This window comes from Candidatus Pelagibacter sp. (assembly GCF_052049935.1).
GTDB lineage: Bacteria > Pseudomonadota > Alphaproteobacteria > Pelagibacterales > Pelagibacteraceae > Pelagibacter.
Genome location: NZ_JBNGZA010000006.1, coordinates 1 through 91049, shown reverse-complemented (window position 1 = coordinate 91049; position 91049 = coordinate 1). Strand labels below are relative to the sequence as shown.

At 28.6% G+C, this 91049-nt stretch carries 92 protein-coding genes and 1 riboswitch; of the genes, 37 read left to right on the top strand and 55 right to left on the bottom strand.

Going from position 1 to position 91049, the window contains the following annotated elements:
• The 4 genes from ACTT90_RS04235 to rsmA all read left to right on the top strand — a co-directional run.
• The coding region (locus ACTT90_RS04235) for an LPS-assembly protein LptD (RefSeq protein WP_440937592.1) at positions 1-1935 on the top strand (1935 nt) is incomplete at its 5' end.
• Between the two features lie 2 nt (positions 1936-1937).
• Entirely contained in the window at positions 1938-2870 is a 933-nt protein-coding gene (locus ACTT90_RS04230; protein WP_440937591.1) for a peptidylprolyl isomerase, read from the top strand.
• On the top strand, positions 2860-3825 hold the full coding sequence (locus ACTT90_RS04225; protein WP_440937590.1) for a 4-hydroxythreonine-4-phosphate dehydrogenase PdxA: 966 nt from the start codon (positions 2860-2862) through the stop codon (positions 3823-3825). Before ACTT90_RS04230 ends, ACTT90_RS04225 begins: the two co-directional genes overlap by 11 nt.
• A gap of 3 nt (positions 3826-3828) precedes the next feature.
• Positions 3829-4617, top strand: coding sequence for a 16S rRNA (adenine(1518)-N(6)/adenine(1519)-N(6))-dimethyltransferase RsmA (rsmA, locus tag ACTT90_RS04220; RefSeq protein WP_440937589.1), 789 nt, complete (start codon positions 3829-3831; stop codon positions 4615-4617).
• Here the strand turns inward: rsmA and gmk are convergent.
• From gmk to fabD, 4 genes are read right to left on the bottom strand one after another with little or no spacing between them, the layout of a single operon-like run.
• Positions 4606-5238, bottom strand: a complete 633-nt coding sequence (gmk, locus tag ACTT90_RS04215) for a guanylate kinase (RefSeq protein ID WP_440937588.1) — start codon at positions 5236-5238, stop codon at positions 4606-4608. The two genes, rsmA and gmk, sit on opposite strands and share 12 nt — an antisense overlap.
• Before the next feature lie 6 nt (positions 5239-5244).
• A complete protein-coding gene (locus ACTT90_RS04210; RefSeq protein WP_440930716.1) occupies positions 5245-5484 on the bottom strand; it encodes an acyl carrier protein in 240 nt (79 codons plus the stop codon).
• Positions 5485-5532: 48 nt separating this feature from the next.
• On the bottom strand, positions 5533-6267 hold the full coding sequence (fabG, locus tag ACTT90_RS04205) for a 3-oxoacyl-[acyl-carrier-protein] reductase (RefSeq protein WP_440937587.1): 735 nt from the start codon (positions 6265-6267) through the stop codon (positions 5533-5535).
• 2 nt (positions 6268-6269) lie between these two features.
• Positions 6270-7196 (bottom strand): ACP S-malonyltransferase, encoded by a 927-nt coding sequence (fabD, locus tag ACTT90_RS04200; protein WP_440937586.1) that lies wholly within the window; start codon positions 7194-7196, stop codon positions 6270-6272.
• 85 nt (positions 7197-7281) lie between these two features.
• Between fabD and rpsF the strand changes: the two genes are divergently transcribed.
• From rpsF to ACTT90_RS04145, 11 genes are all read left to right on the top strand, one after another.
• Positions 7282-7638, top strand: a complete 357-nt coding sequence (gene rpsF / locus ACTT90_RS04195) for a 30S ribosomal protein S6 (protein ID WP_440937585.1) — start codon at positions 7282-7284, stop codon at positions 7636-7638.
• Positions 7631-7903, top strand: coding sequence for a 30S ribosomal protein S18 (gene rpsR, locus ACTT90_RS04190; RefSeq protein ID WP_440937584.1), 273 nt, complete (start codon positions 7631-7633; stop codon positions 7901-7903). Before rpsF ends, rpsR begins: the two co-directional genes overlap by 8 nt.
• 1 nt (position 7904) lies before the next feature.
• Positions 7905-8363: a 50S ribosomal protein L9 gene (rplI, locus tag ACTT90_RS04185; protein ID WP_440937583.1), complete on the top strand. Its 459-nt coding sequence runs from the start codon at positions 7905-7907 to the stop codon at positions 8361-8363.
• Positions 8364-8431: 68 nt separating this feature from the next.
• Positions 8432-9850, top strand: a complete 1419-nt coding sequence (locus ACTT90_RS04180) for a replicative DNA helicase (RefSeq protein WP_440937582.1) — start codon at positions 8432-8434, stop codon at positions 9848-9850.
• Positions 9851-9872: 22 nt separating this feature from the next.
• Entirely contained in the window at positions 9873-12254 is a 2382-nt protein-coding gene (locus tag ACTT90_RS04175) for an efflux RND transporter permease subunit (RefSeq protein WP_440937594.1), read from the top strand.
• A 5-nt stretch (positions 12255-12259) separates the two neighbouring features.
• Positions 12260-12817: a CvpA family protein gene (locus ACTT90_RS04170; protein ID WP_440937581.1), complete on the top strand. Its 558-nt coding sequence runs from the start codon at positions 12260-12262 to the stop codon at positions 12815-12817.
• A complete protein-coding gene (gene purF, locus ACTT90_RS04165; RefSeq protein WP_440937580.1) occupies positions 12789-14252 on the top strand; it encodes an amidophosphoribosyltransferase in 1464 nt (487 codons plus the stop codon). Before ACTT90_RS04170 ends, purF begins: the two co-directional genes overlap by 29 nt.
• A gap of 67 nt (positions 14253-14319) precedes the next feature.
• A complete protein-coding gene (locus ACTT90_RS04160) occupies positions 14320-15612 on the top strand; it encodes a glutamate--cysteine ligase (RefSeq protein WP_440937579.1) in 1293 nt (430 codons plus the stop codon).
• Positions 15602-16525 carry a glutathione synthase gene (gene gshB, locus ACTT90_RS04155; protein WP_440937578.1) on the top strand — a complete coding sequence of 308 codons (924 nt, stop codon included), beginning with the start codon at positions 15602-15604 and terminating at the stop codon, positions 16523-16525. The genes ACTT90_RS04160 and gshB overlap by 11 nt, the downstream gene beginning before the upstream one ends.
• Positions 16522-17382, top strand: a complete 861-nt coding sequence (locus ACTT90_RS04150; protein WP_440937577.1) for a DMT family transporter — start codon at positions 16522-16524, stop codon at positions 17380-17382. The genes gshB and ACTT90_RS04150 overlap by 4 nt, the downstream gene beginning before the upstream one ends.
• A 53-nt stretch (positions 17383-17435) precedes the next feature.
• Complete coding sequence (locus ACTT90_RS04145; protein WP_440937576.1) at positions 17436-18797, top strand: MFS transporter; 1362 nt, start codon at positions 17436-17438, stop codon at positions 18795-18797.
• Here the strand turns inward: ACTT90_RS04145 and ACTT90_RS04140 are convergent, their stop codons facing one another.
• Complete coding sequence (locus ACTT90_RS04140) at positions 18798-19244, bottom strand: MOSC domain-containing protein (protein WP_440937575.1); 447 nt, start codon at positions 19242-19244, stop codon at positions 18798-18800. It abuts the gene before it with no gap.
• A 119-nt stretch (positions 19245-19363) separates the two neighbouring features.
• Between ACTT90_RS04140 and ACTT90_RS04135 the strand changes: the two genes are divergently transcribed.
• Positions 19364-20113, top strand: a complete 750-nt coding sequence (locus tag ACTT90_RS04135) for a hypothetical protein (RefSeq protein WP_440937574.1) — start codon at positions 19364-19366, stop codon at positions 20111-20113.
• Here ACTT90_RS04135 and ACTT90_RS04130 read toward each other — a convergent pair.
• Positions 20110-21261, bottom strand: a complete 1152-nt coding sequence (locus tag ACTT90_RS04130) for a M24 family metallopeptidase (RefSeq protein WP_440937573.1) — start codon at positions 21259-21261, stop codon at positions 20110-20112. The two genes, ACTT90_RS04135 and ACTT90_RS04130, sit on opposite strands and share 4 nt — an antisense overlap.
• A 52-nt stretch (positions 21262-21313) precedes the next feature.
• Between ACTT90_RS04130 and ACTT90_RS04125 the strand changes: the two genes are divergently transcribed.
• Complete coding sequence (locus ACTT90_RS04125; protein ID WP_440937572.1) at positions 21314-21541, top strand: hypothetical protein; 228 nt, start codon at positions 21314-21316, stop codon at positions 21539-21541.
• On the opposite strand, the gene ACTT90_RS04120 is transcribed toward ACTT90_RS04125, so the two are convergent.
• Genes ACTT90_RS04120 through ACTT90_RS04095 form a run of 6 tightly spaced genes read right to left on the bottom strand, consistent with a single transcriptional unit; the run spans position 21534 to position 27728 of the window.
• The gene (locus tag ACTT90_RS04120) at positions 21534-22583 is read right to left on the bottom strand and encodes a threonine aldolase family protein (protein ID WP_440937571.1); all 1050 of its coding nucleotides are present in this window, start codon (positions 22581-22583) and stop codon (positions 21534-21536) included. The two genes, ACTT90_RS04125 and ACTT90_RS04120, sit on opposite strands and share 8 nt — an antisense overlap.
• 1 nt (position 22584) lies before the next feature.
• Positions 22585-23694 (bottom strand): serine/threonine protein kinase, encoded by a 1110-nt coding sequence (locus ACTT90_RS04115; protein ID WP_440937570.1) that lies wholly within the window; start codon positions 23692-23694, stop codon positions 22585-22587.
• Positions 23694-24911: an aminopeptidase P family protein gene (locus tag ACTT90_RS04110; RefSeq protein WP_440937569.1), complete on the bottom strand. Its 1218-nt coding sequence runs from the start codon at positions 24909-24911 to the stop codon at positions 23694-23696. Before ACTT90_RS04110 ends, ACTT90_RS04115 begins: the two co-directional genes overlap by 1 nt.
• 13 nt (positions 24912-24924) lie before the next feature.
• On the bottom strand, positions 24925-25830 hold the full coding sequence (locus ACTT90_RS04105; RefSeq protein WP_440937568.1) for a DMT family transporter: 906 nt from the start codon (positions 25828-25830) through the stop codon (positions 24925-24927).
• Between the two features lie 51 nt (positions 25831-25881).
• Entirely contained in the window at positions 25882-27123 is a 1242-nt protein-coding gene (locus tag ACTT90_RS04100; RefSeq protein WP_440937567.1) for a molybdopterin molybdotransferase MoeA, read from the bottom strand.
• A complete protein-coding gene (locus ACTT90_RS04095; protein WP_440909201.1) occupies positions 27120-27728 on the bottom strand; it encodes a molybdenum cofactor guanylyltransferase in 609 nt (202 codons plus the stop codon). Before ACTT90_RS04095 ends, ACTT90_RS04100 begins: the two co-directional genes overlap by 4 nt.
• Before the next feature lie 41 nt (positions 27729-27769).
• On the opposite strand from ACTT90_RS04095, the gene ACTT90_RS04090 reads away from it, so the two are divergent.
• Genes ACTT90_RS04090 through ACTT90_RS04065 form a run of 6 tightly spaced genes read left to right on the top strand, consistent with a single transcriptional unit; the run spans position 27770 to position 35370 of the window.
• Positions 27770-28171 (top strand): iron-sulfur cluster assembly scaffold protein, encoded by a 402-nt coding sequence (locus ACTT90_RS04090; protein WP_440937566.1) that lies wholly within the window; start codon positions 27770-27772, stop codon positions 28169-28171.
• Positions 28168-28647 carry an HPP family protein gene (locus tag ACTT90_RS04085; protein WP_440937565.1) on the top strand — a complete coding sequence of 160 codons (480 nt, stop codon included), beginning with the start codon at positions 28168-28170 and terminating at the stop codon, positions 28645-28647. The genes ACTT90_RS04090 and ACTT90_RS04085 overlap by 4 nt, the downstream gene beginning before the upstream one ends.
• On the top strand, positions 28644-29483 hold the full coding sequence (locus ACTT90_RS04080; RefSeq protein ID WP_440937564.1) for a formate dehydrogenase accessory sulfurtransferase FdhD: 840 nt from the start codon (positions 28644-28646) through the stop codon (positions 29481-29483). Before ACTT90_RS04085 ends, ACTT90_RS04080 begins: the two co-directional genes overlap by 4 nt.
• Before the next feature lie 8 nt (positions 29484-29491).
• Positions 29492-31147 carry an NADH-ubiquinone oxidoreductase-F iron-sulfur binding region domain-containing protein gene (locus ACTT90_RS04075; protein WP_440937563.1) on the top strand — a complete coding sequence of 552 codons (1656 nt, stop codon included), beginning with the start codon at positions 29492-29494 and terminating at the stop codon, positions 31145-31147.
• Complete coding sequence (gene fdhF, locus ACTT90_RS04070) at positions 31147-33915, top strand: formate dehydrogenase subunit alpha (protein WP_440937562.1); 2769 nt, start codon at positions 31147-31149, stop codon at positions 33913-33915. The genes ACTT90_RS04075 and fdhF overlap by 1 nt, the downstream gene beginning before the upstream one ends.
• Positions 33916-33921: 6 nt before the next feature.
• Positions 33922-35370, top strand: coding sequence for a protein adenylyltransferase SelO (locus tag ACTT90_RS04065; RefSeq protein ID WP_440937561.1), 1449 nt, complete (start codon positions 33922-33924; stop codon positions 35368-35370).
• On the opposite strand, the gene ACTT90_RS04060 is transcribed toward ACTT90_RS04065, so the two are convergent.
• Genes ACTT90_RS04060 through ACTT90_RS04050 form a run of 3 tightly spaced genes read right to left on the bottom strand, consistent with a single transcriptional unit; the run spans position 35371 to position 37457 of the window.
• Complete coding sequence (locus tag ACTT90_RS04060; RefSeq protein ID WP_440937560.1) at positions 35371-35880, bottom strand: class I SAM-dependent methyltransferase; 510 nt, start codon at positions 35878-35880, stop codon at positions 35371-35373.
• Between the two features lie 3 nt (positions 35881-35883).
• A complete protein-coding gene (locus tag ACTT90_RS04055) occupies positions 35884-36987 on the bottom strand; it encodes an NAD(P)/FAD-dependent oxidoreductase (RefSeq protein WP_440937559.1) in 1104 nt (367 codons plus the stop codon).
• A gap of 2 nt (positions 36988-36989) precedes the next feature.
• Positions 36990-37457, bottom strand: coding sequence for a TspO/MBR family protein (locus tag ACTT90_RS04050; protein WP_440937558.1), 468 nt, complete (start codon positions 37455-37457; stop codon positions 36990-36992).
• A 24-nt stretch (positions 37458-37481) separates the two neighbouring features.
• Here ACTT90_RS04050 and ACTT90_RS04045 point away from each other — a divergent pair, with 24 nt between their 5' ends.
• Positions 37482-38240: an SDR family NAD(P)-dependent oxidoreductase gene (locus tag ACTT90_RS04045; protein WP_440909189.1), complete on the top strand. Its 759-nt coding sequence runs from the start codon at positions 37482-37484 to the stop codon at positions 38238-38240.
• Here ACTT90_RS04045 and ACTT90_RS04040 read toward each other — a convergent pair whose 3' ends face one another.
• The 10 genes from ACTT90_RS04040 to ACTT90_RS03995 form a co-directional block, all read right to left on the bottom strand.
• Positions 38241-38780 carry a DUF3833 domain-containing protein gene (locus tag ACTT90_RS04040; RefSeq protein ID WP_440909188.1) on the bottom strand — a complete coding sequence of 180 codons (540 nt, stop codon included), beginning with the start codon at positions 38778-38780 and terminating at the stop codon, positions 38241-38243.
• A 16-nt stretch (positions 38781-38796) separates the two neighbouring features.
• On the bottom strand, positions 38797-39975 hold the full coding sequence (locus tag ACTT90_RS04035; protein WP_440937557.1) for a class I SAM-dependent methyltransferase: 1179 nt from the start codon (positions 39973-39975) through the stop codon (positions 38797-38799).
• Positions 39975-40739 carry a DUF1365 domain-containing protein gene (locus tag ACTT90_RS04030; RefSeq protein WP_440937556.1) on the bottom strand — a complete coding sequence of 255 codons (765 nt, stop codon included), beginning with the start codon at positions 40737-40739 and terminating at the stop codon, positions 39975-39977. Before ACTT90_RS04030 ends, ACTT90_RS04035 begins: the two co-directional genes overlap by 1 nt.
• On the bottom strand, positions 40732-41979 hold the full coding sequence (locus tag ACTT90_RS04025) for an NAD(P)/FAD-dependent oxidoreductase (RefSeq protein WP_440937555.1): 1248 nt from the start codon (positions 41977-41979) through the stop codon (positions 40732-40734). The genes ACTT90_RS04030 and ACTT90_RS04025 overlap by 8 nt, the downstream gene beginning before the upstream one ends.
• Positions 41980-41985: 6 nt before the next feature.
• Positions 41986-44856, bottom strand: coding sequence for an aminomethyl-transferring glycine dehydrogenase (gene gcvP, locus ACTT90_RS04020; protein WP_440937554.1), 2871 nt, complete (start codon positions 44854-44856; stop codon positions 41986-41988).
• Between the two features lie 2 nt (positions 44857-44858).
• The gene (gene gcvH / locus ACTT90_RS04015) at positions 44859-45236 is read right to left on the bottom strand and encodes a glycine cleavage system protein GcvH (protein WP_440937553.1); all 378 of its coding nucleotides are present in this window, start codon (positions 45234-45236) and stop codon (positions 44859-44861) included.
• Positions 45236-46339, bottom strand: a complete 1104-nt coding sequence (gene gcvT / locus ACTT90_RS04010) for a glycine cleavage system aminomethyltransferase GcvT (protein ID WP_440937552.1) — start codon at positions 46337-46339, stop codon at positions 45236-45238. Before gcvT ends, gcvH begins: the two co-directional genes overlap by 1 nt.
• 76 nt (positions 46340-46415) lie before the next feature.
• A riboswitch (glycine riboswitch) is annotated at positions 46416-46504 on the bottom strand.
• Between the two features lie 22 nt (positions 46505-46526).
• Positions 46527-47408, bottom strand: coding sequence for a DMT family transporter (locus tag ACTT90_RS04005; protein ID WP_440937551.1), 882 nt, complete (start codon positions 47406-47408; stop codon positions 46527-46529).
• Positions 47395-48345, bottom strand: a complete 951-nt coding sequence (locus ACTT90_RS04000; protein ID WP_440937550.1) for a biotin-dependent carboxyltransferase family protein — start codon at positions 48343-48345, stop codon at positions 47395-47397. The genes ACTT90_RS04005 and ACTT90_RS04000 overlap by 14 nt, the downstream gene beginning before the upstream one ends.
• Positions 48342-49013, bottom strand: a complete 672-nt coding sequence (locus ACTT90_RS03995) for a 5-oxoprolinase subunit B family protein (protein ID WP_440937549.1) — start codon at positions 49011-49013, stop codon at positions 48342-48344. Before ACTT90_RS03995 ends, ACTT90_RS04000 begins: the two co-directional genes overlap by 4 nt.
• Positions 49014-49037: 24 nt before the next feature.
• Here ACTT90_RS03995 and ACTT90_RS03990 point away from each other — a divergent pair, with 24 nt between their 5' ends.
• The 3 genes from ACTT90_RS03990 to ACTT90_RS03980 all read left to right on the top strand — a co-directional run bounded on the left by ACTT90_RS03990 (position 49038) and on the right by ACTT90_RS03980 (position 50947).
• Positions 49038-49811, top strand: coding sequence for a 5-oxoprolinase subunit PxpA (locus ACTT90_RS03990; protein ID WP_440937548.1), 774 nt, complete (start codon positions 49038-49040; stop codon positions 49809-49811).
• Positions 49811-50296: a tetratricopeptide repeat protein gene (locus ACTT90_RS03985; protein ID WP_440937547.1), complete on the top strand. Its 486-nt coding sequence runs from the start codon at positions 49811-49813 to the stop codon at positions 50294-50296. The genes ACTT90_RS03990 and ACTT90_RS03985 overlap by 1 nt, the downstream gene beginning before the upstream one ends.
• Positions 50297-50365: 69 nt before the next feature.
• The gene (locus ACTT90_RS03980; protein ID WP_440937546.1) at positions 50366-50947 is read left to right on the top strand and encodes a YjbE family putative metal transport protein; all 582 of its coding nucleotides are present in this window, start codon (positions 50366-50368) and stop codon (positions 50945-50947) included.
• Here ACTT90_RS03980 and panB read toward each other — a convergent pair.
• Genes panB through ACTT90_RS03930 form a run of 10 tightly spaced genes read right to left on the bottom strand, consistent with a single transcriptional unit; the run spans position 50944 to position 58664 of the window.
• On the bottom strand, positions 50944-51720 hold the full coding sequence (gene panB, locus ACTT90_RS03975) for a 3-methyl-2-oxobutanoate hydroxymethyltransferase (protein WP_440937545.1): 777 nt from the start codon (positions 51718-51720) through the stop codon (positions 50944-50946). The two genes, ACTT90_RS03980 and panB, sit on opposite strands and share 4 nt — an antisense overlap.
• The gene (locus tag ACTT90_RS03970) at positions 51707-52111 is read right to left on the bottom strand and encodes a hypothetical protein (protein ID WP_440937544.1); all 405 of its coding nucleotides are present in this window, start codon (positions 52109-52111) and stop codon (positions 51707-51709) included. The genes panB and ACTT90_RS03970 overlap by 14 nt, the downstream gene beginning before the upstream one ends.
• A 26-nt stretch (positions 52112-52137) precedes the next feature.
• Positions 52138-52557, bottom strand: a complete 420-nt coding sequence (locus ACTT90_RS03965; RefSeq protein WP_440937543.1) for a VOC family protein — start codon at positions 52555-52557, stop codon at positions 52138-52140.
• Positions 52558-52579: 22 nt separating this feature from the next.
• Positions 52580-54142 (bottom strand): glutamine-hydrolyzing GMP synthase, encoded by a 1563-nt coding sequence (guaA, locus tag ACTT90_RS03960; protein ID WP_440937542.1) that lies wholly within the window; start codon positions 54140-54142, stop codon positions 52580-52582.
• Positions 54132-54569, bottom strand: coding sequence for a tetratricopeptide repeat protein (locus ACTT90_RS03955; RefSeq protein WP_440937541.1), 438 nt, complete (start codon positions 54567-54569; stop codon positions 54132-54134). The genes guaA and ACTT90_RS03955 overlap by 11 nt, the downstream gene beginning before the upstream one ends.
• Positions 54569-55642 carry an IMP dehydrogenase gene (gene guaB, locus ACTT90_RS03950; RefSeq protein ID WP_440937540.1) on the bottom strand — a complete coding sequence of 358 codons (1074 nt, stop codon included), beginning with the start codon at positions 55640-55642 and terminating at the stop codon, positions 54569-54571. The genes ACTT90_RS03955 and guaB overlap by 1 nt, the downstream gene beginning before the upstream one ends.
• Before the next feature lie 37 nt (positions 55643-55679).
• Positions 55680-56291, bottom strand: coding sequence for an RlmE family RNA methyltransferase (locus ACTT90_RS03945; protein ID WP_440937539.1), 612 nt, complete (start codon positions 56289-56291; stop codon positions 55680-55682).
• Positions 56292-57203: a glycosyltransferase gene (locus ACTT90_RS03940; RefSeq protein WP_440937538.1), complete on the bottom strand. Its 912-nt coding sequence runs from the start codon at positions 57201-57203 to the stop codon at positions 56292-56294.
• Positions 57204-58013, bottom strand: coding sequence for a CDP-diacylglycerol--serine O-phosphatidyltransferase (pssA, locus tag ACTT90_RS03935; protein ID WP_440937537.1), 810 nt, complete (start codon positions 58011-58013; stop codon positions 57204-57206). It abuts the gene before it with no gap.
• A 3-nt stretch (positions 58014-58016) separates the two neighbouring features.
• Positions 58017-58664 carry a phosphatidylserine decarboxylase gene (locus ACTT90_RS03930; RefSeq protein WP_440937536.1) on the bottom strand — a complete coding sequence of 216 codons (648 nt, stop codon included), beginning with the start codon at positions 58662-58664 and terminating at the stop codon, positions 58017-58019.
• A gap of 73 nt (positions 58665-58737) precedes the next feature.
• On the opposite strand from ACTT90_RS03930, the gene ACTT90_RS03925 reads away from it, so the two are divergent.
• Positions 58738-59952 (top strand): NADP-dependent isocitrate dehydrogenase, encoded by a 1215-nt coding sequence (locus ACTT90_RS03925; RefSeq protein WP_440937535.1) that lies wholly within the window; start codon positions 58738-58740, stop codon positions 59950-59952.
• On the opposite strand, the gene alaS is transcribed toward ACTT90_RS03925, so the two are convergent.
• The 6 genes from alaS to ACTT90_RS03895 form a co-directional block, all read right to left on the bottom strand.
• Positions 59944-62610 carry an alanine--tRNA ligase gene (gene alaS / locus ACTT90_RS03920; RefSeq protein ID WP_440937534.1) on the bottom strand — a complete coding sequence of 889 codons (2667 nt, stop codon included), beginning with the start codon at positions 62608-62610 and terminating at the stop codon, positions 59944-59946. The two genes, ACTT90_RS03925 and alaS, sit on opposite strands and share 9 nt — an antisense overlap.
• Before the next feature lie 101 nt (positions 62611-62711).
• Entirely contained in the window at positions 62712-63869 is a 1158-nt protein-coding gene (gene recA / locus ACTT90_RS03915; protein ID WP_440937533.1) for a recombinase RecA, read from the bottom strand.
• Between the two features lie 107 nt (positions 63870-63976).
• Positions 63977-65272, bottom strand: a complete 1296-nt coding sequence (locus tag ACTT90_RS03910) for a TolC family protein (RefSeq protein ID WP_440937532.1) — start codon at positions 65270-65272, stop codon at positions 63977-63979.
• The gene (locus ACTT90_RS03905) at positions 65269-66198 is read right to left on the bottom strand and encodes a uridine kinase (protein WP_440937531.1); all 930 of its coding nucleotides are present in this window, start codon (positions 66196-66198) and stop codon (positions 65269-65271) included. The genes ACTT90_RS03910 and ACTT90_RS03905 overlap by 4 nt, the downstream gene beginning before the upstream one ends.
• 3 nt (positions 66199-66201) lie before the next feature.
• Positions 66202-66567: a GFA family protein gene (locus ACTT90_RS03900; protein ID WP_440937530.1), complete on the bottom strand. Its 366-nt coding sequence runs from the start codon at positions 66565-66567 to the stop codon at positions 66202-66204.
• 10 nt (positions 66568-66577) lie between these two features.
• Positions 66578-66775: a hypothetical protein gene (locus ACTT90_RS03895; protein WP_440937529.1), complete on the bottom strand. Its 198-nt coding sequence runs from the start codon at positions 66773-66775 to the stop codon at positions 66578-66580.
• A 172-nt stretch (positions 66776-66947) separates the two neighbouring features.
• Between ACTT90_RS03895 and ACTT90_RS03890 the strand changes: the two genes are divergently transcribed.
• A complete protein-coding gene (locus ACTT90_RS03890; protein WP_014952829.1) occupies positions 66948-67343 on the top strand; it encodes a LexA family protein in 396 nt (131 codons plus the stop codon).
• Positions 67321-68598 (top strand): Y-family DNA polymerase, encoded by a 1278-nt coding sequence (locus tag ACTT90_RS03885; RefSeq protein ID WP_440937528.1) that lies wholly within the window; start codon positions 67321-67323, stop codon positions 68596-68598. Before ACTT90_RS03890 ends, ACTT90_RS03885 begins: the two co-directional genes overlap by 23 nt.
• Before the next feature lie 4 nt (positions 68599-68602).
• Here ACTT90_RS03885 and ACTT90_RS03880 read toward each other — a convergent pair whose 3' ends face one another.
• From ACTT90_RS03880 to ACTT90_RS03870, 3 genes are read right to left on the bottom strand one after another with little or no spacing between them, the layout of a single operon-like run.
• Complete coding sequence (locus ACTT90_RS03880; protein ID WP_440937527.1) at positions 68603-69430, bottom strand: heparin lyase I family protein; 828 nt, start codon at positions 69428-69430, stop codon at positions 68603-68605.
• 6 nt (positions 69431-69436) lie between these two features.
• On the bottom strand, positions 69437-70306 hold the full coding sequence (locus ACTT90_RS03875; RefSeq protein WP_440937526.1) for a glycosyltransferase: 870 nt from the start codon (positions 70304-70306) through the stop codon (positions 69437-69439).
• Entirely contained in the window at positions 70307-71695 is a 1389-nt protein-coding gene (locus ACTT90_RS03870; RefSeq protein ID WP_440937525.1) for a glycosyltransferase family 39 protein, read from the bottom strand.
• Positions 71696-71777: 82 nt separating this feature from the next.
• Between ACTT90_RS03870 and ACTT90_RS03865 the strand changes: the two genes are divergently transcribed.
• Positions 71778-72329: a TraR/DksA family transcriptional regulator gene (locus tag ACTT90_RS03865; protein WP_440937524.1), complete on the top strand. Its 552-nt coding sequence runs from the start codon at positions 71778-71780 to the stop codon at positions 72327-72329.
• Between the two features lie 2 nt (positions 72330-72331).
• Here the strand turns inward: ACTT90_RS03865 and ACTT90_RS03860 are convergent, their stop codons facing one another.
• The 4 genes from ACTT90_RS03860 to ACTT90_RS03845 form a co-directional block, all read right to left on the bottom strand.
• Positions 72332-72958, bottom strand: a complete 627-nt coding sequence (locus ACTT90_RS03860; RefSeq protein ID WP_440937523.1) for a glutathione S-transferase family protein — start codon at positions 72956-72958, stop codon at positions 72332-72334.
• On the bottom strand, positions 72955-73971 hold the full coding sequence (locus ACTT90_RS03855; protein WP_440937522.1) for an NAD(P)/FAD-dependent oxidoreductase: 1017 nt from the start codon (positions 73969-73971) through the stop codon (positions 72955-72957). Before ACTT90_RS03855 ends, ACTT90_RS03860 begins: the two co-directional genes overlap by 4 nt.
• Positions 73971-74291, bottom strand: coding sequence for a 2Fe-2S iron-sulfur cluster-binding protein (locus ACTT90_RS03850; protein ID WP_440937521.1), 321 nt, complete (start codon positions 74289-74291; stop codon positions 73971-73973). Before ACTT90_RS03850 ends, ACTT90_RS03855 begins: the two co-directional genes overlap by 1 nt.
• Positions 74292-74377: 86 nt before the next feature.
• Complete coding sequence (locus ACTT90_RS03845; RefSeq protein WP_014952819.1) at positions 74378-75145, bottom strand: bacteriorhodopsin-like; 768 nt, start codon at positions 75143-75145, stop codon at positions 74378-74380.
• A gap of 213 nt (positions 75146-75358) precedes the next feature.
• Here ACTT90_RS03845 and ACTT90_RS03840 point away from each other — a divergent pair, with 213 nt between their 5' ends.
• On the top strand, positions 75359-77260 hold the full coding sequence (locus tag ACTT90_RS03840) for a propionyl-CoA synthetase (protein WP_440937520.1): 1902 nt from the start codon (positions 75359-75361) through the stop codon (positions 77258-77260).
• Positions 77253-77585: a DMT family transporter gene (locus ACTT90_RS03835; RefSeq protein ID WP_440937519.1), complete on the top strand. Its 333-nt coding sequence runs from the start codon at positions 77253-77255 to the stop codon at positions 77583-77585. The genes ACTT90_RS03840 and ACTT90_RS03835 overlap by 8 nt, the downstream gene beginning before the upstream one ends.
• Here ACTT90_RS03835 and ACTT90_RS03830 read toward each other — a convergent pair.
• Positions 77578-78885: a dihydroorotase gene (locus ACTT90_RS03830; RefSeq protein ID WP_440937518.1), complete on the bottom strand. Its 1308-nt coding sequence runs from the start codon at positions 78883-78885 to the stop codon at positions 77578-77580. The two genes, ACTT90_RS03835 and ACTT90_RS03830, sit on opposite strands and share 8 nt — an antisense overlap.
• 43 nt (positions 78886-78928) lie before the next feature.
• Between ACTT90_RS03830 and ygfZ the strand changes: the two genes are divergently transcribed.
• Complete coding sequence (gene ygfZ / locus ACTT90_RS03825) at positions 78929-79816, top strand: CAF17-like 4Fe-4S cluster assembly/insertion protein YgfZ (protein WP_440937517.1); 888 nt, start codon at positions 78929-78931, stop codon at positions 79814-79816.
• Here the strand turns inward: ygfZ and ACTT90_RS03820 are convergent.
• A complete protein-coding gene (locus ACTT90_RS03820) occupies positions 79806-80180 on the bottom strand; it encodes a phosphoribosyl-ATP diphosphatase (protein ID WP_440937516.1) in 375 nt (124 codons plus the stop codon). The two genes, ygfZ and ACTT90_RS03820, sit on opposite strands and share 11 nt — an antisense overlap.
• A 56-nt stretch (positions 80181-80236) precedes the next feature.
• On the opposite strand from ACTT90_RS03820, the gene fumC reads away from it, so the two are divergent.
• The gene (fumC, locus tag ACTT90_RS03815; protein WP_440937515.1) at positions 80237-81625 is read left to right on the top strand and encodes a class II fumarate hydratase; all 1389 of its coding nucleotides are present in this window, start codon (positions 80237-80239) and stop codon (positions 81623-81625) included.
• On the opposite strand, the gene ACTT90_RS03810 is transcribed toward fumC, so the two are convergent.
• The gene (locus ACTT90_RS03810; protein ID WP_440937514.1) at positions 81620-83116 is read right to left on the bottom strand and encodes a hypothetical protein; all 1497 of its coding nucleotides are present in this window, start codon (positions 83114-83116) and stop codon (positions 81620-81622) included. The two genes, fumC and ACTT90_RS03810, sit on opposite strands and share 6 nt — an antisense overlap.
• Positions 83117-83149: 33 nt before the next feature.
• Between ACTT90_RS03810 and ACTT90_RS03805 the strand changes: the two genes are divergently transcribed.
• Together ACTT90_RS03805 and ACTT90_RS03800 are read left to right on the top strand one after the other, a co-directional pair.
• On the top strand, positions 83150-85186 hold the full coding sequence (locus ACTT90_RS03805) for an ATP-dependent helicase (RefSeq protein WP_440937593.1): 2037 nt from the start codon (positions 83150-83152) through the stop codon (positions 85184-85186).
• Positions 85183-86877 carry a M24 family metallopeptidase gene (locus ACTT90_RS03800; protein WP_440937513.1) on the top strand — a complete coding sequence of 565 codons (1695 nt, stop codon included), beginning with the start codon at positions 85183-85185 and terminating at the stop codon, positions 86875-86877. Before ACTT90_RS03805 ends, ACTT90_RS03800 begins: the two co-directional genes overlap by 4 nt.
• Here ACTT90_RS03800 and ligA read toward each other — a convergent pair.
• The 4 genes from ligA to ACTT90_RS03780 all read right to left on the bottom strand — a co-directional run.
• Complete coding sequence (ligA, locus tag ACTT90_RS03795) at positions 86869-88890, bottom strand: NAD-dependent DNA ligase LigA (RefSeq protein WP_440937512.1); 2022 nt, start codon at positions 88888-88890, stop codon at positions 86869-86871. The two genes, ACTT90_RS03800 and ligA, sit on opposite strands and share 9 nt — an antisense overlap.
• 1 nt (position 88891) lies before the next feature.
• Entirely contained in the window at positions 88892-89731 is an 840-nt protein-coding gene (locus tag ACTT90_RS03790; RefSeq protein WP_440937511.1) for an outer membrane protein assembly factor BamD, read from the bottom strand.
• 27 nt (positions 89732-89758) lie between these two features.
• Positions 89759-90679, bottom strand: coding sequence for a UDP-3-O-acyl-N-acetylglucosamine deacetylase (gene lpxC, locus ACTT90_RS03785; protein ID WP_440937510.1), 921 nt, complete (start codon positions 90677-90679; stop codon positions 89759-89761).
• 64 nt (positions 90680-90743) lie between these two features.
• Positions 90744-91049: hypothetical protein (locus ACTT90_RS03780; protein ID WP_440937509.1), on the bottom strand; the 306-nt coding region annotated here is incomplete at its 5' end.

The following is a 91049-nucleotide window of genomic DNA, read 5'->3' as shown; positions in this document are numbered from 1 at the left end:
GAAAATAAAATTGTTGGTAAAAATATTAAAATTTTAGATTTTCTCGAAAATAATTATTTTGTTACTGATGGGTTTATAAATATTAAAGATAAAAAACTCTTAGGAAAAAATATTAGAATAAATTTAAAAAAGGATACCTTTGGTAATTCTAAAAATGATCCAAGACTAAAAGGTAATTCAGTTATTTATGGTGGAAATAATACTTTAATTCAAAAAGGTGTTTTTACATCATGTCAAATGAGTAAAGATTGTTCTCCGTGGCACATAACCTCTAAAGAAATTATACATTATAAAGATAAAGAAGAAATACATTATAAAAATGCTTGGCTTCATATTTATGATAAACCAATATTATATTTCCCAAAATTCTTTCATCCTGACCCATCAGTGAAAAGAAGGTCTGGATTTTTAACACCTCGAGTAAATAATAATAATAATCTAGGTACATCGTTAACATTACCTTATTTTAATGCTTTATCAGAAAGCTCTGATTATACTATTACACCCAGAATTTTTTCACATGAAGAATTCTTGCTCCAGAATGAGTATAGAAAATTAACTAGAAACTCTTCTCATAATTTTGATTTCAGTATTAATAAAAATAAAGATGATAATAAGAATGGAAGAAGAACTCATTTTTTTTCTAATTCGTCTATAAAAAATTTGAATTCATATTTTGATGAAAGTTCTATTATCTTAAATATAGAAAAAGTCTCCAATGATAATTATATAAAAGAATACAGCCTAGAATCTTCAAGCCCAATTTTAAAAGATACAGAAATTTTAGAGTCTCATTTTGAATTTTCTTCATCTAAAAATGATTTTAATTTAGACATATCTGTTGAGTCATATGAAACAATGAATAAAACAAATAATGATAGATATGAATTTGTATATCCAAATTATTCTTTATCAAAATTAGTTTCTTTAAATAATAGTATTTTCGATAATATTGATTTTAGATCAAGCGGAAGTCAGAAAAAATTTGCAACTAATATCTATGAAGGGGTTCAAATTAATGATGTATTGTTATCAAGTAATAGTTTTAACTCGAAATTTGGAATTACTCATAATTTTAAAACAGTACTTAAAAACATTAATTCTGAAGGAGAGAAATCATCAAAATACAAAAATGAATTTCAGTCTGAGATATTAAATCTTTCTACATATGATTTGTCCTTACCGTTGATAAAAAAAGATGGTAACACCTCTGACTATTTAACACCTAAGCTGTCATTTCGTCATAGTCCAAATGATACCAAAAACATAAGAGATAATGCAACTTTGCTTAATGCTGGAAATGTATTCAGTTTTAATAGAATTGGACAAAGTGATAACGTTGAAGGAGGATCTTCACTGACTATTGGCCTAGATTATGAAAAGAAAAAAAAGAACAAAAACACTAACGACACTTTTTTTAAGCATAGATTAGCTGCTGTTTTTAGAGATAATTTAGATGAAAATTTACCAACAAAAAGTACGTTGGGGAAGAAACAGTCAGATTTTATAGGTGAAGCGATATTTAATCCTAACGATATTTTCAGCTTAAATTATAATTATCTTTTAGATAAAAATGTAAACAATGTTAACTTACACAATTTAACAAACAGAATGAAAGTAAATAATTTTGTTGGTAACTTTACCTTTTATGAGGAAAATAACCTTGTTGGTAAAGAAAGCTATTACGAAAGCTCAATTGGTTATACTATTGACAATAATAATCTAATTAAATTTTCAACAAGAGAAAATAAAAAGGACAACCTTACAGAGTTTTATGATTTAATTTATGAATATAAAAATGACTGTTTAACAGCCTCAATCAAATATAATAAAAAATACTATACTAACAATTATCTCAAACCATCTGAAGATTTATTTTTTACAATAACTATTATTCCTTTAGGCTCAACTCAAACTGAAAGTGTTTTAGATTAACAATGATTAAAAGATATTTTTACCTATTTTTTTTTTTATTTCTTTTGCTCAACTACATTCATACATTTTCTAAAGCTAATGAAATTAAAATTATAGCTAAAATTGGTAATGATATAATTACTAACTTTGATCTTGAAGATGAAAAAAGATATCTAATCGCTTTAAATAAAAATTTACAAAACTTAGAAAATGAAACTCTCACTAAGATTGCCAAAGAGTCTTTGATTAGAGAAAATATAAAAAAAGTTGAACTTCTTAAATATTATGATCTAGGACAGAAAAATCAATTTTTTGATAATACAATTATGGAAATTTATAAAAATTTAGGGTTTGAAAGTTTGGAAAAATTTAAAAATTATTTAAATGATGAAAAGCTAAAATATAAAAATGTCTATATGAAAATAGAAATCGAGTCTTTGTGGAATCAGTTAATTTATTCAAAATATAATGAAAGATTAATAATAAATAAAAAAGATTTAGAAAGAGAAATATTAAAAAATAAAAAAAAACAAAAATTTATCAAATTTACTGAAATTTTATTTTCCTTTGATAAAAAAGAAGAAATTAATTTAAAATATGATCAAATACTTAATGACCTAAAAACCAATAGCTTTTCTGAAATTGTTGCAAAATATAGTATATCAGACTCTGCAAAAAACTCGGGTTCTCTTGATTGGGTAAATGAAAATATTTTATCAAACAGAATTAAAAATAAAATCAAAAATTTAAATATTGATGAAGTGTCTCAACCTATAATTATTCCTTCTGGTGCACTTATATTAAAAGTTGATGACATAAAATTTGTTAAAAATGAGATTAATTTAGAAAAAGAATTAGAAAAATCAATTCAATATGAAATAAATAATCAATTAAATAATTATTCTATAATTCATTACAATAAAATCAAAAATAAAAAAATTATAAATGAATACTAAAATTAAACCAATTATTATTATTGCTGGTGAACCTTTTAGCATTTTTTCAGAAATATTTTTTAAATCAATAAAAAAATTTAATTCAAAAAACCCAATTGTATTAATAGGCTCTTATGATCTTTTTAAATCTCAAATGAAAGTACTAAAGTATAAGTTCAAATTTAACCTTATTGACAAAAATTTTAAAATTAAAGATTTAAAATTCAAAAAAATAATAAATATAATCAATGTAAATTTTAAATTTTCCAACTGTTTTTCAAAAATTTCAAACTCATCAAAAAATTATATAAAAAATTCATTTAATATTGGCTTAGATATTTCAAAAAATAAAGATATAGCTGGAATTATAAATGGACCAATATCTAAAAAAGATTTTTTAAATTACAAATATAACGGAATTACAGAATATCTATCTAAAAAGACAAAATCAAAAAATGTAGCTATGCTAATTTATTCAAAAAGTTTTTCTGTTAGTCCGCTCACGACACACATTTCATTAAGAAAAGTCAGTAAAAGGATTAATCAACATAAGATTATAAATAATACAATTTTAATTAAAAAATTTTTTAAAAAATATTTTAAAATAGATCCAAGAATTTTTATTACAGGGCTCAATCCTCATTGTGAAAGTGAAGAAAAATCAAATGAGGAAACTAAGATAATTATGCCAGCAATAAAAAAGTTAAAAAAAAAATTTAAAAAAATAGATGGACCTTTTTCTACTGATAGTCTTTTTATGAAAAATAATCTTTCTAAATTTGATGTTGTATTAGGTATGTACCATGATCAAGTTTTAACACCTGCAAAAGCGCTAAATAATTTTGATGCTATCAACATTACTCTTGGATTGCCATTTATTAGAGTTTCACCTGATCATGGACCAAATAATCAGATGCTAGGAAAAAATATCTCAAATTATAAAAGTTTATTAGCGGCAATCAAATTTTTAAATTAATCAGTGAAAATAAAACCAAAAAAGAGTCTTGGACAAAATTTTCTTGTAGATAACAACATCATTGAAAAAATAATATCAGTAAAAGCGATTAAAGATTTTAATGTTTTAGAAGTTGGGCCAGGCACAGGTAATCTTACAAGATTTATTCTTGAAAAAAAACCATTCCAATTAATTGTGGTAGAGAAAGATAAAGAACTAAGTTTATCTTTAAAAGAAAAATTTAAAGAGAAAATTTTGATATATAATGAGGATATACTTGAATTTAATGTTAATAAAAATCTAAAAGGAAAATTTATAGTTTTTGGGAACCTTCCTTATAATATATCCACAGAAATAATTTGTAATTGGATTTTAAAATTAAATAATAGAGTTATTTTTACTGATTTAATTTTGATGTTCCAAAAAGAAGTGGCACAAAGAATTCTTGCTAAAGAAAATAACTCAAATTATGGCCGGCTATCAATTATTTCAAACTGGATGTTTGATATAAAAAAAATTATTGATGTCAGTCCTAATAGTTTTTACCCAAAACCAAAAATAGATAGTACTATTTTACATTTTTCGCTAAGAGAAAAAATTTATAAACTACATAACGTAAAACATCTTGAAACAATTACAAAAGTATTTTTTAACCAAAGAAGAAAAATGATAAAAAAACCTTTGAAACAACTCTTTGAAGATTACTTAAATATTTCTAGTGAATTGGAATTAGATTTAAATTTAAGGCCACAAAACATTAGTCCAGAAGTTTATTATAAAATTTCTAATATTTACTCTAAATTAAGAAGTTAGTTTTTCTATATGGTTTCTAATGTATTGTTTATCATAATTTTTTGGACCACCTTTAAATTCTGCATCAATTAAATCTGATATATTGTTATAACATTTTTCTAAATTATCATTAATGATAACATAGTCATAATTGATCCAATGCAAAACGTCTCTACCAAACTCTTTCATTCTTTCCTCTGCAATTAATTTATCTTGCATATCTCTATTAGAGAGTCTTTCAAATAAAATTTCTTTACTAGGAGGTAAAATAAAAAAAGTTATGAGTTTATAATCAAGTTTTTTATTTTTAATTTGATCAGCACCTTGCCAATCAATATCAAAAATTACATTTTCACCTTTTTCTAAATAATTGATGACTGGTGATCGGCTTGTACCATAATAATTATTAAATACTTTTGCATACTCTAAAAGTTCATCATTATTTATGAGACGTTTGAACTCCTCAATATTAACAAAATAATAATCTTTGTCTTGTTTTTCAGTTGGTCTAGGTTTTCTTGTTGTATGTGAAATAGAAATGTGAAATTCTTTTCTTTCTGAAAGAAGTTTTACTAGGGTGGTTTTACCTGCCCCAGATGGGGATGATAAAATCACCATTTTCCCATCTTTTCCTAAGGACATTAAATTTTAGTTACTTTTACCTTCAATAAATTTTATTGCATCACCTACAGTTAAGATTTTCTCAGCTTGACTATCAGAAATTTCAGATCCGAATTCTTCTTCAAAAGCCATAACTAATTCTACAGTATCTAAACTATCAGCTCCAAGATCATCAATAAAACTTGACTCTTCTGTAACTTTTGCTTCATCAATACCTAGGTGATCTGCAACAATTTTCTTTACTTTGCTTGATATATCTTCAGACATTTTTATCCCTTTTGTTATAATTCGTTAATAATTGAAATTGTCTTTTTGTCAACCTAAATACAATCCGCCATTAACATGGATCGTTTCTCCACTTATGTAATCTGAATATGATGAGGCCAAGAAAAGTACTGCATTTGCAACATCTTCTGGACTGCCTAAGCGGTTAGCAGGAATTTTTGATATTATTAATTGTTTAAATTTATCATCGATCTTATCTGTCATTGCGGTACCAATAAATCCAGGTGACACACAATTAACATTAATATTTTTTTTTGCATACTCTATTGCTAAGCTTTTAGACATAGCAACAATCCCAGCTTTAGAGGCAGTATAATTTGCTTGTCCTACATTTCCAGTATGTCCAACAACGGAACTTATATTTATTATTTTTCCAGATTTATTTTTTAACATTTTTTTTATTGCAAATTTACTCATTAAAAATGTTGACGTTAAATTTATGTCAATCACTTTACTCCATTCAACCATTGACATCCTTATAGTAAGATTGTCTTTTGTTATACCAGCATTATTTACAATACAATCTAAATTACCGCCAAGTTTAGCTGTTGCATTTTCAATAAACTCCTCAATTTTTTCATGATTTGATATATCAAAACTTAAAATTTCGATATCTTTTAATTCATTTTTAAGTTTATTTAATTTTTCTTCGTTAGTTCCAGTTGCTAATATTTTAGCACCATTTTCATGAAGTTTTTTAACTATTGATTTACCAATTCCTCCTGAAGCTCCAGTTACAATTATATTTTTTTTTTCAATATTCATAATTAAATTTCCAAGGTCTTTATATCATCTTCTGAATTTATAGAAATGACATTAACTTGTTTATTAATTCTTTTGATTAAACCAGACAAAACTTTTCCGGGACCTATTTCAATAAATTTATTTACATTATTTTCTATCATATATAAGACGCTTTCTCTCCATCTTACTCTGTTTTCAATTTGTTGAACTAGTAAATCTTTTATCTTGTTATGATCTGAAACTTCATTGGCAGTTACATTGGAAATAAGGGTATTAATACCTAATTGAAAATTCAAATTATGTAAATGATTTCTCATTGTCTCTGATGCTTTATTCATTAAAGAGCAATGAAATGGCGCACTTACAGGTAGTTTTATATTTTTAATGCCATTTTCTTTTAATACATAAATTAGCTTATCAAGATCATTTAGATTACCACTAACTACCATTTGTCCATTAGAATTATCATTTGCAATTTGTGCTGTGAAGGCTTTTTGGTTATCATATAATATTTTCTCAATATTCTCAGTTGTAGTACCTAAAATTGCTAGCATACCTCCTTGGCCCTCAGGAACAGAATTCTGCATAGCCTCACCTCTTAATCTTAAGATCTTTAAAGTATCAGAAAATTTTAAATACCCTGCACAACAAAGTGCTGAGTACTCACCTAAAGAATGACCGGCAAAAAATTTACCATTATTTAAGTTGATATTGTGCTCTTTTTTGATTGCGTGAAAAATAGAATAACTAACTAAAAAGATAGCTGGTTGAGTATTGATAGTTAAATCAAGATCAATTTTTGGTCCTTCCATGATCATTCTTGATATATCAAAATTCAAAATATCGTTTGCTTCATTATACAAATCTTTAACTGATTGATACTTGTTATAAAACTCTTGACCCATACCAATTAATTGAGATCCTTGACCTGGAAAAATGACTGAAAACATAAGAAAATATTAAATAATTTAGTTAATTAGCTATTGTAAATTAATTATTATAATAGTATATCGACACGATTTATTAAAGAATTTTATGAATTTATACGAGCACACCATTATCGCAAGACAAGACACTTCTCCAGGTGAAATCGAACAATTAACGGACAAATATTCAAAAATTGTTGAAAAAAACCAGGGCGAAATAATTAAAACTGAAAACTGGGGATTGATAAACCTTTCTTACTTAATTAAGAAAAATAAAAAAGGAAGTTATATTCATTTTAAAATCAAAGGTGATGGAAAAATGATTATCGAACTTGAAAAAAATGAAGCTTTAGATAAAAAATTACTAAGATATCTAACTGTAAAAGTAAAAAAGTTTGATTTAGAAACAAATTACTTTTCTGAGTCATCAGAAAGTGAAAAGAAAGAAAGAGTTAAAAATGCCTAAAAGACAAAGTGCAAGTAAAAAAGGTAGGCAGAATAACTTTGCTAAATTAAGTATTTTTCAGCCAAATAAATATAAATTTAAAAAAACATGCCCCCTTTCTGTAAAGGGTGCCCCAAAAGTGGATTACAAAAACATCAAACTTTTAAAAAGGTATGTTACTGAAAATGGAAAAATTTTACCTTCAAGAATTACTAATGTTAGTCAAAAGAAACAAAGAGAATTATCATTATCAATTAAAAGAGCTAGAAATTTAGCATTATTATAAAATGAAAGTAATATTATTAGAAAATATTAAAAGAATTGGTGCTATTGGTGAAATAATTGAAGTAAAAAGAGGATTTGCTAGAAACTATTTAATAGCTAATAAAAAAGCTCTTTATGCTTCGAAAGAAAATGTAACTGAAGTTGAAAAAATTAAATCTGCTTTATCAAAAAAAGACAATGAAAAAAAACAAGAAGCTAAATCAGTAGCTGAAAAATTAGAAAACAAAGAATTAAATATAAAAAAACTAAGCACTGAAAATAAAGAACTTTATGGTTCAGTAAAACCAACAGAAATTTCGAAACTTATTTTTGAAGAAACAAAATTAGAGATAAAACCTTCATTGATTCAACCTTTACAGGAGATCAAATCTTTAGGAAAATTTAAAGTAAAAATTTTTTTACATTCAGAAGTAGAAACTGAAATTGTAGTAAATGTAATATCTGAAGAATCCATTCAATAATTATACATAATTATCCCCAATAAATTATAACATTATCAATTTGATTATTTTGAAGTTACTTTGCTGGTATGGAAAGTAAAATTGGAATTGTTAAAGAAAACTTTAAAGAGCTACCAAACAATATAGAAGCTGAACAATCAGTAATAGGCTCAATACTTGTTTCCAATGAAATTTTTGATGAGATAAATACTATCATTTCGAGTATTAATTTTTATGATCCAATGCATCAAAAAATTTTTAATGCAATTGAAAATCTAGTTTATAAAGGGATGCTAGCAAATCCTATTACTTTAAAAAATTATTTTGAAAATGAAAAAGATGAAATTAATGTTCCAGAATATCTGGTAAAAATTACAAAGTTTTCAACAACCTCAAGACAAGCAATTGAATATTCAAAAATTATTTATGATATGTTTGTAAGAAGAGAATTAATTAAAATTTCAGAACAGACAATTGATAGTGCAAAATTAAATGACCTAGATGTTAATGGTCAAAATATTATTGAAAACTCAGAAAGATTGTTATTTGATTTGGCTGAAAAAGGTTCTTTCAGTTCATCAATGGTTAAATTTGATGAAGCTATGAGGCAAACTATTGAAATGGCATCTGCTGCCTATAAAAATGATGAGGGAATTGTAGGTGTCCCTACAGGTTTAAAAGATTTAGATGATCGATTAGGTGGATTACACCAATCTGATTTAATTATAATTGCTGGAAGACCTTCAATGGGTAAAACGGCTCTTGCAACAAATATAGCATTTAATGCAGCACAAAAACTTCAAGAAAGTGGAAAAAAATCTTCAATAGCATTTTTTTCACTGGAAATGTCTTCTGAACAACTGTCTACAAGAATTTTAGCTGAACAATCTAGAATAAAATCAAATGATATTAGAAGAGGAAGAATTTCTGATGAACAGTTTGATAAGTTTATAGAAACTTCAAAAAATATTGCAGAACTGCCGCTATATATTGATGAAACTCCAGCTATCAGCATTGCAGCTATGAGCAATAGAGCAAGAAGAATTAAAAGATTATTTGGGCTCGACATGATTGTTGTTGATTATATTCAGTTAATGAAAGGCTCAATAAATAACAGAGACGGTAGAGTCCAAGAAATTTCTGAAATTACTCAAGGGTTAAAGGCAATAGCAAAAGAATTATCAGTTCCTGTAGTTGCTTTATCTCAACTCTCAAGAGCTGTTGAGCAAAGAGATGATAAAAAACCTCAACTTGCAGATTTAAGGGAGTCTGGTTCTATTGAACAAGATGCTGATGTTGTAATGTTTGTTTATAGAGAAGCATATTATTTAGAGAGAAAAGAGCCAAGACCTGCTACTGTTGAACATGCTGAGTGGCAAGCAAAAATGAATGAAGTTTCGAATTTGGCGGAAATAATTGTTGGTAAACAAAGACACGGACCAACTGGTAACATTATGCTTGAATTTGAGGCAATGTATACCAAATTTAAAGATACTCAAAATAGCTAATTTAAAATATATAATGAGTAAAATGTTTGCTCAATTATATCAAAGTACAATTTTAAAAAACCCAAAGTCAATATTTATAGTTTTAGTAATTGCATTACTTAGCTTTGGTTATTTCTCAAAAGAATTTCGATTAGATGCTTCATCTGAAACGCTTTTAATCGAAGGAGATCCGGATCTAGAATATTTAAGAGAAATAACAGAAAGATATGGGTCTAAGGAGTTTTTGGTTCTTACATATACGCCAAATGAACCAATGATATCTGAATCGTCAATTAATAATCTATTAAGTTTAAAATATAAAATCCAAAGTCTAAATTGGGTTCATAGTGTAATTACCCTACTTGATATCCCTTTATTAAATAATTCTGATGCTCCATTACAAGAAAGACTTGAAGGATTTAAGACTTTAAAAGATGAAGATGTTGACAGAGAAAGAGGATTTAAAGAAATTTTGAATAGTCCAGTTTTTAGAAATTTTGTTATTAGTATTGATGGCAAAACAAGTGGAATTATCGTCAATATAAAAAAAAGTAAAGAGCTTGAAGATATCGAAAGTAAATCAAAAAAAGAAATTGAAGATTATAAAGATAAAATAAAAAAGCAAAATCACCAAAATATCCTTGAGATAAGAGATGTTATTAAAAGTTATGAAAGTGTGGGAAAAATTTATCTAGGAGGCATTCCAATGATTGCTGATGATATGATGACATTCATCAAAAGTGATATAATTGTTTTTGGTATTGGAGTTTTGCTGTTCATCATAGCTACACTGTGGTTTGTATTTCGTAAATTAATTTGGATTATAATTCCAATTAGTAGTTGTTTTTTTTCAGTTTTAATCATGATGGGATTATTGGGTATATTAGGATGGAAAGTAACAGTAATTTCGTCAAATTTTATTGCCTTAATGTTAATTCTTACAATGGCAATGAATATTCACATGAGCACAAGATTTCTTCAATTAAGAAAAGAATTTGAGAATAAAACAAATTTTGAAATTTTATCTTTGACTACTGGAAAAATGTTTTGGCCAATACTTTACACTGTACTAACAACGGTATGTGCTTTTTTATCTTTAATTTTTAGTGAAATAAAACCAATTATTGATTTTGGGTGGATGATGACATTTGGTTTGATAACATCTTTTTTGATTACATTTACTTTGTTGCCTACTCTTTTAAATTTTGTGCAAAGCACTAATATTTCTCTTAAAGAAGAAAAAGATTCTAAAATAACAAAATTTTTAGGAACTTTATCAATCAATAATAACAATTTTATTTTTGGATTAACAACTTTAATTATAGCTTTAAGTGTACTGGGAATAAGTAAGCTTGAAGTTGAAAATAGTTTTATAAATTATTTTGATAAAAATACTGAAATTTATAAAGGAATGAAATTAATTGATGAAAAGCTAGGAGGAACAACGCCTTTAGAAATAATTATCAAATTTCCTAAATCTGAAACTAATGAAAATAATGAAGATGACGATTTTGATGATTGGGAAAATGAAGAAGATACTAATGATGAAAAATATTGGTTTACAAAAGATAAGATAGATAAAATAAAATCTGTACATAATTATTTAGACAGTTTGCCAGAAATAGGGAAAGTTTTGTCCTTCTCTTCAATTATTGATGTTGCAACACAATTAAACAATAACAAACCATTGGGCACACTAGAAATGGGAGTTTTATACTCTAAAATTCCTGAAAACATAAAAACTGAGATTATTGATCCGTATATTTCAATTGAAGATAATGAGGCTCGAATTAATCTTAGAATTATAGATTCTAAAGAAAATTTGAGAAGGAATGATTTAATCAACAAAATAAATTATGACTTAGAAAATAAAATTGGTTTAGATAAAAGTGAATTTAAACTTGCTGGCATATTAATTCTTTTCAACAATCTATTACAAAGTTTATTTAAATCTCAAATATTAACTCTAGGATTGGTAATGATTGGAATATTTGGTATGTTTATAATTTTGTTTAGAAATATCAAATTATCTTTGATTGGGGTTGTGCCGAATTTTATTGCCGCCTTTTTTATTTTAGGAATTATAGGACTTTTAGAAATACCTTTAGATATGATGACTATAACAATTGCTGCAATCACAATTGGTATCGCTGTAGATAATAGTATTCATTACATTTATCGATTTAAAGAAGAATACTCTCGTATTCAAAATTATGAAGAAACTTTGAAAACATGCCACTCAACAGTTGGGGTTGCAATTTTAAATACTTCCATAACTATTGTGTTTGGGTTTTCTATTTTAGTATTATCAAAATTTATACCTACTATTTATTTTGGAGTTTTTACTGGTATAGCTATGTTACTGGCAATGATATCTGTTTTAACATTATTGCCCTCTTTGATTTTGAAAGTTAGACCATTTTAAGAATTATGGTTGAAGATATAATTGAAAGTACAAAAAATTTTATTTTCAATACCTCTCCTATTGACTTATTTTTTTTTACTTTATTAATTTTTTCAGTTATCCAGTGCTACATAAATGGCTTCATTTCAAGTCTACTGTCTGCGAGCAAATGGTTATTGTCATACGTTTTTACGCTTTATCTTTTTCCAATAATAAAACCCTATGTTTCTGACTTCAGTAAAAATGAATATGTTTTGGATGTTATATTAGGAGTTAGTTTATTTTTCTTAATTCTTTTTATTATATTAATGATCAATAAAGGTTTAAAAAAAGCCATTAAACTATCAAGCCTAGGTAAAATAGACAAAATATTCGGTTTTTTCTTTGGAATTCTTAGAACATATGTTGTTTGTATTTGTATTTTTTCAACAATAAATAATTTTTTTGATTATAAAGACTGGCCAATTGATACAGATGAATCTATAACGTTCTCATTAATAGAAAGAGGTAGCAGTTTTTTAAGTGATGAGATTCCAAATGAAGATGAATACCAGAATGCAAAAGACAAAATTCAAGAACTTTAAATCAAAATTAAATGAAGAATGTGGCGTTTTTGGAATAAGTAATATTAAAGATGCTTCCGCAATCACAGCTCTTGGGTTGCACGCTTTACAACACAGGGGTCAGGAAGGATGTGGAATCGTAAGTTTTGATGGTGAAAAATATTACTCAGAAAAAAGATTTGGGTTAGTTGGAGATAATTTTAATAAAGAAAAAGTTTTATGCAAACTAAAAGGAAATTACGCTATTGGGCATAACAGATATAGTACAACAGGAAGTAATACTCTAAGAAATATTCAGCCTTTTTTCGCAGATACTAATGCTGGTGGAATTGGAGTTGCTCATAATGGAAATTTGACAAATTCAATTACTTTAAGGAGAAAATTAGTTGAGGATGGAGCTATTTTTTACACAACATCAGATACTGAAACTATTGTTCAACTTATTGCAAGATCTAAGCGAACAAAAACAATAGATAAAATTGTAGATGCTATTTTTCAAATTCAAGGCGGTTATGCTTTAGTTATGCTAACACAGAAATCACTAGTTGGTGTTAGAGATCCATATGGAATAAGACCTTTAGTAATTGGAAAATTAAAAAATAGTTATGTTTTAGCATCAGAAACTTGTGCATTAGACATTATAGGTGCAAAATTTATAAGAGAAGTTGAAAATGGTGAAATAGTTTTAATTAAAGATAATAAAATCGAAAGTATTAAACCTTTTCCACCAAAAAAAATTAGACCTTGTGTATTTGAATACATTTATTTTTCAAGACCAGACAGTATCCTTAATGGTAAAACTGCTTATGAACACAGAAAAAATCTTGGTGTCGAGCTCGCAAAAGAAAACGAAATTGATGCTGATATTGTTGTGCCTGTCCCGGACTCAGGTAATGCTGCTGCACTAGGATTTGCTCAACATCTTGGTCTTAATTTTGAATTAGGCTTAATTCGAAATCATTATGTGGGGAGAACTTTTATTGAACCCACACAACAAATTAGAAGTTTAGGTGTAAAGCTTAAACTAAATGCTAATCAAACTACAATAAAAAATAAGAAAATTATTTTAATTGATGATTCTCTTGTAAGAGGTACTACCTCCCACAAAATTGTTAAGATGCTTTACGATGCGGGTGCTAAAGAAGTGCATGTAAAAATAGCTTGCCCAGAAATTAAACATCCAGATTTTTATGGAGTTGATACACCAACAAAAAAAGAATTGCTTTCAGCAAATAAAAATAGTGATGAGATATGTGAATATATAGGAGCAAAATCATTAAAATTTTTATCCGTAGATGGAATGTACAAAGCAATTGGATTTGATAGCCGAAATGAAAATTATCCACAATTAACAGATCATTATTTTACTGGGGATTACCCAGTTAAACTCATCGATGATTTGGGAGATAATAAAATTACTCAACTATCTCTTCTTAGTACTGCATCAAATAATTAAAACACTATCCTTTTTATTAAAATTCTTAGCTTGAAAGAAGCTCATAACTGACTATTTATCTGTTCAGATGATAGATTCTAAAGATAAAATCTTAGCTTATTTCAATTCAGGTATTAAAAAAATTGAAGATTTCAGAATTGGAATTGAACATGAAAAATTTTTATTTGATTTAAAATCAAACAAAAGAATAGATTATAAAAAAATTTTACAAATGTTTTCGGCTTTAACTGAATTTGGCTGGAAACCTATTAAAGAAAAAGAAAACATAATTGGTCTTAATAAAGAAGAGAAAAATATTACTTTAGAACCTGGTAATCAAATAGAGCTTTCAGGAGCGAAATTAATGAATATTCATGAAGCTTGTGCTGAGTCTCATGATTATTTATTTGAATTAAAACAAGTTGCGAAAAAATTAGATTTAGAAATTGTAAGTGCAGGTTTTGATCCTATTTCTAAACTAAATGAAATTCCCAACAATCCAAAACAACGCTATGAGTTAATGACAAAAGATATGCCAGAGGGTGGTCAATTAAGTTTAGATATGATGTATAGAACTTGTGGAACACAATTAAATATTGATTATAATTCTGAAAAAGATTTCATTAAAAAATTTAAAGTTGTAAATTCTCTAGTTCCCATTTCAATTGCATTATTTGCAAACTCATCAATAGTAGAAAAAAAAAATAGTGGATATTTGTCTTATAGATCAAAAGTATGGCAAAATACTTCTAGAGGTGGTTTGCCATCTGTTTTTTTTGAAGATATGGATTTTGAGAAGTACGCTGATTTTATTATTAAATCATCCATTTTATTTATTGAAAATCAAAACAACTATATTTCAGGTAAAAATTATTCTTTTGAAGACTTCATGAATGGAAAAATAAATGAAACTGATAACCGTCTTCCTACAGAAAAAGATTTAACAACTCACCTAAGTACAATTTTTACAGAAAATAGATTAAAAAAATATATTGAATTGAGATCGATTGATGCTTGTGGTTGGGATTGTTTGTGTTCTGGGCCAGCTTATAATATTGGTATTCTCTACGGTAATTTAGATGAAGCTTATGATGTGGTCTCAAAATGGGATAAAGATAAAATAATTAATGCATATCTTGAAGCACCTAAAAATGGTTTTAATACGCAATTAATGGGTAAAGATCTTTTATACTGGGCAAAAACATTATTGGATATTTCTAATAAAGGTTTAGAAAAAAGAGATATCTTTAATAAAAATAATAAAAATGAAACTTTATTTTTAAATCATTTAAATCAAATAGTTGAAAATAAAATGACTAATGCACATCATATGATTAATAAATTTTCAGATGAAAATTTAGAAACACTATATGACAAGTAAAATTGTTGCCATTCAAGGCAATCACCCTTCAAAATTAAATCCAAAATCAGATACCAGTATTTTTTTAGCTAATGAGATACAAAATAAATATAAAATTTTTTATTATGAACCAAAAAACTTATCAATTATTAATTCAAAAATAATTGCAGAAGGATTTTTTATTAAATTCAATTACAAATCAAAAAACTTTTTTAAGATTTTTAAAAAACAAAAACTAAACCTTGAAACTTGTAAATTTATTTTAATTAGACAAGATCCACCTTTTAATCTTGAATATATTTCAACAACTTACATTTTAGATCAAATTAAAAAAAAAGTTAGGATAATTAATGATCCTACTTCAATTAGAAATATTTCTGAAAAACTATACTCAGCGAAATATAAAAAATTTATGCCAAATACAATTTTTTCACAAAATATAGATGAAATAAAAAATTTTTTTAAAATTAGCAAAAATGTAATTATTAAACCTATTCATAGTTTTAGTGGCAATGACATATTGCTTTTAAATAAATTTGATCAAAAAATAATAAATAAATTTATTAAAAAACATGATCATATCATGTGCCAAAAATTTCTATCTAAAATTAAAGATGGAGATAAAAGAGTTTTTATTATTGATGGTAAAGTTGCAGGTGCTATATCAAGAGTTCCAAAAAAAGGTTCTTTTTTAAGCAATTTGAGCAAAGGAGCTGTGCCTATAAATGTAGACCTTACAAAAAAAGAACTTAAAATTTCAAATTTGATTGCAAAGGATTTAAAAAAAGAAAATATCTATTTTTCTGGGATTGATTTTATAGATCAAAAACTTAATGGAGATATTAATGTTACATCCCCAACTGGTTTAAAAACATTTTTTGATTTATCCAATATTAATTTAGCAAAAGTATTTTGGAAAGGTTTAAAGGCATGAAAAATTTAACAGATCAACAAAAAGGTTCCTTATTAGCTTTTGTTGCTGTTATGTTTATTACTCCAGACTCATTATTTATAAGATTAGCTAGTATAGATACATGGAGCTTAGTTTTTTATCGAGGAATGATCCCTTTTGTAACAGTATTTATTGGGATGTTGCTAATCTATAAACTAAATTTTTTTTCAATGTTATTTAACAGTGGTTATCATGGTATAATTTATATTCTTACATTTTCAGTCACTAACATAACTTTTGTTGTATCTATTCAAAATACTAATGTTGCAAATACGCTTGTTATGATTGCAATGGCTCCCATGTTATCTGCAATATTAGGTGCTATTTTTTTAAAAGAACCGCCTAATAAAAAAACTTGGATAGCAATTGCAATAACTTTTTTTGCAGCAGTTTATATTTTCTACGACTCTCTTCAGTTAGGTAACATTTTTGGTGATATTTTAGGGTTAATTACCGCTTTAGGTTTAGCTGTAGGAGCTGTAACAATAAGATCAGCTAAAAAGAAGAATTTAGTACCAGCAGCTGTGGTTGGTAAAATGTTTGTGGCTATATTTGCAATATTTTTCGTTGAAAGTTATGTGTTAACTGAAAAAGATCTTATTATAGTTCCCTTAATGTGTTTAATGTGTGTTGCTGTTCCATTTGTTTTAGTAACTATTGCTCCAAGATTTATTCCTGCAGAAGAGGTAAATCTATTTTTTCTTCTTGAGACAATAATTGGACCTTTGTGGGTATGGATGATAATCAAAGAACAACCAAGTATCGAGACAATTCAAGGTGGTTTGGTAATAATAATTACAATAGCCATTCACTCTTTTTTAAAACTAAAAAAATCTTAGTTTGTCATATAAAAGACTTGATTAGAGCATAATTCTCAATTAATTGCAGACTTATGTTTAAAATTTTACGAAATTCATGGGCACTTTTTTTGGGGATGTCTTTGATTATGTTGGCCTATGGGTTTCAAGGTTCTTTACTAGGTGTTAGAGCGGTTCAAGAGGAATTCAGTTTAACATCAACTGGATTTATGATGTCCGGTTATTTTTTAGGATACTTCTTAGGAGCTAAATATATTACCACAATTATATCAAGAGTTGGTCACATAAGATCTTTTGCTGCTTTTGCCTCTTTTGCATCAGTTGCAATACTTGCGCATTCTATAGTAATAAATCCAATAACTTGGTTCTTATTTAGGGTGATAACGGGATTAAGTATGGCCTCGATTTATACAATCGCAGAAAGTTGGTTAAACGATAGATCATCAAATAAAAACAGAGGTAGTGTTCTATCAATTTACATGATCATTTTATATGGTTCAATGGGTTTTGGAATGTTTTTTCTTAACTTTAGCGCTCCAGAAAATTTTGAACCTTTTATATTAATTTCATTGTTAATGTCAGTTGCACTTATTCCAATTCTAATGACAAAAAGAAAAGCACCTAGCTTCAAAAGTATACAACCAATGAAATTGAAAGAACTTTATAAAATTTCTCCCTTAGGAATGGTCAGTGCATTATTGTATGGCATTATACAATCAGCTTTATTTTCTCTTTTAGCTGTTTATGCAGCCTCTATGAACTTTTCTATTTTTGAAATTTCAATTGCAACTTTTTTACTTGCAGTCTCAGGAGCTATATCACAATGGCCAATAGGAAAACTTTCAGATATTTTTGATCGTAGAAAAGTTATAGTTTATTCGACTTTTGCTGCAGGAATTTTTGCAGTTTGTACAATATTTGCATCAGGTCAAATGTATCTACCTGAAGGACTTTCTACACCAAAAACTTGGTTTTATGTCTTTCTAATTTTATTTTCATTCACGAGTTTACCTATGTTTGCAATTATAATGGCGCATACAAATGACTATATACCAAAAGAAAAATTTGTGGTTGCTGGAGCAGGTCTTCAATTTGTTTTCGGAATGGGTGCTATGACTGGCCCTTTGCTATGTTCAATATTTATGAATATTTCTGGGCTCAATGGCTTTTGGATCTTTTTAGCTATTTTTCATTTTTTAATTGGTGCTTTTGGAATTCATAGAATGAGAGTAAGAGAAACAACAGAAAACCCAGACTCACAATTTACTCCTATGCCTGAGTCAATTACTCCTTTGGGTATGGAATTAAATCCTCAGGCTCAACCAATTGCTGAACCTACCAGATCATTTAATGAATTTAGGAGTAGTTTAGAACGTAGATTAAAACAAATGAATGTCTTTATAAATTTAGATAAAGCAACAAGTAAAGATAAATAACTAGTCTAATATTTTTATTTCATCATTGATGCTAATTTTAGAAGAATTTAAAATTTGACACCTTAGTCCCCCTCTTCTTAAAAATTCTTTAAGTACATTTGGTTGATTAAGAACTTCTGTTAAATGTCTGCATGGTCTGCATAAATCAACACCTTCAACTTCAGCATCACCAATCTTTAATTTTTTACCAATCAGATCATTTAGTTGAATACCTTTTGTAACTATATTTCTTCTAAAATCCTTATAAGAAATACCAAGGCCATATTTGGTATTATAATAATCAATATTTTCTGCTTCAATTAATGTTAATTGATTATAAGGGTCATTATATTCGTCAAAATGTCTGTCACCTACAACACCTTTATTAGCCAATACTTCAATTGAGCCTACTTCTTCAATTTCTTTATTATTATCTTTAGTTATTCCTAATTTAAAAACTTTTCCCATAATTATAATTTAAAAAAACAATTTTTGGTTGTACTCAAAATTAACATTTTTTTTTAAATTTCCTTAAACATATAGTTGAAAAATCTTAGTTTGTCTGTTCAAATTAATTTTTAAAATTTATGGTATTAAAAAAAAAGAAAAAAATAATAAAAACAAAAATTAAGTCTAAAAGAAATTCAGAGACTGGTTTAACAAAGTTTGCATCTTTAACAACTTCATCTTTAAGTAAAGCTATTACCAATTTCAAAAAAAACCAAGAAATCAAAAAGATTAAGGAGATTAAACTCAAAAAACTCGAAGAAAGTAATCAGATATTAAAAGAAAAAAAGGAATTAAGAGTTTGGGAAGATAAAATTCAAAAAGAAAGTAATAAACTAAGACAAAAAGAGGATGAATTAAAATTAAAAGAAAAAGATCTTAAACTAAAAGAAGAACAGCAAAAAATTGAGAACAAAAGACTGATTAAGAAAGATGAAGATCTTGGAGTTATTGATAAAGATTTAAGATTAAAAGAAAAAGAGCTCAAGATAAGAGAAGAGGAACAAAATAGAAGAGATATAGATCTTAAAGTAAGAGAAGAAGAACAACTTACAAAAGAATTAAAAGAAAAAAGACGAAAAGAAAAAGTATTAAAAACACTCATGGAAGAAGAGGAACAAAAGAAAAAACTTGAATATATTAAGATTAAAGAGTGGGAAGAGAAATTTGACAGGGAACAAAAATTAAAAGAACAAGAAGAAATAAGAAGAGAACAAAAATTAAAAGAAAAAGAATTACAAAGACTAAAACTTGAAGAAAAAGAAAACTTAAAACCAACTGTATCTACTGGACTTGAAAAATTTGATGTAGATAAAACTTCAGAAAATTAAAGAATAACTAAATCTAATTTTTGTTTACCTAGTCTTTCATTTCCATTTTCAGTTACTAGATAAGTTTCACCTAAATTCATTGCTAATCCATTTTCTGAGTCCATTAAAATCATATGCATAAAAAAAACATTTCCAGGTTTAATCTCATATGGATTACCAGTATAAAGCATTGGCCAATCCATCCAATTAGGAGAGAACGTTGCTCCAAGTGAATAACCACATGCATTCATTCGAGCTTTATTAAATCCAAGATCATCAAAAGTTTTTGCATGAATATCAAAGACTTCTCCAATTTTAATTCCAGGTTTTAATTTACTTTCACAGTTTTTTAATGCCTCAACACATGCTTCATGCATTTTATGGTGTTTTGAGTCTGGTTTTCCTATTGGTATAGTTCTAAACATTGCAGAATGGTAATGTCTGTAAGTGCCTGCCCATTCAATAGTTAATTGATCTTGTTGTTTTAAAATTTGTTTTTCAGCTTGATATCTACAAAGTAAAGCATTTTGACCTGATCCAATTATAAATTCATTTGCTGGATAATCTCCACCACCATCAAAAATTACTCTATTCATCTCTGCAAGAATTTTTGACTCACTAACTCCTGCTTTTGCATATTTCCATACTTCATCTAATGCTAAATCAGCAAGATGAGCAGCTTTTCTAACATATTCAATTTCTTCATTTGATTTTATAACTCTAAGTTTTGTAATTAATTCCGATTTATCTTCTATTGAACAATAGCTTTCTAAAGATTTGTTTAATCTAATAGCATTTCTTCCAGTTAAACCATAAGCTTCATATTCTATACCTAAATTTTTTCCCTTAAGATCTAATTCATCTAAAATTATTTTAAGATCGTCTGTGGGATTGGAGCCATCTTTATCTACCCAGACTCTGATATCCTCTATATTGGATGTATTTTGTGCTTGTCTTAAATCTGGAGCTCTAGTTAATAAAATAATATTTCCTTTTTTATCAAGAATTAATGATTGAAAAAAAACATAACCAAAAGTGTCATAGCCTGTTAGCCAATACATCGACTCTTGTCTAAACATTAAAAGAGCATCAATACTTTGCTCATTCATTTTAATTAAAACTTTTTCTTTTCTTTTTGTAAATTCTTCTTTTGTAAAATGTAATCCCATGGTTTTTTATTTTAAATTTATGATAAAATGAGAATATATATTAAAAATTATTATGAACAAAGAAAATGCATGTAAACTCTGGAAAATTATTGTGGAAGCCGGAGACTATTTGGTGGGACAATTACCAGATCATCCAAATCACCCTAAGGGCAGAAACCCTTACGCGCATGTAGCTATTTGTGTAAAAAGTAAGTTCAATGCTAGCTATAAAGATATTCCTGATAACCAATATGATGAAGTAATAAATTATATTGAGTTTTTAAAAGAAAATCCTAGTTAACTTTTATTGTATTTAGCAATTCATCAACATCACTATCTTTTGTATTCCAAGCAGCAACTAATCTTACTGATTTTCCATCTAGCTCTTCCTCATTCATTTTATAGCCCTCTGAATTTAAATGTTCTATTTTTTCTCTTGGAAATTTAGCAAAAACTTCATTTGCCTCAGTTGGATAAGATATTTCAATGTCGTTATGTTTACTTAATCCATCACTAAGTTTTTTTCCCATTTTATTAGCATGTTTTGCATTTCTTAACCAAACATCGTTAGTTACATAGGCATCAAGTTGTGCAGAAACAAATCTCATTTTTGATAATAGGTGACCTGCCCTTTTCATCAAAAAAGCAATATCTCCTACTAATTCTTTTTTAAAAAAAATGATAGCCTCTGCAGCTAAGCAACCATTTTTGGTTGCACCAAATGATAATACATCAATTCCTGATTTCCATGTCATTTCAGCTGGTGAAACATTTAAAGAAACAAGTGCATTAGCAAATCTTGCACCATCCATATGCATATTCAAATTATGTTTATGTGCAATTTCTGATATTTTTCTGATTTCATCTAATTGATAAACTTCACCTGTTTCACAGACTTGTGTAATACTTACAGAAGAAGGTTGAGTATGATGAACTATACCCTTTCCTCCTATCGATTGATCTAATTCTTCAGCTGTTATTTTTCCCATTACTCCATTCAATGGAATTAATTTTCCACCTCCTGTATAAAACTCAGGGGCTCCACATTCATCAGTGTTGATATGAGCCATTCTATGACAATATATATTTCCATAAGATGGAGTCATTGTTGATAATGCTAAAGCATTTGCTGCAGTTCCAGAAGCAGTTGGGAAAACAATTACTTCCTTTTCAAAAATTTCTGAAAATTTATTTTGTAATTTGATTGATAAAGGATCGTTACCATATGGAGTGCTATCACCATCATTAGCTTTTAAAATCGCATCCAAAACTTCTGGACACGCACCAGCAACATTATCAGAGGCAAATTTTACTCTTTCCCTCTTTGTTTTAATTTTTGCCATCTTATTGTTTTGGAAAATAGTCTTTTAGTTCACCTTCTCTATAAACATCTGCTGTACAACAATGTAGTCCTCCACCAAAAGCATAGGCATCTCTAAGATCAACTGGAACAACTTCCATACCCAATTTATCAAGTTGTTCTGCTTGATATACTTCACTTTTTTCTACACATACCGTCTTAGGATCTAAAACAAGCACATTCATAGATAGCCATACTGAAGAATAACATAATGGTGGTGGCTCATTATGAGCAGGTTGTGCAGCATCAATAATTTCCCAACCATTATCTTCAAATAATTTTCTTTGTTCTTTTGGAAGCCTTCTTTGAGGGTTGTTGATTATTAATCCTTCTTTAATTGGAGTGAATGTTGCATCAATGTGAATTGGATAAGGATCTCCAGGAAAATTTACTGCATGAACTCTATGATCTTTAAAGTGTCTTTTAATCCAATCAATTCCTTTTAAATTTGTAGTAAAACCATGCTGAACGACTAAATCTTTTCCAAATCTTAATATATCTGCGGCATCAAATAGTGGTTCTTCTTCAGTAGTTACAAAATATTTTTTTTCAGTCCACTCTAATCTTTTTTGAACACCTATTTTGTCTGATAAATAATCTTTACGGTAATCATCATCTGTTAACCTAGGCTTTGGGGCTGACTCGTGTCTCATATTAGGATCAGCATCATAAAACTGTTTTAATAATGGTCTGTAACACAAATATTCAAACCATCTACATCTATAACTCATTGTTGCTTCTAATATTTCATTTCCAACTGTAAGAAGTACATCTCTTGGTGGCATACAACCGAACATAGTTTCAGCTTCCCAGTCAGGTGTTGATGTTTTTTGGTTAAAATCTATTGGTGTTGGTCTATCAACTTTTATTCCTCTTTTTTCTAACATGTTAGAAAAATCATCTAATAATTGATTAGCCTTATCTACTGTATCTTTTGTTCTTGGACCAAATTGCCCTCTCATATCAGAGTCTTCTGGAACTTTTGCATCTAATGCTGGTTCAGGTGCCGGTATACATGTACCATCAGCTCTTCCAACAATAACGTGCTTTAATGGATCCCATTCATTCCAGCTATTTACAATTTTTTTAGACATTAGTTTTTAATTACATTATTTTCAGGTCCAAAAGGAAACTTTGTTATGTTTTCTGCCCCATCTTCTTTAATAACTAAAATATCATGTTCTCTATATCCACCCGCTCCTGGTTTGCCGTCTGGTATCATAATCATAGGCTCCATAGAGATGACCATATTTTTTTCTAATACTGTGTCTATATCTTCTCTTAATTCTAATCCTGCTTCTCTGCCATAAAAATGAGATAACATTCCAAATGAATGTCCGTAACCAAATGTTCTATATTGAAGATAACCAAGTTCTGCAAATAACTCATTTAACTCCGCACAAATTTCTGAACATTTTACACCTGGCTTAATTAACTCTAATCCTCTTTTGTGCACCTTAACATTTGCTTCCCATGCTTTAAGAGATGCATCATCAACATTTTCTACAAATAAAGTTCGCTCAAGAGCAGTGTAATAACCAGAAATCATTGGAAATGTATTAAGAGATAAAATATCTCCTGATTGTAATTTTTTATTTGTTTTTGGATTATGAGCCCCATCGGTATTTATTCCTGATTGGAACCATACCCAAGTATCCATATATTCTGCTCCAGGATAAGTTTTAACAATTTCTCTTTCCATCCTATCACGACCTTGAATAGCTATTTCTATTTCGGTTTGTCCTGGTTTTATGTGTTGAACAATTTCTTCTGCACCAAGATCAGCAATTCTTGCACCATTTTTAATTATTTCAATTTCTTCATCTGATTTGATCATTCTTAATTTCATCAAGTTATTTGATACATCTTTGAAATTTGAAAAAGTAAAAATTGAATTTAGTTTGTCTTTCAAATCTAAAGTTACATGATCATTTTCTATTCCAATAGTTTTTGGTGGGTCATCTCTTCCAATAATAGACACGATTGCTCTTAAAAAATTATCTCTTTTCCAGTCTGTATAAATAATGTTATCACAATGTGATCTTCTCCAGGGTTGGCTAGCATCAATATTTGCTGAGATAGTTACAATTTTATTTTGTGTCACAACACATCCATATGGTCTTCCGAAAGAACAATAGATAAAACCTGTGTAATATGCCACGTTATGCATTGAAGTTAAGATTGCCATGTCCATCTTATTTTCATCCATTGCTTTTCTTAAGCTAGTTACTCTATTTTGATATTCTTTATCAGAGAAAGGTAATTTAACTTTATCTCCATTCTGCAATTCAAAAAAATCTGGTCTTTCCATAAATATAATAAGTTTAGTTTAGTCCTATGAAACGTCTATTAGTTCTCATTATTAAACTATAATATGTGATAGAAATAAATAAGAAAAAACCACCTATCACTGTATTAGTTGTTGGTATTTCGTTGATACCAAACCAAGGTAACCAAACCCAAAAAATTCCCCCTATTACCTCAGTCAATGATAGTAGTGTTAACTCTGCTGCTGGAATAGCTTTTGAACCAATAGAGTATAAAATTAAGCCCACACAAACTAATACTCCATGCAAAGAAAATAAGGTTCCATTATAACTTGATGAAAAGAATGGCTGATCCCCGGTTAAAATGAATAAAGTTGCAACTGTAAAACAAAAGAAACCTGCAAAAGCAACTGTTGTAAATTTAGGTGTTTCTTTTCTCCATCTTAACGAAACTGAAAATACTGAAAAACCTATAGATGAAGTGATACCAAAAACTAGTCCAACTAATGATGCTTTACCAGTATTTCCTAAAGCTATAATTACAATACCAACCGTTGCAATAAATATTGCTATCCAAACATTTAAAGAAATTCTTTCTCTCAAAAATAAAAATCCTAATAAAGCTGTAAAAAATGGCATTGCCGCTAAACACAATAAAGTTACAGCTGCACTAGTATTAGTGATTGAATATATAAAAGAAATCATTGCAATTCCTAAACCTGTACCACCAACTACACCTGAATAACCAATCTTTAAATAATTTTTGTAAAAATTTTTCCCCTCTTCAAAAAATAAGTACAAATTTAAAACTATGAATATAGTAAGACCTCTGCCAAAAATATATTGCCAAGGCACTAAATGAGGGTCGTTCATGTATCTTACGACTAGAGGACCAAAAGACCAAATTAGTCCTGCAAATAGAACTACAGGGATAGCTACTTTTTCGTTTTTAAGCTCTATCATGGCTAAATTTCTAATTGGAAAAGAATTGAACTACAACAAAAATCTAGCTTGTTAATAAAAATTTTTGTTCGAAAAATTTGCTGGAAAGCAATCTATAATATCACTTTTTTTAAACTTAGATTTACCTGATGGAAAGCTGCCCCAAGAATTAGCATTAACAAAAGATTTAATTCTAAATGATTCTTGACCTTTAAGAACTTCAACTTCTTGAATACCTTTATTATTTATAACCAATTTACATTTTATAAATCTTGTAAAATCTTTCTTTTTTATAAAACTATTTTTTAAAACTGCCTTTATTGGTTTTTCTTCATTTGTATGTAAAGAATTACACAAATATGGATAAACAAAAAATCTAAAACAAGCTGCAGAGGACATTGGATTTCCAGGTAAACCAAATATAGCTTTTTGTTTATTCTTAATTTTGGCAAACATAAAGGGTTTGCCGGGTCTGATAGCTACACTTTTAAGATAAGTTTGTAATGGTAAAGATTTAACAACATTGGGAATAAAGTCATATTTACCTGCTGATACAGCTCCAGAAGTAATAACCAAATCTATATTTGATTTAATTACTTTATTTAATTTACTCTTAAATATTTTCTCTTCTCCATCTCTTAAAATGCCCCCATCAATAAAATTAAATGAGAATTTCTCTGCTAATGATTTTATGTAATAGCTGTTGGAATTTCTAACTTTCCAGTCAGGCACATCTATTTTTTCAGATATTTCATTTCCTGTAGAAAAAAAAAGAATATTAGGGATCTTTTTAACTTTTAATTTTTTTACACCAAGAGTTTTTAAAGCTAAAATATGATTTGAATTAATCTGTGTACCTTTTTTAATAACTGTATCTTTTTTTTTAAAATCTGATCCTGCAAACCTTATATGTGAATATTTATTTAATTTTTCATCAATAAGAATATTTTTTTTATCTTTATCAAACTTAATTTGTTCAATTGGAATAATTGTGTCGAAGCCTTTAGGTATTAATGCTCCTGTCATTACTTCAACGGTACTAAATTTTTTATTAGTAAATTTGGGTTTATCACCAGCGGCTAATGAACCTAATATCTTAAAGTTTTTAAAGTTTTTTTTACTAAGTTTTTTTGTATCTTGAGCTTTTACAACAAATCCATCAAAAGCTGCGTTATCTCCTGCGGGATAATTAACTTTAGATAAAATATTTTCTGAAACAATTCTATTTAATGCATATTTGATATCAATTATTTCATCTTTAATCTTTAATTTTGCATTACTTAATATTTTTTTTGCTTGGTTGTAGCTTTTCATATTTTAATATATTTTTTAGCTTTTTCTAAATCTTCTATAGTATTAATATTAAAAAAAGGGTCTCTTCCTTCAAAATTAATATTGATTGTTTCAACACCTATTTTATTGGCCCAAGTTTCAACCTTTCTTTCATTGTTTTCAAGCAAATCTTTTTCTAAATTCTTAAATAGATCTAAAGACCATAAACCAAAAATATTGTGTCTTTTGTTATTTGATTTCATAAAAAAAAGTTTTTTTTCTTTCTGTTTAGTTTTCTCATAAAACTCATCTAATATTTCTGTTTCAAAAAAAGGTGTATCTGTTGGTAAGCTTATGATCCATTCGTAAGATTTATTGTTATCTTTAATCCATTTCATAGCAGAATAAATTCCGCCTAGCGGACCTAAATCTTTATGATAATCAGATATTAAATTGATTTTTTCATTTTCATCAAAACTAATCTTATGATTTGCAACAATAAGTATTTCATCAAATTTGAATGTGATTTTATCCAGTATGTGATTTATCAAATTTTTATTTCCTAAAATTGCTTCTGATTTATCAGCCCCAAATCTTGAAGACTTTCCGCCAGCTAGCACAACACCTAAAATCTTGTTATGTTCCATAATTAAAAATATAAAATATTTAAAATTTATACAAAAATTAAATGGACTTAAGAATATTAGAAATTGCAGCTAACACTGAAAATAATAAAGTTTTAGATGGATTTACTCATAAATCTAAAAATAAAAATCCACTATGTGGCGATGAAATGGAAATTAGTCTTATTGTTAAAAATGATAAAATTGAAGATATGGGCTATCAATGTAAATCGTGTGTCTACTGTCAGGCTTCAGTAAGTCTATTATCCAGAAAAATTAAAAATAAAAAAATAAATGAAATAAAAGATTTTTTAATTGATTGTGAAAAATTATTTGAAAACACTTCTTTAGAAATTCAAAAAAAATGGAAAGATTTTTTAGAAATTTTAAACAAGAAAAATATTGCAAGAAAAGAATGTTTGCTTCTTCCTATAAGAACTGTTTTAAAAGCTCTAGATATTAGATGATTGATATTAAAAAAGATAAATTTATCAAAGCAAGTTTGGCAGGAATTTTTTCAACCTTTACGATTGGAGTTTTGACTTTGATAACTTATAAAACTGAATTAGGATTATTTCTTACCGCTTCTTTTGGGTCTTCAATGGTATTACTTTATGGATTCCCTGAAAGTCCTTTTGCACAACCTAAAAATATTTTTTTTGGCCATCTTCTTACTGCACTTGTTGGGGTAATTTTTGTAAACTTTATTCAACTACCAATATTCATAATAATTCCTGTTGCTGTAGGATTAGGAATTTTTTTAATGATTATTTTAGATGTTGTTCACCCTCCTGCTGGAGGTAATCCAATAATGGTTATAATTGGTAGTGCATCTTTTGATTATTTATTTAGTCCAATTATTACTGGAACAATTATCATTCTTCTATTTGGAGTAATTCTCAACAAATATATTTTAAAGAAAAATTACCCTCTACAAAAATGAATTCTAAGTACAAAATTTCAAAATATAAAAATAATAAACTTGATAATGTTGAAGATTATATATCAATTGAAGAACCTCTTGAAATAAACCTAAAATATAAAGAAGGAAAAGATTGGAAAAAAGAAAATCTATCTATCACAATGAGAACTCCAGGTGATGATGAAACTTTATCTATTGGATTTTTATATAATGAGCAAATTATAACTGACATAAATTGGATAGAAAAAATTGAGAGCTATGGAGAAAACAATGGTCAATATGATTTTAAAAATAAAATTTTAATAACATTAAATAATTCAGATAATGTTAATATTGCACAGGTTAAAAGAAACTTTCTGATGAACTCATCTTGTGGCGTGTGTGGAAAGACTTCGCTTGATGCTCTTGAAACTTTAAAACAAGATAAACCTAAATATCCAAACAAAAAAATTAACAAAAATATAATTATTAAATCTCCTGAAATTTTAAGAGAGAATCAAACTCAGTTCTCAATCACGGGTGGAATACATGCAAGCGGATTATTTTCTAATGATGGAAACTTGATAGCTGTTAAAGAAGACATCGGTCGTCATAATGCTCTAGATAAATTAATTGGTGAAACTCTTCAAAAGAAGTTACTTAACGAAAACGACCAATTTATCACATGTTCGGGTAGACTTAATTTTGAGCTGGTTCAAAAAGCATTGATTAACAATATAGGTTTAATGATCGGCGTTGGTGCGCCAACAAGTCTTGCTATAGATTTGGCAAATAGGTTTGACATGACCTTGGTCGGTTTTGTAAAACAAGACAGTTTTAATATTTATAGTAACTCACAAAGAGTTGAAATAAATTAGCAAAAATTATGTCAAAAAATATAAGCAATTTATCTGGAAGAATTGGTCTCAAAGATAATTTATTCAAAAAAATTTCAGAAAATACTTTAAATCATAACTCACAAAACAGTCAGGAAATTGCAAAACAATATAACATGGGTGTATCAACAATTCATGGAGCAGAAAGTTTTTATGAATTTTTAAGACCTACACATAGAGAAAAAAAAGCATTTGTTTGTAATGGAAGTGCTTGTATGTGCTCAGGCACACAAGAACCATTAAAAAAGAAACTTCAAGAAAAATTAGGTGAAGATAAAGTTGGAGAAATGTTTTGCCTTGGCCACTGTTATGAAAACAATGCTTTTCATTATGATGGTGAAAACTATGCAGGAAAAGACATAGAAAAAATTGATCAAATTTTAAAAGGCGAAAATATCAAGCAAGAAAAATTTCATTCTAAAAGCTACGCTACGACAAGTTTTTTAATGGATGATAAATTATCAACTATAGATCAAGTAAAAGAAAATTTATCAAAATTTTTAAGTACTGATAAAAAAGATATTATTAAATCATTACTAGATTCTAATCTTACAGGTAGAGGTGGTGCTGGTTTTCCTACTGGAATGAAATGGGATTTCTGTAGCAAAGCAAATTCAGAAAAAAAATATGTAGTTTGTAATGCTGATGAAGGAGACTCTGGTGCATTTTCAGATAGGTATCTATTGGAAGATCAACCTTTAAAAGTTTTATTCGGTATGATCATTTGTGGATATGTGATTGGTAGTGACGAAGGTGTTTTGTATATTAGAGGAGAGTATCCAAAATCTATTGAAGCTATAAATGGTTGTATTAATGAATTAAAAAGTAACAATCTCTTAGGTGAGAATATTCTTGGAACTAATTTTAATTTTGATTTAAATATTTGTATTGGTCAGGGAGCTTATATTTGTGGTGAAGAAACTGCATTGATTGCATCAATAGAAGGTAGAAGAGCTGAAGTTGATGTAAGACCACCATTTCCAGTTACAGAGGGATTATACAAAAAACCAACTGTGGTTAACAATGTTGAAACTTTAGCTGCAGCAACTGGAATTCTATTAAATGGTTCAGAAAAATTTTCTTCAATTGGAAATAAGAAATCTGCTGGAACAAAACTTGTATGTCTAGATAGTTTTTTTAATAACCCTGGTGTTTATGAAATAGACATGGGTACGCCAATGAAAAAAGTGTTTGAAGAAATTGGTGGTGGTTACAAAGAAGAAATTAAGGCTTTTCAAATTGGTGGTCCTTTAGGGGGTGTAGTGCCTTTATCAAAAATTGATGAATTAAATTTAGATTTCCAAGAATTTACTTCAGCAGGTTTTATGCTTGGTCATGCAAGTGTAGTAAGTATTCCTAAAGATTTTTCTATGACAGAATATATTCATCATCTATTTGAATTTTCTGCTGAGGAGTCTTGTGGAAAATGTTTCCCTGGTAGACTTGGTTCTTATAGAGGTAAAGAAATGTTTGACCAAGCAAAGAAAAAAACTGCAAAGATTCCTTTGAAGTTATTGAATGAATTATTGGTTACTATGCAGAAGGGATGTTTATGTGCTTTATGTGGAGCAATCCCTACTCCGATAATGAATATTTTAAAATATTTTGGCGATGAGCTAAAAGATGATATAGTTAAGGACAACTAATGAGTTCAGAGAAAAGAAAAATTGCATACATAGATGGGAAACCATATGAAATTGGTCCAAACCATACCTCTATATTAAAGTTTGTAAAAAGTTACGTTGGAGAAAAAAAAGTACCAACATTATGTGATGATCCTAATTTAGTTCCATACGGTGCATGTAGAGTTTGTTCAGTTGAAGTAGCATTAGAAAAAGATGGTCCTACTAAAATAGTTGCTTCATGTCATACTCCTGTAGCTGAAAATCAACATATTTTTACAAGTAATGAAGCGTTAACTAGTTTAAGAAAAAACATTGTAGAATTAGTGCTAACAGATCACCCAATGGAATGTGATACTTGTGAAGTAAATAATAATTGTGAATTACAAACTGTAGCTAATGACCTTGGTGTAAGTGATCATAGATACAACAATCCTAAACAACACAAAGGCACTCCTAGAGACACTTCTCATGACTATATGAGAATGAATTTAGACAACTGTATCAATTGTGGAAGATGCGTAAGAGCCTGCGATGAAATTCAAGGATCTTTTGTTTTAACAATGAGTGGTAGAGGTTTTGAATCAAGAATTACTACTGATAATGATATGTTATTTGGCGACTCTTCTTGTGTATCATGTGGTGCTTGTGCTCACACATGTCCAACTGATGCAATTTCAGATGTCTTTCAATCTAAATCAGCTGCTGTAGATAAAAAAGTTAGAACTACTTGCTCATACTGTGGTGTTGGTTGTAACCTAGAGGCGTCAATTAAGGATGATAAAGTTGTTGCAATAGATACACCTAAACAAACCGAAGTAAATGCTGGTCATACATGTATAAAAGGTAGATATGCATTTGGGTTTTATGATCATCCAGATAGATTGAAATCTCCACTTATTAAAAGAAATGGAAAATTTGAAGAAGCTTCTTGGGATGAGGCGTATGACTTTATTAAAAAAGAAATGAGTAGAATTACAAAAGAAAATGGACCAGATGCTTTTGCTGGTATTTCTTCTGCAAGATGCACAAACGAAGAAAACTATGTTTTCCAAAAAATGATTAGAGCTGCTGTAGGAACTAACAGTGTAGATTGTTGTGCAAGAATTTGTCATTCACCAACTGCTTGGGGTATGCAGCAAACGTTTGGAACAGGTGCAGCAACTAACTCTACAGAAGATATTTATCATGCTGATTTATTTTTAGTGATTGGAGCAAACCCAACTAATGCTCATCCAGTTACTGGAGCAAAAATTAAACAACAAGTAATGAAAGGTAAAAAACTTATTGTTTTAGATCCTGTTACTACTGATTTAGCAAAACTAGCCGACTATCATATCAAATTAAGACCAGGAACAAATGTTGCTGTTTTAAATATGATGTTGCATTTTATCGTTAAATCAAAACTTTATAATGCAGATTTTGTAAGAGATAGAACAGAAGGTTTTGACAAGTTCTTAAAAGAAATTGAAAGACAAGATGTTGATCAACTAGCAAACGTAGCTGGAGTTGATAAACAATTAGTTAAAGAAGCTGCAATAGCATATGCTACTGCGAGAAACTCTATGGAGTTCCATGGCTTAGGTGTTACTGAGCACGAACAAGGTTCTAAAACTGTAATGTTAATTGCTGATCTTGCAATGATCACTGGTAACATTGGAAGAAAAGGAGTTGGTGTAAATCCTTTAAGAGGTCAAAACAATGTTCAAGGTGCTGCAGATATGGGATGTCAACCTCATCAAGGTGCGGGTTATTTCGAAGTTGCAGATGAAAACAACCAAAATTTTTATACTGAAAAGTATGGCGTAACTCACCCTACTAAACCAGGATTAAAAATCCCTCAAATGTTTGAAGCTGCTATCAGCAAAGAACTAAAAGGTCTGTGGATTATTGGTGAAGATATAGTTCAAACTGATCCTAATAGTGCACATGTAATAGAGGCAATGAATTCTTTAGAACTACTAGTTGTTCAAGAAATTTTTATGAGTGAAACAGCAAAACTTGCAACAGTAGTGTTACCAGGTACAACATTTTTAGAAAAAGATGGTACATTTACAAACACTGAGAGAAGAATACAAAGAGTAAACAGAGCTGTACCTCCTCTACCAGGTACAAAACCAGATGGTTTAATAGTAACTGAAATGATGCAGAAACTTGGTTATGATCAGCCAACTTATGATGCTGATCAAGTTCTTTCTGAAATAGCAGATGTGGTTCCTTTCTTCAAAGGTGTTACCAGAGAAAGATTGGGAAAATTAGGCTTACAATGGCCTGTACAAGAAGATGGAACTGATACGCAAATCTTGCACCAAGAATCATTTAAATTAGGCAAAGGTAGATTGAAAAATTTTGATTGGAAAGAATCTAGTGAAATTGAGGCTAATCAAAAAGATTATCCATTAATTCTAACAACAAGTAGAGTTTTACAGCATTATAATGCTGCAACAATGACAAGAAGAACAAGTAATATTAATATCGTTGATAAAGATGTTCTTTTAATACATCCAAAAGATGCTGAAAGAAGAGATTTAAATACTGGTGATATTGGAAGATTGTATTCTGGAAGAGGAGAAGTTGCTCTAAAAGTTGAAGTTACAGATAAAGTTAAAGAAGGTATTGTTTTCACGACTTTCCATTTCCCAGAGCACATGGTTAATATGGTTACTGGTCATGGTAAGGATGAAGAAACTATGTGTGCCGAATATAAGGTTTCTTCAGTAGAAGTTCAAAAAATTTCAAACCAATTTAAAACAGAAGTAAAACCGAAAGATAACCAAGCTGAAGTTGTTTAAATTAAAATGACCATTGGATGGCATTTTGATAATTCTTACTATAAACTACCTAAATTATTTAGAGAAGAGATAAATCCTGTTCCTGTAAAGAAACCTGGGCTAGTGATTTTTAATGAAAATTTAGCTAAAGATTTAGATTTAGATTTTTCAAAATCAAGTGAAGAAGAGATTTCAAATATTTTTTCAGGCAATAATTTGCCAAAAGGAAGTAATTCAATAGCACAAGCATATGCGGGACATCAGTTTGGGCATTTTACAATGCTTGGTGATGGTAGAGCTGTGTTATTAGGAGAACATATTTCAAATTCCAATGAACGATTTGATATTCAATTAAAAGGCTCAGGAAGAACATCTTTTTCTAGAGGTGGCGATGGAAGAGCTGCATTAGGTCCTATGTTAAGAGAATATATTATCAGTGAAGCTATGTATGGATTAAATATTCCAACAACTAGAAGTCTCGCGGTTGTAACAACAGGAGAAAATGTAATTAGAGGTGAAAAATTACCAGGTGCTGTTCTTACAAGAGTTGCATCTAGCCATATTAGAGTTGGCACATTTCAATATATTGCAGCAAGACAAAAAATAGATGAGCTTGAAACTTTGATTAATTACGTAATAAACAGACATTATCCTTATATTAACAATACAAATAAAAAAGCATCAGAATTATTAAAAGTATTAATGGAAAAACAAATTGAACTTGTGGTAAATTGGATGAGAGTTGGATTTATTCATGGAGTTATGAATACTGATAACATGTCAATATCTGGAGAAAGTATTGATTATGGTCCATGTGCATTTATGGATATTTATGATCCTAACACAGTATTTAGTTCAATTGATCAATTTGGAAGATACTCTTTCTCAAATCAACCTAAAATAATAAAATGGAATTTATTAAGGTTTGCTGAATGTTTAATTCCGTTGTTAGATAAAAATGAAAATAAAGCCATAGATAAAGCAACAAATATAATTAATGAGTTTGAAAAAATTTATGAACATAGGTGGCTTAATATGATGAGAGATAAACTTGGATTATTTGGAATTAATAATGATGACAAAAAACTAATTTCAGATTTATTAAAAATTATGTTTGATGAAAAATTAGATTATACAAAAACTTTTAGTTATTTAATGGGAATAAAATTGAAAAATGAAAATTCATTTCAAAATAAAAGATTTTTAAGTTGGAAAAAGGAATGGCTTAAAAGACTAAATTCACAAACTAAACCTTCAAGTGATCAACTAAATCTAATGAAAAAAAATAACCCTTTAATTATACCAAGAAACTATCATGTTGAAAAAGCTTTAACTAATGCATCGGAAGGAAATTTGGATTACCTTAAAGAATTATTAGCAGGAATTCAAAGACCATATGAATATGACAATGAAAGTACAATATTTTTTTCATCTGTAAAAATAGATAAAAATTACAAAACTTTTTGTGGTACTTAATTATTTATAGGCAATTAAATTTAAACTTATATAACTTCCATAACATTTCAGTTCACTCGTATCCTTAAATAAATTAAAAGTTTCAACTTTTTCTATTTTAGAAAATCCAGTTTTTGTTAAATAGTCACTTAAAAATTCAAAATTCCATCCAAAATAGTGAAAATCATACTTATCAATTTGTCCCCCGAATATCATTCTCATTACATCAAATTTTATCTTTGATGTAGCTTCCTTGTGTATGAACATTCTGCACAAAATATCTAAATCTGGAACTGAAACATAAAACTTTCCATTTTTTTTTAAAACTCTAAATATGCCTTTCAAAGCTTCTGATGTTTGGTTCTGTTCAATATGTTCTAATACATGGCTTGCATATATTTCTTCAATACTATTGTCATCAAACTGGCTTAAATCTCGAATATCACCTATGTAATCTACAAATAATCCTGGTTGAATATTTAACACTTTCCAGCCTTCTTTCTTTGTCTCTCCGCCAATGTGCAATTTCATGAATTATAAAACGTAAGGTTCGTGTCTAGCTTCTTTGCCTAAAACTCTTTCAACAGCCATGTTGCTTATATCAATTGATTGGTATGCGCCTGTAGTTATTAATTCTGTTAATGCTCTTCCAATACCAGGAGCTTGCATTAATCCTCTACCAGTAAAACCTGTAGCAAGATAAACATTATCAAACTTTGGGTGTTTCCCTACGACAGCATTGTTATCCAGTCTATTACAATCATAATAACCTGCCCATCCACCAGTTAATTTTAATTCTTCAAAAGCAGGCATTCTCTTTGCAAGAGCTGGCCAAACATATTCTTCAAAATCATCCCATGCTGGTTCTAAATCATCTGCATCAAAAACTGATTTTGGCGATCCTGCTAAATATTCTTTTCCTTCAGGTCTCCAATAAACTCCTGTTGTTAAATCACCGCACAAAGGCATTTCTGGAATGTGTTTAGGGCATTTTACTCTAAACACAGTGTGTTTTTGTGGCTCAACAGGTATATCCTCAAGTAATTCTTTAGTCCAACAGCCAGCAGCAGAAACTATAGTTTTAGCCTTTATCTCTGAAAGAGATTTAACGTCTCCCTTAATAAATTCAGCTCCTAATTCAATTGCTTTACTTTTTAATGCACTATGAAACAAAAAAGGATCTATCCAACCTTCGCTTTTATTATCTGTAAAAGTTGCAGTTTCAATATCTTCATTAACCATATAAGGAAAATAATTAGATAAATCTGATCCTTTAATATTTTTAGTGCCTGCATCACAAGCTTTATGATTTTCTAAAGCTTTGTATTGTTCTTCGGCGTGCTCTTTCCCAAACATTAGTAAATATCCATTTGTAACCATACTTGCTGTTGGATTGGGATTCTTCTCAGTTTTTAATAATTCTGGTATTTGAAAAACAAAATCTCTAGCAAACTTACCTAATAAAATATTTTCTTTTTGAAAAAATTGTCTTCTAAATCCTCCAAGAGACAAAGGGAAAGATGCTGTTTTATAAGTTGGGTCTCTTTCTATTACTTTAACTTTCCTACCTTCTTTTGATAAAAAATAAGCAGTAGCCGCTCCAATTATTCCACCACCAACTATTACAACATCATCCATATTTAATTCAATCTGATTAAACTAATATTTAAAAGTAAGGCATATGAGCACCAAAGTAAATATGGAATCATTAAATATACACTGATCAAATTGACATTTTTAAATCTGTAAATAATTACAACGATTAAGATTATTAATATAACCAATATAAATGCTGCCAGAACTAGATTATGCAGAAGAAAAAAAGCTATAGTCCAAGTTGTATTTACAACTATATGTATAAAATAAATGTAAACTGTTTGAATTTCTTTTTTTTTACTATGCCAAAAAATCCAAATTGAAAATGTCATCATTAAATAGAGTGTTGTCCACACTGGAGCAAAAATCCAATCTGGAGGATTAAATGATGGTTTTGTTAAAAGAGAATACCAAGGATCTTTGTAATAAATTGATACGATTCCACCAATAAAAGATGCTGAAAAAGTAACGATTAAAAATAAAATAAAAGTTAATAATTTATTTTTTAACATATTAATATTATACAACTTTATACAATGAATAAAAAAACAATTTGGATAACAGGTGGTAGCACTGGTATAGGAAAAGCTTTGGCAATTAAATTTGCTGATAGTGGGTGGAATGTTGTTATTTCAGCTAGAAGAGAAAACTTATTAAATGAAATTTCATCAAATAATGAAAATATAAAAGGTTATGCACTAGACGTAACAGATAAAGATCAATGCAAAGCTGTATTCGAAAGAATTCAAAAAGAAAATGAGAATATAGAAATTTGTTTTTTTTCAACTGGTACATGGAATCCAAAAAAAGAAAAGGAAATTGATGTTGAACAAATGGAAGAGGTATTCAAAGTAAATTTTTTTGGGACAGTAAATTGCATAAAAGCTGTTGAGGAACATTTTAGAAATAAAAAAAATGGAACAATTGGCATTGTTTCATCAATTGCTGGTTACAGAGGTTTACCAAATTCTACTGGATATGGTCCATCAAAATCTGCCTTAAATAATTTAGCTGAAAGTTTATATTTCGATTTTAAAAGAGATAATGTTCGTGTTTGTTTAATTTCACCTGGGTTTATTAAAACTCCAATGACAGATAAAAATAATTTTAAGATGCCATTTTTAAGAACGCCTGAATTTGCAGCGGAAAAAATATTTAATGGCTTAGTAAAAGGTAATGATTTTGAAATACATTTTCCAAAACAATTAACTCTAATATTAAAGTTTCTAAGTTTTTTACCACATAGAATTTATCTTGGATTAATAGGTAAACTTACAAAATATCAAAAAAAATAATTAATCTTTTACAAAAAACACTGTTAGTTCGGCTACTTTAAAACCGAATTTAGTCATTGTCGCTCTATTAATTGCAACTCTTTCATCTTGCATGAAAATCCAATCATCAAACGTGATTTTTAAATCTTTACCTTTAACTGGTACAAGCAATACATATTCGAATTTAAATGCAGGTCCATATGAATAGCCTTTTGCTTTTCCAACAACATCCCCTGCTGTCCCCTCATAATTATGCTCATCAATCTTAGTTATTTGCCATTGTCTATTTTGAATTTCACCATTATCCCAATTAAATTTTTCATCTAAAATTAATTGTTTACCATCCCATTTTCCATTTAAGTCAGCAGAAAATTGTCTTGTAACTTTTCCAGATCTATTTTGAAGAATTCCCCAAGCTTTAACATTACCTGATAAATAATTTTCGATTATTAATCGTGGGGTTTTATCTTTAAAATCTTCTGGTTTCATAGCATTTTTAGATGAACAATTTGTTACTAAGAATACACAAATTAATAGTAGAATGGAATTTAACTTTTGCATAGGATTATTGTTATAACTATTTTTTTTGCAAAGAAAATTGAATTAAATCAATATTTTTTGATTTAAAGCCTGCTTCACAATAAGATAAGTAGAATTCCCACATTCTTTTGAAGGTTAAGTCAAAACCTTGTTTTTTAATCTCTTCCCATTTTTCATTAAAATCTTCTCTCCAAATTGCTAAGGTTTTTGAATAATGATCAGCATAAGAATTTACTTTTTCAAATGATAAGTTGTTATCGTTTGCATATTCATGGATATTTTTCTTTGCTGGTAAAAAACCTCCAGGAAAAATATATTTTTGAATAAAATCTTGCTTATTTTTATATCTATCAGAAAGTTCATCATCTATTGTAATTGCTTGTATTGCTGCAGTACCGTTATCTTTAAGACTATTTTTTATGGTATTAAAATAACTTTGTAAATAATTTTGACCAACAGCCTCAATCATTTCTATTGATGTTATTGAATTATATTTATCATTTAAATCTCTATAATCTTTTATTTCGATATTGACTTTTTCATTTAGCCCATTTTTATAAATTCTTTCTTTGGCATATTCATATTGTTTTTTTGAAATGGTTATACAATCAAGTTTGACGTCATAATTTTTGCCAAGATACTCTGCAAAACCACCCCAGCCACATCCTATTTCTAAAACTTTATCACCCTCTTTAGGTTTGATTAGATCAATTAATTTTTGATATTTATTATTTTGTGCTGCAGATAAGTTTAAATTTTTTTCATCAAAAATTGCACTAGAATAAGTAAGAGTTTCATCTAGCCATAGTGAAAAAAAATCATTTCCTAGATCATAGTGTTTAGCAATGTTTTCTTTACTTCTTGTTCTAGTGTTTTTTATAATTTTTGATTTTATAAAATTAATTATTGGAAAATCTAATACTCCTGAAAATTTATGAACAACATTTATATTTCTAGCTGTAATTTCGATTAAATCAGATAAATTATCTGTTTCAAATTCATCTTTCATATAACTTTCGGCAAATCCTATGCTTCCATTTTTAATCAAATTAAAATTAAATGATCGATCTTTAATTCTTATTGATGCTTTTAATTTACTGTCAGGATCACCAAAATTAAATTTTTTTTTGTCGTGTGTTTCAAGAGCTAGGTGGCCATAATTTATCTTATCTAAAAGACTATATACAATTTTATCTGATGCTTGGTTTAGTATCATTAGTTTTCAAAAGTTAAATTATTTTTTATTTTTAATTTTTTCTTTATAAATTTTATTCCTTTCATCCATAATTTAAAGGCTTCAAAATGTATCGCTATAATGATTTTAAAAGTCATCATTGGATTTTTTATGTAAGATTTGAATAATTCTTTATTATTTAGTTCGGTTTTTTTCCCAACTTGAGATGCATATAAAAGTTTTTCATTTTTTTTATATTGGTCAATAATAATTGAGATTTTCTCAGATGGTTTTAAAACTCTAAAAAAATATTTACATTCCATCTCAATAAAAGGAGATACATGGAATTTTTTTTCACAATTATGTTGAAGAAGATTTTCATCACCTTCAATTTTAAAAACGTAAGTATGTTGTTCACCAAATGTGTTTTTTACTTCATATAAAATTGAAATAAGTTTTTCATCCGCATTATAAATATAAAAAACGCTAAGAGGATTAAATACATATCCAAAAATTCTTGGATAACATAATAGTTTTATCTTAATATTTTCTGTATCAATTTTATTTTCTATTAAATTTTTTTTGACCCAATCAATAACTGAAGAGCCATCTCTTGGACCATGGTCACTATCGTGGAAACTAATTAAATTAAATTTATTATAAGAAAATAAGTGAATATTTTTTTCAATATTTGATAACTCCGAAAGATCTAAAAATAGAGCGAATACATCGTATTTGAAATGATGTTCTTTAGGTATAAATCTTTTATGCACTACCGTGCAATTATAAATTGAGGAACTAGTCATTAATGGTTTTCAGCATTTCGATGGATGATTTTATTCCATCTTCATGAAAACCGTAACCAAAATAACTTCCACAAAATAAGATTTTGTTTTTATTTTGAATTTTTTCTAAATCTAATTGTGAATTCAAAGCATTTTTATCATAGTAAGGATGAGTAAACTCAATAGTTTCAAAAATTTTATTTTTATCTATCTCAAATATTGGATTTAAAGTTAAAAAAATATTTTCACTTATTTTTAAATTTTGTAATTGATTTATCCAATATGTAACTGAAGATAAATCAAAATTGTCTTTGTTCATTGAAGCATTCCACGAACACCAAGCTTTTTTATTTTTAGGCATAGCTCTTTCATCGGAATGAATTATTGCGATATTTTTTTTATATTGAAAATTACTTAATATATTTTTTTCATCTAAAGATGGTTCATCTAAAATTTTCAATGCCTGATCAGCATGTGTAGCTAATACTACTTTATCATAATTAAAAAATTCATTATCAGATCCGTAATAAACTTTTACATCATTGGTGTCTCTTTTTATTTTGTTTATTTCATAATTCTTATAATACTCACCACTTAAAGAGTTTAAAATCTTATCTACATAAGTTTTGCTTCTATTTGAAACGGTATACCATTGAGGTCTATCTTTTAGTTTAAACAATCCATGATTTTTAAAAAAACTTAAAAAGAAACTCATTGGCATTTGCGAAGATTCGTAAGGTGGCATTGACCAGATTGCTGAAACCATAGGTATAATATGAAATTTAACAAAATACTCAGAAATATTTATTTGTTTCAAATATTCACCGAGCGTAATGTTTTTATCTAATATTTTTGGATCAAGATTTTCACAATTTTTATAAAAACTAATTATCTCTAAAAACATTTTAAAAAATTTAATATCAAATAAATTACTTAAATTTGAAAAGATTCCTTTTATACCTTTTCCACAATATTCTATTTTTGTTTCTCTCACTGATACTGAAAAAGACATATCACTATTTTCTATAGCAATATTATTCTCTTGAAAAAAAGAAATAAGATTTGGATAAGTAACCTTGTTAAAGACCATGAATCCTACATCTATAGGTACTCTATTTTTTTCATTTAAATTAATATCTATAGTATGTGCGTGACCACCAAATCGATCTTCTTTTTCAAATAAATCAACTTTATGTTTTTTTGAAAGATAATGAGCAGCACTTAAACCAGAAACACCTGATCCAATTACAGCAATTTTCATTAATGATTATGCCGCGTCTTCTTTGAACTCATCCATACTTGGGCATGTACAAAAGATATTTTTATCTCCATATACATTGTCTACTCGAGCTACTGGTGGCCAAAATTTATTTTGTTTCAAAAATTTAGCTGGGTAAGCTGCTTCCTCTCTAGAATATTTATGTTCCCAATTATCTGTTGTTAGTTCTATATCTGTATGTGGTGAGTTTTTAATTGGGTTATCCAATTTATCAAATTCGCCTGATTTAATTTTGTCTATTTCTTTTTTAATACTGATTAGAGTATCACAAAATCTATCTAGCTCAGAGAGGCTTTCACTTTCTGTTGGTTCAATCATCATTGTTCCAGCAACAGGCCATGACATTGTTGGAGCATGAAATCCGTAATCAATTAATCTTTTTGCGATGTCTTCCTCTGTTATACCGGTATCTGATTTAATGTTTCTAATATCAATAATACATTCGTGAGCTACATTGCCATTAGCTCCTTTATATAAAATTGGATAATGATCTTTCAATCTGTTTGCAATATAGTTTGCGTTAAGGATTGCTACCTCTGTAGCATATTTTAAACCTTCAGAACCCATCATCTTTATATACATCCAAGATATTGATAAGATACTTGAGCTTCCCCATGGGGCTGCAGAAACAGCACCTATACCTGTTGCTGGTCCACAATCTTTTACAACTGGATGATTAGGTAAATAAACTTGCAAATGTCTTTTACAAGCAATTGGTCCCATTCCTGGTCCTCCTCCACCATGTGGAATACAAAATGTTTTATGTAAGTTTATATGACAAACATCTGGTCCAAAGTTTCCTGGTCTTGCTATTCCAACAAGAGCATTTAAGTTTGCACCATCCATGTATACTTGACCTCCGTGTTTGTGGATTAACTCACATATATCTGTAATTTTTTCCTCAAATACACCATGAGTAGAAGGGTATGTAACCATTAATGCTCCAAGGTTTTCAGAATGTGCTTCTGCTTTTTTCTTAAGATCTTCAAAATCAACATTTCCTTCTTTGTCACAATCAACAACTACAACTTTCATTCCAACCATTTGGGCACTAGCTGGGTTTGTTCCATGTGCTGAGCTTGGTATTAGACATATATTTCTGTTTCCTTCATCTCTATCTAAATGATATTTTCTAATTACCATTAGTCCTGCATATTCTCCTTGGGCACCTGCATTTGGTTGAAGTGATACTCCAGAAAAACCAGTAATTGATCTTAGCCAATTTTTAAGATCAGTGAATAATGCTCTGTATCCTTCCATTTGTTCGATCGGAACAAAGGGATGAGGTTCTGCTAATTCTCTCCATGAAATAGGTATCATTTCTGCAGTAGCATTTAATTTCATAGTACAGGAACCAAGTGCAATCATAGTTCTATTAAGTGCTATATCTTTGTCTTCTAATTTTTTTAAATACCTAAGCATCTCAGTTTCTGAGTGATATGAATTGAAAACAGGGTGTTCTAGATATTTTGAAGTTCTCAATAAATTTTTTGGTAAATTAGGTAAACTTACTGTTGGGTCTTCTTTTTTGATAGATTCAGCTGCATTAAATATTTTTAACAGCTGATTTACTCTGTAAACATTTTTCTTTTCATCAAAAGAAACTGCTAGCATTTCAGAATTTACTTTTCTTATATTTACCTTTTGATCTAGTGCGTTTTTATAAATCTGCTCAGTTTTGTCATTAGTAATAATTGTAACTGTATCAAAGAAATGATCTGAGTAAATTTCATATCCAGATTGTTTTAGTTTATCAGCAAAATTTTTAGCTAATTGAGAAACTCTTTCTGCTATCGTTTTGATACCTTCGGGACCATGATAAATGGCATATGCTGCCGAAACAATTGCTAACAAGGCTTGAGCTGTACAAATATTACTTGTCGCTTTATCCCTTCTAATGTGCTGCTCTCTAGTTTGCAAAGATAACCTGTAAGCTTTGTTACCATGTCTATCTACTGAAACACCAATAATTCTTCCTGGCATAGATCTCTTAAATTCATCTTTGGTTGCAAAGAAAGCTGCGTGTGGTCCACCATAACCCATTGGAATTCCAAACCTCTGTGAACTCCCAACAGCAATATCGGCGCCTAATTCTCTTGGATTTTTAAGTAATGCTAAAGCTAACAGATCTGAAACAAGTACGGCTTTACCATTTTTTTTATGAATTTTGCTAATAGCTTCACTTGGATCTTTGATGTCTCCTAAAGTTCCAGGGTATTGAAGAATTCCACAAACTAAATCCTCCTTTAATTGACCCAAAACTTTATCTTCATCACCAACAAGAACTTTTAATCCCATTGGTTCTGCTCTTGTCTGAATTACATCAATTGTTTGTGGATGACAATTTTCTGAGACAAAAACCAAATTACTATCTTTTTTATTTAATCTATGACTTAATCCCATTGCTTCAGCAGCAGCTGTTCCTTCATCAAGTAAAGATGCGTTCGCAATGTCCATGCCAGTGAAATCAACAATCATTTGCTGAAAGTTTAATAACATTTCTAATCTTCCTTGAGCTACTTCTGGCTGATAAGGAGTATAAGAAGTATACCATCCTGGGTTCTCAAGAATATTTCTTAAAATAACATATGGGGTATAAGTTCCGTAATAACCCATACCAATAAAATTTGAATATATTTGATTTTTTTTAGAGATTGCCTTTAATTTTCTTAAAGCTTCATACTCTGAATTTGACTCTCCAATATTTAAACCATCTTTCAATTGTATTTTTGCTGGAACCGTATCTTTGATTAAATCCTCTAGAGATTTGTAATTTAGTTCCCCAAGCATCTTAGCTTGTTCTTCTTTAGAAGGTCCAATATGTCTTTTTAAGAAATCTTTTTGAGAGTTATGTAACATAATTATGAATTCTCCTTTGCAAATTTTTCATACTCATCTCTACTCATTAAAGAGTCCATTTCTGAAGGGTCTTTTAATTTCAACTTAAAAAACCAAGCTGAACCTTCTGGGTCCTCGTTAATTTTTGCAGGATCATCTACAATGGTTTGATTAGTATCAACCACTTCTCCACTTACTGGAGTATAAACATCACTAGCAGCTTTAGTTGACTCGACCACACCAGCAGTTCCATCTTTTTCAACATTTGAACCTTTGTCTGGTAACTCAGCAAATACAATATCCCCTAACATTTCAGTAGCATGCTTTGTAATTCCAATCGTAGCTGTATCCCCTTCTACTTTAATCCACTCATGTTCTTTTGAAAATTTTACTTCACTCATTAGACTGCTCCTTTCACATAGCTTTTTTTATAAAATGGTAATCCACTGATATTTGCTGAGTGTTTTTTTCCTCTAATCTCAAGAAAAATTTTAGAATTTTTATTTGAATATTCACTATCTATATATCCCATAGCTATTGGTCCATTAACACTGGGTCCAAATGTTCCACTCGTAATTTCACCAATAATTTGATTTTTATCATTAAAAATCTTTGTTTTTTCTCTAGCTATAATTCTCCCTTCAGGCTGTATTCCAACTCTCAGTTGTTTTGTTCCCTGGGATAACTGTTCTTTTATCATTACTGAACCAATAAAATTCATATCATCTAATCTTGATTTTGAGATAGCCCAGTTAAGATTAGCTTCTATAGGTGTAAGGTTTGTATTTAATTCATGTCCATACAAACACAAACCAGCTTCTAGTCTCAAAGTATCTCTCGCTCCTAAACCAATTAATTCAGCACCTTTGCCCATTAATTTTTTTGTAAACTCTTCTGCCAAACTATTTGGAACGGAAATCTCAAAACCATCCTCTCCGGTATATCCAGATCTAGTGACAAATATTTTATTTTCTAAATAATTAAACCAACCCCCAGACATAAAATTTAATTTGTTTACTTCTGGAGTTATATCGTTGAGAATTTGAACGGCGTTAGGCCCTTGTATAGCAATTAGCGATCTATCATCTTTTAATTCATATTTATAATTTTCTCCTAATAATTCTTTAATTATTTTGAAGTCATTATCTTTACATGCTGCATTTAAAATCATTAAATAACCATCTTCTAATTTTGTAATTATCAAATCATCGTGTATTCCTGCCTGATCATTCATAAGGAAACTATACTTTGACTTGAAAACTTTTAATTTTTTCAAGTTTAATGGAAAAATTTTTTCTAAATCTTCTGTTAATTTATTATCACCATAAATAAATAGTTGACCCATGTGTGAAACGTCAAATATTCCAGCAGCAGACCTGGTGATTTTATGTTCTTCAACTATTCCTTTTTCATATTGAATAGGCATTTCATAACCTGCAAATTCAACAAATTTTGCCTTGTTTGTTTGGTGAAGATTAAATAATGAAGTTTTATTTTTTGTCATATTAACTCTTTTACCCATCTGTATATTTGCCTGAGAGTTTTGCTCCTTCGGCGAGAATTTAATCTCTTTCCAGAGTTAATACGTAACGGTCCTTTTGCCTGAGAGATTCCTGGGCAGTTGCTCCTTCGGCGCTACAAATTAAGTAGTCTCTCCCGTTGAACAATAATCACTTATTATGAAATAAAAGTCAATTGGTATTAAGTTGTTTTTTTTCAACTGAAAATAAATAATAAAATTGTAATAGAACTGCAAAGATTACAATTGATCCACCAAATAAAACAATCATTGGTGGTTGTTCATCAATAAATATCCAAGCCCATAATGGTCCTAAAACTGCCTCAGTTAACATAATGATTCCTACCATCGCTGATGGTGTTCGTTGTGCACCGATTGTAATAAAAATAAATCCTAAACCTAATTGAAGAGAACCAGCTAAAAAACCTAAAAATATATCATGACCAGATATTAATATTTTCCCTGACATTAGATATCCAATGATTAAAGCAAACACGCCAGCAATAAACTGTGAAGGAACCATGTCTACGTTAGGATACTTTCTTACAACTAATATCAAAACAGCAAAAGATATTGGCATTAAAAAAGCTGCGAGATTGCCAGTCATTTGACCAGGTGACAACGATCCTCCAACCATTAATAAAATTCCTGAAATTGCCAAAATAATTGATGCTAGTGTTATTGCTGAAATTTTTTCTTTGAGAAAAAAATATCCGAAAATTGCAAGGAAAATTGTTTGTGTTTGAATTATGAAATTAGCATTAGCTACTGTAGTGTTGTACATGGCAAATACATATCCGCAAAAACCAAAAGATAAAATAAACCCACCAAAAAAACCTGGTATTCCAGAATCGTAAAAAGATTTTAAAAATTTAGATCTGTAAGTAATAAAAAGATAAACACTTATAATAAGTAAAAAAAATACAGTTCTCCAAAATAATATTTGCCACAAAGTAGCTCCCTCAAATGATTTAACAATTAAACCTCCAAAACTTAAACTGCAGGCTCCCATAAAAACTAATAAAGGACCAGGAAGTTTTTTAATTATATTCATTGAGTATTTTTGAGTATTTATTGATTTCTTTTGTGTAACTCATAAATAAATTTTCAGCTTCTTCAAGACTTACTTCTTTAAATCTAATTTCAGTATTTGGCTTCAGTTGTGATAAATTATCTAAATCTGCAGATATAACTGTTGCAATCTTAGGGTATCCGCCAATTGTACCATGATCAGCTAACATGATTATAGGGTTTCCATCACCAGGAACTTGAATCACACCTTTTATAAGTCCTTCTGATTTAATATTTGAACTAACAATATTTTCTAACTTATTGCCCTCAAGTCTAATACCCATACGATCAACCATATTTGTTATTTTAAATTTTTTATTAAAAAAATTACTTTGAGCTCCTTTAGAAAAGTAATTAAAATTTGTTCCTTTAATAACTCTTATTTCTGTAGATCGTTCATTTTTATATCTTAATTGTTTTATCTTAACTTCAGCAGAATTATTTTTTGTGGGAATTATTTGATTTGTGTCAAACTTCATTCCTTCATTAGGTCCAATTTTGGCTTTAGTATTGATTGAACAACTTTTCCAAATATTATTAAAATCAAAACCATCTTTTATAGCAAGATAACCATAAAGCGAATTGATTGTAGATTTTATATCAACTTTGTCTCCTTTATTAAGATTATAAATCTTATAACAATAGCCTTCTTCAATCTCTTCATTGTGTCTTATAATATCAAAATTTACTTCTCCCGTAATACAAATGGACAATTTTGATCCATCAAATTCTAATAATGGACCTTGCAAAGCGAACTCCAAAGATGGCTCGTTAACGTTATTATTTAAAATTATATTAGCTAATTTAAAGTTTTTTTTATCTATAGCGCCACTAACAGTGATACCTAGGTGATAAAATCCATTTCTACCGTCATCTTGAATAGTAGTGTGAGTTCCTGGTCTTAAAATTTTAAAAGTCATCTATAGTTATCAAAATCTTTTTTAGTTATTAATTTAAATTGAATCACATCACCTGGATTAATTAAAACTGGATTTTCTTGATTATTTCGATCGAAAACTTCTAATGGTGTTTTCCCTATAATATTCCACCCACCTGGGCTTTCCTCCGTATAAATATTTGCAAACTGTTCGGTAATGCCAATTGATCCTTTTGGAACCTTTAATCTTGGCGTCTCCAACCTATTACATCTCATGTCACTATCTAAATCTCCAAAAAAAGGCATACCAGCTATAAATCCAGTCATGTAACAGAAATATTTTTTTTCAAATATTCGTTGTAGAATTTTTTGACTATCTAAGTTTAATTTCTTTTCCAATCTTTGGATATCTAACGAAAATTCTTCATCACAACATATTGGAACTTCTAATTTTTTGCCGTCAGAATTCTTTGATTGATCAATTTTAATTGTTATTAGAAAATCTTTAAGTTTCTGAAAACTAATTATGTTTAGGTCAAAAGTAATTATTAATTTATTATAAGATGGTGTTAAGTTTAAAACTCCATCAATATTTTTTTCTTTTAAAAATTTAAAATAATTAATTACTTTTCGGTTGGTCTCTTTATTTACTTCAGGACCAAAATCGCAATAGACGGCTGAGTCTCCAAGATTTAATATATTTTTAATCATTTGATGTTATAAATTATACCAGTTATGGAAATTAATATAAATTGTGATTTAGGAGAAAAGTCTAAACTTCATTCTAATAAAAATGATCCAGCTTTGTTAAAAATAGTAAACTCAGCAAATGTTGCTTGTGGATATCACGCTGGTGATGAGGAAACTATGAGAGAAGTTATCAAAATATCTAAGAATAGAGGCGTCAGTATTGGCGCTCATCCTTCATTTAATGATCCAGATAATTTTGGTAGAGAACGGATGAACTTATCAGAAAATGAAATTAGAAAATTGATTATAGATCAATATGAAATCCTGCAAAAAATTGCTCAAGAAAATAATGAAAATGTAACTCATATGAAGCCTCATGGTGCTTTAAATAACATGGCATGTGAAGATATAGAGCTCGCAACAATATTGGCTAAAGTAATATATGAAATAGATAAAGATTTGATTTATTTGGTTCCAACAGGATCAAAAATGGAAAAGGCTGCAAAAAGCCTTAATATGAAAATTGCTTGTGAAATATTTGCTGACAGAAATTATGAAGATGACGGCAATTTAGTTTCTAGAAAAAAACCTCATGCTTTAATAACAGATCCAGAAAAAGCAAAAAAACACGTGTTAAGTATGGTTCAAAATCAGGCAATTAATTGTCACAGTGGAAAGCAGATACCTTGTGAAATAGACTCGGTGTGCATACATGGAGATAATGAGAGTTCATTAGCAACTGCAAAATCAATAAGAGATAATTTGCTAGAAAATAAACTCAATTTAAAACCTTTAAACAAAATGGAGAAATTTATTTAATGAAAAAGTTACTTTCAATCTTAACTATTCTAACATTAACATCATCTACTGTATTTGCGGCAGGTTCATCAAGTGACTCTCAGCCTAAAGTTTCTGATTATAAAAAAGCAGTAAAATTAATTAAATCTGCCAAAAAGTATGAGAGTGATGGCAAAAATGACAAAGCTGAAAAAAAATATAAACAAGCGCAAAAATTACTTTTAAAATCAAATGATAAAAAACCAAACAATGCAGATACATTAAATTATCTTGGTTTCACAACAAGAAAGTTAGGTGACTTTGAAAATGGAGAGAAATACTATTTACAAGGTCTAGCTATTGAACCTAACCATATAGGTATAAATGAATATCTTGGCGAACTGTATGTTGTAACTAATAGAATGGATCTTGCTAAAGAAAGGCTTCAAATTTTAAAAGGATGTAGCTGTGAAGAATATTCAGAGCTAAAAGAAATAATTGAAGGCACAAAAAAATCAAAATACTAAATTTGAATATTTATAAAAATATTATAAAATAATTTTATATTGTTAGAACAAATTATCATCGTAAGCCAAATGGTTATCATCAATTTGGTGATGGCCGCAGACAATGCAATTATAATAGGTATAATTGCAGCAAGCTTTGCTCCTAAACATCGTTACCAAATAATAATGTGGGGACTATTCGGTGCTCTACTGTTTAGGATTATTTTTGCTTTTTTTGCATCCTATCTATTTGGATTTGCGTTTGTAAAAATTTTTGGAGGCTTGCTTCTAATTTGGATTGTAAATGATCTAAGAACAGATTTATTTAGTACAAAAAGAATAAAATCACCCACTAAAGCTTCTAAAGAACCATCTTATGTTCAAAGTGTATACAAAGTTCTATTTGCAGATATCACTTTAAGTTTCGATAATGTAATCGGAATTGTTGGTGTTGCTAAAGATAATATTAATCTATTAATTTTTGGATTATTTTTATCTGTTGTTTTCGTTGGAACACTTGCGAGATTTTTTGCTGAAAAAATTAAAAAATACAAATGGATAGGTTATTTGGGTCTTTTTGTAATTTTACTAGTAGCTATACAATTATTAATAAGTGGTATGATTGACCTTGAAATTCTTTCAGTTAATGAAAATTTTGAGAGATTTTTTTAATATAAATATTTCTTAGATGGATATTTAAGGGATTTAACTTCTGTTTTATATTTTTTAACAGCATCTCTAATTGTCTTTCTTACATTTCCAAATTCCTTTACAAATTTAATTTTTGAATTCGTTAAACCAATTAGATCATCAGTCACTAAAATTTGCCCATCACAATGTTGAGAAGCACCTATGCCAATTGTTATAATTTTAATTTGATCTGTAATTTCTTTTGATAATTTTTTTTCAACACATTCTAAAACAATTGCAAAAACACCTGCTCTCTCTAAAACTTTTGCTTCATTAAGTAATCTTAATTTTTCTTTAGAAGATTTACCTTTAAATGTGAATTTACCTTTTTCATTTTGCGGTAATAGACCAATATGACCCATAACAGGTATCTTATTTTTGATTAGATGTTTAATTATTTCAACTATCTTTTTATTCCCACCTTCTAGTTTAACTGCATCACATTTTGTTTCTTTCGTTACTTTTTTGCAGTTTTTTAATGCTTCGGATTTATTTCTGTAAGTATTGTAAGGCATATCAACTACCATTAAACTTTTAGTGATACCTTTTCTTACACTTTTCGAATGATTTATCATCATTTCCAAAGTTACTGATCTTGTCGTATTAAAATCGTAAAGTACTGAACCAAGAGAGTCTCCAACTAAAATTATATCTACAAAGTTATCAATTTCTTGAGCAATATTTTTTGAATAAGCCGTTAAACATACTATCTTGGTTTTATTTTTTTTTATTAGTAAATTTTTAATTTTTTTCATTAAATTCACTTCGTTTATATTTATTTAACATTGATTTTGAAATAGATAGCTTTTTAAAAATTGGCATATTTTCGTCTATAATTCTCCAAAATGGAAGTTTAGGTTTTTTTAATTTTTGATTTTTTTGTTCTTCAATAGAGGCCTCAACGGCAATTCTAAGAAAAATACCTGTAGAAACTGGACAAGTTTTATCCGCTTTTGCTCTTTTAGCTAGTGCATCTCGCATTTGAATTAACGTTCTTTTTTTACCTATGGGGATTTTTTTTATGTAGTTTGAAATTGACTTAGGAGAAGAAATTAACATCTTCTGACCTTTTTTTATATCAGCAAAATTAAATGTTAGTTTTTTTATTTTTTCTTTCTTATCGTTGTTAAATTTTTCTAACCACATAAATAAAAATTAGAAAATAATTTCATCTACCACGTACCGATGTTTTGCATTGAAACCCATGGTTCTTTAGGTTCAAGATTTCCTTCTTGAAGAAGTTCTACTGATATATTGTCGGGAGAACGTACGAAAGCCATATGACCATCCCTGGGGGGTCTGTTGATTGTGTATCCCATATCCATTAATTTTTGACAGGTTTCGTAGATATTTTTTACTCTATATGCTAAATGACCAAAGTTTCTTGACCCATTTCCTAAATTATCGCCATCCCAATTGTAAGTCAATTCTATTTGTGCATTTTCATCATTAGGAGCTGCCAAAAAAACTAAAGTAAATCTTCCTTTTTCGTTTTCCATTCTATTAATTTCTTTTAATCCCAAACCATCACAAAAAAATTTTAAAGTTTCCTCTACGTTAGAGACCCTAATCATTGTGTGCAAATATTTCATAATAAGATTTTATAATATTTTTTTACTCTAGTTCAATAGTGCTTGGTGGTTTAGATGTTACGTCATAAACAACTCTATTTATTCCTCTAATACTATTTACTATTTTATTTGATATTTTTTGAATAAATGATTTTTTAAAATCATAATAATCAGCTGTCATACCATCTTGAGAAGTAATTGCTCTTAATAAACACAAATATTCATAAGTTCTATTATCACCCATAACTCCAACAGTCTTTACTGGCAATAATGCTGCGTAAGCTTGCCAAATTTTATCATAAAGATTGTGTCTTCTTAAACCATCAATAAAAATTTCATCTGCTTCTTTTAGAATTTTTATTTTCTCCGGTGTAATGTTTCCTGGCATTCTTATTGCTAAACCTGGTCCTGGAAATGGATGTCTAGATATTATTTCTTTACTTAGTTTTAACTCTAAACCTAATTTTCTCACTTCGTCTTTAAACAAAAATTTTAAGGGCTCTACTAATTTAAGTTTCATCTTTTTTGGAAGTCCACCAACATTATGATGTGATTTTATTTTTGAAGTTTGACTGCCTGTAACTGATTTGCTCTCTATTAAGTCAGGATATAAAGTTCCTTGAGCTAAAAATTTTACATTTTTTATCTTTTTAGAATATCTTTCAAATATATTTATAAATAAATTTCCTATGATTTTTCTTTTTTTTTCAGGGTCTGTCACATTTTTCAATTTTCCTAAAAATTCTTTTTCTGCATTAACATATGTTAAATTCATTTTAAGTTTACTTTTAAATGTTTTGACAACTTGAGTTTCTTCATTTTTTCTTAAAAGGCCAGTATTCACAAATATACAATGTAACTTTTTTCCAATGGCTTTATTTAATAACTGTGCAACCACACTACTATCTACACCTCCTGATAATGCACAAATAACTTTTTCGTTACCAACTTGATCTCTAATTTCTTTAATTAATCTTAATTTTTGATCTTTTGAACTCCAGTTTCTTTTAATTTTACAAATTTTAAATAAGAAATTGTTTATAAGTTTTTTCCCATTTTGAGTATGAGTAACCTCAGGATGAAACTGAACACCATAAAAGTTATTTTTACTATCTTCAACAGCTGCAAATTTTGAATTTTGGCTTTTAGCAATAATTTTAAATGATTTTGGAATTTTTGTTACTTGGTCTGCATGGCTCATCCAAACTCTAGATCTATTTTGCTTATCAAAAAAACCATCTAAAAGTTTACTATTAGAGTTTTTGATTAGATTTGCTAAGCCAAACTCTCTATGTTTTGATTGTTTAACTCTTCCTCCTAAGCTTTTTGATAAAATTTGATGTCCAAAACAAATTCCAAGCACTGGTAAATTTTTTTTTAATAAATTTTTATCAAATGAAAATTTGTCATTTTGATAAACATTTAATGGACCACCAGATAATATTAGCCCTCTTACATTTTTGTTTACTTGATTTATTGAAATTTTTTTATGACTTATGATTTCACAAAAAACGTTGGCTTCTCTTATACGTCTTGCAATTAGTTGAGTAAATTGGGAGCCAAAATCTATGATGATAATTTTGTCTAAGTTTTGATTAAGAGTCATTTTTCGGCTCTAAGTCTTTTAGAGACTCTAAAATTCTTTCATTTTCTTTACATAAACTTTTACAAATTTTTACAAATTTTTCTGAAAGCTCTTTTACTTCTGAATAGTTTGAATTTTCTACAGCAATATCCATTAATCTAAGTGTAGCATCTTCGTTACTTGGATCTAATAATAATGTGGTATTAAGATTTTTTTCTTCTTCTTTCTTATTTTCTTTTTCTTTAAAAATTTTTGCTAAATACAAATAAGATTTTGCATCCTTAGGGTTGAATACAATATTTCTCTCTAACAAAAATCTTGCTTCATCATATTCTTTTTTATCAAACTCTTTTATAGCTTGATCATAGTAGTTTTCATCTGCATAAGAAAAACTAACTAGTGCTAATAAAGTAAATACTGCTGATAAAGTTTTAATAATTTTTGACATTAATATTTCCTATCATCTTTAATTTGATCAACGTTATGAACCATACTTTCATAAAATCCTGCTTTTGTAATCTTAACAAATCTAGGTTTATCTCTTAAATTCTTTATTTGTTTAGCTCCTAAATAACCCATTGATGATTTAAGTCCACCAACAAGTTTATATAATACATCTACAACTTTGCCTTTATATTTAACAAATCCTTCAACACCTTCTGGAACATATTTTGAAGCATCCTTTTGTTTTTTTTGAAAATATCTATCTGCAGATCCTTTATTCATTGCACCTACTGAGCCCATTCCTCTAAAGCTCTTAAATTTTTTACCATTCTTGATAATCAATTTCCCTGGTGTTTCATCAGTTCCAGCAAACAATGAACCTATCATTACTGCATCAGCTCCTGCTGCAAAAGCTTTAGCTAAATCGCCTGAATATTTAATTCCACCATCTGAAATTATAATTGCTTTCTTATTTTTTAATCCATTTCTTACAGCCAATATTGCGCTTAATTGAGGCACACCAATTCCAGCCACTAATCTTGTAGTACAAATAGACCCTGGACCAATTCCAACTTTAATAATATCAACTCCTAAGTTTAATAAATACTTTGCAGCTTCAGGTGTAGCAATATTTCCAGCACATAAAGTTACTTTTGTTTTTTTCTTTTTAATAAATTTAATTATCTCACCCACTTTCTTTGTATGTCCATGGGCAGTATCAACAACAATTAAGTCAACACCCTCTTTTAATATTTGTTCAGCTCTTTTATGTTCATTAGGTCCTGCTCCTACCGCAGCTCCTACCAATAATTTTTGTTTTTTTACCTTTTGAATTTCACTAATTTGTTTTTTTATATCTAAATTTCTATGGATTACTCCAATTCCACCTACTCTTGCTATAGCAATCGCCATTTTACTTTCGGTAACAGTGTCCATTGCTGAGGTAAGGATGGGTATCTTTAAGCTTAAATTTTTTGAAAGTTTAATGCTTGTATCAACCTCTGATGGAAGCACCTCAGAATAATTTGGTGCTAAAGTTACATCATCAAAGGTAAGAGCTTCTTTAATAGGATCCATAACGATTTATATATGATTCCTTTTATTTTTAAAGTCTCTATCTCAATTTTTTACAAATAATAAAACTCTCTTTAGAATCTTTTCTACTAGATTTTGGTTTAAAAACCTTAACCTCTTTAAAAATCTCCTTACCTTTTGCAACTATTTCATTAAAAGAACCGCCCATAAATATTTTTGAAATAAAACTCCCTTCTTGTAGCAAAACATCTTTAGAAAAAATCATAGCTTCCATACATAATTCACCAGTTTGAATTGCGTCTATATTCTTAATTCCAGTTGTATTCACAGCCATATCAGACATAACAATATTAACTTTATCTTCTGCAGATTTTAAAATTTCATCTTTTATTTTATCTTCAGTGAAATCTCCCTGTATTTGTAAGCTCTTTCCCAAAGGTTCCATTTCTTTTAAATCTATAGAAATTAATTTTCCGTTTTTAATCTTTTTTTCTGCATATTGAGACCAACTCCCTGGTGCTGCTCCAATATCAACAACTGAGAGGCCACCTTTAAAAATAGAAAACTTTTCATCAATCTCCATTAACTTGTAAGCAGATCGTGCTCTATAACCATCAATTTTTGATTGTCTAACGTAAATATCTCTTCGTTGTTTGTTTACCCAATTTTTTGAAATCTTATTTTTTTTCAATTAACTTGTGTATCTAAGGCTTTTAATAATTTTTTTGTTTTCTAAAGTATCAATCTCTATTTTGATATCTTTATTATTTCTCATATCTTTTCCATCTTGCCAAATTCCGGCTGCTAAATGCATAATTCCTATTTTATAGTTGGGCAAATAAGGTTCTACAAATGTTTGGTTTTTTTCATCAAATTTTGGAAGTAAATTACTAGTTAGCCAATTACATTTGAGTGGCAAAAATTCAGTTTCTAAATCATCAATATAAACTGACATATTTATTGCTAACTGTTCAGATCCAAAAATATTTCCAGCTTTAAGTGTTGTTTCTAAATTTTTCTGCCAAATTTTCCAACCTGGTGAATTTTTTTCTAAAGAAAAAACACCGATATTAATATGTGGTGCAAATGCTAATTTTCTAGCTTTTTCCATTCCTATTTTTGATTTAATTGCGTGTTTAAAATTTTGTGATTTAATTATTGCTAATTTTCCAAATAACCAATCTACTCTTGATGTTATCTTGTAACCAGGTCCTACTGTTTGAGTAATGCCAAGCTTTCCATTATCACAAGCTTTAATTAATAACTCTACAGTATTCCAATCGTTTACCCATGCATCGCCATCAATCCAAAGATATTTTTTATAATTAGGAAAATAATTTGGTAAAAAAGCTCTTGATACTTGGCTTTTTAACCATTCTTTTCCTTTAACTTTAAATTCGGGTACTTCTATATCCCATGCTGCTGGTTTTATTTCGTCAACTTTTTTTGATAACTTTTCTATCTGAATATCTGTTAATCCTGCATCTAAAATACAAATTGCAACTTCACTGCTTTCTTTGAATCTCTTTATCGAGTCAACTAATTCTTCTATTAATTCAAAATAATTTGAATCAGCTAACGAAACAATGACATTTTTCTTCATTTAAAGAACATCTTCAAGGTCTTCATTTTCATCTTTCTCAATTTCTTTTTGTTGTTTTTTGAGTTTTTGAAAATGAAAGAAACTTATAGGTAGAAGCATTAGATATATAATTGAACTAATTGTTATAATTTCAAAAGTATAAATCAATAATAATCCAAAAAATAAAATTATACCAAATAAGAGAAATATTGTTGTTCTTCTCCTGATGACAATTTTTTTAAATGAGTAAGTTGGAAATTTACTAATTAATAAAATAGAAGTTGTAATGAAAAAAACAACTGAAAGTATATTATAATTTAAAGAGAAAATATAAAATTTATCTAATCCACTTAAACTAAATATTAATGGTGTCATAACCAATATGCCTCCGGCAGGTGAAGGTACTCCTTCAAAAAAATTATCTTTCCATGATGGCTCTTGGTTTGAATTAACATTAAACCTTGCGAGTCTGAGAGCTACACATACAACATAAATTAAACATAATAACCACCCTAATCTTCCAAGATTATTCATTACCCAAAAATACATAATAAATGCAGGCGCTACTCCAAAGCTAATCATATCAGTTAAAGAATCTAGTTCTTTACCAACTTTTGAAGTGCCCTTAATCAATCTAGCAATTCTTCCATCTAAGCCATCAATTAATGCGGCAAACAAAATTGCAATAATTGCAAACTCAAATTTTCCATCTAAAGCAAACCTTATTGAAGTAAGGCCAATACATACACCTATTAGTGTTAGCATGTTAGGCAAAATTACTCTTGTTCTGTGATCTGCAACAATTTTTAAATTATTTTTTGGCTTTTCCATAAACTATTTTTTTGCAAGTAAAGTTTCACCTGCAACAGCTGTTTGTCCAATTTTTACAAGTGGCTCGTAATTTTCATAGTAAACATCTGCTCTACTTCCAAATCTAATCATTCCAATTCTTTCACCTTGTTTCAATTCTTGATCTTTTGAAGACTCACAAACAATTCTTCTAGCTATTAATCCGGCTATCTGAACAACAACAATATCCTCGCCATCTACATTTTTAATTTTATAATAGTTTCTCTCATTATCTTCGCTAGCCTTATCGAGTGATGCATTTAAGAATTTTCCAGGCTTATATAAAATTTCATCTATTTTACCGCTACATGGAGTTCTGTTTACATGACAATCAAAAACATTCATGAATATGCTTATCTTTTTAAATTTTCTATCTTCTAGACCTAACTCTTTAGGTCCATCAACTTCTTCTACTTTTATAATTTCACCATCTGCGGGGCTTACCAGATAATTATCATCATTAATTGAAGTTCTATCTGGATCTCTAAAAAAATAATAAACCCAAATTGTAATTACTAATCCTAGTAATCCTAAAAAAGTACTTAAGGCATAGAATACAAGTGTCGCAACACCTGATATGATTAAAAATCTATATCCTTCTGTATGAATTTTTGGAAATATTTTACTAAACATTTTCTTCTAATTGATAATTTTTGATTAATATGTATATAAAACCGTGAAATTCAATTGATAAGATTAAAAATTAATGAGCAAAATCAAAGTAAAAAATCCAGTTGTAGAGCTAGACGGCGATGAAATGACCAGAATTATCTGGGAATTTATTAAAAACAAGCTGATACTTCCATATCTAGATTTAGGGATTGAATACTATGATTTAGGTATGAAAAGTAGAGATCATACGGATGATCAAATTACAATAGACTCAGCTAATGCAATTAAAAAAATTGGAGTAGGAATTAAATGTGCAACAATTACTCCTGATGAAGCTAGAGTTGAAGAATTTGCCTTAAAAAAAATGTGGAGATCTCCAAATGGAACTATAAGAAATATAATTGGTGGAACAGTATTTAGAGAACCAATAATTTGTAAAAATATTCCAAAACTTGTTCCCTCTTGGACTGATCCAGTAATTATCGGAAGACATGCATTCGGAGATCAATATCGTGCCACTGATTTTAAAGTTCCAGGTAAAGGCAAAATGGAAGTTAAATGGACATCTGAGGATGGGTCACAAGAATTAAAGTATGAGGTATTCAACTTTACAGGTCCAGGTGTTGCCCTTTCAATGTATAATTTAGATAAATCAATCGAAGACTTTGCGAGATCATGTTTTAGCTATGGACTAATTAAAAAGTGGCCAGTTTACATGTCTACTAAAAACACGATTTTAAAAAGATATGACGGAAGATTTAAAGACATATTCCAAGAAGTATTTGATAATGAGTTTAAATCAGAGTTTGAAAAATACAAATTAACCTATGAACATAGATTAATTGATGACATGGTTGCTTGTGCAATGAAGTGGAGTGGAAAATATATTTGGGCATGTAAAAACTATGATGGTGACGTGCAATCAGATACTATGGCACAAGGTTATGGATCTTTAGGATTAATGACTAGTACTTTATTAACACCAGATGGTAAAGTTATGGAAGCTGAAGCAGCTCATGGAACAGTAACAAGACATTACAGAATGCATCAACAAGGTAAAGAAACTTCTACAAATCCTATAGCATCAATTTTTGCCTGGACTAGAGGTTTGGCTCATAGAGGAAAATTAGATAATAATGATGAGTTAATAAAATTTGCCAATAGTTTGGAAGAGGTTTGTGTTGAGTGTGTTGAAAATGGAGAAATGACTAAAGACCTTGCAATATTAATTGGTCCTTCAAGCAAATATCTTACAACTAATCAGTTCTTAGATGCAATTGATTCTGGTTTAAAGAAAAAACTAAATTAAATTTTTAATTTTCTCAAAAGCTTCATCTATTTTATTTGGATCTTGTCCACCAGCTTGAGCAAAATCTTTTCTACCACCACCACCTTTTCCATCAATAATCTCTGAGCATGCTTTTACAAAAGCAACTGCATCATATTTTGAAGTTAACGACTCTGTTACACCAACTGCAACACCAACCTTTCCATCTTTAACTGCAAATACTAACACAATTCCATCTTTAAGATCTTTTTTACCATCGTCAGCTAACTTTCTTAATTCTTTTGGAGGTAAATCTTCAATCTTTTGAAACCTAACCTTCACTCCATTAATTGTTTCATCTTTAATTACATTTTTACTTGTATCAGTTAAAATTGATTTATTAGAGAGTGTTTCTAATTGTTTGTTTAAATTCTTAATTAAAATTTTTTGATCATCTTGATCAATATTTGGCTTGCCACCAAGTTTTATAATCTGTTCTGAGAGTTCTTTAATTATCTTTTCATTTTTTTCAGATGATTCATTAGATAATTTTTCTTGGTTTTTTAAATAATTTTCTAATTGTTTATCTCTTAAAGCCTCAACTCTTCTTACGCCTGCTGCTATTGATGATTGGCTAATAATCTTGAATTTACCAATATCTCCTGTATTACGAACATGTGTTCCTCCACACAATTCTGTAGAAAAATATTTATTCTTTTCATCTCCCATTGATAAAACTCTAACTTCATCACCATATTTTTCACCAAAGAGTGCTAAAGCTCCTTCGTCTACTGCTTCTTTCGGTGACATAATTCTTGTCTTCACTTCTGATTTATTTTGAACCATTTCATTAACAAATGTTTCTATTTTTGTAATTTCCTCAGAGCTTATTGGTTTCATGTGACTAAAATCAAACCTTAATCTATCGGGTTCTACTAAAGAACCTTTTTGAGTTACATGCTCGCCTAAAACTCTTCTAAGAGATTCATGTAATAAGTGTGTTGCAGAGTGATAAGCTCTAGTATTATTTCTTCTCTCAATATCAATATTCATCTCAATATTCTCATCTACTTTAACAGAACCAGATAAAACTTTGCCATAATGTACAAATAAGTCTCCTAGTTTTTTTTGAACATCAGTTACTTCAAATCTAAAGTTCTCGTTAGAAATCATACCAGTGTCACCAACTTGTCCACCTGACTCTCCATAAAAAGGTGTTTGATTAACAATAATCATACCTTCATCGCCTTCACTTAAAACAGTAACTTCTTTTGAACTCTTTAATAAACTTTTAACAACACCTTGTGCTTGATCATTTTCATATCCTATAAATTCAGTTGCACCATGTTTTTCCTTAATTCCATACCAAACTTGTTCAACAGCACTATCACCAGATCCTTTCCAATTTTTTCTTGCAAGAGCAATACTTTCTCGCATCAGTTCACCAAATCTCTCTTTGTCAAATTTAAGTGATTTGGATTTTAAAATATCTTCAGTTAAGTCAATTGGAAAACCATAGGTTTCATATAATTTAAAAGCCACATCACCTGGTAAGACCTTGTCAATTTTTGAAATTTCCTCATTAAGTATCTTGATACCTCTGTCGAGTAAAACTAAAAACTTCTCTTCTTCCATTTTAAGTGTTTCTTTTATTAAAGACTCTGCTCTTTTCAATTCGGGATAATTTCCAGACATTTCTTGTAATAAAGTTTCAAACAATTTTGAGAAAACAGCTTGTTTAGATCCCAGCATATGAGAGTGTCTCATTCCTCTTCTCATTATTCTTCTAAGAACATATCCTCTTCCTTCATTTGAAGGTAGTACTCCTTCAGCTACTAAAAATGAACTTGCTCTTAAATGATCAGCTATAACCCTAAAACTAGAAAGATTTTCTTTACTAGATTTTTTGTTAACTTCATTTTCTGTTGCTGCTATCAATTTTTTAAAGTGATCCGTTTCATAATTGTCATGCGTTCCTTGAAGAAGGGCTGCAATTCTTTCAAGTCCCATTCCAGTATCAACTGAAGGCTTTGGTAAATTAATTCTTTTATCTTTTGAAATCTGTTCGTATTGCATGAAAACCAAGTTCCAAATTTCTATAAACCTATCTCCATCTTCATCTGGTGTTCCTGGTAGACCACCATTTAAATGATCACCATGATCATAAAATATTTCAGAACAAGGACCACATGGACCAGTATCACCCATCGACCAAAAATTATCTGATGTTGTAATTCTGATTATTCTATCATCACTAAAGCCTGCAATTTTTTTCCAAAAATTAAATGCTTCATTATCTTCATGAAAAACAGTTACATAAAGTCTATTCTTATCAATTCCAAAATCTTTAGTAATTAAATTCCATGCATAATGAATAGCTTGTTCTTTAAAATAATCTCCAAATGAAAAGTTGCCTAACATTTCAAAAAATGTGTGGTGCCTAGGTGTGTAACCAACATTTTCTAAATCGTTATGTTTACCACCCGCTCTTACACATTTTTGTGAGGTTGTTGCTCTTTTATAATCTCTTTTCTCTAAGCCAGTAAAAACATTCTTGAATTGAACCATTCCTGAGTTTGCAAACATCAGTGTTGGATCATTATTGGGTACTAAATTACTAGACTCAACTATTCTATGATCATTCTTCTCGAAATATTCCAAGAATGTTGTTCTAATCTGATTTAGTGTTTTATTAGCCATATTTTTAAAATACAGCTTTTTTATTTTATGTCTAGATTGGTTAAAATGGGAAAAAGGCGCTTATTTCTAAGCGCCTTTATAATTTAAAGATGACCTATAAATTAATTTTTTTTAGTAGATGCTGGTTCTGCTGCTATTTCTTTTGTCTCTTTAGCAGTAGTACCTTTTTTCTCTTTTTCTACTTTTTCAGGATCTAATGGATTTCCTTCAATTTTTTTAGAAATCACACCAGCTTTTTCTCTAATAGCCAGTTCTACCTCAGCAGCAATTTTAGGATTTTGTGCTAAGAAAGTTTTAGCATTTTCTCTTCCTTGTCCAATTTTCTCACCTTTATATGCATACCAAGCACCTGATTTTTCAATAATATCTGCCTTAGCACCTAAGTCTACTAGCTCACCCATTTTGCTAATTCCTCTTCCGTACATAAGATCAAATTCAACAACTTTGAATGGTGGTGCAACTTTGTTTTTAACAACTTTTACTCTTGTTGTATTGCCAATAATTTCATCTTTGTCTTTGATAGCACCAATTCTTCTAATATCCATTCTTACAGATGAATAAAACTTAAGAGCGTTACCACCTGATGTAGTTTCTGGGCTTCCAAACATAACTCCAATTTTCATTCTGATTTGGTTAATGAAAATCATCATTGTATTTGTGTTTGAAATTGAACCAGTTAATTTTCTTAAAGCCTGACTCATTAATCTTGATTGAAGACCAACATGGTGATCTCCCATCTCACCTTCGATCTCAGCTTTAGGAGTTAAAGCTGCAACAGAGTCAATAACTATAACTGAAATTGAGCCTGATTTTACTAGTGTATCAGCGATTTCTAAAGCTTGCTCACCAGTATCTGGCTGAGAAATTAATAATTCTTCAGTATTTACACCTAATTTTTTAGCGTAAACTGGGTCTAAAGCATGTTCTGCATCAACGAATGCACAAATTCCACCTGATTTTTGAGCTTCAGCAACAACTTGTAATGCTAAAGTTGTTTTTCCTGATGATTCAGGTCCATATACTTCAATAATTCTTCCCTTTGGTAAACCACCTATTCCTAGAGCTAAGTCTAAACTTAGAGAACCTGTAGATACAGACTCAACATCCATAGCTCTTTTCTCTCCAAGCTTCATTACTGAGCCTTTACCAAAATTATCAGTTATTTGACTGATAGCAGCGTCTAACGCCTTATTTTTTTCTTTTAAATCCATTTCTTGATCTTTAGTAGATTTCACTACCTTTAAATTACTTTTAGTCATTTTTTGCCTCTTTTTTTACGTTTTTTAACAGTCGAATCATGATTTAAATGTACACATTTTGTTCTCATTAGCAATAGAGAATGTTCTATTATCCAAAAAAGCCCAAATTATTTGATTTTTAAGTAATCACTATTCAATAAACCAATACTCTTAAGTAAATTGAATTGGGAAAGGATATAATTTCTTTCAGAATCAGCTAAAGAAATTTGGGCATTTAAGAGAAGAGCGTTGGATTGAATAACATCTAAAGTCGTTCTTCCAGAACCACTGTTATATTCTGCAACAATTCCCTCATTAGCTATTTCAGCAGCTCGTACTTGTGATTGAACAGAATTTAATAAACTTTTGTTAGACTGATATGAGGACCATGCACTTGAAACTGAAGTTTCATTTTTTTTTATCATATCATCTAATAATAATTTTTTTCTAAACTCTAAACTTTGATTTTTTCTAATTGAAGCAAGATTTTTTCCTCCTGAAAAAAATGGCCATGTGACTGTAGCTGTAACAGTGTCTCTCTCTCTTTCATCATAAGTAGAGCTTAAATCTTCAATATAAGTTCTGTCCAAAGATAAGGTTGCTGAAGGTGCTAAGTCTGATTTTGCTGAAAAAGTATCTTTTTTTGACTGCTCGTATTCTAACTGAGCTATAATTAGATCCGGATTATTAATTTTAGATTTATTGATTGCTGAATTTAGATCAATTGGAAGATTTACATCAAAAATCGATTTTTTTTCTAATGATTTTGAGTCAGATAATGGGCCAATTACATTCTCATAATTTAACTTACTAGTTAATAAATCATTTTCAGCTTGTATTAACTTAGCTTGAGCGCCTGCTAATGAAGATTCAGATTGAGCAACATCTGAAAGTGTAGATTGTCCCCTTTCAAGTTTAATTTGATCTGACTCAACTTGTCTTTCTAATAAATTAACATTGTCTCTATTAATGTTTAGTTTTTCATTTGCTACAATCAATCCAGTATATGCTTCAACAGATTTAAAGAGAATATCTTGCTCTTTTTTCAAAAGTTTTGCTTTTGCAAGATCTATACCAATGGTTTTCTTTTCATATTCAGCACCTCTACCAAAATCAATTAGAGTTTGTGTTACTGTTAATGATTTAGTAGTTGGATCCACATCATTAATTGTTGCATTTCCACCAGATTGGTTTGTAAGTTTATTTGTTTCTTGCTGACTTTTACTTCCACTTAGCGTTACAGATGGTAGGTAATCACTTCTTGATACTTTTAACTCTTCCTCAGAGACATTTATATTTTCTCTTTCTGCATTTAATTCAGAATTATTTTTATATGCTTTTTTTAGTGCAGATGTAAAGCTTTCTGCATAAACATTTCCGCAAAAGAATAATAACGCAATAGTAAATGTTAAAATTTTTTTCATTTGTCTTTATATACTGCAGTATTGATAATATGGTTACTATTTAAATTCATTATAATTGAAGCATATTTTGGAGCGTTCTTAAACATGTTTTCAGTTATCCTTTGATAAGTTTGCATAAAATTTATTACATCACCTTTGCTCATTATTTTATTATTAGATTTATTTTTTGTTGTTAACCATAACTTGTGTTCTTGTTTTAATCTCCATTTTTGTAATAATAAAAAATCTTTTGCTTTTAAATAAACTAAACAATTTAATTGGGAATATAATTTTCTATATTTAGTTTTAAGTTGCTGATTAACATATTTTCTCCAAATTAAGTTTGCATCTTTAGTCTTTTCAAGAGAATTGATTGATTTTTTTAAAGTTTTATTTGTCTCTGATCTAGCTCCAACACACCAACCTTCAAAAATTATAATGTCAGGTTTTTTATTTAAATTATACCAATTTTTTTTTGGAAAACGATCATCAATAGATTTATCAAATTTTGGAACTTTAATAGACTTAAAACTCTTTTGTTTTACGTTTTTAAAAAAGGTTTGCATAAGTTTTAAATCATGTGTGCCAGGCACACCTCTTGTCATTAACATTGAATGAATAGATTTTGATAGTTTTGATCTATCTTTTCTTGTTTTATAGAAGTCATCAATTGAAACTCTAAATACATTTTTTTTAAAATATTTCTTTAATATAATTGAAATTAGAGAACTGATTGTTGTTTTGCCTGTTCCTTGACCTCCTGCTAATCCCACAAAATATGGTTTTTTTTTATCTGCTTTTTTTGCAATCCAATCACATAAAGGTATTAAAAAAGACTTTAACATCTTTTCTTTACCCTTAAATTTTTCAGTTGATGTTTCTTGTGCTTTAATAAATTTAAAACAATCTTTTTTTACCTTACCAAAACACTCATCAGTAATTTTCATAGATTATTTTTTTTGATCTAGCGGATGATTATTTCCATCTAAAACTGCTATATCATTCATCTTAAAAGTGTCTATTTCATCTACGCAACCAACATTAAAACCAGTCATTGCTGGATTACTTCTAGGATTATGATGTGTATAAATTCCACAAACAGAACAAAAGTAATGTTTAGCGATTTTACTGTGGAATTGATAAAGTTTTAATTTGTCTTCACCCTTTGTAATTTTAAAATCTTCATTTTTAACCATAGACATCACTGCACCTTTTCTTTTGCAAATAGAACAGTTACACTTAACAACTTTCTCTAAATCTCCAGTTATATTTATTTCTGCTTCAACTGCTCCACAGTGACATGTTAATTTTTTCATAAATTAATTCCTATTGGTTATTGTATTGTTCGTAAATTTTTTCTCTCTCACTTTTATTCATTCTTTTTGTTTCTTCTATAAATTTATTTCTTAACTCTCTTGTTTTTAATATAAAAAAACAAACAGTATCTTTGCTATGATAAATTGCTTTTAATTCATCATCTATTTCATTTAGCTCTCTTGGAATATCTGCTTTTATACAAATCATAGTTTTCCTTTGGTTTCTAACTGACTACTTATTGTAAAAGTTATCCACATGTCCACTAAATGTTGTTTTGGATGTTCACGTTTTGATTCACTTTTGATTCAATTACGGACTCAAAATACAACCTATTGAGTGTATTGAATAAATAGTCTATAAAAGAGAACAAAACAAGAACATGAAATTAACTATTCCATATTACTTACATAAAGCAGGCGCTGGATTTCCCTCTCCTGCAACTGATTACATCGAAGAAGATATTGATCTTAATATGCATCTAATAAAAAACGTTCCCGCCACTTTTATTATCAGGGTTCAAGGAAAATCAATGGTGGATGTTGGTATCAACGATGGCGATCTATTAGTTGTAGATAAAAGTTTAAAACCAAAAAATTTTTCAACTGTTATTGCAAATGTTCATGATGAGCTAGTTGTTAAAACTTTAGTTCAAGAAAAAGATAAAAAATTTTTAACTTCAGGATCAAAAGAGTTTTCTGACAGAATTTTAATTAATGAAGAACAAGATATTTTTATTTGGGGGGTTGTAACTTATGTCATCCATTCAACATACTAAAAAGATAGCATTAGTTGATTGTAATTCTTTTTATGTTTCTTGTGAAAGATTATTCAACCCTAAGATAAGAAAAAAACCAGTTGTTGTTTTATCAAATAATGATGGCTGTATTATTTCAAGATCAAATGAAGCAAAAGCTTTAGGTATTAAAATGGGTGAGCCTTATTTTAAAGCAAAAAATATTATCATTAAAAATGATGTTCAAGTTTTTTCATCAAATTATTCTTTGTATGGTGATTTATCTAGAAGAGTGATGAGAACTCTAAAAAGATTTAATTCACAAATAGAAGTTTATTCAATTGATGAAGCTTTTATGGATTTATCAAATTTTTCTGATGAAGATGTAGAAAGAGTTGGAAAAGAAATTAGAGAAACTGTTCTACAATGGACAGGCATACCAACTAGTATTGGAATTGCTAAGACAAAAACTTTAAGCAAAATTGCAAATCATATTGCAAAGAAAAAACAATCTGGAGTTACAAGTTTAATTGGTATTGAAAACTTGGATCCAATATTAGAAAAAATAGAAATTAATGATGTTTGGGGTGTTGGTAGACAGCTTACAAAATTTTATCAAAAAAATGGAATTTATAATGCTAAGCAACTTAAAAATAAATCTAACACTTGGATTAAAAAATGCTCTAATGTTTTAAGTTCAAGGACTGCAATGGAACTTAGGGGCATTCCTTGTGTTAATTTAGAAACAACACAAACAAAAAGAAAAAGTTGTGTTGTATCAAGATCATTCGGGAAAAGAATAGAAACTTTTCAAGAATTAAAAGAAGCTGTTTCTAATTACTGTTTAAATGCATCTGAAAAAATAAGATCAGAGTCTTTAGTTGCAAAAGCAATTACAGTATTTGTTAGAACAAGTCCGTTTCAAAGAGATTATGGTTATTACTCAAACTCAAAAACAATTGATTTTCCGATTGCAACTAACAACAGTATTGAAACTGTTAAAACAGCAGTTGCAATACTTGAAAGTATATTCAGGAATGGTTATCGATATCAAAAGGCAGGTGTAATGTTAACAGGACTTAGAGAAGATGATGGAAGAAAAAATTTATTCTCTTCAGAAAAAGATGAAAAGATAAATAGTCTAATGAGATCTATTGATAGTACTAATCATAGATATGGAAGATCTACACTAAGCCTTGCAAGTGCAGGAGTTCATAAAAAATGGAATATGAGAAGAAATTATTCTTCTAAAATAGATACTGCTGATTTTTATTGTTTACCAACAATCAGGGCTTAGATAATTAATTTTGAATTAATTTAAGTAATTTTTTTTTACTATGAGTCCTAAACAGGTTGTCATAATAAACAACTTGGGTTGGATACTCTCCATAAACTTCTGTCCATCTACTAATCCAACTGTGATAAATGCCAAATTTATTAAAAAATTTTCCTCCAAAACCAGTTCTTCCCTCATAATCGTTATAGAGTTCACCATTCACATACATTTTAACAAAACCTTTAAGTGGGTCCTTAGTCATATTTGCGTGAAATATAATTGTAGTCCATTTTTCCCTCATATCATCAATTTTAAGATCCTTCTTTACCCATCCAGGTGAGTCCATTCCATTTACAGCAAAATATCTTGGTTCTAAATTTCCATTTTTTACTCTTAACATCATTCTTGGATGTCTTTGCTGATTAGTGTTTCCCCACTCATATATTTGAAAGAGAGAAGTGCTTACGGGTTCAACTGATTTAAAATCTTTGGGTAAATAAATACTTACTGAAATCCATTTCTCGCCAGTAAATTTTTTAGGTGAAGAATATTCGCTTCTAGCTCTATCTCCTCCTCCATGCCCCACAACAGCATCTTTTCCATTATTTTTACAGTCAGAATAGTTTCCATCATTATCTCTTCCACAATCTTTCGGTAATAAAGTTATTTTCCATGCTTTTTTGCCCAAGGCTGGGGAAGTGACAGTTTCTCTAAAGTTAGAAAGGTTTTTTCCTTTAGCCACACTTTTCTTCCATTGAATATTTGTGATTTCTTTAGCAATCAACTGTTGAGAAAAAGATGTGATAAAAATAATTAGAAAACTTAAAATTTTAAAAATAATTTTTTTATTCATTGTAAGTTATTTTAGATTTGTAATATCTTTTATATTTTTTAAAGAATTATTGAATTCATCCATATTTTCTCTCAAAGCTAAATTTGAAACTGAATAGACTAAATACAATAAGAATAAGAATGGTATCAAAGTAATTATAGAGGCATGATTTTTGATGAGTAAAATATAAATAATTATAAACAAAGCTGAACGTATCAAAACTGCTTTTCTAAATACACTAATAATTGAAAGAGAGTGCTTTACTAAACTAGAAAAGTTCATCTTAGAAGGTCCAAAATATCTAGTACCTCTAATTGATGGAATTGAAATCAAATTTTTTTCTAATTTTCTTAAAGATCCTGAAAAGCTATTCCATGTAGCTTTTTCATTAACCATTTTTTCAACCATTGTTTTTGGTAAACAAGTGAAATTACCAAATTTAATTGATTGTCCAGTGAAAACTAATGTAATTAATTTATGTATTTGATAACAAGTCTTAAACAACAAACTTTCAGATCTTTTAGTTCTTTCACCAATTATTGGAATTGTATCTTTATTTTCAATTTTATTTAGAAAATCATTAATTTCTTCTGGTCTATCTTCACCATCACCATCCATTGGTATTATATAATCAAATTCATCTTTCTCTAAAATATATTTTAATCCTGTTGCAATACACCTTGCATGACCTTGGTTAGTTTTCATATTTAAGATTTTTACTGAAATTAAATTATTAAGCTCATTATTGTTGGGGTCACGATCGTGTGTAGATGCATCATTTACTACTATGATTGAAATTTCATGATTTATATTTTTAGCTAAATCATCAATTTCACTAATTAGCTTACTCACAGATTGCCAATCATTATAAACAGGAATTAAAATCTTAATTTTCATTTATTTTGAACCAATCATACAAAAACCTTGTTTTTTAATTTTGCCAAAATCACCTGGACAAACTTGCTTTAAGATATCCGCATTACCAGTATAAACAATTCCACCAGATGGGTCTAGCTGGTCCGCTTTTCCTTTTATGTCCTGAAACCAAATTGGTCTTGAACTCATGTGATATGATAAATTACCTGCAATCCATTCATCACCTATCACATATTTAATTTCATTTGAAAAATTTTTAGACCATCTTCTCTCAACTAATTCAGCAATTTCTTTCCCAGGATAATCTGTTCTTTTGTTATCTTTAGTTATTGAAATATATCCATACAAAGATGGAGATAAAAACAAGAGTATAAAAAATATTATAAAAAATTTATTTAATTTTTTTAAATTGATATGTCTTTTATAGATCTCAATAAATAGAACTCCAAAAAATAAATAAAAAGGAGTCATCCACATTGTTCTTATCTTTGAACCTGAAATAAGTGAGGTTAAAAACATAAAAAATATCGGTAATACAGATATAAAAATTAAAAAGATTAACTTCTTATTCTTTTTATCAATCTTAAATTTTACTTTTGAAGTTAAAGTAAAAATTAATAAAAAAAACGGAATTAATATTCCAATTTGTTTTCCAATAAAAGACAATGGATATTTGATATGATCAATTAATTCTTTTTCTTCAAAACCAGTTCTGGCCAATCCATATGTAAGAGTAATATAATTGTTTTCGCTCAACCATATAAAATGAGGCACTAATAAAATTAAGAAAACTTCTAAAACAATAATATATTTAAAATCAAATTTTTTTTCTTTTTTTGAAAAAATAATAAATATGAAAAATAAACTTATTGATAATAGTAAATATACAAACAAATATTTAGATAAAAAACCTAAAGCAGCGAATAAGCCGATTAATACACAATCTCTAAAAGTAATTATTTTATCATTATAAATCTTCCAAGAATAATAAACTACAAGTGACCAGAAAGGTAATTGGCAAACATTTACATTAAATTCTGGGGTTGTAAAATTATAAAAGTAAATTGACTCTAAAACTATAACTGACAAAAAACTTAAAGGTTTATTCTTAAAGATTTCTATTGAAAATTTATAAACAAAATAAAATGCAATTATTACAAATAATTGACTTAAAAAATAAAAAGCCCAATCATTAGGTCCAAATATTCTATAAAATATCTCAGGAAAAAAAGCGCTCATTGGTGGGTGTTTGTTAAAGCCCCAATCTAAATTACTACTCCAAGCCAAAGCTTCAATTGTATCTAGAGGTAAATTTTGATTAGTAAGAGATGGTACTAATGTCCATACAGCCAAATGGAATAATAAAAAAATGTAAAATAATTTATCTATATTTTTGTAATATCTATTCATTAATCTATATTTTTTACAATAATTAGTCTTTCTTGACACTAATAATCTGCTGAATATACTCCCACAATTCAAAATTTACAGAATGCCTAAAGCAACTAAAACAAAAAAGAAAAAAGTTACAAAAACTAAAGCAAAACCAAAAACTAAAGTTTCTGCTAAACCAAAAGTTTCTACAAAACCTAAGGCTGCAGCTAAAAAAATAGTTGCACCAAAAGGACCAGTAAAAATCTCAAAAACTTATGAGCCAAAAGATACTGAAAAATATATGTGTGAAAAGCATTTGGTATTTTTTAGAATGAGATTAACAGAATGGAGAAAAGAATTAGTTAAAGCAAATAATCAAGCTCTTTATAATGGAAGCATGGATGATAACAGCATATCTGCTGATATTGTGGATCAAGCAAATTCATATCTAGATAAAAATGTGGAAATGAAAGCAATTAATAGACAAATCAAATTAATTTCAGAAATTGATAAAGCTTTAATGAGAATTAAAGATGGAACTTATGGTTTCTGTCTAGATACAGCTGATCCAATTGGCCTTAAAAGACTTATGGCCAGACCTGTAGCAAAATACACGATTGCTGCTCAAGAGAAACACGAAAAAGAAGAAAAAGTTCACGCAGACGACTAAGTCTAAACTTTAGGAACTTCTTCACCACTTTTCATTAAATCAAAACCTTTAATTACCGCTGGTCTTGAAGCTATCTCAGAGTACCATCTCGATAAGTTCTTATAATTTTTAAGACCAATATCATGCCACTCATGTCTAGCAATCCATGGAAAGGTTGCAATATCCGCAATAGTATAATCTTCACCAGCTAAAAACTTTGATAGTTTCAATCTTGAATCAAGCTCTTCATAAATTCTTTTGGATATTTTGAAATAACGCTGTTCACCAAACTCACTCTTCCCTGGATTATAATGATGGAATTGATGATGCTGCCCTAACATGGGACCAACATAACCCATTTGAGCCATTAACCACTGATTAATTTCTGTTTTATCTTTTTCGTTATAAAACTTTCCACTTTGTTCACCTAAATAAATCAATATTGCACCAGACTCAAAAATAGTTTGATTATTTTTGACATCTTTAATTACAGGTATTTTGCTAAATGGACTTATCTTTTTAAATTTAGGTTTAAATTGATCATCACTGCTTATATCTATAAAGGTGACTTTGTAGTCATAACCAATCTCTTCTAACATAATACTTATTTTTTTTCCGTTAGGAGTGTTGGCTGTTAGAAGCTCAATCACTTTTTAACACCAAGTCTTTCTTGAGCAGTTTTAGATGTGGTTGTGAATTCAAACCTTAATTTTTCATCTGGTCTTGCATATTTAAAACATCCCCTTGCAGCAAGAGCACCTTCATGAAAACCTGATAGAATAAGTTTTAGTTTACCTGGATAAGAACATATATCTCCAATAGCAAAGATACCTTCTTTATTGGTTTCAAAATTTTCAGTGTTAACTTCTATTGTTTTTTTATTAATATTTAATTCCCATTCTAGAATTGGACCTAATTGCATTATTAATCCAAAAAAACCAAGCACATAGTCAGATTTTAATTCTTTTATTTCACCATCATCATGTTTTATTTTTATACTATCTATTGATCCATTACCTTGTATTGAATCTAATTGATATTTAGTAAAAAGGTTTATTTTTCCAATGCCTGCAAGATCCTTTACTTTTTGAACACTTGCTTCAGCGCCACTAAAACCATCTCTTCTATGAATTAAATTAATATTACATTCTTTTGAAAGTTCCATTGCCCAATCTAAAGCTGAGTCCCCGCCACCAAATATTGAAACATTTTTTCCTTTAAACTTTGATTTATCTTTTACTGAATAAAATAAATTATTACCCTCAAATTTCTCTATATCTTTTGTAGGAAACTTTCTTGGTTCAAACGAACCAACACCACCAGCAATCACAATTGAAGATACCTCAAATTCTTTTTGATTATTTGTTTTTACATTCCATATGTTTCCATTTTTTTTAACTTCTTCAACTCTATCGTTTAAATGGAATTGAACTTTAAAAGGTTTAATCTGTTTAATTAAATTATTTGTTAACTCTTCGCCGGTGCATTCAGGAACTGCAGGAATATCGTAAATTGGTTTATCTGGATAAAGTTCTATGCATTGGCCACCAACTTTATCAAGGTTATCAACTATTTCACATTTCAATCCAATTAAACCCAATTGATGAGCACAAAATAAACCTGTTGGTCCAGCTCCAATAATTAGTACATCTGTTTTGATCATTATCCCTGTTTTGAAGGTATGCTAACAGTTAAACCTTCTAGCTCATCTGACACAATTAACTGGCAACTTAATCTACTGTTTTGTTTTGGTTCAAAAGCCATATCAAGCATGTCTTCCTCACCATCCTCTTTTGCAGGAAGTTTTTCTAACCATTCCTCATTTACATAAACATGACAAGTTGCACATGCCATGCCACCACCACAGTCAGCATCAATTCCTGGAATATCATTTTGAACAGCGCCTTCCATCACTGTGAGTCCATTTTGAATATCTATTGAATGAGTTTGATTATCGTGTGTGATGTAATTTATCTTAGTCATGAGTTATATATAGTATGTAAAAAAAATAGGGCAAGTATGTGGTTACATACCTGCCCTATCTTAAAATTTAAACTTAGTAAAACTTATTACTTAGCTCTACCAGGTTGTTGCATAGCTGCTGCCCAAATGATTAGACCGAAAGCGATCTTGTTCAAGAAGTCAGCTGCGTTGTAAATCACGTTTAGTGAGTTAGCATCTACACCACCTGTTAGGTAACCAAAAATGTAACCTAATGGGTAGATCGCCCAACCTACAGTAACGATCATTCTCATCGCACCAAAAGCAGTAACAAGTGCTTTGTTTCCACTCTTAGCAGCTCTTTTACCTGCTTCACCAGAGAATACTTCATATAGGATGTATACCCAACCAGCCATACCGATTATGAAACCAAGTGTAGCGTTGATGTATCCAGCTTCTCCTAAGTATCCACCTACAAGCATTACTAATGTACCAATCATCAGTCTCCAGAAAATTCCTGAATCTGATTTGTTTACTGCTGCTAATACAAAGTAGAACTCAAGCATTAGTAAAGGTACTGTAATTAACCAGTCAATGTATCTGTATACAGTTGGTGAGTCACCAGTCATGATCCATACATCTCTCATGTACATGTAGTGTACGAATGCAATACCAGTTACTAGACCAGCAACTGTCATTGAAACTCTCCATCCAGCTGGTACTGAACTTCTTTCTAAGAAGAAAAATACAGTAGAAGCTAAACATGCCATTGAAACTAGCCAAAATGAAATTCCTACGAAATCATCCTGTGCTAACATGACAGTTTCAGCGTTTGCTACACCTGTAACACCCATAAGAGCAACAGCTGTAAGAGCAAACAATTTAAGTTTTTTCATAAAAAACTCCCTCTTTCGTTAGTTTTTATTTATTAGTTTATATAAACTAAGCTTAGGCTTCCCTAAGCCAAAGTTGGGGTTAAATAGCAAATAAATTTAGTTTATTGAAGAATTAATTTGATTATTTTTCGTTGATTTTACTTGTTTTTTAAATTTAAATACAATTTTAAAGTTAAAAATCTTAAAAATAAGCAAAATCGAATCAAATTAATTATGTCAGAAAAATTCAGTAAAGTTTATGAAAAATCCATCAAAGAACCTGAAAATTTTTGGAAAGAAGCAGCAAATGATGTCTTTTGGTTTAAAAAACCCACTAAAATTTTAAATAAATCTAACCCTCCGTTTTATAAATGGTACGAAGATGGAGTAACTAATACTTGTTATAACGCACTAGATATTCACATTGATCAGGGTAAAGGAAAAAAAACTGCTTTAATCTACGATAGTCCAATTACAGGTAACAAAAGTAAGTTCACTTACGAAGAATTAAGGTCAAAAGTTTCAAAATTTGCTGGGGCTTTATCAAATCAAGGAGTTAAAAAAGGAGACAGGGTAATAATTTATATGCCAATGATCCCGGAGGCAGTTGTTGCGATGCTTGCGTGTGCAAGAATAGGAGCAATTCACTCTGTAGTCTTTGGTGGTTTTGCGTCTAATGAGCTAGCAAGTAGAATTGATGATAGTAAAGCTAAGCTTTTAGTTACAGCATCGTGTGGTTTCGAGCCAGGAAAAACTGTAGAATATAAACCTCTGGTAGATGAAGCAATCAAACAAGCAAAACATAAAATAAGTAAGATGATTTTGTTTCAAAGACCAGGTCATGAAGTAAAACTCAATGCTCCATTAGAAATTAGCTGGGAGGAGTCACTTTCAAATGCATACGATCAAGATTGTGTTGAGATAAATGCAAATGACTATGCATACATACTTTACACATCTGGAACCACAGGAACTCCCAAAGGTATTGTAAGGGATATTGGTGGTCATATTGTTGCTCTCAAATGGACTATGAAAAATATTTATAACATTAATGAAGATGATGTCTGGTGGTCTGCAAGTGATATTGGTTGGATCGTTGGTCACTCTTACATAGTATATGCACCTCTCTTCAAAGGATGCACTACAGTACTTTTTGAAGGTAAGCCAGTAGGAACACCTGATGCAGGTACATTTTGGAGAATAATATCAGAGTATAATGTAAAATCTTTATTTACAGCACCTACAGCATTTAGAGCAATTAAAAAAGAGGATCCAGAAGGAAAATTCTTTTCAAAATATAATTTAGATTGTTTTGAAAGTTTATTTTTAGCTGGAGAAAGAGCAGATCCAGATACAATTAAATGGGCAGAAAATTTACTTAAGATTCCGGTCATAGACCATTGGTGGCAAACAGAAACTAGCTGGGCAATTAGTTCAAATTGTACAGGAATTGAAATGATGAAAACAAAATATGGTTCAGCATGTAAAGCTGTTCCAGGTTATGATGTTCAAATAATAAAGTCAGATCAAACTTTAGCAAAAGCAAATGAAATGGGAGATATTGTTGTAAAACTTCCATTGCCTCCTGGAACATTCCCTACTCTTTGGAATGCAGATAAGAGATATGAAGAAAATTATATGAGCAATTATCCAGGCTATTATCAAACTTATGATGCAGGTCATATTGATGATGAAGGTTACATTTGGATCATGTCTAGAACAGATGATATTATTAATGTTGCGGGCCATAGATTATCGACAGGAGCAATTGAAGAAGTTTTGTCAGAACATCAGTCTGTAGCTGAATGCGCAGTTCTTGGTATTTCAGATAAGTTAAAAGGTCAATTGCCAATTGGTTTATTAGTTTTAAAAGCAGGTGTTGAAAAAGATAATGACACTATATCTAAAGAATGTATTCAAATGGTAAGAGAAAAAATTGGTCCCGTTGCAGCATTTAAAGTTGCAATTGTGATTAAGAGATTACCTAAAACAAGATCAGGTAAAATTTTACGAGGCACAATAAGAAAGATCGCAGACAATGTTGAATATAAAATGCCACCAACTATTGATGATCCAGTAATTCTTGATGAGATAAAACAAGATCTTATTGATAATAAAATTTTAAATAATGGTTAAAACATACGCAATTTTATTAGTTGCTATCTTTTGTGAAGTAGCTGGTACAATGTTACTGCCAGTATCAAATAACTTTACAAGAGTTCTACCTACTGTTTGTCTTGCATTATTTTATTTAACTTCTTTTTACTTAATGACATTTGTAATGGATAAAATACCTATTGCTATTGTCTATGCTACATGGAGTGGACTAGGAGTATTTACAATTGCAATTCTCGGATATTTTTTCTTTAAGCAAACTTTAGCTTGGCAAGCTGTTGTTGGATTATTTTTAATAGTTCTAGGAGTTATTTTGGTCAACAGTTTTGCTGTAAAACTTAATTAAACTTTAACGGAGTACCATCTGGTTCTCCAATAATTTCTCCATCTTTCATTTTAATATTGCCTGCTATAATTGTTGCTACTGGAGTTCCTTTGAACTCAAAACCATCAAAAGGTGACCAAGCACACTTGCTTTCGATTTTTTTATTTTCAATTTTAATAGTTTTATTCATGTCAACAATTGTGAAATCTGCATCATAGCCTTCTTTGATAAAACCTTTTTTTTGAATACCAAAAATTTTTATAGGGTTTTCGCATACTAAATTAATTAATTGAGCAAGAGATAATCTGCCTTCATTAATATGATTTAACATTGCTGGCATTAATGTTTGAACTCCTGGCATTCCAGATGGAGAGTTTGGATACTCTTTATTTTTGTTTATTTTTAAATGAGGAGCATGGTCTGATCCAATTGTATCATTCATATTATTTTTAACTGCATACCATAATCGATCATAATGTGATTTATCTCTTATTGGAGGATTCATCTGAGCATAAGTTCCAAGTTTGTCATAACAATCAGGTGCGAAAATTGTTAAATGCTGTGGAGTAATTTCAAAAGTTATATCTCCTTTGTGTTGTGATAAAAAATCAACTTCTTGTTTAGTTGTAACATGAAGTATGTGTGCTCTTTTTTTAAATCTTTCTGCTATTCTCACTATTCTTCTAGTTGATGAGATTGCACACTCTTCACTTCTCCATACTGGGTGTGAATGAACATTACCATTCTCAATTAATTTTTTATTTCTTATGAGAATTTCTTCATCTTCAGAATGAACTGAAACTACCTTTGAGGCATTTTGAAAAACTGTTTCTATATCTTTTTCATTAGCAACCAATAGGTTTCCTGTGGATGAACCAGCAAATAATTTAATTCCACAACAACCCTCTAAGTTTTTTAAATCAGCTAATTCGTTTGCGTTATCTGCTGTAGCACCAAAATAAAAAGCGTAATTGCAATACATTCTATTTTTTGCAAGATCTAACTTTCTTTGAAATTCTTTTTTGTTTGATGTAGGTGGATTTGTGTTTGGCATTTCAAAAACTGCTGTAATACCCCCTACTATTGCAGCTCTGCTTCCTGAATGTAGATCCTCAGTATCTGTTGATCCTGGTTCTCTAAAATGAGTTTGTGTATCTATACAACCTGGTAAAACTGTTTGATTTTGAGCATCATAAATTTCATTTGCTTCTTCATCTATTTTTCCAATTTTATGGATTGAGCCACCTTTTATTGCAATATCCACTTTCTGTAGATTTTTATCAATGTAACACTCACCATTTTTAATTATTAAATCTAACATTTTGTGATTTAGTTCCTATATTATAATTACTATTCGTTCAATCATGAATAATGAAAAAGTTTACATACTAGAAGATAGATCAATTTTATATGTCTCAGGAGATGACTGTAATGAATTTTTACAAAATCTAGTAAGTAATGACTTGTCAAAAGTAAAAGATGACAATAGTTGTTTCGCATCTTTACTAACTCCTCAAGGAAAATTTCTATTTGAGTTTATTATAATTAAACACAAATCTGGTTATTTTATTGATTGTGAAAAATCTCAATCAGAAGAGTTATTTAAACAGTTAAACCTATATAAATTAAGATCAAAAGTAGATTTAATGAATTTGAGTAATGAATTTGTAGTAGCAGCTTTCAGCTTAAAAAAATTTTTAGAATTTAATGATGCAAAACAAATTTTAGGTCATACTATCAAATACAGAGAGGATCCAATTTTACTAGATCCAAGAAACCAGGATCTGGGAGCGAGGCTTATTATCAATTTGGAGAAGCTCTATTTATCTTTAAAAAAACTTAAACTAAAAAGCTCAGATACATCTGAATATTATACATTATCTCATAAATTAGGAATTGTACCCTTGGGCTTAAATAAATTACAAAACAAACTTTTTGGTGCCGAATGTAATTATGAAGAACTTAATGGAATAGATTATAAAAAAGGATGTTTTGTAGGACAAGAAAACACTGCGAGAATTAAGCACAAAGATAAACTATCAAAAAGATTATTTTCTTTAGAGCTAATTAATGGCTCAATTAAAGAGAATGATATTATTAATTTTGAAGGTAAAGAAATTGGAAAAGTTTTAATAGATGGCAGTTATCCATTTGGACTAATTAAATTTAAAGAATTAAATCTAGATACAACAAATTTAATTACTGAAAGTGGTTCATTAAAAATAAATAAACCATATTGGATTAACTTTTAATATATTTTGATAAATCAGGCTTAAAATAATTTGGACCTTTCATAACTTTTCCATTTTCATTATAAATAGGTTTTCCATCATCTCCTAATTTACTCATGTTAGAATTTTGAACTTCATTAAAACATTGATCCAAATCAATACCAAACGCATGACCAGCTCCATACGTAACATACAATATATCTGTTAACGCATCTGCAACCTCAACAATATCTTTATCTTGTATTGCTTTTTTAAGCTCATCTAATTCTTCTTGTATTAAAGAAAGTCTCAAACTATTAATTTTTTCAGAACTCAAAGATGGTTTATTTTTTACCTCTTGTCCAAAAGTTTCCATAAATATTTTTACTTTTTTAAAATTTGTCATTTTACTCCTATTAGAATTGATATATTTAATATATACCTAAGTAATAATATTCAAAAATGAAAACTAGAAAAGAATTTGACAGCATTGGTAGTATTCAAGTTCCTGCAGAAAAATATTGGGGAGCTTCTACAGAACGTTCAAATAAGTTTTTTAATATTGGAAAAATTTTAGTTAACCCTTCAATTATAAAATCGATTGCAATAATCAAAAGATGTGCTGCTTTGGTTCATGCCAAAGATAGACTAATAGATAAAAAAATATCTAATACAATAGTTAAAGCAGCTGATGAAGTAATTAAAGGCAAGCTTAATGAACATTTTCCTCTAAAAGTTTGGCAAACTGGTTCAGGAACTCAGACAAATATGAATGTAAATGAAGTGATTGCAAACAGGGCGATAGAAATTTTGGGTGGAAAAAAAGGAACAAAAAAACCAGTTCATCCTAATGACCATGTAAATAAATCTCAATCAACAAATGATGTTTTTCCAACTGCTATACACATATCAGTTGCTGAAGAAACAACAAAAAAACTATTACCAAGCTTAAAAATTTTAGAAAAAGATCTTAAAAAAAAAGTAAAAGAATTTAAAAATATTGTCAAAATTGGTAGAACTCATTTACAAGATGCAACACCTTTGTCGTTAGGTCAGGAATTTTCTGGATACCATACTCAACTAAAAAAAAGTATTGAAAGAATAGAAATTGCTTTAAAGGAAATTTATTTTCTAGCTCAGGGTGGTACTGCGGTTGGTACTGGAATAAATTCAAAAAAAAACTTTGATAAAAAAATTATAAAAGAAATATCAAAATTTACAAAATTGCCTTTTAAACCAGCTCCAAATAAATTTGCAGAACTTGCAGCTCATGATGCGATAGTCAATTTTTCAGGAGCATTGAATACTTGTGCGGTAGCATTAATGAAAATTTCTAACGATATAAGGTTTTTGGGATCAGGTCCAAGAGCTGGATATGGAGAACTAATTTTACCCGAAAATGAGCCTGGATCTTCTATAATGCCTGGCAAGGTAAACCCAACTCAATGTGAGGCAGTTACAATGGTATGTGTAAAAGTAATTGGAAATCATACAGGAATAACACTAGCTGGTACTCACGGACACTTCGAGCTCAATGTTTTTAAACCAATGATGGCTCATAATATTTTACAGTCGATTGATCTTTTGGCTGATAGTTCAAAAAACTTTTCAATTTATTGTGTCAAAGGAATTAAAGCCAATCGTAAAAAAATAAAAGCTCATTTAGATAATTCACTAATGTTAGTAACTGCACTAGCACCTTACATTGGTTACGATAATGCGGCAAAAATAGCTAAGACAGCATTAAAAAACGATACAACTCTAAAAGAAGAAACCCTCAAATTAAATTTAATTAGTGAAAAAGAATATGAAAAAATTGTCGACCCAACTAAAATGATAAAACCATCATAATGTTGCTATAACTTCATTAAATAAATTTTTTATTTCTAGTCTTCTTAAATTTTTTAATTCTTTGTTTTTATAATTCTTAATTATATCTTCAATTTTTTCATTACTTTTATCATTAAGTTCAATTTTATTTATCGTTAAATTAGAACTATTAAAGTTAAATTCAAAAGATAAACTTATTTTTTTTAGTGGTTTTCTAAATTGTTTTTTTGATTGAAAAAACTTATACAAATTTTTGTCATTTTTAATTAAAAGATTGATTTTACCAGAAAGAAAATTTCCATTTTCATCGGAGGTATATTTGCTTTCGATAATGTTCATTTCAACATTATCATCAAAAATGATTTTAGATTTATCAAAGTTAAAATTTTTTTGATCGTAATTAAGACACAAAACAAGATTTCTTAAAAGTCTATGATTTTTTATTTTTTCAGAATTTAATTCTATTTTATAATTTAAATTAGGATTACTTATTATTTCTGAATTTAAAATTTGTAAAAAAATTCCATTTAAGTCAATCAAATTAGATAAATCAAAATTTCTTAAATTAATTTCAATATCTGAATAAAATGGTTTAAAATTTACAAATCCTTTATAAAAACTTTTATCATTAATTTTCCGATTTGAATCAAAGACTAGATTATTTTTACCTAACTTTATATTTGAAACATAAGAATTCGAACCATCTTGCAATTCAAAAATGGCGATATTAGGTTTGTTCAAATAATCTAATTTTAAATTGAATTTTTTTCCAATTTTTTTTAATTCTACATTTAAATCAGTCTTTTTTTTTAAATAATCATTTAAGAGATTAACTTTTAAAGGATTATTAAAAATCTCACCTTTAAAATTTAAAGTATTTTTAAAATTGATTTGATCAAAGTATGATTTGCTTTCCTTTGAGGTTAAAATTGCATAAATTTCGTCTGATTTTGATTTAAAAAAAAATTTATTATTTTTTAAAAATAGTTTTTTGTTATTAATCTCTTTATCAAAAAAGTTAAAAAATTCTTTAATATCGTTATTATAAATTTCAATTTGCGAGTCTTCTACATATATATTTTGGATGTTAACTTTTTCTTTATCAAAAAATTTATTATACGATAAATGTAATTTCATTAATTTAATTTTACTAATTCTTTTATTGTCATGAATAAGTTCAACATTTTTTAAATGAAAACTTGGAACTGGGAACATTGAGTAATTTACTTTTTCTGGAAGTACAAAATTAAAATCAAACTCAGTTTCAAGCTGTTTTTTAATTTTACTTAAAACCCATTTATTCTGATAAAAAGCTGGGGCTGATAAATGAGCAAAAACTGAGAGTATAATTATAGCAATTGTTATGTGAAATCTTCGATCATAAATTAAAGATTTGAACCATTGTCTGAAATTTTTTAAATTTAAAGTACTTAGATTATTAGCTAAAAAATCATTAAATTTTTTTAATAAGTTGAATATTTCTTTCTTTGAGGGTGTTGAAAATTTAATCATTAGTTATAAATGGTTTATATTAAATTATTACAAATGATAAACTCTGAATTTCTAAAAAATCTCAATAATGCGCAAAAAAATGCTGTTTCTCATTTAGATGGGCCTTTATTAATTGTTGCGGGCGCTGGATCAGGAAAAACAAAAGTTTTAACCTCAAGAATAGCTAACTTAATTAAACAAAATAAAGCTTTTCCCAATCAAATATTAGCTGTCACTTTTACTAATAAGGCTGCTAAGGAAATGCAATATAGAATTAGTCAAATTCTCAAAACCGAAGCAACTAGTTTACCTTGGTTGGGAACCTTCCATTCAATATGTGCAAAACTTTTGAGAAAACATGCTGCGGCTGCAAATTTAAACTACAATTTTACAATTGTTGATACTGATGATCAAATCAGATTAATCAAAAATATTTGTAAAGCTGAAAATATTGATACAAAACAACTTTCTCCAAAATTTATACTTGGCATCATTGATAAATGGAAAAATAAAGGTTTGTATCCACAGGATGTGGAATTTAATAAAAAAGATATTTATGAAAAAACTACTCTTCCAATATATAAAATTTATCAACAAAAATTAGTTGAACTAAATTCTTGTGATTTTGGTGATCTAATTCTTCATACAGTAAAAATTTTAGAAAATAATACGGATATTAAAGAAATTTATAATAAAAATTTTAAATATATTTTAGTAGATGAATATCAAGACACAAATTTTATACAAAGTAAATGGCTTAATCTTTTAGTAAATAAAGATCAAAATATTTGTTGTGTAGGTGATGATGATCAGTCAATTTATAGTTGGCGAGGTGCAGAAATAAAAAACTTTTTAGAATTTGATAAAATCTACAAAAATACAAAAGTAATAAGATTAGAGGAAAATTATAGATCTACACAAAATATACTTAATGTTGCATCTTCTTTGATATCTAATAATCAAAATAGAGTTGGAAAAACACTAAAATCAACAAAAGATGAAGGAGAACTTATTAAGCTAAACTGTTATAAAAATGGAAAAGAAGAAGCTATTGGAATTTCAGATGAAATAGAACAAAATATAAAAAAAAAATATTCGTATAACAATATTGCTATTTTAGTTAGAGCAATATTTCAAACTAGAGAATTTGAAGAAAGATTTTTAAAAATTGGATTACCGTATAGAATTATTGGGGGAACTAAATTCTATGAAAGAGCTGAAATTAAAGATTGTATTGCATATTTAAGAATTGTTTTTCAAGATAAGGATGATCTAGCCTTTGAAAGAATTGTAAATAATCCAAAAAGAGCTATTGGAGATAATACAATTAAACAAATTCACGAACATTCAAAAAAAAATATAATTTGTTTAGAAAAATCATCAAAGCAATTAATTGAATTAAACTTGATTAAACCAAAAACTAAAATTGGGCTGAGCTCATTTTTAACCTTGTTAGAAAAATGGCGATATGAATTATTAGTCAAAAAAATTAGTCATGTTAAACTTTTGCAAATTATATTGGATGAGTCAGGCTACTCCTCAATGCTTAAAAACAAAAAAGATTTAGAAAATGAAAATAGATTAGAGAATATCAAAGAACTTTTAAACGCAATGAAGGAGTTTGATAATCTTGAAAGCTTTTTGGAACATGTATCATTGGCAACCTCAATTGATCAAGATTGGGAAGGTGAAAAAGTTAATATGATGACCATGCATGCTGCAAAAGGATTAGAATTTGATGTTATTTTTCTTCCTGGTTGGGAAGAAGGATTATTTCCTCATCAAAAGTCAATTGAAGAAAAGGGGCAAAACGGATTAGAGGAAGAAAGACGTTTAGCTTATGTAGGGATTACTAGAGCAAAAAAAATTGCCAACATTTCATTTTCAATGAATAGATTTTACCAAGGAGATTGGATGGATAGTTTAGCATCTAGATTTATTGATGAGTTACCAGAAGATTTTGTTGAAAAAAATAATTTTAACAATCAAGATTTTATCCAAGAAGATGATTTTGAATTTAATCAAGATTTTGATAACGATGATGATTATAGAAGTCCTGGCTGGATAAGATATCAAAAAAGAATTAAATGATTAGAAGTAAAATTTTAAAATTAAAAAACTATTTTGAAAAATATAAAATCGATGGTTATGTAATTCCAAAAAATGATGAGTTTTTTTCTGAATTTGATCAATTTGATAGATTAAAGAAAATTTCAAACTTTAGTGGTTCTGCAGGTCTGGCAATCATCACAAAAAATCAAAATTTTTTATTTGTGGATGGAAGATATACAATTCAAGCAAAAAATCAGTCAGGTAAGTTTTTTAAGATTTTAGACATAACAAACAATCCACCAAACAGAGTATTAAAAAATATAAGACTAGGATTGGATCCAAAAATTTTTACAAAAAAAACAATAAAAAGATTGTTTTCAAAAAAAATAAAGATTAAAGAATTAGATGATAACTTAACTGATAAAGTTATTTCGATTAAAACAAAAAAAAGTAAAAATTTTTTTTCAATTCCTGGAATTATCACTGGTGAGACTAAAAGTTCAAAAATTAGTAGGGTTGCAAAATTTCTAAAAAATATAAGTGCTGACTATCTTTTTGTAACTGCACCTGAAAATGTCGCTTGGCTCCTCAATATAAGAGGAAATGATAATCCAAATTCTCCAATTCCTAATAGTCAAGTAATAGTTACAAAAGAAAAAAAAATTTTGTTTTTTTCTGACAAATATAAAATTAGCAAAATTATAAATGATAAAACAATAAATAATAATCAATTTGCTAAATTACATGAAATTGAGTCATGTATAAATAAGCTTAAGAAAGGAACTTTTGTAATAGACTCAAGTTCTTGCTCTTTATTTTATGAAAATTTAATAAACAAAAAATTTAGGGTATTAAAAAAAGATGACCCGATTTATGAATTTAAGGCAATTAAAAATCATTCAGAAATTAATCATATGATTCAAACTCATAATGAAGATGGATTAGCGTTAACAAAATTTATATATTGGATAAAACATAACAAAAAAAAAATTAATGAAATTGATGCGGAAAAAAAATTAGAAAGCTTTAGAAAAAAAAGTAAGAAATATCTTTATCCTAGCTTTAATACAATAGCAGGATCTGGTAAAAATGGAGCTATAGTTCACTACAGAGCAGAACCAAAAAATTGTAGATGGTTAAATCGAAAAGAAATTTTTCTTTTTGATTCTGGTGGACAATATAAATATGGAACAACAGATGTTACCAGAACAATCTGTTTTAATTCACCTCACCCAAAAATTAAAAATATTTTTACAAGAGTTTTAAAAGGTCATATTGCTGTGTATCAAAGTGATTTAAAAAAATATGACAATGGAAAAAAAATTGATGGAAGAGCAAGAAAATATCTTACAGAAGTAGGATTAGATTATGCTCATGGAACTGGACATGGAGTAGGATTTTTCTTAAATGTACATGAAGGGCCACAATCTATTTCTAAATATAACAAAATCAAACTAAAAGAAGGAATGATAATAAGTAATGAGCCTGGTTACTATAAAGAGAATGAATTTGGAATTAGAATTGAAAATTTAATATATATCAAAAAAGACAAAAAAAATTTAAGATTTGAAAATTTAACATTTGCACCAATTGATATTGATCTTATTAACTTCAAATTATTAAACAAAAATGAGAAAAATTATTTATTCAAATATCATCTAGATATTTATTCAAAATATTCGAAATATCTAAGTAAAAAAGAGAAAAGTTGGTTAGCAAGTTTAATCTAGCATTTTTTTAAATTCATCTTGAGTTATTATTTTAATATCTAAATCCTGTGCTAAATTAACTTTTTTAGGAGTTGGTTTTTCACCAATTATTAGAAAATCTAATTTTTTATTTACATTACTTAAAATTTTACCTGAATTATTTTCAATTAAAGATTTTACTTCTGATCTACTTATGCCAATTAACTTACCAGTAATTAAAAAACTTTTATTACTTAGTTTACCATCAATTTTCTTTAATTTAATTGAGTTAATGTTAAGTATTTTTTTTAACTCATCTAAAATTTTTATATTAGTTGAGTTTTTAAAAAATAATTCTAATGAGTTAATTTGTGTTTGTCCTATACCATCTAAATTTATAAGTTCCATAATTTTATTTTCCTTAAACAAATCAAAAAATTTTTGTGGAATTTTTAAATATGATGCAATTAATTTTGAATTTTCTAAACCTATATGTCTTATACCAAGTGAAAATATGAATCTGTCAAAATCAATTGTTCTTTTTAAATCAATTGAATATTTTAAATTAGATACTGATAAATTCCCCCATCCTTCTAATTTTTTAATCAAATTGAAATTTAAATTAAAAATGTCCTGAGGATATCTAATTATTTTTTTATTCCAAAAATCCTCTATGATTTTTTTTCCTAATCCTTCTATATTAAATGCTTCTTTTGAAACAAAATGTTTTAACTTTTCTATCGACATTTTTTCACATTCAAATCCTTGACTAGTACATCTTCTAACTGCATCTTTTTTTTTTGTGGTAATATTAAACTCTTTAATAGTACTAGATCCACATGAGGGACATTTTTCTGGAAAACTAAACTGCTTGGAATTATTAGGTCTTTTGCTCAAATCAACAGACAAAACATGAGGTATTACATCTCCAGCTCTTTCAATTACTACTGTATCATTTATCCTTATGTCTTTACGATTAATTTCATCTTCATTATGGAGAGTTGCATTTGAAACAACAACACCCCCAATATTTACAGGATTTATCTTAGCAACAGGAGTTAATGCTCCTGTTCTTCCAATTTGAATTTCTATATTAGTAATCTTTGAGACAGCGTTATTTGCTGCAAACTTATGAGCAATTGCCCATCTAGGAGCATTTGCTACAAAACCTAATCTTTTTTGTAATTTAAAGTCATTTATTTTATAAACAAGTCCATCAATATCAAATTCTATCTCTGATCTTTCTTTTTCAAATAATTTATGATTTGAAACTAATTTTTTTATACCTGAAATTTTTTTATTATAAGGATTGGTTTTAAATCCACATTTTTTTAAAAGTTTGATAAAATCAGTTTGTTTTTCAGATTTCAATCCTTTTTCATAACCATATGTGTAAGCGATAAATTTTAAAGGTATCGTTGATGTTGCTTTTGGATCTTTTTGTCTTAAAGAACCAGACGCAGCATTTCTTGGATTGGCAAACTTTGAGCTCAATTTTCTAAAGTCATTGTTCTTAATAAAAACTTCACCTCTAATATCAATCTCTAATGGAAAATCTTTGGAATTTATGTGTTTTGGTATATCTTTAATTGTAAGTAAGTTTTTAGTGATGTCTTCTCCTTCACTTCCATCACCTCGTGATAAACCCTGAATTAAATTACCGTTTACATAAGTTAAAGATGCTGAAATACCATCTATTTTAGGCTCAATTGAATACTCAATTTCGTGATTATAATCTAAATCTAAATAGTTTTTGATTTTTTTTTCAAAATTAACTAAATCCTCTTCATCAAAAGCATTGGCAAGAGAAAGCATTGGCACTTTATGCTTAACTTTCTTAAAATTTTTTGATGGTTTAAAACCAACAGTTTTAGATGGAGAATTAGGATCATCTAAAAAATCGAATTTTTTCTCTAAATCTAATATTTCTTTTTTTATAGCATCATATTCAGCGTCTGAAACTTTTGGAGAATTGTCGTTATAATAGGACTTATTATGTTTTTTTAATTCTAAAATTTTTTTTTTATAATTTTCTTTAATCTTATTTTGACTCATCTTAATCAAATAATGATTTAAATTTTTTTAACAGTTTACTTCCTTTGTCTTTCTTAATTTTCTTTATTGGATTATCATAATCTCTATTAAAAACTTTATAGGTTTTTTTATACCAATCGCTTGATTGATAATTATAACCCAAAAGACTAGCGTATTTTTTAGACTCATCAATCAATCCGAGTTTGAAGTAAATTTCTACAAGTCTATGCAATGATTCTTCCACATACTCTGTCTGGCCATAATTATTTATCACATTTTTAAATCTATTTAATGCAGGTATCCATTTTTCTCTCTGTAAATAGTATCTTGCTATATAGACTTCTTTTGATGCTAGAATATTATCAATTAACAATAATTTAAATTTTGCATCCAAGGCAAAATCTGTATCAGGATAATTTTCAATAATATGAATAAAATTTTTTTTAGATTTTAATAAAGGAGATAAATCTTTAGTCTCATCTATAATAAGCTCATAATAACAAGTTGCGAGCAAAAAATATGCATAAGAAATGTTTTTACTATTAGGATATTTTTTTATAAATCTATCTAACTCAAAAATTGCATCTCCATAATAATCTTGAATATAGTATGAATAAGCTGCCATCAGAACAGATCTTGGTGCCCAAATAGATTGGGGATAAATATTTTCAACTATATTAAAATTTTTAGCTGCAAACAAAACATCTCCTTCTTCCAAGGCTGTAACACCAGCTTGATATGCCTCGACCATTTGTTCTTCAAGATTTTTTTCTTGTAGTACTATTTTTTTCTCTTTTTTTCCTCCGCAAGAACTTGTTGATAAAAAAAGACCTATTGAGAAAAAAATAATTAAAAATTTCATACCAACATTAATAATTGATTAAAATTTTTATGCTATAGATTTATAGAGATACTTATTGAAAAACGTATGAGGTAAATTTTTCTCGTTTATTTCTGTGATTGAGTAGTTTTCTTTGTTTTCAAATACTTTTCGAAGTAAATCATTTGTCAATTTATGACCACCTTGTGAACAAACTATTTTTCCAATTATTTTATAACCAGATAAATATATATCACCCATACAATCTAAAATTTTGTGATTTACAAATTCATTCTCATTTCTCAAGCCACCATTATTTAAAATTTTTTCATCTTTCACTACAATTGCATTTTCTAGAGATCCTCCTCTAGCTAGACCATTGGCTCTTAGCTTCTCAATATCCTCAAATAAACAAAATGTTCTTGAATTAAATGTATCAGTTAAGTCATCCTCATAAACTAAAAGTCTATTTCTTTGATTTCCAATTAGTTTATTCTCATATTTTAATTCAAAATCTATTTCTAAATTTATTTTACTAGGTTCTATTGATATGGATTTTTTGCCATCGTGAAACTCTACTTTTTTATTTAATCTTATAACTTTGATTGGAGACTGTGTTGTTTCTATTCCAGATTTTAATATTTCGTTCACAAATACTTTTGCTGAACCATCCATAATTGGAACTTCTTCATTATCCAATTCAACTATGGCATTATCAATACCAAGACCAAAAAATGCTCCCATTAAATGTTCTAAAGTCGATACTTTAACACCATGACTATTTGATATGGTAGTGCATAACACAGCGCTACAAACATTGTTAACGTGAGGTATGACTATATTATCTTGCTTTAAATCAGTTCTTACAAACACTATTCCAGAATTTGGATTTGAAGGTTTTATTTTAAGGTTTACTGGTTTTCCAGAGTGCAAACCAACGCCTGCTATAGAAATAGTTTTTTTAATTGTTTTTTGTTTATGAAATTCCATTAAACTCAAAGTATAATCCTCTTCTTATTTTCTAAACTCAACAAATATTACAAATAAATACGATTTAACCTCTACTCAAAAAATGAAAAAATCTCTCAAAAAATGCCATTTTTTTTGGTATTTTTTTAATCAAGGATACCTCTAAATTATCATCAAAAAAAAAATGATTGGCTGCTGCGACACATACATCATATGCATTCTCTACAGAACTTACACTTAAAGTATCCGTAGAATAAAATTTATCAATTTCAACTTCAAGTTCTAAGAATTTAGATCTTAATTTATCTTTTATTTGATTTGATAAGAATATAAATTTTACATTAATAGCATAATCGCTGATATTTGGTACAGTTTCCAGATTATCATAGAT

Bases quoted from the DNA above. Each gene is read 5' to 3' on its own strand.
- ACTT90_RS04230 (WP_440937591.1), top strand. From the start codon at position 1,938: ATGATTAAAAGATATTTTTACCTATTTTTTTTTTTATTTCTTTTGCTC.
- ACTT90_RS04225 (WP_440937590.1), top strand. From the start codon at position 2,860: ATGAATACTAAAATTAAACCAATTATTATTATTGCTGGTGAACCTTTT.
- gmk (WP_440937588.1), bottom strand. From the start codon at position 5,238: ATGTCCTTAGGAAAAGATGGGAAAATGGTGATTTTATCATCCCCATCT.
- ACTT90_RS04210 (WP_440930716.1), bottom strand. From the start codon at position 5,484: ATGTCTGAAGATATATCAAGCAAAGTAAAGAAAATTGTTGCAGATCAC.
- fabG (WP_440937587.1), bottom strand. From the start codon at position 6,267: ATGAATATTGAAAAAAAAAATATAATTGTAACTGGAGCTTCAGGAGGA.
- fabD (WP_440937586.1), bottom strand. From the start codon at position 7,196: ATGTTTTCAGTCATTTTTCCAGGTCAAGGATCTCAATTAATTGGTATG.
- rpsF (WP_440937585.1), top strand. From the start codon at position 7,282: ATGAATTTATACGAGCACACCATTATCGCAAGACAAGACACTTCTCCA.
- rpsR (WP_440937584.1), top strand. From the start codon at position 7,631: ATGCCTAAAAGACAAAGTGCAAGTAAAAAAGGTAGGCAGAATAACTTT.
- rplI (WP_440937583.1), top strand. From the start codon at position 7,905: ATGAAAGTAATATTATTAGAAAATATTAAAAGAATTGGTGCTATTGGT.
- ACTT90_RS04180 (WP_440937582.1), top strand. From the start codon at position 8,432: ATGGAAAGTAAAATTGGAATTGTTAAAGAAAACTTTAAAGAGCTACCA.
- ACTT90_RS04175 (WP_440937594.1), top strand. From the start codon at position 9,873: ATGTTTGCTCAATTATATCAAAGTACAATTTTAAAAAACCCAAAGTCA.
- ACTT90_RS04170 (WP_440937581.1), top strand. From the start codon at position 12,260: ATGGTTGAAGATATAATTGAAAGTACAAAAAATTTTATTTTCAATACC.
- purF (WP_440937580.1), top strand. From the start codon at position 12,789: ATGCAAAAGACAAAATTCAAGAACTTTAAATCAAAATTAAATGAAGAA.
- ACTT90_RS04160 (WP_440937579.1), top strand. From the start codon at position 14,320: ATGATAGATTCTAAAGATAAAATCTTAGCTTATTTCAATTCAGGTATT.
- gshB (WP_440937578.1), top strand. From the start codon at position 15,602: ATGACAAGTAAAATTGTTGCCATTCAAGGCAATCACCCTTCAAAATTA.
- ACTT90_RS04150 (WP_440937577.1), top strand. From the start codon at position 16,522: ATGAAAAATTTAACAGATCAACAAAAAGGTTCCTTATTAGCTTTTGTT.
- ACTT90_RS04145 (WP_440937576.1), top strand. From the start codon at position 17,436: ATGTTTAAAATTTTACGAAATTCATGGGCACTTTTTTTGGGGATGTCT.
- ACTT90_RS04140 (WP_440937575.1), bottom strand. From the start codon at position 19,244: ATGGGAAAAGTTTTTAAATTAGGAATAACTAAAGATAATAATAAAGAA.
- ACTT90_RS04135 (WP_440937574.1), top strand. From the start codon at position 19,364: ATGGTATTAAAAAAAAAGAAAAAAATAATAAAAACAAAAATTAAGTCT.
- ACTT90_RS04130 (WP_440937573.1), bottom strand. From the start codon at position 21,261: ATGGGATTACATTTTACAAAAGAAGAATTTACAAAAAGAAAAGAAAAA.
- ACTT90_RS04125 (WP_440937572.1), top strand. From the start codon at position 21,314: ATGAACAAAGAAAATGCATGTAAACTCTGGAAAATTATTGTGGAAGCC.
- ACTT90_RS04120 (WP_440937571.1), bottom strand. From the start codon at position 22,583: ATGGCAAAAATTAAAACAAAGAGGGAAAGAGTAAAATTTGCCTCTGAT.
- ACTT90_RS04115 (WP_440937570.1), bottom strand. From the start codon at position 23,694: ATGTCTAAAAAAATTGTAAATAGCTGGAATGAATGGGATCCATTAAAG.
- ACTT90_RS04110 (WP_440937569.1), bottom strand. From the start codon at position 24,911: ATGGAAAGACCAGATTTTTTTGAATTGCAGAATGGAGATAAAGTTAAA.
- ACTT90_RS04105 (WP_440937568.1), bottom strand. From the start codon at position 25,830: ATGATAGAGCTTAAAAACGAAAAAGTAGCTATCCCTGTAGTTCTATTT.
- ACTT90_RS04100 (WP_440937567.1), bottom strand. From the start codon at position 27,123: ATGAAAAGCTACAACCAAGCAAAAAAAATATTAAGTAATGCAAAATTA.
- ACTT90_RS04095 (WP_440909201.1), bottom strand. From the start codon at position 27,728: ATGGAACATAACAAGATTTTAGGTGTTGTGCTAGCTGGCGGAAAGTCT.
- ACTT90_RS04090 (WP_440937566.1), top strand. From the start codon at position 27,770: ATGGACTTAAGAATATTAGAAATTGCAGCTAACACTGAAAATAATAAA.
- ACTT90_RS04085 (WP_440937565.1), top strand. From the start codon at position 28,168: ATGATTGATATTAAAAAAGATAAATTTATCAAAGCAAGTTTGGCAGGA.
- ACTT90_RS04080 (WP_440937564.1), top strand. From the start codon at position 28,644: ATGAATTCTAAGTACAAAATTTCAAAATATAAAAATAATAAACTTGAT.
- ACTT90_RS04075 (WP_440937563.1), top strand. From the start codon at position 29,492: ATGTCAAAAAATATAAGCAATTTATCTGGAAGAATTGGTCTCAAAGAT.
- fdhF (WP_440937562.1), top strand. From the start codon at position 31,147: ATGAGTTCAGAGAAAAGAAAAATTGCATACATAGATGGGAAACCATAT.
- ACTT90_RS04065 (WP_440937561.1), top strand. From the start codon at position 33,922: ATGACCATTGGATGGCATTTTGATAATTCTTACTATAAACTACCTAAA.
- ACTT90_RS04060 (WP_440937560.1), bottom strand. From the start codon at position 35,880: ATGAAATTGCACATTGGCGGAGAGACAAAGAAAGAAGGCTGGAAAGTG.
- ACTT90_RS04055 (WP_440937559.1), bottom strand. From the start codon at position 36,987: ATGGATGATGTTGTAATAGTTGGTGGTGGAATAATTGGAGCGGCTACT.
- ACTT90_RS04050 (WP_440937558.1), bottom strand. From the start codon at position 37,457: ATGTTAAAAAATAAATTATTAACTTTTATTTTATTTTTAATCGTTACT.
- ACTT90_RS04045 (WP_440909189.1), top strand. From the start codon at position 37,482: ATGAATAAAAAAACAATTTGGATAACAGGTGGTAGCACTGGTATAGGA.
- ACTT90_RS04040 (WP_440909188.1), bottom strand. From the start codon at position 38,780: ATGCAAAAGTTAAATTCCATTCTACTATTAATTTGTGTATTCTTAGTA.
- ACTT90_RS04035 (WP_440937557.1), bottom strand. From the start codon at position 39,975: ATGATACTAAACCAAGCATCAGATAAAATTGTATATAGTCTTTTAGAT.
- ACTT90_RS04030 (WP_440937556.1), bottom strand. From the start codon at position 40,739: ATGACTAGTTCCTCAATTTATAATTGCACGGTAGTGCATAAAAGATTT.
- ACTT90_RS04025 (WP_440937555.1), bottom strand. From the start codon at position 41,979: ATGAAAATTGCTGTAATTGGATCAGGTGTTTCTGGTTTAAGTGCTGCT.
- gcvP (WP_440937554.1), bottom strand. From the start codon at position 44,856: ATGTTACATAACTCTCAAAAAGATTTCTTAAAAAGACATATTGGACCT.
- gcvH (WP_440937553.1), bottom strand. From the start codon at position 45,236: ATGAGTGAAGTAAAATTTTCAAAAGAACATGAGTGGATTAAAGTAGAA.
- gcvT (WP_440937552.1), bottom strand. From the start codon at position 46,339: ATGACAAAAAATAAAACTTCATTATTTAATCTTCACCAAACAAACAAG.
- ACTT90_RS04005 (WP_440937551.1), bottom strand. From the start codon at position 47,408: ATGAATATAATTAAAAAACTTCCTGGTCCTTTATTAGTTTTTATGGGA.
- ACTT90_RS04000 (WP_440937550.1), bottom strand. From the start codon at position 48,345: ATGACTTTTAAAATTTTAAGACCAGGAACTCACACTACTATTCAAGAT.
- ACTT90_RS03995 (WP_440937549.1), bottom strand. From the start codon at position 49,013: ATGATTAAAAATATATTAAATCTTGGAGACTCAGCCGTCTATTGCGAT.
- ACTT90_RS03990 (WP_440937548.1), top strand. From the start codon at position 49,038: ATGGAAATTAATATAAATTGTGATTTAGGAGAAAAGTCTAAACTTCAT.
- ACTT90_RS03985 (WP_440937547.1), top strand. From the start codon at position 49,811: ATGAAAAAGTTACTTTCAATCTTAACTATTCTAACATTAACATCATCT.
- ACTT90_RS03980 (WP_440937546.1), top strand. From the start codon at position 50,366: ATGGTTATCATCAATTTGGTGATGGCCGCAGACAATGCAATTATAATA.
- panB (WP_440937545.1), bottom strand. From the start codon at position 51,720: ATGAAAAAAATTAAAAATTTACTAATAAAAAAAAATAAAACCAAGATA.
- ACTT90_RS03970 (WP_440937544.1), bottom strand. From the start codon at position 52,111: ATGTGGTTAGAAAAATTTAACAACGATAAGAAAGAAAAAATAAAAAAA.
- ACTT90_RS03965 (WP_440937543.1), bottom strand. From the start codon at position 52,557: ATGAAATATTTGCACACAATGATTAGGGTCTCTAACGTAGAGGAAACT.
- guaA (WP_440937542.1), bottom strand. From the start codon at position 54,142: ATGACTCTTAATCAAAACTTAGACAAAATTATCATCATAGATTTTGGC.
- ACTT90_RS03955 (WP_440937541.1), bottom strand. From the start codon at position 54,569: ATGTCAAAAATTATTAAAACTTTATCAGCAGTATTTACTTTATTAGCA.
- guaB (WP_440937540.1), bottom strand. From the start codon at position 55,642: ATGGATCCTATTAAAGAAGCTCTTACCTTTGATGATGTAACTTTAGCA.
- ACTT90_RS03940 (WP_440937538.1), bottom strand. From the start codon at position 57,203: ATGAAGAAAAATGTCATTGTTTCGTTAGCTGATTCAAATTATTTTGAA.
- pssA (WP_440937537.1), bottom strand. From the start codon at position 58,013: ATGGAAAAGCCAAAAAATAATTTAAAAATTGTTGCAGATCACAGAACA.
- ACTT90_RS03930 (WP_440937536.1), bottom strand. From the start codon at position 58,664: ATGTTTAGTAAAATATTTCCAAAAATTCATACAGAAGGATATAGATTT.
- ACTT90_RS03925 (WP_440937535.1), top strand. From the start codon at position 58,738: ATGAGCAAAATCAAAGTAAAAAATCCAGTTGTAGAGCTAGACGGCGAT.
- alaS (WP_440937534.1), bottom strand. From the start codon at position 62,610: ATGGCTAATAAAACACTAAATCAGATTAGAACAACATTCTTGGAATAT.
- recA (WP_440937533.1), bottom strand. From the start codon at position 63,869: ATGACTAAAAGTAATTTAAAGGTAGTGAAATCTACTAAAGATCAAGAA.
- ACTT90_RS03910 (WP_440937532.1), bottom strand. From the start codon at position 65,272: ATGAAAAAAATTTTAACATTTACTATTGCGTTATTATTCTTTTGCGGA.
- ACTT90_RS03905 (WP_440937531.1), bottom strand. From the start codon at position 66,198: ATGAAAATTACTGATGAGTGTTTTGGTAAGGTAAAAAAAGATTGTTTT.
- ACTT90_RS03900 (WP_440937530.1), bottom strand. From the start codon at position 66,567: ATGAAAAAATTAACATGTCACTGTGGAGCAGTTGAAGCAGAAATAAAT.
- ACTT90_RS03895 (WP_440937529.1), bottom strand. From the start codon at position 66,775: ATGATTTGTATAAAAGCAGATATTCCAAGAGAGCTAAATGAAATAGAT.
- ACTT90_RS03890 (WP_014952829.1), top strand. From the start codon at position 66,948: ATGAAATTAACTATTCCATATTACTTACATAAAGCAGGCGCTGGATTT.
- ACTT90_RS03885 (WP_440937528.1), top strand. From the start codon at position 67,321: ATGTCATCCATTCAACATACTAAAAAGATAGCATTAGTTGATTGTAAT.
- ACTT90_RS03880 (WP_440937527.1), bottom strand. From the start codon at position 69,430: ATGAATAAAAAAATTATTTTTAAAATTTTAAGTTTTCTAATTATTTTT.
- ACTT90_RS03875 (WP_440937526.1), bottom strand. From the start codon at position 70,306: ATGAAAATTAAGATTTTAATTCCTGTTTATAATGATTGGCAATCTGTG.
- ACTT90_RS03870 (WP_440937525.1), bottom strand. From the start codon at position 71,695: ATGAATAGATATTACAAAAATATAGATAAATTATTTTACATTTTTTTA.
- ACTT90_RS03865 (WP_440937524.1), top strand. From the start codon at position 71,778: ATGCCTAAAGCAACTAAAACAAAAAAGAAAAAAGTTACAAAAACTAAA.
- ACTT90_RS03855 (WP_440937522.1), bottom strand. From the start codon at position 73,971: ATGATCAAAACAGATGTACTAATTATTGGAGCTGGACCAACAGGTTTA.
- ACTT90_RS03850 (WP_440937521.1), bottom strand. From the start codon at position 74,291: ATGACTAAGATAAATTACATCACACACGATAATCAAACTCATTCAATA.
- ACTT90_RS03845 (WP_014952819.1), bottom strand. From the start codon at position 75,145: ATGAAAAAACTTAAATTGTTTGCTCTTACAGCTGTTGCTCTTATGGGT.
- ACTT90_RS03840 (WP_440937520.1), top strand. From the start codon at position 75,359: ATGTCAGAAAAATTCAGTAAAGTTTATGAAAAATCCATCAAAGAACCT.
- ACTT90_RS03835 (WP_440937519.1), top strand. From the start codon at position 77,253: ATGGTTAAAACATACGCAATTTTATTAGTTGCTATCTTTTGTGAAGTA.
- ACTT90_RS03830 (WP_440937518.1), bottom strand. From the start codon at position 78,885: ATGTTAGATTTAATAATTAAAAATGGTGAGTGTTACATTGATAAAAAT.
- ygfZ (WP_440937517.1), top strand. From the start codon at position 78,929: ATGAATAATGAAAAAGTTTACATACTAGAAGATAGATCAATTTTATAT.
- ACTT90_RS03820 (WP_440937516.1), bottom strand. From the start codon at position 80,180: ATGACAAATTTTAAAAAAGTAAAAATATTTATGGAAACTTTTGGACAA.
- fumC (WP_440937515.1), top strand. From the start codon at position 80,237: ATGAAAACTAGAAAAGAATTTGACAGCATTGGTAGTATTCAAGTTCCT.
- ACTT90_RS03810 (WP_440937514.1), bottom strand. From the start codon at position 83,116: ATGATTAAATTTTCAACACCCTCAAAGAAAGAAATATTCAACTTATTA.
- ACTT90_RS03805 (WP_440937593.1), top strand. From the start codon at position 83,150: ATGATAAACTCTGAATTTCTAAAAAATCTCAATAATGCGCAAAAAAAT.
- ACTT90_RS03800 (WP_440937513.1), top strand. From the start codon at position 85,183: ATGATTAGAAGTAAAATTTTAAAATTAAAAAACTATTTTGAAAAATAT.
- ligA (WP_440937512.1), bottom strand. From the start codon at position 88,890: ATGAGTCAAAATAAGATTAAAGAAAATTATAAAAAAAAAATTTTAGAA.
- ACTT90_RS03790 (WP_440937511.1), bottom strand. From the start codon at position 89,731: ATGAAATTTTTAATTATTTTTTTCTCAATAGGTCTTTTTTTATCAACA.
- lpxC (WP_440937510.1), bottom strand. From the start codon at position 90,679: ATGGAATTTCATAAACAAAAAACAATTAAAAAAACTATTTCTATAGCA.